General features: G+C 70.9%; 86 protein-coding genes and 2 pseudogenes (1 of these 88 only partly in view). 39 read left to right on the top strand and 49 right to left on the bottom strand.

What is annotated here, in order from left to right:
* Nucleotides 1–9 precede the first annotated feature (9 nt).
* The 5 genes from ABD366_RS29000 to ABD366_RS29020 form a co-directional block, all read right to left on the bottom strand.
* Nucleotides 10–1,218, bottom strand: a complete 1,209-nt coding sequence (locus ABD366_RS29000) for a S8 family peptidase (RefSeq protein ID WP_324769776.1) — start codon at nt 1,216–1,218, stop codon at nt 10–12.
* Between the two features lie 361 nt (nt 1,219–1,579).
* Nucleotides 1,580–2,809, bottom strand: coding sequence for a macrolide-inactivating glycosyltransferase (gene mgt / locus ABD366_RS29005; protein WP_324769777.1), 1,230 nt, complete (start codon nt 2,807–2,809; stop codon nt 1,580–1,582).
* A gap of 54 nt (nt 2,810–2,863) precedes the next feature.
* Entirely contained in the window at nt 2,864–4,153 is a 1,290-nt protein-coding gene (locus ABD366_RS29010) for an ABC transporter substrate-binding protein (RefSeq protein ID WP_324769779.1), read from the bottom strand.
* Nucleotides 4,153–4,983, bottom strand: coding sequence for a carbohydrate ABC transporter permease (locus ABD366_RS29015; RefSeq protein ID WP_324769795.1), 831 nt, complete (start codon nt 4,981–4,983; stop codon nt 4,153–4,155). The genes ABD366_RS29010 and ABD366_RS29015 overlap by 1 nt, the downstream gene beginning before the upstream one ends.
* Entirely contained in the window at nt 4,983–5,909 is a 927-nt protein-coding gene (locus ABD366_RS29020; protein ID WP_324769781.1) for a carbohydrate ABC transporter permease, read from the bottom strand. Before ABD366_RS29020 ends, ABD366_RS29015 begins: the two co-directional genes overlap by 1 nt.
* A 157-nt stretch (nt 5,910–6,066) precedes the next feature.
* On the opposite strand from ABD366_RS29020, the gene ABD366_RS29025 reads away from it, so the two are divergent.
* Nucleotides 6,067–6,945, top strand: coding sequence for an aminoglycoside phosphotransferase family protein (locus ABD366_RS29025; protein WP_324769782.1), 879 nt, complete (start codon nt 6,067–6,069; stop codon nt 6,943–6,945).
* A 129-nt stretch (nt 6,946–7,074) separates the two neighbouring features.
* Here ABD366_RS29025 and ABD366_RS29030 read toward each other — a convergent pair whose 3' ends face one another.
* From ABD366_RS29030 to ABD366_RS29045, 4 genes are all read right to left on the bottom strand, one after another.
* Nucleotides 7,075–7,806 carry a 3'-5' exonuclease gene (locus tag ABD366_RS29030; RefSeq protein ID WP_324769783.1) on the bottom strand — a complete coding sequence of 244 codons (732 nt, stop codon included), beginning with the start codon at nt 7,804–7,806 and terminating at the stop codon, nt 7,075–7,077.
* A 100-nt stretch (nt 7,807–7,906) separates the two neighbouring features.
* Nucleotides 7,907–9,175, bottom strand: a complete 1,269-nt coding sequence (locus tag ABD366_RS29035; protein ID WP_324769796.1) for an SAV2148 family HEPN domain-containing protein — start codon at nt 9,173–9,175, stop codon at nt 7,907–7,909.
* 114 nt (nt 9,176–9,289) lie between these two features.
* Entirely contained in the window at nt 9,290–10,618 is a 1,329-nt protein-coding gene (locus ABD366_RS29040) for a copper amine oxidase (RefSeq protein ID WP_324769784.1), read from the bottom strand.
* A 58-nt stretch (nt 10,619–10,676) separates the two neighbouring features.
* Nucleotides 10,677–11,468, bottom strand: a complete 792-nt coding sequence (locus ABD366_RS29045) for a Tat pathway signal sequence domain protein (protein ID WP_324769785.1) — start codon at nt 11,466–11,468, stop codon at nt 10,677–10,679.
* Nucleotides 11,469–11,629: 161 nt separating this feature from the next.
* Here ABD366_RS29045 and glgX point away from each other — a divergent pair, with 161 nt between their 5' ends.
* On the top strand, nt 11,630–13,747 hold the full coding sequence (gene glgX / locus ABD366_RS29050; protein ID WP_324769787.1) for a glycogen debranching protein GlgX: 2,118 nt from the start codon (nt 11,630–11,632) through the stop codon (nt 13,745–13,747).
* A 114-nt stretch (nt 13,748–13,861) separates the two neighbouring features.
* Nucleotides 13,862–16,219 carry a malto-oligosyltrehalose synthase gene (gene treY / locus ABD366_RS29055; RefSeq protein ID WP_324769788.1) on the top strand — a complete coding sequence of 786 codons (2,358 nt, stop codon included), beginning with the start codon at nt 13,862–13,864 and terminating at the stop codon, nt 16,217–16,219.
* 45 nt (nt 16,220–16,264) lie between these two features.
* Here treY and ABD366_RS29060 read toward each other — a convergent pair whose 3' ends face one another.
* On the bottom strand, nt 16,265–17,131 hold the full coding sequence (locus tag ABD366_RS29060) for a cytochrome P450 family protein (RefSeq protein WP_324769789.1): 867 nt from the start codon (nt 17,129–17,131) through the stop codon (nt 16,265–16,267).
* Nucleotides 17,132–17,773: 642 nt separating this feature from the next.
* On the opposite strand from ABD366_RS29060, the gene ABD366_RS29065 reads away from it, so the two are divergent.
* The gene (locus tag ABD366_RS29065) at nt 17,774–19,015 is read left to right on the top strand and encodes a M14 family zinc carboxypeptidase (RefSeq protein WP_324769790.1); all 1,242 of its coding nucleotides are present in this window, start codon (nt 17,774–17,776) and stop codon (nt 19,013–19,015) included.
* Nucleotides 19,016–19,066: 51 nt separating this feature from the next.
* Here the strand turns inward: ABD366_RS29065 and ABD366_RS29070 are convergent, their stop codons facing one another.
* Nucleotides 19,067–19,618 carry an FHA domain-containing protein gene (locus ABD366_RS29070; RefSeq protein WP_324769791.1) on the bottom strand — a complete coding sequence of 184 codons (552 nt, stop codon included), beginning with the start codon at nt 19,616–19,618 and terminating at the stop codon, nt 19,067–19,069.
* A 276-nt stretch (nt 19,619–19,894) separates the two neighbouring features.
* Between ABD366_RS29070 and treZ the strand changes: the two genes are divergently transcribed.
* A complete protein-coding gene (gene treZ, locus ABD366_RS29075; protein ID WP_324769792.1) occupies nt 19,895–21,640 on the top strand; it encodes a malto-oligosyltrehalose trehalohydrolase in 1,746 nt (581 codons plus the stop codon).
* A gap of 445 nt (nt 21,641–22,085) precedes the next feature.
* On the opposite strand, the gene ABD366_RS29080 is transcribed toward treZ, so the two are convergent.
* Both ABD366_RS29080 and ABD366_RS29085 read right to left on the bottom strand, forming a co-directional pair.
* Nucleotides 22,086–22,991: an aminoglycoside phosphotransferase family protein gene (locus ABD366_RS29080; RefSeq protein WP_324768786.1), complete on the bottom strand. Its 906-nt coding sequence runs from the start codon at nt 22,989–22,991 to the stop codon at nt 22,086–22,088.
* 6 nt (nt 22,992–22,997) lie between these two features.
* Nucleotides 22,998–24,125, bottom strand: coding sequence for an aminopeptidase P family protein (locus ABD366_RS29085; RefSeq protein ID WP_324768788.1), 1,128 nt, complete (start codon nt 24,123–24,125; stop codon nt 22,998–23,000).
* Between the two features lie 295 nt (nt 24,126–24,420).
* Between ABD366_RS29085 and ABD366_RS29090 the strand changes: the two genes are divergently transcribed.
* Nucleotides 24,421–25,173: a metallophosphoesterase gene (locus tag ABD366_RS29090; RefSeq protein WP_324768789.1), complete on the top strand. Its 753-nt coding sequence runs from the start codon at nt 24,421–24,423 to the stop codon at nt 25,171–25,173.
* 7 nt (nt 25,174–25,180) lie between these two features.
* Here ABD366_RS29090 and ABD366_RS29095 read toward each other — a convergent pair whose 3' ends face one another.
* The 4 genes from ABD366_RS29095 to ABD366_RS29110 form a co-directional block, all read right to left on the bottom strand.
* Nucleotides 25,181–25,693 (bottom strand): PDZ domain-containing protein, encoded by a 513-nt coding sequence (locus ABD366_RS29095; RefSeq protein WP_324768791.1) that lies wholly within the window; start codon nt 25,691–25,693, stop codon nt 25,181–25,183.
* A 472-nt stretch (nt 25,694–26,165) separates the two neighbouring features.
* Nucleotides 26,166–28,031: an O-aminophenol oxidase PhsA gene (gene phsA, locus ABD366_RS29100; protein WP_324768799.1), complete on the bottom strand. Its 1,866-nt coding sequence runs from the start codon at nt 28,029–28,031 to the stop codon at nt 26,166–26,168.
* Nucleotides 28,032–28,153: 122 nt separating this feature from the next.
* Nucleotides 28,154–30,382, bottom strand: a complete 2,229-nt coding sequence (gene cyc2 / locus ABD366_RS29105; RefSeq protein ID WP_324768793.1) for a germacradienol/geosmin synthase Cyc2 — start codon at nt 30,380–30,382, stop codon at nt 28,154–28,156.
* A gap of 126 nt (nt 30,383–30,508) precedes the next feature.
* Complete coding sequence (locus ABD366_RS29110; RefSeq protein WP_324768794.1) at nt 30,509–31,345, bottom strand: pentapeptide repeat-containing protein; 837 nt, start codon at nt 31,343–31,345, stop codon at nt 30,509–30,511.
* A 104-nt stretch (nt 31,346–31,449) separates the two neighbouring features.
* Between ABD366_RS29110 and ABD366_RS29115 the strand changes: the two genes are divergently transcribed.
* From ABD366_RS29115 to ABD366_RS29155, 9 genes are all read left to right on the top strand, one after another.
* Nucleotides 31,450–32,259: an alpha/beta fold hydrolase gene (locus ABD366_RS29115; RefSeq protein ID WP_324768796.1), complete on the top strand. Its 810-nt coding sequence runs from the start codon at nt 31,450–31,452 to the stop codon at nt 32,257–32,259.
* Nucleotides 32,260–32,404: 145 nt separating this feature from the next.
* Entirely contained in the window at nt 32,405–32,800 is a 396-nt protein-coding gene (locus tag ABD366_RS29120) for a hypothetical protein (RefSeq protein ID WP_324768797.1), read from the top strand.
* A gap of 64 nt (nt 32,801–32,864) precedes the next feature.
* Nucleotides 32,865–35,099, top strand: coding sequence for a hypothetical protein (locus ABD366_RS29125; RefSeq protein ID WP_344442759.1), 2,235 nt, complete (start codon nt 32,865–32,867; stop codon nt 35,097–35,099).
* 57 nt (nt 35,100–35,156) lie between these two features.
* A complete protein-coding gene (locus tag ABD366_RS29130; protein ID WP_344442761.1) occupies nt 35,157–36,401 on the top strand; it encodes a hypothetical protein in 1,245 nt (414 codons plus the stop codon).
* Nucleotides 36,398–37,552, top strand: coding sequence for a serine/threonine protein phosphatase (locus tag ABD366_RS29135; protein WP_324770054.1), 1,155 nt, complete (start codon nt 36,398–36,400; stop codon nt 37,550–37,552). Before ABD366_RS29130 ends, ABD366_RS29135 begins: the two co-directional genes overlap by 4 nt.
* The gene (locus ABD366_RS29140; RefSeq protein WP_324770053.1) at nt 37,549–38,700 is read left to right on the top strand and encodes a protein kinase domain-containing protein; all 1,152 of its coding nucleotides are present in this window, start codon (nt 37,549–37,551) and stop codon (nt 38,698–38,700) included. The genes ABD366_RS29135 and ABD366_RS29140 overlap by 4 nt, the downstream gene beginning before the upstream one ends.
* A 14-nt stretch (nt 38,701–38,714) precedes the next feature.
* Nucleotides 38,715–39,425 carry a vWA domain-containing protein gene (locus ABD366_RS29145; protein ID WP_324770052.1) on the top strand — a complete coding sequence of 237 codons (711 nt, stop codon included), beginning with the start codon at nt 38,715–38,717 and terminating at the stop codon, nt 39,423–39,425.
* The gene (locus ABD366_RS29150; protein ID WP_324770050.1) at nt 39,422–39,862 is read left to right on the top strand and encodes a hypothetical protein; all 441 of its coding nucleotides are present in this window, start codon (nt 39,422–39,424) and stop codon (nt 39,860–39,862) included. The genes ABD366_RS29145 and ABD366_RS29150 overlap by 4 nt, the downstream gene beginning before the upstream one ends.
* 621 nt (nt 39,863–40,483) lie before the next feature.
* Nucleotides 40,484–40,894, top strand: coding sequence for a hypothetical protein (locus ABD366_RS29155; RefSeq protein ID WP_324770049.1), 411 nt, complete (start codon nt 40,484–40,486; stop codon nt 40,892–40,894).
* A gap of 18 nt (nt 40,895–40,912) precedes the next feature.
* Here the strand turns inward: ABD366_RS29155 and msrB are convergent, their stop codons facing one another.
* The 4 genes from msrB to ABD366_RS29175 all read right to left on the bottom strand — a co-directional run bounded on the left by msrB (nt 40,913) and on the right by ABD366_RS29175 (nt 44,325).
* Complete coding sequence (msrB, locus tag ABD366_RS29160; RefSeq protein WP_324770048.1) at nt 40,913–41,320, bottom strand: peptide-methionine (R)-S-oxide reductase MsrB; 408 nt, start codon at nt 41,318–41,320, stop codon at nt 40,913–40,915.
* Nucleotides 41,321–41,333: 13 nt separating this feature from the next.
* Nucleotides 41,334–42,740 carry a UDP-N-acetylmuramate--L-alanine ligase gene (gene murC, locus ABD366_RS29165; protein ID WP_324770046.1) on the bottom strand — a complete coding sequence of 469 codons (1,407 nt, stop codon included), beginning with the start codon at nt 42,738–42,740 and terminating at the stop codon, nt 41,334–41,336.
* A gap of 157 nt (nt 42,741–42,897) precedes the next feature.
* On the bottom strand, nt 42,898–43,371 hold the full coding sequence (locus ABD366_RS29170; RefSeq protein ID WP_324770045.1) for an indole-3-glycerol phosphate synthase: 474 nt from the start codon (nt 43,369–43,371) through the stop codon (nt 42,898–42,900).
* A 132-nt stretch (nt 43,372–43,503) separates the two neighbouring features.
* A complete protein-coding gene (locus ABD366_RS29175; protein ID WP_344442766.1) occupies nt 43,504–44,325 on the bottom strand; it encodes a pyrimidine reductase family protein in 822 nt (273 codons plus the stop codon).
* Between the two features lie 37 nt (nt 44,326–44,362).
* Here ABD366_RS29175 and zapE point away from each other — a divergent pair, with 37 nt between their 5' ends.
* The 5 genes from zapE to ABD366_RS29200 all read left to right on the top strand — a co-directional run bounded on the left by zapE (nt 44,363) and on the right by ABD366_RS29200 (nt 49,291).
* On the top strand, nt 44,363–45,478 hold the full coding sequence (gene zapE / locus ABD366_RS29180) for a cell division protein ZapE (protein ID WP_324773542.1): 1,116 nt from the start codon (nt 44,363–44,365) through the stop codon (nt 45,476–45,478).
* 307 nt (nt 45,479–45,785) lie between these two features.
* Complete coding sequence (locus ABD366_RS29185; RefSeq protein WP_324773544.1) at nt 45,786–47,162, top strand: PhoX family protein; 1,377 nt, start codon at nt 45,786–45,788, stop codon at nt 47,160–47,162.
* A 102-nt stretch (nt 47,163–47,264) separates the two neighbouring features.
* Nucleotides 47,265–48,155 carry a TroA family protein gene (locus tag ABD366_RS29190; protein ID WP_324773546.1) on the top strand — a complete coding sequence of 297 codons (891 nt, stop codon included), beginning with the start codon at nt 47,265–47,267 and terminating at the stop codon, nt 48,153–48,155.
* A 94-nt stretch (nt 48,156–48,249) separates the two neighbouring features.
* Nucleotides 48,250–49,113 (top strand): polysaccharide deacetylase family protein, encoded by an 864-nt coding sequence (locus tag ABD366_RS29195; protein ID WP_324773548.1) that lies wholly within the window; start codon nt 48,250–48,252, stop codon nt 49,111–49,113.
* A 16-nt stretch (nt 49,114–49,129) separates the two neighbouring features.
* The gene (locus tag ABD366_RS29200) at nt 49,130–49,291 is read left to right on the top strand and encodes a hypothetical protein (RefSeq protein WP_324773550.1); all 162 of its coding nucleotides are present in this window, start codon (nt 49,130–49,132) and stop codon (nt 49,289–49,291) included.
* Between the two features lie 16 nt (nt 49,292–49,307).
* Here ABD366_RS29200 and ABD366_RS29205 read toward each other — a convergent pair whose 3' ends face one another.
* Nucleotides 49,308–49,976 (bottom strand): ABC transporter, encoded by a 669-nt coding sequence (locus ABD366_RS29205; protein ID WP_324773552.1) that lies wholly within the window; start codon nt 49,974–49,976, stop codon nt 49,308–49,310.
* Nucleotides 49,973–50,860, bottom strand: coding sequence for an ABC transporter ATP-binding protein (locus tag ABD366_RS29210; protein ID WP_324773555.1), 888 nt, complete (start codon nt 50,858–50,860; stop codon nt 49,973–49,975). Before ABD366_RS29210 ends, ABD366_RS29205 begins: the two co-directional genes overlap by 4 nt.
* A gap of 73 nt (nt 50,861–50,933) precedes the next feature.
* Here ABD366_RS29210 and ABD366_RS29215 point away from each other — a divergent pair, with 73 nt between their 5' ends.
* The 5 genes from ABD366_RS29215 (at nt 50,934) to ABD366_RS29235 (ending at nt 57,228) form a co-directional block, all read left to right on the top strand.
* A complete protein-coding gene (locus ABD366_RS29215) occupies nt 50,934–51,719 on the top strand; it encodes a peptidyl-tRNA hydrolase (RefSeq protein WP_324773557.1) in 786 nt (261 codons plus the stop codon).
* Nucleotides 51,720–52,347: 628 nt separating this feature from the next.
* Nucleotides 52,348–53,667 (top strand): MbnB/TglH/ChrH family RiPP precursor modification enzyme, encoded by a 1,320-nt coding sequence (locus ABD366_RS29220; RefSeq protein WP_324773559.1) that lies wholly within the window; start codon nt 52,348–52,350, stop codon nt 53,665–53,667.
* Nucleotides 53,668–53,841: 174 nt separating this feature from the next.
* Entirely contained in the window at nt 53,842–54,612 is a 771-nt protein-coding gene (locus ABD366_RS29225) for a DUF4142 domain-containing protein (protein ID WP_324773561.1), read from the top strand.
* A 90-nt stretch (nt 54,613–54,702) separates the two neighbouring features.
* Nucleotides 54,703–55,464 (top strand): TIGR04222 domain-containing membrane protein, encoded by a 762-nt coding sequence (locus ABD366_RS29230; RefSeq protein WP_324773563.1) that lies wholly within the window; start codon nt 54,703–54,705, stop codon nt 55,462–55,464.
* 162 nt (nt 55,465–55,626) lie between these two features.
* The gene (locus tag ABD366_RS29235) at nt 55,627–57,228 is read left to right on the top strand and encodes an alpha/beta hydrolase (RefSeq protein ID WP_324773565.1); all 1,602 of its coding nucleotides are present in this window, start codon (nt 55,627–55,629) and stop codon (nt 57,226–57,228) included.
* A gap of 53 nt (nt 57,229–57,281) precedes the next feature.
* On the opposite strand, the gene hemQ is transcribed toward ABD366_RS29235, so the two are convergent.
* Together hemQ and hemG are read right to left on the bottom strand one after the other, a co-directional pair.
* Complete coding sequence (hemQ, locus tag ABD366_RS29240; protein ID WP_324773567.1) at nt 57,282–58,019, bottom strand: hydrogen peroxide-dependent heme synthase; 738 nt, start codon at nt 58,017–58,019, stop codon at nt 57,282–57,284.
* Between the two features lie 4 nt (nt 58,020–58,023).
* Nucleotides 58,024–59,583 carry a protoporphyrinogen oxidase gene (hemG, locus tag ABD366_RS29245; RefSeq protein WP_324773568.1) on the bottom strand — a complete coding sequence of 520 codons (1,560 nt, stop codon included), beginning with the start codon at nt 59,581–59,583 and terminating at the stop codon, nt 58,024–58,026.
* Nucleotides 59,584–59,732: 149 nt separating this feature from the next.
* On the opposite strand from hemG, the gene ABD366_RS29250 reads away from it, so the two are divergent.
* From ABD366_RS29250 to ABD366_RS29260, 3 genes are all read left to right on the top strand, one after another.
* Entirely contained in the window at nt 59,733–60,704 is a 972-nt protein-coding gene (locus ABD366_RS29250) for a DUF4349 domain-containing protein (protein WP_324773570.1), read from the top strand.
* A 28-nt stretch (nt 60,705–60,732) separates the two neighbouring features.
* Nucleotides 60,733–62,127: an FAD-dependent oxidoreductase gene (locus tag ABD366_RS29255; RefSeq protein ID WP_324773571.1), complete on the top strand. Its 1,395-nt coding sequence runs from the start codon at nt 60,733–60,735 to the stop codon at nt 62,125–62,127.
* Nucleotides 62,128–62,404: 277 nt separating this feature from the next.
* The gene (locus ABD366_RS29260) at nt 62,405–63,316 is read left to right on the top strand and encodes an NAD-dependent epimerase/dehydratase family protein (RefSeq protein ID WP_324773573.1); all 912 of its coding nucleotides are present in this window, start codon (nt 62,405–62,407) and stop codon (nt 63,314–63,316) included.
* A gap of 10 nt (nt 63,317–63,326) precedes the next feature.
* On the opposite strand, the gene hemE is transcribed toward ABD366_RS29260, so the two are convergent.
* Complete coding sequence (gene hemE / locus ABD366_RS29265; RefSeq protein ID WP_324773575.1) at nt 63,327–64,406, bottom strand: uroporphyrinogen decarboxylase; 1,080 nt, start codon at nt 64,404–64,406, stop codon at nt 63,327–63,329.
* 98 nt (nt 64,407–64,504) lie between these two features.
* Between hemE and ABD366_RS29270 the strand changes: the two genes are divergently transcribed.
* The 5 genes from ABD366_RS29270 (at nt 64,505) to ABD366_RS29290 (ending at nt 71,319) form a co-directional block, all read left to right on the top strand.
* Nucleotides 64,505–65,254, top strand: a complete 750-nt coding sequence (locus tag ABD366_RS29270) for a DUF3000 domain-containing protein (protein ID WP_411293842.1) — start codon at nt 64,505–64,507, stop codon at nt 65,252–65,254.
* Between the two features lie 299 nt (nt 65,255–65,553).
* A complete protein-coding gene (locus ABD366_RS29275) occupies nt 65,554–66,216 on the top strand; it encodes a response regulator transcription factor (RefSeq protein ID WP_324773580.1) in 663 nt (220 codons plus the stop codon).
* Between the two features lie 109 nt (nt 66,217–66,325).
* Complete coding sequence (locus tag ABD366_RS29280; RefSeq protein WP_324773582.1) at nt 66,326–67,600, top strand: ribonuclease D; 1,275 nt, start codon at nt 66,326–66,328, stop codon at nt 67,598–67,600.
* A 363-nt stretch (nt 67,601–67,963) separates the two neighbouring features.
* The gene (locus tag ABD366_RS29285; protein WP_324773584.1) at nt 67,964–69,190 is read left to right on the top strand and encodes a thiolase family protein; all 1,227 of its coding nucleotides are present in this window, start codon (nt 67,964–67,966) and stop codon (nt 69,188–69,190) included.
* On the top strand, nt 69,187–71,319 hold the full coding sequence (locus ABD366_RS29290; RefSeq protein WP_324773586.1) for a 3-hydroxyacyl-CoA dehydrogenase NAD-binding domain-containing protein: 2,133 nt from the start codon (nt 69,187–69,189) through the stop codon (nt 71,317–71,319). The genes ABD366_RS29285 and ABD366_RS29290 overlap by 4 nt, the downstream gene beginning before the upstream one ends.
* A 91-nt stretch (nt 71,320–71,410) precedes the next feature.
* Here ABD366_RS29290 and ABD366_RS29295 read toward each other — a convergent pair whose 3' ends face one another.
* A complete protein-coding gene (locus ABD366_RS29295; RefSeq protein WP_324773588.1) occupies nt 71,411–72,442 on the bottom strand; it encodes a PLL family lectin in 1,032 nt (343 codons plus the stop codon).
* Nucleotides 72,443–72,505: 63 nt separating this feature from the next.
* On the opposite strand from ABD366_RS29295, the gene ABD366_RS29300 reads away from it, so the two are divergent.
* Nucleotides 72,506–72,856 (top strand): PIN domain-containing protein, encoded by a 351-nt coding sequence (locus ABD366_RS29300; RefSeq protein WP_324773590.1) that lies wholly within the window; start codon nt 72,506–72,508, stop codon nt 72,854–72,856.
* Nucleotides 72,857–72,906: 50 nt separating this feature from the next.
* Here the strand turns inward: ABD366_RS29300 and ABD366_RS29305 are convergent, their stop codons facing one another.
* From ABD366_RS29305 to ngcE, 10 genes are all read right to left on the bottom strand, one after another.
* Entirely contained in the window at nt 72,907–74,376 is a 1,470-nt protein-coding gene (locus ABD366_RS29305) for an ArnT family glycosyltransferase (protein WP_324773592.1), read from the bottom strand.
* 72 nt (nt 74,377–74,448) lie between these two features.
* A complete protein-coding gene (locus ABD366_RS29310; protein WP_324773594.1) occupies nt 74,449–75,954 on the bottom strand; it encodes an amino acid permease in 1,506 nt (501 codons plus the stop codon).
* Between the two features lie 198 nt (nt 75,955–76,152).
* Nucleotides 76,153–78,081, bottom strand: coding sequence for a 1-deoxy-D-xylulose-5-phosphate synthase (dxs, locus tag ABD366_RS29315; RefSeq protein ID WP_324773596.1), 1,929 nt, complete (start codon nt 78,079–78,081; stop codon nt 76,153–76,155).
* A 237-nt stretch (nt 78,082–78,318) separates the two neighbouring features.
* Nucleotides 78,319–79,608 (bottom strand): sugar ABC transporter permease, encoded by a 1,290-nt coding sequence (locus ABD366_RS29320; protein ID WP_324773598.1) that lies wholly within the window; start codon nt 79,606–79,608, stop codon nt 78,319–78,321.
* Entirely contained in the window at nt 79,605–80,396 is a 792-nt protein-coding gene (locus ABD366_RS29325; RefSeq protein ID WP_324773600.1) for an ATP-binding cassette domain-containing protein, read from the bottom strand. The genes ABD366_RS29320 and ABD366_RS29325 overlap by 4 nt, the downstream gene beginning before the upstream one ends.
* Before the next feature lie 185 nt (nt 80,397–80,581).
* Complete coding sequence (locus tag ABD366_RS29330) at nt 80,582–81,706, bottom strand: sugar ABC transporter substrate-binding protein (RefSeq protein ID WP_324773602.1); 1,125 nt, start codon at nt 81,704–81,706, stop codon at nt 80,582–80,584.
* Between the two features lie 121 nt (nt 81,707–81,827).
* Nucleotides 81,828–83,027 (bottom strand): ROK family transcriptional regulator, encoded by a 1,200-nt coding sequence (locus ABD366_RS29335; protein ID WP_324773604.1) that lies wholly within the window; start codon nt 83,025–83,027, stop codon nt 81,828–81,830.
* Nucleotides 83,028–83,230: 203 nt separating this feature from the next.
* A complete protein-coding gene (locus tag ABD366_RS29340; protein ID WP_324773606.1) occupies nt 83,231–84,184 on the bottom strand; it encodes a carbohydrate ABC transporter permease in 954 nt (317 codons plus the stop codon).
* Between the two features lie 14 nt (nt 84,185–84,198).
* Nucleotides 84,199–85,122 carry a carbohydrate ABC transporter permease gene (locus ABD366_RS29345; protein ID WP_324773608.1) on the bottom strand — a complete coding sequence of 308 codons (924 nt, stop codon included), beginning with the start codon at nt 85,120–85,122 and terminating at the stop codon, nt 84,199–84,201.
* A gap of 108 nt (nt 85,123–85,230) precedes the next feature.
* Nucleotides 85,231–86,688, bottom strand: coding sequence for an N-acetylglucosamine/diacetylchitobiose ABC transporter substrate-binding protein (gene ngcE / locus ABD366_RS29350; RefSeq protein WP_324773610.1), 1,458 nt, complete (start codon nt 86,686–86,688; stop codon nt 85,231–85,233).
* An 884-nt stretch (nt 86,689–87,572) separates the two neighbouring features.
* On the opposite strand from ngcE, the gene ABD366_RS29355 reads away from it, so the two are divergent.
* Nucleotides 87,573–87,905 carry a hypothetical protein gene (locus ABD366_RS29355; RefSeq protein WP_324773612.1) on the top strand — a complete coding sequence of 111 codons (333 nt, stop codon included), beginning with the start codon at nt 87,573–87,575 and terminating at the stop codon, nt 87,903–87,905.
* Between the two features lie 179 nt (nt 87,906–88,084).
* The gene (locus ABD366_RS29360; RefSeq protein WP_324773614.1) at nt 88,085–91,927 is read left to right on the top strand and encodes a GH92 family glycosyl hydrolase; all 3,843 of its coding nucleotides are present in this window, start codon (nt 88,085–88,087) and stop codon (nt 91,925–91,927) included.
* 80 nt (nt 91,928–92,007) lie between these two features.
* Here ABD366_RS29360 and ABD366_RS29365 read toward each other — a convergent pair whose 3' ends face one another.
* From ABD366_RS29365 to acnA, 4 genes are all read right to left on the bottom strand, one after another.
* On the bottom strand, nt 92,008–93,588 hold the full coding sequence (locus ABD366_RS29365; protein WP_324773616.1) for an ABC transporter substrate-binding protein: 1,581 nt from the start codon (nt 93,586–93,588) through the stop codon (nt 92,008–92,010).
* Nucleotides 93,585–95,702, bottom strand: a complete 2,118-nt coding sequence (locus ABD366_RS29370; RefSeq protein WP_324773618.1) for an ATP-binding protein — start codon at nt 95,700–95,702, stop codon at nt 93,585–93,587. The genes ABD366_RS29365 and ABD366_RS29370 overlap by 4 nt, the downstream gene beginning before the upstream one ends.
* Before the next feature lie 143 nt (nt 95,703–95,845).
* Nucleotides 95,846–99,040: an NACHT domain-containing protein gene (locus ABD366_RS29375; RefSeq protein ID WP_324773620.1), complete on the bottom strand. Its 3,195-nt coding sequence runs from the start codon at nt 99,038–99,040 to the stop codon at nt 95,846–95,848.
* Nucleotides 99,041–99,186: 146 nt separating this feature from the next.
* The gene (gene acnA, locus ABD366_RS29380; protein ID WP_324773622.1) at nt 99,187–101,901 is read right to left on the bottom strand and encodes an aconitate hydratase AcnA; all 2,715 of its coding nucleotides are present in this window, start codon (nt 101,899–101,901) and stop codon (nt 99,187–99,189) included.
* A gap of 349 nt (nt 101,902–102,250) precedes the next feature.
* Here acnA and ABD366_RS29385 point away from each other — a divergent pair, with 349 nt between their 5' ends.
* Both ABD366_RS29385 and ABD366_RS29390 read left to right on the top strand, forming a co-directional pair.
* Nucleotides 102,251–102,451: a DUF4236 domain-containing protein gene (locus ABD366_RS29385; protein WP_324773624.1), complete on the top strand. Its 201-nt coding sequence runs from the start codon at nt 102,251–102,253 to the stop codon at nt 102,449–102,451.
* A 75-nt stretch (nt 102,452–102,526) separates the two neighbouring features.
* On the top strand, nt 102,527–104,056 hold the full coding sequence (locus ABD366_RS29390; protein ID WP_324773626.1) for a helix-turn-helix domain-containing protein: 1,530 nt from the start codon (nt 102,527–102,529) through the stop codon (nt 104,054–104,056).
* Between the two features lie 631 nt (nt 104,057–104,687).
* On the opposite strand, the gene ABD366_RS29395 is transcribed toward ABD366_RS29390, so the two are convergent.
* The 7 genes and pseudogenes from ABD366_RS29395 to ABD366_RS29425 form a co-directional block, all read right to left on the bottom strand.
* On the bottom strand, nt 104,688–105,086 hold the full coding sequence (locus ABD366_RS29395) for a hypothetical protein (protein ID WP_324773628.1): 399 nt from the start codon (nt 105,084–105,086) through the stop codon (nt 104,688–104,690).
* Nucleotides 105,087–105,127: 41 nt separating this feature from the next.
* A pseudogene (locus ABD366_RS29400) lies at nt 105,128–105,952 on the bottom strand (IS5 family transposase); the annotation flags it as partial.
* A gap of 211 nt (nt 105,953–106,163) precedes the next feature.
* Nucleotides 106,164–106,784 (bottom strand): annotated as a pseudogene (locus ABD366_RS29405) (transposase); the annotation flags it as partial.
* A gap of 106 nt (nt 106,785–106,890) precedes the next feature.
* Nucleotides 106,891–110,205, bottom strand: a complete 3,315-nt coding sequence (locus ABD366_RS29410) for an SAV_2336 N-terminal domain-related protein (protein ID WP_324773632.1) — start codon at nt 110,203–110,205, stop codon at nt 106,891–106,893.
* On the bottom strand, nt 110,192–111,199 hold the full coding sequence (locus ABD366_RS29415) for an AAA family ATPase (protein ID WP_324773634.1): 1,008 nt from the start codon (nt 111,197–111,199) through the stop codon (nt 110,192–110,194). The genes ABD366_RS29410 and ABD366_RS29415 overlap by 14 nt, the downstream gene beginning before the upstream one ends.
* Nucleotides 111,196–113,358 carry a VMAP-C domain-containing protein gene (locus tag ABD366_RS29420; RefSeq protein ID WP_324773636.1) on the bottom strand — a complete coding sequence of 721 codons (2,163 nt, stop codon included), beginning with the start codon at nt 113,356–113,358 and terminating at the stop codon, nt 111,196–111,198. Before ABD366_RS29420 ends, ABD366_RS29415 begins: the two co-directional genes overlap by 4 nt.
* A gap of 1 nt (nt 113,359) precedes the next feature.
* Complete coding sequence (locus ABD366_RS29425; RefSeq protein ID WP_324773638.1) at nt 113,360–113,674, bottom strand: trypco2 family protein; 315 nt, start codon at nt 113,672–113,674, stop codon at nt 113,360–113,362.
* Nucleotides 113,675–114,302: 628 nt separating this feature from the next.
* Between ABD366_RS29425 and ABD366_RS29430 the strand changes: the two genes are divergently transcribed.
* On the top strand, nt 114,303–115,142 hold the full coding sequence (locus tag ABD366_RS29430; protein WP_324773640.1) for an IS5 family transposase: 840 nt from the start codon (nt 114,303–114,305) through the stop codon (nt 115,140–115,142).
* 64 nt (nt 115,143–115,206) lie between these two features.
* Here the strand turns inward: ABD366_RS29430 and ABD366_RS29435 are convergent, their stop codons facing one another.
* Nucleotides 115,207–115,343: the end of an 8-oxoguanine DNA glycosylase OGG fold protein gene (locus tag ABD366_RS29435; RefSeq protein WP_098894640.1), read on the bottom strand. The gene runs 661 nt beyond the window's last position; 137 of the gene's 798 nt are visible here — the last part of the coding sequence; its start codon lies off the right edge, out of view; the stop codon is at nt 115,207–115,209.

Consider the following 115,343-nt stretch of genomic DNA (forward strand, 5'->3'; position numbering starts at 1 on the left):
GAGTCCGCCCTACTCGACGATCTTCAGGAGCTTGTTCGGGGTGCCCGCGGACGCGTTCGAGATGGCGTCGGAGGTGGCTCCGCCGGTGAGCGCCTTCGCGACGTCGGCCGGGGCCGCGTCCGGGTGCCCGGCGAGGTAGACGGCGGCGGCACCGACGACGTGCGGGGTCGCCATCGACGTACCGGAGATGGTGTCGGTGGCGTTGTCGTCGGTGTTCCAGTCGGAGGTGATGTCCGAGCCGGGGGCGTAGATGTCCACCGCGGAGCCGTAGTTGGAGAAGGACGACTGCTCGTCGTCCCTCGTGGAGGAGGCGACCGTGATGGCCTCGGGGACGCGGGCCGGGCTGGACGTGGAGGCGTCCGCCGACTCGTTGCCCGCCGCGACCGCGTAGGTGACGCCCGACGCGATCGACTTCTGCACCGCCGCGTCCAGCGCTTCGTCGACGCCGCCGCCGAGCGACATGTTGGCGACCGAGGGGCCCTTGTGGTTCTGGGTGACCCAGTCGATGCCGGCGACGACCTGCTCGGTGGTGCCGGAGCCCTCGTTGTCGAGGACGCGGACGGCGACGATCTTCGCCTTCTTGGCGACGCCGTGCGCGCTGCCGGCGATGGTGCCGGCGACGTGCGTGCCGTGCCCGTTGCCGTCGTCGGCGTTGTCGTCGTTGTCGATGGCGTCGAAGCCGGAGGAGGCGCGGCCGCCGAAGTCCTTGTGGCTGATGCGCACGCCGGTGTCGATGACGTACGCCGTGGCGCCCTCGCCCGCGGCGTCGGGGTAGGTGTACTTGCCGTCGCCGGCGGTGTCCGCCTGGTCGATCCGGTCCAGGCCCCAGGAGGGCGGATTGTCCTGGACGGTGTCGATGTGGAACTTCTTGTTCTGTACGACCTTGCCGACCGAGTTGTCGGCGGCGAGCTGCCTGGCCTCGGTCTGCGAGAGACCGTTCACCGAGAAGCCGTTGACGGCGGAGGTGTAGTTCCGCTTGAAGGTGCCGCCGTACTCCTTGGCCAGGTCCTTCTTGGCGGCGGTGTCGGCCTTCTGGTCCAGCAGCACGATGTAGCTGCCGGACACGGCGCCCTTGGCGCCGAGACCGTAGACCGTGCCCTGGGCGGGAGCCGCGGCACCGGCGAAAGAGCCGGTGAAGACCGTCACGCCGACCGCCGTCGCCGTCGTGGCTATCGCCGCGGTCAGCTTCATCGTGCGCGCACGCTTGTGAACTGCCATGAAGAGAGGTCTCCTCGTGGTGCTGTGTGGGGGGATGAGGTTCTACGCGCGTGGGGGCGCGTTATTTCGTGCGGCCCCCGGCAATCTCCGGAAGATCTCCGGGGGTTGAGACGAAACCCTGACCGATTGACGCGACCAGATCAAGACCTTCATACACCTGTGACTTGTTCAACAAGGTTCTGTAATAACAAAACGGACGGATCACCTCATGGGCGGTTCGACCACTGGCGTCCCTATACGTGCAAGGGGCGCGAGTCACCCTCCGTGGCGACCCGCACCGTGCGGCTGCACCGGCTGCCGGGCCTGCCCCATGACGAGGCGCCCCTGCCGCAACCGCGGCCGGTGAGCGACCGGCCCGGCGCTACGCGGCGGGCAGTTCGGCCTCGATGAGGTCGGCCGCCTGCCTCGTGCCGCCCTCGCCCGCCATCTCCCGCCGGATCGCGGCGAGGCGGCGGGCCACCTCCGGGTCGTCGACGAGGGCGAGGACCGCGGCGCGCAGGTTGCCGGCCGTCGCCTCCTCCATCGGGACGTGCCGGGCGACGCCGAGGGCCTGCAACATGTCGGCGTTGCCGAACTGGTCGACGGCCTGCGGGACGGCGACCATCGGCGTCGCGGTGGCCAGCCCTTCCTGACTGCCGCCCGCACCGGCGTGCGTGATGAACGCGTCGGCCTTCTTCAGGACCGCCAGCTGCGGTACCCACTGGCGCACTTCGACGTTCCCGGGCAGTTCGCCGAGGTCGTCGGCCGTGACGTGCCTGCCGACCTGGAGCACGACGTGCCAGCCCGGCAGAGCACGGAACGCCTCGGCGCACGCGCGGTAGAAGCCGGGCTGCTTGGTGAACGAGGAGCCGAGCGAGACGAGCAGCACGCGCTCGGCGCCGGCCGGGCGCTCCCAGTCGCCCTGCGCGGACCGGTCTCCCTGGCAGGCGCCGACGAAGGTGTACGTCTTCTCGTCGACCCGGTCGGCGTTCGGCTGGAGCGCCTTGGGGATGAGCACGAGCGAGCGGTCGGGACGACTCCCGAACTCGTCGGCGGTCTTGCGCACCCCGTGCTCCGTGAGCCAGGCGGTGAACTTGCCGAAGTACGCCCTGCCGCGCGGGGTCTGCCGCGGCTCGGCCCACATCGGCTCGGCGACCTCCTCCTCGTACCCCTCCCATGCCACGAGGTTCGGTGAGAGGGAGATCGCGGGGACGCCCCAGCGGTGGGCGAGGACGGCTGCCGGGTACGAGGTGATGTCGTGCAGCACGAGGTCGGGCACGCCCGCCCCGCCCTCGCCCTCATAGGCGTCGATGAGCTGGGGCAGCGCCTGGATCGCATCGTCCAGGAACGGCTCGACGTTGTCGAGGAGCGTCGTCCCCCACGCCTCCGGGTCGTCGTCGGGGCCCGGCAGCGTGGTGCGGTACAGGACCGGCTCGGCGCCGGTCTCGGCGATCTTCTCCTGGAAGAGATGCGGGATCGCGTAGGTGACGCGGTGCCCGCGGGCGACGAGCTCCCGGATGATTTCCAGGCTCGGGTTCACGTGCCCGTGAGCGGCGATCGAGAACATGGCGATGTGGGCGCGCCGGGGGTGTGAGTGTTCCGGGTTCGTCATGCCCGTACTCTAAGCGAGACGAGACGTCTCGTGCAACCGTTTCGCTCGGGCCGGCTACCTCTGGTACCGCGCGAGCACGAGGTTCCCGTCGTCGACCAGACGGTGCCGGAGTTCGCCGAGCCCGATCGCGCCGCTGTAGTACTCCTGCAGCGCGGGGGTCGCCACCTTGTCCTTCCACTCGGGGTAGCCGCGCACCGACTGGGCGGGCGCCGAACGCAGCTGCGCGGCGAGGGCGGTGCCGGTCGCCCAGTCGTTCTTGGCGGTGTGCAGTGCGGGGTCCGCGAGCGCCCGCGTACCGGTGGGCAGCATCCAGTCGCCGAGCGCGAGCCGCACCATGTTGCGCGGCTGGAGCAGGAAGTCGATGAACTCGGCCGCCTCCTTCTTGTGCGGGCTGTCCTCGGAGACCGAGAGGGTCTGGGGGCTGACGCCCTGGGTGAGGCCGTCGGCCCCCGCGGGCGCGGGCAGCACCTGCCAGTCGAACCCCTCGGGCGCCTGCTGCACGATCTGCTGCCGGTACGAGAAGCCGAGCGGCACCATCGCGTACTTGCCCGCGAAGAACCCGGGCAGCGTGTCGGAGCCGCCCATCCCCAGCGTCGTACCGGACGCGCTGCCGTCGGTGTTCACCTGGTCGTGCACGGTGCGCGGCACGACCGCGTCCGCCGCTCCGAACCGGACCGTCACCTTGCCGTCCGCGCCCCGGTGGAACATCCGGCCGCCCGTGGACAGGGACAGGTTCAGCGTCACCGACACGGGTTCCTTCAGCGGCCAGGCGACCCCGTACGTGTCCTTGCCGCTGAGCCGCTCGGTGATCCGGCGGAACTCGTCCCAGCTCCACGGCCGCCGCGGGGTCGGGATGCGCACGCCCGACTCCTTCAGCCGATCGGCGTTGGCGATGAGCACCCGCGGCTCCTGGAGGAACGGCACTCCGTAGATCCCGTCCCCGAACGTCGCCGTCTCCCAACTGCGCTGCGGGATGTCGGACTTGAGCCGCGACGGCAGGTGGTCGCGCAGATCGGCGAGGTAGCCGCCGTACGCGAAGTCGGCCAGGTCGTCGGAGGCGTCATGGATGATGTCGGGCGCCTCGCCGCCCTCGAAGGCGGTGAGCAGCTGGTCGTGGACGCTGTCCCAGCTGCCCTGTACATACTTGACCTGGACGTCGGGGTGCGTCGCGTTCCACTCCTTCACCAGCCGCTTGTTGATGTCGACGGACTCCTGCTGCCAGGCCAGCGACTGGAACTCCAGGGTGACGCGGCCGTCGGCCGGTTCCGGGCCCGACGAGCAGCCGGCGAGCAGGAGCGTCAGGGCGGCGCCGATGGTGAGCGTCAACTTCCCTACTCTGCGCATCACTTCACCGCCCCTGCCAGCATGCCGCCCGCGATCCGCTTCTGTATGACCGAGAAGATCAGCAATGACGGCAGCGTCGCCAGGAACGCGGCGGCGGCCAGCGGCCCGAGATCGGCGACGCCCTCGGCGCCGAGGAAGTGGGTCAGGATCACCGGCAGCGTCTGCCGCTCCGGCGTTTTCATCAGGACGAGAGCGAAGAAGAACTCGTTCCATGCACTGATGAACGCGAACAGGCCCGTCGCGACGATGCCCGGAGCGAGCAGCGGCGCGGTCACGGACACGAGGGTGCGCAGCCGGCCCGCGCCGTCGACCGCGGCGGCCTCCTCCAACTCCCGTGGCAGAGCACGTACATACCCGACGAGCATCCACAGCGCGAAGGGCAGCGCCCACACCACGTAGACCATGATCAGGCCCGGCAGGGCGTTGATCAGATGCAGGCTCCTGAGGATGAGGAACAGCGGGATGATCACCAGGACGAACGGGAACGCCTGGCTGACCACGACCCAGCCGGTCGCCGCCCGCGACACGAACGAGCGGTGGCGCGCCATGACGTACGCCATCGGGGTCGCGATGACGATCGCGATCACGGCGGCGCAGACGGCCACGAGCAGGGAGTTGCCCGCCGCGCGCAGCAGGGGCTGTTCGTCGAAGGCCTGCCGGAAGTTGGCGAAGGTGGGGTCTTTCGGGATCCAGGTGGGGTGCAGGCTCGCGAGTTCGCGTGGCGGCTTGAACGCGGTGGAGATCAGCCACAGGAACGGGAAGACGAGGAAGACGAGATAGGCCGCGAGCGCGAGGTACTGGCCCGCGCGGGCGGGCCCGGAGGGCTTCATCACTGCTCGTCGCCTCCCTTCAGACGGCCCACGAGATAGAGGGCGAGAAGGATCGAGATGACGGCGACCATGACGCAGCCCATCGCCGCCGCATAGCCGAACTGGCCGTAGCGGAAGGCTTCTTCGTACGCGAACAGCATGGGGAGCCGGGTGCGGCCGCCGGGCCCGCCGTTGGTCAGGACGTAGACCAGGGCGAAGGAGTTGAAGTTCCAGATGAAGTTGAGCGCGGTGATGGCGAGGGCCACGGGCCTGATCGCCGGCCAGGTCACCGTGCGGAACCGGCGCCAGGCGCCCGCCCCGTCCATGGCGGCCGCCTCGTGCAGCTCACGCGGAGTGTGCTGAAGCCCGGCGAGCAGGGCGACCGTGGTCTGCGGCATGCCCGCCCAGACGCCGACGACGATGACGGCGGGCAGCGCGGTGCTCAGGCCGGTGAGCCAGTCGCGGCCGTCGCCGAGGCCGAAGGTGCGCAGTGTTTCGTTGAGGACGCCCGCGTCCGGGTGGTAGACGAGGCGCCACATGATGCCGACGACGACCTCCGGCATCGCCCACGGCACGATCGCCAGCGTCCGTGCCAGCCAGCGCAGGCGGAGGTCCTGATCGAGCAGCAGCGCGAGGCCGAGGGCGAGCAAAAACTGCGGCACCGTGACGCCGACCGCCCAGAGCAGACCGATGCGGAAGGACTCCCAGAAGAGGGTGTCGTGGAGGAGGTCCCGGAAATTGAGGGCGCCGACCCACTGGGTCGCCGCGGTGCGGCCCGACTGGGAGTCGGTGAAGGCGAGCCCGATCCCGTACAGCAGCGGGCCGACGCTCAGGACCAGGATCGGCAGCAGTGCGGGGAGCACCAGGAACCAGGCCCCGTGCTCTCTGTTCGGTCCGGACGCGGGCCGACGCCGCTCCGTCCGTGCTGGTGCGGTCGCCGAGGTCACGGATGCGACTCCTTCGGGCGGTTCGGACGAAACACTCGATGCGGCTTCCGGCCGTCCCGGCGGCCCCCGTCATGGTCCTGACCCGGTCCTACGACGTCAAGACATTCGGACGGGTGGGAGACTGGGCCGGTACGGGCTGGAACGCGGGAGGCTAGTGATGGACGAGGTACGGGCACGGGACGTGCTGGCCCGGTCGGGTGTCGTGGACGGCCCGGCGGCCGGCGCCGAGTTGCTCGCGCTCGGGGAGAACGCGGTGTTCGCGGCCGGCGACCTCGTCGTCAAGGTGGGCCGCGGTACCGATCTGGCGCCCGAGCTGCTCGACCGGGCCCGCCGTGAGCTGGCCATCGCCGCCTACCTCGCCGAGCACGGCGTACCGGCCGTCCGGGCGGCGAAGACCGACCCACTGGTCGTCGACGGGCATCCGGTGACGGTGTGGCACCGCATCCCGGCGTCGGTGCGGCCCGCGGAGCCGCGCGATCTGGCGGAGCTGCTCAAACTGGTGCACGCGCTGCCGGAGCCGACCGGGTTCACGCTGCCCCGGCGCGAGTTGCTGGGCGGCGTCGAGCGGTGGCTGCGGCTCGCGGGTGATGCCATCGATCCGGCGGACGCGGCGTATCTGCGCGAGCGGCGCGACGGGTTCGCGGCGGCGGCCGCCGCGCTGACGCCCCGGCTCGCCCCCGGGCCCGTTCACGGTGACGCGCTGCCCCGCAATGTGCACATCGGGCCCGAGGGGCCCGTCCTTGTCGACCTGGAGACGTTCTCCTCGGATCTGCGGGAGCACGATCTGGTCGTCATGGCGCTGTCGCTGGACCGGTACGGGTTGCCTGCGGCGGCTTATGCGGGGTTTGTTGCCGCGTATGGGTGGGATGTGCGGGAGTGGTCGGGGTGCGGGGTGTTGCGGGGGGCCCGGGAGACGGCGTCCTGTGCGTGGGTTGCGCAGCATGCGGTCAGTAATCCTGCGGCCCGGGTGGAGTTCGGGCGGCGGGTTGCGTCGTTGCGGGACGGGGACACTTCCGTGCGGTGGTATCCGTTCTGAGATTGGGTGCGGCGGCGTTCGCACGGGGGCTTCGCCCCCGGACCCCCAGTCCTCAAACGCCGGACGGGCTGTGTGGGGAGTCCAGGTGCGGCGCCGTGCGCGCGGGGCTTCGCCCCGGACCCCCAGTCCTCAAACGCCGGACGGGCTGTGTGGGGTGAGTTCGCGTATCGGCCATGCCGGGTCCACCACCGCCCCCTCGTCGCCCTTTCTCCGCAAGAAGCTCTGGAAGTCCTTCGCCCACTCCGCGTACCACTCCACCTGCCGGCGGTGCAGTTCCGCCGGGCCGAGGGACGCGATCTTCGTGTGGCGGTCGCCTATCGCGCGAGCGAGGAGCGCCGCGGCCAGGGCGTCCGCCGAGGCGTCGTGCGCGGCGTCCAGCGGGACGCCGTACTCGGTGCAGACCGCCTCGAGGTTGCGCTTGCCCCGGCGGTAGCGGTCGGCGGTGCGGTCGATCGTGTACGGGTCGATGACCGGGGCCGGGTCCATGCCGCCCAGGCGGTCGCGCAGGGAGGCGAGGCCGTACCTCGCCAGTTCGGCGGAGAGCAGGGTCAGATCGAACGCCGCGTTGTACGCGACGACCGGGACGCCTGTGCGCCAGTACCCGACCAGCACCTCGGCGAGGGCGTCGGCCACCCGGTCGGCCGGTTCGCCGTCCGCCTTCGCTCTCTCGTTACTGATCCCGTGCACGGCGACGGCCTCGTCCGGGATCGGTACGCCCGGGTCGGCGAGCCACTGCCGGTGGCCGAGGACCGTGCCGTCCCTGACCTCTATGACGGCGCCCGTGACGATGCGCGCCTCGCGCGGATCCGTCCCCGTCGTCTCCAGGTCGAAGCCGACCATCAGCTCCCGGTGCCAGCCCATGGCAGCCCCCTTCTCGTGGTGCGTTCCCCCAGTGACCACCACCTTCGCACGCGCCACTGACAATCCGTCCGGCGCCGGTCTTCCGCGGCCGTGAGGGCGTTCACGAGACCGGGCGGCCGTCCGCCCACGCCTGCTCGAACTCGTCCCGGTATGTCACGAACAGGCCGTTCTCGCCCGCCTCGGCCGAGGCATTGGTCCTGACCACGCGGCCGCCGCCGCGCAGCACGAGGACCGGCGCCTCCATCCCGCGGGTGCGGCGCAGGTAGGACTGGACGACCGCGACGCCGTCCGAACCGTCGCCGTCGACGAGGTACGCGGTGAAGCGCGGCGTCTCGTCGAAGACCTGGATCTCGAACGCGCCGGGATCGCGCAGCCGGGCCCGGACCCGCCGCATGTGCAGGATGTTCATCTCGACGGCGCGGCTCAACTCGCCCCGTTTGAGTCCGAGTTCCCGCTCACGCCGTTTGACCGAGCTGGAGGCCGGGTTGAGGAAGAGGAGCCGGGTGCGGCAGCCCGATTCCGCGAGGCGGATCAGGCGGCGGCCCGAGAAGTTCTGGACGAGGAGGTTCAGTCCTATCCCGATCGCGTCGAGGCGCCGGGCGCCGCCGAAGATGTCCTCGGCCGGGAACTGGCGCAGCAGCCGCACCCGGTCCGAGTGCACTCCGACGACGTCCGCGAACCGGTCGCCGACCAGGTCCTCGACGGCGTCGATGGGCAGCCGGCGGGCCGAGGGGACGTCGGAGCCCGCGCCGAGCATCTCCAGGAGGCGGGCGGAGGCGCGCTCGGCCTGGGCGAGGACCGTCTCGTTCAGGGCGCGGTTGCGGGAGACCACGTTGCGGGTGACCTCCAGCTCGTCCAGGGCGAGCTCGACGTCGCGCCGGTCGTCGAAGTACGGCTCGAAGCAGGGCCAGTGCTGCACCATCAGCTCGCGCAGCTGCGGGAGCGTGAGGAACGACAGCACGTTGTCGTCGGCCGGATCGAGGAGATAGCCCTTGCGGCGGCTGACCTCGCGCACGGCGACGGCCCGCTGCACCCACTCCTGCCCGGCGGGCCCGGCGGCGGCGACGACCCAGTCGTCGCCGTGCACGGGCTCGTAGACGGGCCGCAGTACGGCCGCGACGACGGCGCGCAGCCGCTGCTCGACCAGATTCAGCCAGATGTACGCGCGCCCGGCTCGTTGGGCGCGCGTACGGACCTCACGCCATGCGTCGGCGCCCCAGTCCAGTTCGGGGCCGATCTGCGATCCCACATCCATGGGCCGAGCCAGCGACACCGCTCCGGGCGGGATGTCCGTGGCGGCCGCCCCGGAACCCTCCTGGCCCTCGTGACCCTCGTCACCAGGGGGCAGCTCAAGACCTCCCGAGCTCACCCGCTCCGCACCGCCTTCCGCTCCCCCGAGCTTGTCGAGCACTCCCCCAGCAACGATCAAGGAAGGGTACTCCGGGAGCGGCAGGCGGTGCAGCCCGATGGTGAGGAGAGTTTCTCAACTTCCGTTTCTGGGAACGCCGTTCTGATCCGCGAGGTCGGCGGGCGTGAGCGGACTCATAGCGGTCACGTCCCTGGGGGCCAGCGAGAAGCCCTGCCAGTGCACCGGCATGGGCTGCTGGTCCTCGTCCCGGGCGATGTGGTGGAACCCTATGTTGACCCAGGTGATCGGGTTCTTGAGCGTCTGCCCTCCGACCCACTTGTCCACACTTGTGCCGCCGCAGTTCGCCGCGGGGTTGTTGCTCGCGTACTGCTCGCACTTCTTGTACTCGGTGAAGTACACGTCGTGCTTGGTGAACGAGCGCCCGGGGAACCTGGCCGAGCGCCCGGGCACGAACTCGTAGGACCTGGGGTGCCCGTCCTTGTTCTTGCCGGCGGTGGAGACCACGCGCCACCAGCGCATGTCCTTGACGTCACCGGCGAGTTCCTTGGTCACCGGGGTCCTGGTGGTCTTCGTGGTGGGCACACCGCTGCCGCGCGGCGCGGTCACCTTGGAGTCGTACTGCTCGACCTTGCTCTTGTTCGAGCCGTCGAGGCCGAAATTGAGCCGCCAGAAGACGTTGTGGCTGTGGCTCTCGGCGTAGGCGCTCGCCCCCTTGCCGATGGGCCAGCCCTTGCCGTCGGTGCCCTTGTAGTCGTACGGGGAGAGGCTGCCGGTGGCACCGACGTTCGAGGTGATGGTGCCGTCGGAGGAGAAGCGCCACTCGGTGATGTACTCGTACCAGGACGCCTTGTTGACGGTGTAGACCAGCAGGTCCTTGCCCTGGGCGCTGTACAGCTTGCCGCTGCCGCCGGTCGACTCGTCGTCGTTGAGCCGGTACGCGTGCCCGCGCGCACGCGTGGTGGTGCAGAGTCCCTTCACATTGCCCATGTCGGGGACCTTGACCGTCTTGATGGTGCCGCCGGGACACTCGGCCGGCTTGAGGTTCTGCAGCGCCTGGCCGAAGTCGGTGCCGGTGACGTCGTCGTACTCGGCCTCCCCGTCGTCGTAGGGGACATGGACCTGGGCGAGCCGGGCACTTGTGAGGACACGGATCGGCTTGGGCTCGCTCTTCGGCTGGTAGCTCACGTCGTCCAGGACGAGGCCGGAGAGGGTGTTGTAGTGCCAGCACATGCGCCAGGTGGTACCGCCGTCGAGGGTCTGCTCGATCTGGTACGCGGCCGAGCAGGCCGGCGCGGCGGCCGCGGGCGCCTGGCGTGGGGCCGCGGGCACGGCCGTGGCGGAAGGAGCGGTGGCGAGGGCGGTGCCGAGCAGCGCGGTGACCGCGAGGCCGGAGAGGGCGGCAGCGGGCCGTTTGCGGGCGCGCCGGACTCTGATGACGTGCATACGGAAGGGCTCCCTTGTGCAGGAGGAGTATGTGGAGGGTTCGGTGCCGCGGCGGCTCTCAGGAGAGGCGGCCGACCGTGCGCTCGCTCAGGTCGACGACGAGGGCGCGGGTGTCGATCCAGGGCCCGCTCTTGACCTTGGCCACGACGCGCAGGCAGCGGTGCTTGCCGCAGTCGGTGAGGCCGACGGGGACCTTCACGACGGTCTCCTTGCGGAACACCATGCCGCTGACCTGCAGTTGGCCGGCGTCGGTGAGCTGCTTGCCGGTGGCGTCCTTGTAGTCGCTCTTCAGGTCGGCGCCGAGCCGGTCGGCTATCAACAGCTGCGCCGCCTCGGCGAGTTCGGCCTGGCTGGGCGGCGGCTGCACGCCCTGGTCGGTCCGGGTGTCCTCCACCTTTCCGGTGTCGAGGTTCACGGTCTTGGTGACGACGGAGTCGCTCTTGTAGTCGTAGGAGACGACGTCCGCGCGGCGCTGTGCGGCGCCCGCGCCGGTCAGGCCCGGGTCGATCTCCGTCAGGTTCGTGGACAGGTGCTGCGGGCCACGGTCGCCCTCCACGTCCCGTGCGTTCCTGCGCAGATTGTTGTTGGCCACCGCCAGTTGCCCGGCTCGGTCGATCTCGGCGTCGGTGAGCGGGTCCCTGCCGACCCCCTTCTCGCCCTCGGCCGGGGCCGCCTCTACCTTGCCCGCCGGGGCCACCGCATCCTGCTGGGACGCGCCCGCCCGGGCCGCGTCGCCCGCTCCCCCCGTGTCGTCCGGCAGGCTCGCGCCCACCGCGACGGCGGCACCGGTGACGGCGAGCGCCACCGTGGCCACCAGCTTTCCGAGATGGCGTCTTGCTAGCTCGCGCACATCTACCCCCTGCTTCTCCGGCAGTCCCACGCTCGGGCATACCGGTATTACGTGGTCTTCCTGTAAGAGGGGTCCAACTCGTAGGTGGTTCCGCCACTTTCGGGGGAGAGACTCACTGGTGTCGCCCGGAGCACCGGGCCGGAAGTGGAAGAGTCGTCAGCATGCAGGTGTGGCCTGGACAGGCGTATCCACTCGGCGCCACGTACGACGGTGCCGGTACGAACTTCGCGGTCTTCTCGGAAGCCGCGGACCGCGTCGAGTTGTGCCTTTTGCACGACGACGGCTCGGAGACAGCGGTGGAGCTGAGGGAGTCCGACGCGTTCGTCCGGCATGCCTACCTCCCCGGCATCATGCCGGGGCAGCGGTACGGCTACCGGGCGCACGGCCCCTACGAGCCCGCGCGCGGGCTCCGCTGCAACTCGGCGAAGCTGCTCCTCGACCCGTACGCGCGCGCCATCAGCGGGCGCATCGACTGGACCGAGGCGGTGTACGGCTATCCGTTCGGAAAGCCGGACGAGCGCAACGATCTCGACTCGGCGCCGCACATGATGGCGTCGGTCGTCGTGAACCCCTACTTCGACTGGGCCGACGACCGCCTGCCGCGCACCGAGTACCACGAGACGGTGCTCTACGAGGCTCACGTCAAGGGCCTGACGATGCTCCATCCGGCGCTCCCGGACGAGCTGCGCGGCACGTACGCGGCGCTCGCGCACCCGGCGGTCATCGAGCACCTCACCGAACTGGGCGTGACCGCTCTCGAGTTGATGCCGGTCCACCAGTTCGTCAATGATCACCGTCTGGTCGACATGGGCCTGAACAACTACTGGGGCTACAACACGATCGGCTTCTTCGCCCCGCACAACACGTACGCGTCGTGGGGCGACCGGGGCGAGCAGGTCCTGGAGTTCAAGTCGGCGGTGCGGGCGCTGCACCAGGCCGGTATCGAGGTCATCCTCGACGTCGTCTACAACCACACGGCGGAGGGCAACGATCTGGGCCCGACGCTCTCCTACAAAGGCCTGGACAACGCGTCGTACTACCGGCTGGCCGAGGATCCGCGCTACTACATGGACACCACGGGGACGGGGAACTCGCTGTTGATGCGGTCCCCGCACGTCCTACAAATGATCATGGATTCGCTGCGCTACTGGGTGGAGGAGATGCACGTCGACGGGTTCCGCTTCGACCTGGCCGCCACTCTGGCGCGCCAGTTCCACGAGGTGGACCGCCTGTCGTCGTTCTTCGACCTGGTGCAGCAGGACCCGGTGGTCTCGCGCGTGAAGCTGATCGCGGAGCCGTGGGACGTCGGCGAGGGCGGCTACCAGGTGGGGAACTTCCCGCCCCTGTGGACCGAGTGGAACGGCAAGTACCGCGACACGGTACGGGACCTGTGGCGGGGTGAGCCGCGCACCCTCGCCGAGTTCGCGGGCCGGCTCACCGGCTCCTCGGATCTCTACCAGGACGACGGCCGCCGTCCGCTCGCCTCCATAAACTTCGTGACCTGCCACGACGGCTTCACCCTGCACGACCTGGTCGCGTACAACGACAAGCACAACGACGCCAACGGGGAGGGCAACCGGGACGGCGAGAGCCACAACCGGTCGTGGAACTGCGGCGCCGAGGGCGACACCGACGATCCGGAGGTGCTCGATCTGCGGGCCCGCCAGATGCGTAATTTCGTCGCCACGCTGATGCTGTCGCAGGGCGTGCCGATGCTCAGCCACGGCGACGAGTTCGCCCGCACCCAGGGCGGCAACAACAACGCGTACTGCCAGGACAACGAGGTGGCGTGGCTGCGCTGGGCCGACGCGGACGCCCCGCCCGAGCCCTTTCTGGAGTTCACGCGCGCGATGGTGCGGCTGCGCCGTGAGCATCCGGTGTTCCGCAGGCGCCGCTTCTTCCACGGCCGGCCGGTGGAGGGCACGCACGACGAGCTGTCGGACATCGCCTGGTTCACCCCGGAGGGCGAGGAGATGACGCAGCGGGACTGGGGCGCGGCGCAGGCCAGCGCGCTGTCGGTGTTCCTGAACGGCAACGCGATCTCGGAGCCGGGCGCGCGCGGCGAGCGCATCCTGGACGACTCGTTCCTGCTGCTGTTCAACGCATCGCCCGAGGAGCTGGAGTTCGTGGTGCCGGTCGATCACGGCCGGCAGTGGCAGGCGGTCGTCGACACGGCGCTGCCGACGGGACTGCCTCCGAGCGACGGTGAGAAGGTCCAGGCGGGTGACCGGCTGATGCTGGCCGCCCGGAGCCTGACGGTGCTGCGACGGCCCGCGTAGACGCCTGGAGGGGCCTGTAGGGGCCGCGCGACGGGGTGGGCGCGGGCGGCGCGCGGCGCGCCGCCCGCGGGCGGTGAGCGCACGAACGGCGGCCGTGGGGGTAAGTAGATGCGCATGACGCCTCAGCACCCGACGGCCACCTACCGGCTCCAGCTGCAACCCGATCTCGGTTTCGCGGCGGCCGTGGCCGCCGTCCCGTATCTGGCCTCTCTGGGCATCTCCCATCTGCATCTGTCGCCGGTCCTTGAGGCCGTGCCCGGATCGACGCACGGCTACGACGTGGTGGACTGCGCGCGCGTGCGCGGCGAACTCGGCGGCGAGGACGGACTGCGGGCGCTCGCCGGCACGGCCCACGAACACGGCCTGGGTCTCGTCGTGGACATCGTGCCCAACCACATGGCCGCGGCCGTCCGGTACAACCGTCCGCTGTACGAAGTGCTGCGAGACGGACCGACGTCCCCGTATGCGCGCTGGTTCGACATCGACTGGCAGGCGCAGGACGGCCGGGTCCTGCTGCCCGTCCTGGGTGGACACCTCGGGGACGAACTTCCCCACATGAAGGTGGAAGGGGAGGTACTGCGCTACTACGAGCACGAGTTCCCCCTGCGCGAGGGCACCCGTACGCTGCCGCTGCCCCAGCTCCTGGACGCCCAGTGGTACCGCCTGGCCTGGTGGCGGCTGGCCCGGACGGAGCTGAACTACCGGCGCTTCTTCACCATCTCCGACCTGATCGGGGTGCGCATGGAGGATCCCGGGGTCTTCGACGCCACCCACGCGACCGTGCTGCGCCTGATGCGCGAGGGCGTCGTCGACGGCCTGCGCGTCGACCACCCCGACGGGCTCGCCGACCCCGGCGCCTACCTGCAACGGCTGAGCGACGCGACGGGCGGCCGGTGGACCGTCGTCGAGAAGATCCTGGAGGACGACGAACAGCTGCCCGCCGCCTGGCCGGTGGCCGGCACCACCGGGTACGACGCGCTGCGGCACATCGACGGCCTGTTCACCGACCCGGCCGGGGCGGACGAACTCCTCGGCCTGTTCCGCCGGTTCACGAATGTCGCGGCCGACCGGGGCGGCCAGTGGGCGGCGACCGCCCGCCGCGCCGCCCACCGCGTCGTCACGTACGAGCTGGCCACCGAGGTGGACCGGCTGACGCGCGAGGCGGCCGCGTTGTGCGCCCTGGCGCCCGAGCTGCGCGACCACGCCCCCTGGGCGCTGCGCACGGCCCTGCGCGAGCTGCTGGTGCGCGTACCGGTGTACCGGCCGTACACGACGGGCGGCGCCGATCCTGAGACGGTCCTGACGGCCTCGGACGCGGCCGACGCGAAAGCCGCGTTCACCGTGCCCGAGGAGGCCCGCGCCGTCGACGCCGTACGGGATCTGGCGCTCGGCCGGCACGGTGACGGGCCCCTGCACGTGGCGTTCCGGGCGCGGTTCGCCCAGACCGCGTCGGCGCTGCGGGCCAAATCGGTCGAGGACACGGCGTTCTACCGGCACACACCGCTCCTGTCGGCCCTGGAGGTGGGCGGCTGCCCCCGCAGCCCGGCCATCCCGGCCGGGGCGTTCCACGCGTACTGCGCGCGGGTCCAGCGGGACTGGCCGTACACGTCGACGGTTCTGTCGACGCACGACACGAAGCGCAGCGCCGACGTACGGGCGGGGGTCGCGGTCCTCACGCAGTGCCCCGACCGGTGGGAGACCCTGCTGGCCAGGGTCACGGAGCGGACCGCGCACGGCGGCGGCACGAGCTCCCCCGACCCGCAGCTGGCGTGGGCGGCCTGGCAGACGGTGGCGGGGCTCGGTCCCGCGGATCCGGAGCGGCTGCAGGGCGCGCTGCTCAAGCACGCGCGCGAGGCGGGCCTGTTCACGACGTGGACGGAGCAGGACGCCGCCTATGAGAGCGCGGTACGGGACTTCGTGGCATCCGGTCCGTGCGGCCCGCCCGGGGACGAGGTACTGCGCTTCATGGAAGTTCTCGCGCCGCATGTACGGGCGAACATCCTGGGTGCGGCCCTGATCCATCTCACGATGCCGGGCGTACCGGACCTCTATCAGGGCACCGAGCACGCATTCCGCGCCCTGGTGGACCCCGACAACCGGGCGCCCGCGCGCTTCGACACCGAGGAGCGCGGCCCGCTCTCCGCGGAGAAGGCGGCGCTCACCAGGGCGGCCCTGCGCCTCCGGAGGGAGCACCCCGAGTGGTTCGGTGGCGCGGCGACCTATGCGCCGCTGGCCGCCGCGGGCACGGCCGAGGGGCACTGCGTGGCCTTCGCGCGCTCGGGCCGGGTGGTCGTGGCGGTGACCCGGCTGTCCCTGCGGCTCGCCGAGGCGGGCGGCTGGCGGGAGACGGAGCTCGCGCTCCCCGAGGGCGACTGGACCGAACTGCTGGCGCCGGGGCGGCAGTTCAGCGGCCACGCGCGCGTGGCGGACCTTTTCCAGCAGCTGCCGGTGGCGTTGCTCGTCCGCGCCTAGGTCGTGCGCGGCCGGTGCGGGGACAGTTCAAAGAAAGACAGGCTCTCACCGCAGACGTACGTGGAGGGCGGCGGGAGAGCGGGTGAGCAGCCCTTCGGGGACGGGCCGGAAGCCCGGCGCCCAGGCGAGTCCGGGCAGGGCGTCCAGCAGGGCACGCAGGCCGTGCACGGCGGTGACGCGGGCGAGGTCGACGCCGAGCCCGTGCCACTGGCCCGTGTCGAGGACCTGCGGGCCGGGTGCAGGCCCGCAGGAGCCCGCCCGGCCGGGCGCCGCGCGGAAGAGGTCGTAGCGGTCGGGGTCGGCGAACCGTCCGGCGTCCCGGCCCGCCGAGCCGACCAGGCACGCCACGGTGGCGCCCGCCGGCACCGTGCCGCCTCCCACCACGACGGGTACGCGTGCCCGGCGCAGCACGATGTGCGCGGCCGGGGCGTGGCGCCGTGACTCGGCCCAGGCGGCGTCGGCCAGTGCGGGCGCGGCCCGGACCAGCGCGAGCTGGGCGGGGTGGTCCAGGAGGTTGGCGAGGAGCGAGGCGAGGGCCCGGTCGGTGGCTTCGCCGGCGCCTGTGAGCAGGTCCGCCACGAGGGCGGTGACCGTCTCCTCGGGCAGCGGCCGCCCGTCGGCCCGCGCGGCGCACAGCACCGACAGGAGGTCGTCCCGCGGGTGCGCGCGACGGCGCACGACGTGCGGGCGCAGGAAGGCGGCCAGTACGGCGTCGGGGCGGTCCGGGCCGGTCCGGCACCGGTCGGTGACGCGGGCGGTGTCCTCGTGGGGCAGGCCGAGCGCCGCGACCACCGCGGCGGCGGGCAGCCAGTGGCAGAACTCCGTGACCAGCTCGGCCTCGCGTCGCCCGGCGAGGCGACGGGCCAGCACGTAGGCCGTGCGCTCCGCGCCCGCCTTCAATGCGGCCCTCACGCGCCCTTGTACCTCCCTGGAGGCGAGCGCAGGGTGTGCGGTGGGTCCGGCCCCCTCCGGGTGCGCTGCCAGGCGTGGATCGGACAGAGCCGTCTGCACGTCCACGTAGCGGCTCAGCAGCCATGCGCCGAAGGGCTCGTCATGGAGGAGGGGGTGTTTGTCACGCAGAGTCCGGTACAGCGGGTACGGATCGCGGGCGACGTCCGGGGCCGCGAGGCTCCGCGGCGCGGAAGCCCGGCGCGTGGGTGCGTTCGGCGCGCTGGGGCGGGAGACCGGTCCGGATGGGCACAGCACCGCGGAACTCCGCTCTGGGCCGGTGCGCGCACGGGTCGCTGCGCGCGGCTCTTCCCAGGGCACCACCGGCGGCTCCGGCGCGCAGTCCCGGTACGGCCGGACGGGTGACCCGCGGCGCCGGGCCGTGCCGCCGTGCCCGCCGGGGCGGATCCGGCCCGTCCCCGGCGGGCACGGACGTGGCACCCTGCATCCATGCACGCTTCACACGGTCCGAAGTGGCCGATGAGCCGTTGCCCCGGCGTCGCGGGGCGTAGCCTGCACCGGCGATGAGCCGCCACACATGCCTTCTTGACAGGTGCGGCCGGGCGTGGGGTACTGCGGGTGCTGACGCCGGGAGCACCAACGGGGGTGAGTCATCTGACGGAGCAGCGATACCCCACCTCGGCCGAACTGGCCCAGTCAGCGCGGGAGCTGGCGACTCACAGACCTGACCTGTGCCGTCTACGCCAGGTCGGTACGTCGCGCGCGGGACGGCCCCTGCATCTTCTGTCCGTCGGGCACGACCGGCGGACCGTCCTCGTCGTCGCGGGCGCGCACGCCAACGAGCCGACGGGCGGCTTGACCGCGCTCAGTCTCGCCGAACGAGCCCTGCTCGAGCCCGGGTTGAGATCCGACAGATCGTGGCACTTCTTGCTGTGCGCCGATCCGGACGGCGCCTCGCTGCACCGCACACCCGCTCCGCGCACCCTGCTCGACTACCACCGGCACTTCTTCCGCCCCGCGGGCCCCGAGCAGCCCGAGTGGTCGCCGTCGGTGCTCCCCCCGGACCGCCTGCCGCCCGAGACGACGACCCTGACCGGCGTCATCGACGATCTGCGGCCCTACCTCCAGGTGTCGCTGCACGGCACCGAACTGGGCGGCAGCTGGGTGCAGTTGACCCGGGACATACCGGGACTCGCGGAGCCGTTCGCCAAATCGGCGGCCGAACTGCACATACCGGTGGAGACGGGCGCCTCGGACGCGGCGGGCTGGCCGACGTCCGGGCCCGGGGTGCATGTGATGCCCGATCCCGACGTGCAGGCCGCGTTCCCGAGCCTGCCCGACGACGCCCGGCACTCCACCTGGCACCATGCTCATCGCTACGGCGGCTCCACGGCCATCGTCGAGGTGCCGATGTGGGCCAGTGACCTGGTCGACGACCCGGCGCCGCACCCGGCGCCCGAGCGCGCCCTGCGGCGCATCTCGGCGCGGCTGAGCCGGGACACCCGGCTCGTCGAGGTGATCCTCGTCGAGGCCCTGCCCCGCCTGCCCGACACCACGGGGCCGCTGCTGCGGGCGGCACGCTGGGCGCTGAGCCTCGTACCGGGCCTGGCCGACGACTGGGTCCAGCCGCCGCCCCCGGACGCGACGATGGCGTACGTGGGCAGCATCGACGCGTTCGCCCGGCGCCTGCCGCTGCGGGCCGCGGCGATGCTCCTGCGGGTCCTGGAGGAGGCCGGGGATCCGGCCACGCCGCGCCTCGACGCCCTCGTCACCCGCTGGTGCGAGGTGTACGCGGACCGGTTCGGGGCGCGCTGGGTGCCGGTGGCCCATCAGATCGAGCATCAGGCACGGACGACGATCGCGGCAGCCCGGTTCGCGCAGGGCTGATCGCGCGGACGCCACGCGGCGGCAGCCGCCCGAACGGGGCGCCGCCGGCGGTCAGTCGGCGGACAGCCGGAAGGTCATGTGGCCGAAGCCGACCTGGTCGCCGTCCTGTACGACGGCGACCCCGATCACCCTGCGTCCGTTCACGGACGTCCCGTTGGTGGAGCCGAGGTCGCGCAGCACCCACAGGCCGCCCTGGCGGCTCAGCTCGGCGTGCACCCGCGAGACCGAGTCGTGGCTCAGACGCAGCCCGTTGGCCGGGTCGCGGCCGATGCGCAGCGGGTAGGGGTTGTTCTGCGAGGGCAGCAGCAGCTTCGGCAGCCGCTCGACGGTCCAGGCCCTGCGCAGCCGCACGGTGAAGCCGGAGACCGCGCCCACAGCCCCGAGCACCGCACGCGACCAGCGGTTCTCCGGGCGCAGATCGGCGGTCAGCGCGTCGAGTTCGACGGAGCTGCGGGCGGCGAACGCCAGCTCCATGCGGCGCACGAACGTGTCGTGCGAGAGCCGCCCCAGCGCGGCGCCGTCCTTGAGCACCTTCAGCGCACGGTCCCGCTCGGCGTCGGACAGCCGCGCGGGGTGCGTGTGGTGTTCGAAAGAGGACGTCACGTCTGTGATTGTCGGTCAGCGCGGCCGGGGTGTCCAGAAAACGCGGCGCGGTCCGCCCGCGCTCGCTGCTACGTTCGGCCGGCCGCGATCTGGCACGGCCCGTGGCGGCAGGGTGAGTTGTGCGGCGACCCGTGGTTCGACCGGCCGGACCGCCGTAACCGACCGCACAAAATGCGGACCCAGTAGTCGCGATTTCCCGGCGGAACGATCACGCCTGACGCACCATGGACGCGTCGTCACTGTCGGCAGACACCCGACTACGAGGGGGAACCGTCCGTGCAATTCGAGGTGTGGGCACCACAGGCAGAACAGGTCGCGCTCCATTGCGACGGCGCCACGCGCGCGTTGGAGCGGGACAGCGACCGGGCCGGCTGGTGGTCGGGGCAGGCCGACGCCCGGGACGGCTCACGCTACGGGTTCTCGCTCGACGGCGGCCCCGTGCTGCCCGACCCGCGCTCGCGCCGCCAGCCCGACGGGCCCGACGGCCTGAGCGCGGTCGTCGACCACGACCGGCACGCGTGGCACGGTGACTGGGCGGGGCGGGAGCTGCCGGGGGCCGTCCTCTACGAGCTGCACGTGGGCACGTACACGAAGGAGGGCACGCTCGACGCCGCCGCCGAGCGCCTCGGCCATCTGGCCGCCCTCGGCGTCACCCATGTCGAGCTGATGCCGCTGTGTCCCGTCCCCGGCCGGTACGGCTGGGGATACGACGGGGTCAGCCTGTGGGCCGTGCACGAGCCGTACGGCGGCCCCGCGGCGCTGAAGCGTTTCGTCGACGCGGCGCACGCACTCGGTCTCGGCGTCGTGCTCGACGTGGTGCACAACCATCTGGGCCCGTCCGGCAACTATCTGGCCGCGTTCGGCCCGTACTTCACGGACACGCACCACACGCCGTGGGGCAGCGCCGTGAACCTCGACGCGCCCGGCTCGGACGAGACGCGCGCCTATCTGCTCGGCAGTGCGCTGGCCTGGCTGCGCGACTACCGCGTCGACGGTCTGCGCCTCGACGCGATCCACGAGCTGCACGACGGGCGTGCCCTGCCCTTCCTGGAGGAGCTGTCGTCGGCCGTGGACGAGCTCGCGGGCCGGCTCGGCCGCCCGCTGTTCCTCATCGGCGAGTCCGACCTCGGCGACCCGCGCGTCATCACACCCCGCGCGGAGGGCGGCCTCGGACTACACGCGCAGTGGAACGACGACGTCCATCACGCCGTGCACGCCGCGGTCTCCGGTGAACAGGACGGTTACTACGCCGACTTCGCGCGCGAGCCGCTGGCCGCCGTCGCCAAGACGCTGACGCACGGCTTCTTCCACGACGGTACGTACTCCTCGTTCCGGGGCCGCCACCACGGCCGCCCCGTGGACCGGGCCCGCACCCCCGGGCACCGCCTGCTCGCCTACACGCAGACCCACGATCAGGTCGGCAACCGCGCGCAGGGCGACCGGCTCGCCGCCACCGTCTCCCCCGGCCTGCTTGCGTGCGCGGCGACCCTGGTCCTGACGAGTCCGTTCACGCCGATGCTCTTCATGGGCGAGGAGTGGGCGGCGAGCACGCCCTGGCAGTACTTCACGGACCACACCGACCCGGAGCTCGCGGAAGCCGTACGCAAGGGCAGGCGGCGGGAGTTCGCGGCGCACGGCTGGGCCGAGAAGGACATCCCCGACCCCCAGGATCCCGCCACGCGCGAGCGGTCCTGCCTCGACTGGTCCGAGCGCGAAACGGGCGTCCACGCGCGCGTGCTGGCCTGGTACCGCGACCTGATCGCCCTGCGGCGCACCCGTACGGATCTCCGGGACCCGGATCTGGCGGCGGTCAAGGTCGCCTACGACGAGGAGGCCCGCTGGATCGCCTATCGGCGGGGTGACCTGCGCGTGGCGGTGAACCTGTCGGCGCGGCCGGTGTCGATCCCGCTGGGCCGGCCGGTGGCGCAAGTGCTTGCCGCGTGGGAGCCGGTGGGTCTGCCGGGCGCGGACGGGGCCCTGACGGTCCCCCCCGAATCCAGCGTGATCGCTGTCGCTCCTTAGCGGGTGTGGATGCCTGGGCGTTGGCGGCCTCGGGCCCGGGGCGGGGCGGGCGCGGGCCCCGGGGGGCGCGTGGGTGGCTGCGGGCCCGGGGGGTGCGTGAGCGGGCGCGGGCCCGGTGGCGTACGTGAGCGGGCGCGGGCCCGGTGGGGGCTGGTCGCGCAGTTCCCCGCGCCCCTGAGAGGCGCACTGCGTGCGCCGTCTTCAGGGCCGCGCCCAGCGCGCCCTCCTGGGGCTGCGGCGAAGCCGCATGCTCCAGGGGCGCGAGGAACTGCGCGAGAAGCCCCACCGGCCCGCAGCCGAAAAACCCCCTAGGGGCGCGGGGAACTGCGCGACCAACCCCCACCGACCCACAGCCGAAAGAACCCCCCAGGGGCGCGGGGAACTGCGCGGCCGACCCCCACCGGCCCGCGCCCAGGCACGAAACACCCCCGGCGGGACCCGCCCGTCACCCCTCCGACACAAGCTCCAGCAGAATCGGCTCCCAGGCCCGCTCCAACTGCACCCGCAGCAACCCGGGGGGCCCCGCATCCACCCCCTGAAGCCGCGCAGCAAGCCGCACAAGCGCGTCGCAGCGGGCCAGCCACAACCCCCGTAGACAGACCCGGGGCCCGTACCCGGCCAGCGTCGCGGACCGCACGGCCGCCCGCGCCCCGACCGCGATGGCGAGCCCGGCGATGTCCTCGGCCGGGTCACCGACCACCGCGTCGGTCCAGTCGAGGACCCCGCGCACGCGGCCGTCCCGCTCGACGGTCAGGTGCTCGCCCTTGAGGTCGTAGTGGACGAGCACGGCCTCACCCTGCGGGCCGAGCTGGGCGACGGCCCGGGGCGTCAGCTGTTCCAGCCGTGCCGCCTCGAACTCGTCGTCCGTGTCGAGCCCCCGGGCGGCGGCAGCGGCCTCCCGCCGCAGCTTGTCCAGGGGGCGCGGCGCCACCTTCGGCACGCCGAGCGGCATGGCCCGGGCGGGCGGCACCGCGTGCAGGCCGGTGAGCAGCCCCGCGAGGTCCTCCTCACCGGCGGCGGTGACGTCGCGGACCTCCGCGGACTCGCCGGGCAGCCGGGTGTCGAGGGTGTAGGCGAGGCCGGGCGCCCACTCCCCCGCCGCGACGGACGCGGGTACGGCGACAGGCACGTAGGAACGCACGAGGTCGCGCAGGCGCAGCTCGCGGCGCAGGCGCCGGGTGAACTCCCCGTCGGGGGCGAGGCGCAGCACGTGCCGGGCCCCTACCCACCAGGTGGAGTGCTCGCCGCCCTCGGCGACGGGGCGCAGCTCGGCGCCGCCGCCGTCCGGGAGCAGGGTCCCCAGAAGGCGGCGCACCGTTTCGGCGGTGGGTTGCTCCGGCGTCGGCGGCATGGTCGCTCAGCCCACGATCGCCAGGTCCCGCGCGGTGGAGTTGAGGCGCCGGCCGCCGTCCTCGGTGACGGTGACGATGTCCTCGATGCGGACGCCGAAACGGCCGGGGAGGTAGATGCCGGGCTCGACCGAGAAGCACATGCCGGGGACCAGGGGCTGCTCCTCGCCCTCGATCATGTAGGGCGGTTCGTGGGTGGTGACGCCGATGCCGTGGCCTGTGCGGTGGATGAAGTACTCGCCGTACCCGGCGTCGGTGATGATCTTGCGGGCGACGCGGTCGACGTCCTGGCAGGCGATGCCGGGCCGGACGGCGTCGCAGGCCGCGGTCTGTGCCTCGCGCACGATGTCGTGGACGCGCCGCTCCTCGTCGGTGGGTTCGCCGACGTGCACGGTGCGGGAGGTGTCGGAGCCGTAGCCGTGCTTGAGGCCGCCGAAGTCGAGGACGACCATGTCACCGTCCTGGACGACGCGGTCGTCCGGCGAGTGGTGCGGGTCTGCGCCGTTGGGACCGGAGCAGACGAGGGTGAAGTCGACCTGCTCGTGACCGAACTGCCGCAGCAGGTCGGCGAGTTCGCGGGCGATGTCCTTCTCCTTGCGCCCGCCGAAGGTGACCTTCTTGATCTCCTCGTACGTGGCGTCGGCGGCGGCACCTGCGGCGGCGAGGCGCTCCAGTTCGGCGGCGTCCTTGACGCCGCGCAGCATCGGCAGGGCCTCGGTCAGCGAGACGTACGAGGTGTCGGGCAGCGTGTGCTGGAGGCCCAGCAGGTGCATGGCCCAGGCGTTGTCGCTGACGCCGAACCGGCCCGAGACGTCGAGGAGCGGAGCGGTGAGCTCGTACGGGTTCCTGCCGTCGGTCCAGTCGCGCAGGGTCATCGCGCTCGCGCCCGCGGACTTGGCGGCGTCCGGCGCTTCCAGGGCGGGCACGACGAGGGTCGGCTCCTGGCCGGCGGCGAGCACCAGGAGGGTGAGCCGCTCGGTGTCGGCCGGCACCTGGTACCCGGTGAGCCACACCAGGTCGGGCCCCGGCGCGACGAGCAGCCCCGCGAGCCCGGCGTCGGCCGCGGAGCGTGCGGCGCGGTCCATACGGGCCTTGTAGTCGTCGGCGGTGAAGGGCGCGGGTGTGCCGGTCGTCATGGCCTGGCCTCCGGAACGTAGGGACGAGAGCGTAGAGAACGTGGCGGCGAGAACGTAGCGACAAGATCCTCAGGACGTGATCGTAAGGACAAGCGGGACATGGGGTCCACGGCAGCATCCTGCCCGGCTGTATGCGACGGCGCGAGTCCGCCCACCGGCCGTCGCCCCTTCCGTGGGGCACAGCGATTAACGGTTCGGCATTGCTGAAGCATTAGAGCTAATGGTTAGATCTGCCCAATACGTTAGGCAGTCCGGCGGCGTCATCCTCAGGCCGCCTCCTGGAAGGGCTCACCCCATGCTTGTGCTGGCCCAGATCAGCGATCTCCATCTGGACGGGACCCCGCGCGCCACCGAGCGGGCCCGGCGCGTCCTCGACCATCTGCGGGCGCTGCCGGGGCCGCTGGACGCGCTCCTGGTCACCGGTGACATCGCGGACCACGGCGCCGAGTCGGAGTACGAGGAGGCGGCCGGGCTGCTCGGCCTGCACGACCCGGCGGCCCCGTTCCCCGTCCTGACCTGCCCCGGAAACCACGACAGCCGGATCCCGTACCGCAAGGCCCTGCTGCGCGAGCCCGCCGCCGACGGCCCGGTCAACCGGGCGCACCGGGTGGGGGGCGCGGCCGTGCTCATGTGCGACTCCAGCATCCCCGGCGCGGACGAGGGTGCCCTCGACGAGGAGACGTACGCCTGGATCGAGGAGGAGCTCGACGCGCTCGACGGGGAGACGCCCGTCCTGATCGCCTTCCACCATCCGCCGCTGGCGGTGCACCATCCGCTTCCCGACCGCTATCAGCTGGCTCAACCCCGTTCGTTCGCTGCCCTGTTGGGGCGCCGGCCGGAGATCGTCGCGGTGATCACGGGCCATGCGCACACCCCGGCCGCGACGACGTTCGCCGGGCGGCCGCTGCTCGTGGGGCCCGGCGTGACGTGGACGCTGCGGCTGCCCTGGGAGGGCGAGGGGACCGCGGACCGGGATGCGCCGGCCGGGCTCGCTTTCCATGTACTGGACGACGAGCGACGGTTGACGACGCACTTCCGTACGGTCTGAGCCGCGATCACGTCACCACACCCGGCGTGACCGCCAACTGCTGCACTGTACCGTTGGCATGACGGATCGTCATGAGCAGGCGGTGTCCCGGGCGGGCGTCCGACACCAGGGCCGCGAGCTCGCCCGCCGAGCCGACGCGCGCCGCGCCGAGTCCCGTCAGGACGTCCCCGCGCACCAGCCCGGCCGCGTACCCGGGCCCGGGCGCATGCACGGCGACGACGAGCGCGCCGGGCCCCCTGGACGCGTCGACCACCTCCACGCCGAGGCTGGCGCGCACGGCGGCCGGAGCCGCGGGCCGCCGCACCGACGCCGATGCCGATGCCGATGCCGAAGCCTGGGCGGCCGAAGCCGGTACAGGTGCCGCCTTGTTCGTGGGCCGCGCTGGCGGTTTCGTGGCGGCTCCGGCCGTCGCCTGCTGCCGCAACTCGGCCAGTCTGCTCATGCCGATGACCGTGGCGCCGACGGTGCCCAGGCCCACCCCGGCCAGCACCAGGACCAGTGCGCAGACCAGTCCGGACACCAGGCCGATCAGACGGCGGCCGCGACGCCGCGCGGCGTGCGGGCGACGGGCGGACCGTGGGTCCCGACCGGACTTCCCGGGCTCGCTCCCCGGCCCTTCCGGCCCACCCGGTACGTCCTGCGCGTCCGCGGCGTACGGCCTGCCCGACCTGCCCGTCCTGCCCCACCTCCCCGGTCGGCCCGGTGCGCCCGGGACATCCGGTGTGCCCGGCATGGACCTGGCTCGCAACGCAGTCTGTTCCATCGCTCGCCGCCTCCGGCCCGTGGGTGTTCCTACCGGCCACAGCCCTACCCGCCCCGCTCTCCCGCGACGGGCCACGAACGAGTGAGAGTGCCGGGGACCGCTCGAATAACCCGGTATCCGCGCAGGTCACCGGGGTGGTGCCCCGGCGGGCGCCGCCGCGAACTCAGCCGCGGGACCGCGCAGCGCGCCCGTATGGCCGAGTCCGGTGCGGTGCGACGGTCCGACGGCGCTACGCCGCGTGACCGCCGTGCTCTCCGTGACCGCCGCCGTGCCCGGCCCCGTGGTCGAACTTCAGGGCCTCCTTCGGCATCACCACGAACGGGCGCATCATGCCCATGTCCTCGTGTTCGAGGAGGTGGCAGTGGTACATGAAGCGGCCGTACGCCCCGTCGAACTTGCCCATGACGCGCAGCATCTGTCCGGGCAGGGCGCGGAACACGTCCTTGTGGCCCTGCTCGTTGGGCGGCAGCGGGACCGGGGTGTCCGGGTCGTGGGTGACCGGCGCGACCGTGCCGCCGACCGTCACGTCGAAGCCGGAGGCGTCGTACGTGTCGCGGCCGAGGATCTGGAAGTCGGCCAGGTGGATGTGCATGGGGTGCACGACCGGCGGGTTCACCGCGAGGTTGAGGAAGCTCCACTGCTCGTGGCTGCCTTCGGCGATGGTGAAGCCGAGCCCGTCGTTGAACGTCCGGGAGGTCCGGCGGTAGGTCTTCAACTCGTTCTTGTCGTTGACGAGTTGGATAACGCCGTCCGCGGGGAGCTGAACCCCCGCGGCGTCCTCGACCTCCACCATCTCCCACATCTCCGGGTGACCGCCGCCGCCCTTGGTCGCGGGCGGCGTCAGCACGATGAGCCGGTGCCCGTGCTCGATGTCGTGCGTCAGCTTCCGGAAGGAGCCGGAGAGCACCTCGGGCAGCGTGAAGGAGTCGGACACGCAGTCCTCGCCCACGCGGAACTCCAGCACATGCGGGTAGGGCACGTTGCCCGGCACGTCCGGCACGCCCGGCGCCTGGTTCGGCCCCTTGTTGACCAGGCGCACCCGCCGCCCGGCGAGCGCCCCGAAGTCGATGAGCAGGTCCATCCGCTCGGCCGGGGCGACCGTGAGCGCCGGCAGCGCCTCGTCGAAGTCGACCGGCACGGGGCGCGGCAGAAGCCCGCCGTCGCTGCCGATCTGGTGCAGCGCACCCGGCACCGGCTGATCGTCCTCGTCGACCAGGACCAGATCGAAGATCCGGGCGTTCGACGCGTTGACGAGACGGAACCGGTGCCAGGCCGCGTCGACCGACGCGTACGGCCAGATCCGGCCGTTGACCGTGGTGTACGGGCCGGTGAACGGCAGCGACACGGGTTTGCCGGTCTCCGCGTTCGCCGGGTCGACGACGACCGTCTTGTGCAGCAGCCGGCCGTTCAGCGCGCCGTCGGCGTCCGTGTCCAGGTTCCGGTCGGCGAGGAGCAGCGGTATCTCCCTTTCACCACACGGGAGTTGCAGCGCATCCTCCTCGTCGTCGCGGATCAGGTACGTGCCGTAGAGGCCGGTGTGCACGTTCCACCGGGTGATGTTCATGGCGTGGTCGTGGTACCACCACTGCACGGCCTGGTGGTCGTTCGGGTACTCGGCGAGCTGGGCGTCGCCGAACCCCACGGCGTTGTCCGCCCAGCCGTCGTTGCCGCCGCCGGTCTGCGCTCCGTGCAGATGCGTCACGGACCAGGCGGGCAGGGCGGCGACGTCCGCGATGGGCGCCACGCCGTCGCGGCCCGGCCGGGTGCTCGGGCTCGGCGCCCCGATCGGCACCTCCACCGCCGTGACCGGGTACTCGCTGCCCTTCGGGATGCGGTTCGTCCAGGCGATCCGGACCCGCTGCCCGCGCCGCACCTCGATGGTGGGGCCCGGCACGCAGCCGTCGTAGCCCCACATGAGGGTCGGCGGGAGCTGCGGGTGCAGCCGCTGCCACGTGGGCCGCAGCGCGATCTCCGTCTCCGTGCGGACGTCACCGGTCTCCGGCCGCAGCAGCGGCGGAACGGTCAACGGCGCTACGTACGGCACCAGTTCGCCCGAGCCGGCACCGGCCCGGCCCCGGCTCCCTCCGGCCGACAAGGTCGATGAGGTCGGTGCGGTAGGTGCGGTCGTGGTGTGTGCGATGGTCTCCGTCAAGGTAAGAACACCCCCGTGTGTTCTCGTCATGTCCCCGTAGGTGCGGCCGGTCGGTGGCCGCTGCCTCAAGAGATGCCGGACATACCCGTCAGGTTGCCTGAAGGCCGCATTCCGGACGCGAAGGTTGTGCGACCGGGGACGGCCGGAGTCCGGTCCGGTACGAAACCGTGGGTGCGGCTCGCCAGGTAGTCGGAGCGGTAACGGTCCACGTTGCGGTGCCAGTTGAGGATGCCGGCCATCCAGTTCCGCAGCTGTCCGACATAGCCGTCCAGGACGGCTCGGGCCTCGGCGCGCAGCTTGAAGTCCTCGTACAGGACGGGGAGTTCGTGCGCGGCGATGTGCTCGAACTGCCGCATGCGCTGGGTCATGAGGTCGTGCACGATGCCGAGCGCCTTCGGGTGGTCGATGCCGAAGAAGTTCTGCACGACGAGGATCGCGTTGTGGATCTCGCCCTCGTACTCGATCTCCTTCTGGTACGAGAACACGTCGTTGGTCAGCATGCCGTAGTCGATGGCCGCGTTCTCCAGGGCCCGGATCGGCCCCGAGCGGTACACCGCGGGCGGCACGGCGGGGCCGTGGCCCAGGCGGCACAAGCTCATGGTGAGATCGGAGCCGAAGGTGGCGCGGCGCATCTCCAGGTAGTCGACGGGGTCCGGGATCCGGTTCTGGACCTGGTTCAGCACCTCCCACACCCAGCTCTCCGTCATGACGTCGACCGTGGCCCTGAACTCGGCGCGCCGCCGCCGCGACATCAGCGCGGTCGTGCGCGCCCACAGGTCGGCGAGGCCGCGCTCCAGGGCGTTGGCCGGCGCGGGGACGGGCTCGTCCGCGACGGGCATACAGGCCGACAGGCGCTCGGTGCACAGCTTGGCGCCGGCGAGGTCGTGCCGGGCCCCGAAGACCACGGGGTAGTAGTCGTCCCCGTACGTGCCCCAGGCGAGCCACTGCGCGCTGAGGTCGAGCGCCTCGGGCGAGCCGTCCGGGTCGAGCCCCGCGGAGCAGAGCGCCAGATCGGCGGCGGCGAGCCGGTCCTCGTCCCAGACGCCTTCACTGAGGATGCCCATACGGTGGGTCCAGGGGACGAGGCGTTCGCGCGCCGCGTCGAGCGCCGGGTTGAGGCGGACCTCGAACGGCATGTAGAAGTCGGGGAGTTGAGAAGGGCCCGTCTTCTGGAACGGCACATGGGTGTACGACCGCAGCCGCTCGGTCCCCACGGAGGCGAGCAGCGCGCGCACGTCGGCGGAGACGGCACCCGGCCCGGTCGGACCGCTCAGCGGCGAGGTCTCCTCGACGGCCCCCTTGTTCATGTACCGGCTGGAGCGCAGGTGCCATTCGTGTCCGCCGGACTGCCAGTCCTGGAGCCCGCGCGTGTACGCGGCGACGGCCGCGACCTCGTCCGGCGCGAGCCCCTTGTCCAGGGCGATCGCGGGCACCTCGGTGAGCGCGGTGTGCTCGAACTGGTGCAGGCGGGAGGTGAGCACGTCGTTGACGGCCTCGGCCGCCTCCTGGGTCGTACAGCCGAAGAAGGTCTCCAGTACCAGGACCCCGTTGGAGAGTTCCCCTTCGTCGCGGACCTCGCGTTCGTAGGAGAAGAGGTCGTTGCGCAGGTGCACGGCGTCGGAGAACGTCTCCATCAGGACGCGCAGCGGCCGCGTTTCAGCGACGGCCGCGGGGACCTCGGCGGTCGCGTACTCCACGAGCCCCGAGGACCAGGGCGCGCCGCCGACCTTGCGGCGCATCTCGATGTACTCGACGGGGTTCGAGACGCGGCCCTCGTTGATGTTGGAGAGTTCCCACATCGATTCGTTGAGCAGGTGCTCGGTCGATTCGGCGAACCGGCGGCGCCAGTCGAAGGACATCGCGGGCACGGTGCGCCGCCACAGGTCGGCGAGGCCCGCCTCGACGGGGTTCTCCGGCTCGGGCACCGAGGCGCCGAGGTCCATGGGCATGAAGAGCGGCAGCCGGTCGAGGTGGGCCTTGCCGGCCTCCCTGTCGTTCGTGCGCTTGTACATGTCCAGGAAGTGGTCGTCGAAGAAGAAGACCCACACGTACCAGTCGGTGATCAGCGAGAGGGCGGGACCGTCGCAGTCGGGATGCGTGTACGCGCACAGCAGCCCGTAGTCGTGCGCGTCGAGATCGCTCCGCTCCCAGACGCCGCTCCCCTCCAACATGCCCATGGAGTGGGCCCACTCGGCGGAGTGGGCCCGCGCCTCGTCGAGGTGGGGGTTGAGCCGCGCCTGGTAGGGCATGTAGAAGCGCGGCAGCTGGAACGGCTGTGTGGACTGCTCAGTCATGAGCGCGGGCCTACCCGTACCGCCCTGGTGCCATCCGCCGAGCCACCCATGATCGTCCCATCGCGTGAACGATGAGTAGGCGGGGGTGTTTCGGGGAAGCGGGAGCCGCCAAGCCCTGCCCGACGTCTACGCCGCCCAGTGCGCGGGCCGCGTCAGCCCCGGCGGCAGCTTGGTGGCGTGGTCGCCGCGGGCCGCGTTCACCTGGGCCTGGGTGAGGAAGATGCTGCCGGTGAGGTCGGCGCCGCCGAGCCGCGTGTCCCGCAGGTCCGCTCCGATCAGGTCGGCCGAGCGCAGGTCGGCGCCGGTCAGGTCGGCGGCGATCAGGAGCGCGCCGCGCAGGCTGGCGCCGCGCAGATCGGCGGCGCGCAGGCGGGCGCCGGCGAGGTCCGCGCCGCGGTGGTTCTTCTTGCGTCCGGGCACCGCGGCGCGCACCAGGTCGCTCGCCCTGAGCAGCAGGGTGTTCACGTCGCCGCGGATCGTGGGCACGTCGGCCGCGAGCAGTTCGTCGGCGCCCGCGCGCGTGAGCCGCTCGATGTCGTCGAGGGCGCGCCGGGCGTCGCGGTGCACGGGCTCGGCCCTGCGCAGCTCCAGCAACTCGCTCAAGTACCGGAGCAGTTCCTGAAGTTGGCGCATGACAGGGAACACCTCGTACATCGCCCGCGCGCTCTCGGGGCGCTCGCGCCAGCTCACGCCCTCGAAGGTGACCTGTGAGATCTTCTGGCCCGCGCCGAAGCAGTCGAAGACCGTGCAGCCCTGGTAGCCCTCGTCGCGCAGCCGGGTGTGGATGCCGCAGCGGAAGTCGTCCCGGAGGTTGTGGCAGGGGCTGCCCGCCCGCTTGTCCCGGGCGAAATCCTGCGACTTGGCGAACGGCAGCGCCACACAGCACAGGCCGAAACAGTTGTCGCAGTCGGCACGCAGATCGGGACGGTCGGGAACGGTGCGGGAGGCGTCGGCGGAGGTCACACCCCCATTGTCGCCGATCGCCCGACCCGGCCCCCTTGTGGCCCGCGCGGGGCCGCGCGACCGTGGACGCACCCCCCGCTCCGCCCCACTCCCCGGGAGTCGACGTGGCCTCCACCTTCCTTCTTCCCCATGAACTGCACGGAGACGGCCCGCACAAGGTGATCGCGGTGCACGGCTGGTTCGCCGACCGGTCCGCGTGGACGCCGGTCGTCGCCGACCTGGACCGGGTCTCCTTCCAGTACGCGCTGGTCGACCTGCGCGGCTACGGAGAGGCGAAGGACACCCCCGGCGCCTACACGACGGCCGAGGGCGCGGCGGACGTGCTGGCGCTCGCCGACCGGCTCGGCTGGGAGCGTTTCTCGCTGATCGGGCACTCGATGGGGGCCAGTGTGACGCAGCGCGTCGTGGTCTCGGCCCGGCAGCGCGTGCGGCGCCTCGCGGGCGTCTCGCCGGTCCCGGCGTCGGGTCTGACGCTGCCGCCGCGGCAGTGGGAGCTGTTCTCGACGGCGGACACCGAACCGGCACACCGCCGCACCATCCTCGACCTCACCACCGGCGGTGTCCGCCCGTCGGCCTGGCTGGACCGGATGACGGCGCGCTCGCTCGCGTGCAGCGACGCCAAGGCGTTCCGCGCCTGGCTCGACTCGTGGACCGGCGACGACTTCCACCGCGACCTGGACGGCTGCACTACCCCGGCCCTCGCGGTGACCGGCCAGCTCGACCCGGCGCTCCCGGCGGAGCTGATCCGCAGGACCTGGCTGCACTGGTTCGCCCGCGGCGAGCTGGTCGACCTGCCGGTGTGCGGCCACTACGCGATGGACGAGGCGCCGCTCGCGCTGATCCGGGTGGTGGAGGACTTCTTACGGGCGGACCGCGACCTGAGTGCCAAGGAGCCGCATTTGCAACGGAGTTGAGGCCAAAGGTCTCGCCTTGCACAGTCAGGTTTCGGCCAATCTCAGTGAATATGCGCGAGGCTCATTCACGCGTCACTCGTGTGACCTAGATTGATGGCTTGGACCGTGCGTCTCATCGGTCCGCGGGGGAAATCGGGGGAACGAAATGGATCCGGTGACAGCTGTCGCGGCTGCGGGTGTGGCGCTCGTGGTCAAGGGTGCGTTGGAAAGTGCGGGCCAGGAGGCCGGCCGTTCGGGCTGGACCGGCGGGGTCCGGCTGTCGGAGCGGATTCGCGCGCGGTTCCGCGGCGATGGGAGCGCCGAGGCCGCCCTCGACCAGGTCGCACGAACTCCCGACGACGAGAACGCCCGGCAGGACCTGGAGCGGGTGCTCACCGCCCACATGCTCCTCGACCGCGGCTTCGAGCACGAGATGCGCCGCATGGTGGATGAGGCCGTGGCGGCCCAGGGCAAGGGCGCACAGGTCAACGCCGCGCTCATCAAGACCGCCCAGGTGTTCAACGAGAAGGTCGAGATCAAGGGCGACTGGAACATCTCGTAGCCGCCCCTACGCCGTCCACACGGTTCGCCCCGCGTCGGCGTCAAGACCGGAAGACCGAGATCCATTGAGCGAGGAACCGACACCAGAGGTGCGGCCAGGGGTCGGCGGCTCACCATCCGAGAGCCCGCCGACAGGCCCCGGACCGTCCACGGAAGAATCCCCGAAGCCGATCGAACCGCGCCCCCTTGAGGAGGAGCGGGACGGCCCGGTCAGCGAGACGGATGCCCTGCGTTCCCTCACCACGGGTGCCGGTCCCGACGACGCCGAGCGCTCCGAGGCACAGCGCGCCTCGGCCATCGCCGATCTGATCGCCGCGCGCCTGAACACCGACGCGTCGGGCACGCGGATCGGCACACTCGCGCTCTTCAACGACACCGTCAGCTTCGGCGGCGGCTTCCGCACCGGGGGCGCGGGGAGCACGGTCCCAGTCCGGCGCGCGGGCGCGGTGGTCGCCCTGAACAGCACCGAACTCACCGAGTACACCGAACTGTTCGTGCAGCCCGAGGGTTACGACACCGCCCTGGAAGATCTGTGCGAGCAGGCACTGCTTGTCCTGACGGGGCCGCCCGGCAGCGGACGTGCGGCCACTGCCGTCAATCTGCTCTCCGAGGCCATGGCCCTCGGCGGCAGCCAGGACGGCGGCTGCCACCGGCTGCTCGACCCGGCGGCCCTGACCGAGCCCGGCTGGGAACCGCCCACGAAGAACTGCGGCTACCTCGCCGAGGTCGACGACGGACCGGCAGGTGCGACGAAGTTCGGGGTACGCCCGTTGGCGTCGGTCGCGGCCACCCTCCGCGCGGCGGGCTGCCGGCTCATCCTGACCGGCGGCCACGACCTGGCGCTCGCCGTCTTGGGTACGGCCGGTACGGAAGCGTTCGCCCGGCTTGAACTCACCCCTGTCGACCCGCTGGTCATCCTGGAGCGGCGGGTGCTCGGACACGCCCCCGAGCCCGAGGCGCGGGTCCGGCTGCAGAAGCTGTTGAAGGCGGGTAACGCCATCGGCGCGCTGCGGGAACAACCCGCCGCCCGGCACGCCGTGCAGCTCGCTTCCGTGATCACCGCGGACGGTGACCTGGCCGCCACGGTCGCGGCGCTGCGCGACCCGAGCAATCAGGTCAGGGCATGGTTTCAGCAGCACAGGGCGCCCGAGGCGGTCGCCTTCGCGATCGCCGCCGCGGTACTCGAGGAGAGCAGCTACCTGACCGTCGCCGAGGCGGCCGTGAAGCTGCACAGCTCCCTGACGCCCCCAGAACCAGCCCCGCCCGACCTGCGGTTCGCCGACCGGCTCGGCCATGAACAGCAGTGGATCCGGCTCGACTCCAGCGCGGGTGGTCCCCCGCGCGTGCGGTTCCGCATGGCGCTGCTCGGGCAGGCTGTCCTCGTCCATGCGTGGAGCACGCTGGACGGGCGCCGCGAGGCGGTTCTCGACTGGCTGCGCCGCCTCCTCGGCCACCGCGATCTGGAGGTACGGGCCCGCGCCTCCGTCGCTGCCGGAGTCCTGGCCTGGGCCGACCACCACTACGCGGTACACCGTTTTCTCACCGGCTGGGCGGGCAGCACGTCCTGGCCGCAGCGGCAGGGAGCGGCCACCGCGCTCAGCCTGGCCGGCAGCCGTCCCGAGTCGTCCGAGGCCGTCTGGGAGTTGCTCGACCAGTGGGCGCGGGGCGGCAGCTCCGCGTACGAGCGACGGCTCGCGGGCACCGCGGCGAACGCGGTGGGCGGGCTCCTCGGCCGCACCGACCCCGACCGCGCGGTCGGCGTACTGCGCAGTGCGCTCGACCGCGGCGACGACTGGGGCACCTTGCCGACGGTGGCCTGGGGCGGTGTTCACCTCATCCACCAGGGGAGAACGGCCGCGCTCCTGAACGCATACCTGGAGTGGTCCGAACCGCGGGATCTGTCGCCCATGGTCGTCAAGACACTCTCCGCGTTCGTCTTCGCGGCGTCCAAGCCGTACGAGCCCCCGGCCGCGAGCACGGATACGCGCGGGGTGCCTGGTGTGCCCATGCTGCTGAGTTCGCTGCCCGCACACAGCGCGCAAACGGCCGAGTTGTGGGCCCGCGCGCTGGCCAGACGTCCGGTCCAGGACTCCGCTCTGGCCGTACTGCGGGAGTGGGTCGATACGTACGTGCCGCTGTGTCCCGGCGGGTTCGACCGCCTCGCGGCGCTCCTCGCCGACGTGGCCCACAGGCCTGGTAAGCACCGGGAACGGCTGCTGTGGTGGCTCGACAAGTGGGCGACCGACCGCGACCGTCCATCGGCGAACGCGTCGGCGCTGCGCCGGCGCATCCGAAGCTGAGACGCAGAAGGTTCCGAAGTTGCAGGGGACGCACGAGAGCGAGGTAGCAGGAAAACCATGCAGGAACAGACCTACGATCCGGTGCTCGACGTCGCTGAGCTGCCCAAATGGCGCCTGACCAGTCCGCTGCGCCCGCCGGACCCCGGCCGCGCTCTGGTCCTGGTCCGGGACAGCGGCCCCGCGCTGACGATCCGCAGCGGCGAGGAGATCCCCTCGGCGCGATACGGCAATTACCGCTCCGTGCACACGGTGGACCTCGGGGAGCACCGGCTGATCCTGGACATCCCGCTGCTCAGCCGGGACGCCACCTTCTCCTTTCGCAGCCGCGTCGACCTCATCTGCAAGGTGACGGACCCGGCGAAGGTCGTCACCCGCGGCATTCGCGATATGAGTGGTGCCCTGTACGGATTTCTCCGCAAGACGCTGCGCGAGGTGGCGCGGGACTATGACATCGCCGAGTTCCACGAGGCGGAGCAGGCGCTGAACGCCGCGCTCGCCCCCTTCACGGGCGACGACGCCGTCCGGTTGCGAGGCATACACGTCGAGCTGCTGGTCGACGAGGACGAGATCGCCACCAGCGGGCGGGACTTCAGGGATGTGGTGCGCGAGTCCCGGCTCGCACGCATGCGGCGTACTCGGCACGTCGAGATGATCCGCGAGGAGGGCATCGACGGCCTGATCGCGGAAATCATGGAGAAGGAGGGGCCGCGCGCCGCCCTCACCTGGATCGAGAAGAGCGAAGCGGAGAAGCGCGAGGTCAAGCGCGAGGTCATGCGGATGATCCTCGAGCGCGGGGACGCCGACCGGGAGCCGTTCGAGCAGACCGAGCTGGAACGCGCGGTCCTGGACGAGGTACTGCGCAACGGGGACGGTCTGTTCGAGACTGCGACCCGGCGGGGCCGTCTGCGCGGTTCGCTCTCCCGGGCGCTGGGCCCAGCCGCCGACGATCCCCCCGGGCCCGAAGCGGCCGCCGACGCCGCCGGGGAGGAGCCCAGGGCCCCGCACCTCAGGGGCGAAGTACTTCCCGACGAGCCGAGTCCGCGCGGCGGGAGCCGTCTGTCCGGCACCCGCCCGGCGGCCGACACCCCGGGCAGGATGCGCGGGTCCGGCGGTGCCGCCAAGGCTCCCCGCCACCCGGGCTTCTCGGACGCACCGCCGGAGGACGAACCGCTGCCGCCGCGCGACAGCGCTCCGACGGAGCCGCGCCGCCCGGCCGCCGCGGAGCCACCGAAGCCACGGACGAGCCGGGTGCGCGGCACCGCCAAGCGCCCGCCCACCGACCCCGGCAGGGAGCCACGATGAACCATCCGCGTCAGGATGGCACCGCCCGGGCCCCGGCACCCGGCACAGCCTGGGCCTCAACGCCGCCCCTCGCGCCCGGTCCGGCCACACCGCCGGTGTCCCGGCCCGCTCCGCCGCGGCTCGCCTGGGGTGAGGACCAGGGCCGCCTCCAGGCCGTCTCCGTGTGGACCGAGCGCGTACCGGGCCGTGGGGAGGACGCGGAGCCGTTCGTCGCCCACCATTGGAGTTCGTTCCAGGGGCTGCTGGCCGTCTTCGACGGCTCGGGCGGCGCGGGCGCGGCCCCGGCTTGGCAGGCGCCGGACGGGACCTCGCGCACCAGCGCCTGGGTGGGTGCGCGCGCGGCTCGGCTGGCCATGGACTGCTGGTTCCAGGACGTGGCGTCGGACCGCATGGCGGACGATCCGCAAATGCTTCACCAGTACCTGGAGTACTTCCTCGAAAAGGCGCCCCAGCGGCGCAGCAAGATCGGCGGCACCATGCGCCGCCAGCTGCCCACCACCCTCGCGGGCGTGCACTACCGGCTCACCGACGGGGACGAGGAGGTCGAGCTGTGCGCCCTGTGGGCAGGTGACTCGCGGGCGTACGTGCTGCTGCCGGAGAGCGGACTGCACGTACTCACCCGCGACCACACCCGGGAGAGCGACGCGCTGGAGCTCCTGCGCAGCGACCCGCCGATGACCAACCTCGTCTGTGCCGACCGAGACTTCGAGATCGACTCGCAGCGGCTCGTGGTACAGCTGCCGGGTGTGCTCGTCGCGGCCACGGACGGCTTCTTCGGCTACGTCCACACGCCGGGGGACTTCGAACTGCTCCTCCTGCAGACGCTTCAGGAAGCCGGCGGAGCGGTCGAGTGGGCCCATCTGCTGCGCCGCGAGGTGGAGGCCTACACGGCCGACGACGCATCGTTGGCACTGCTCACCCTCGGGTACGAGGACTTCGCCGATCTTCGCGCCCAATTCGCCCCACGTTTGCAGCAGTTGCGTCAGCAGCAGTCCGTCGGCAGGCCCGGCGCGCTGGCCGGCGCGCCGGACCCCGCCGTGGACCCGCGGAAGACCGCGGCCGAGATCAAGGCGTGGCAGGACCGGTCGTGGCAGGCCTACCGCCACGGCTACGAGTCGCACATGCCGCCCGCGCCCGAGGAGCTCGTATGAAACAAGGAGAGGTGATCGCGGGCTACCGCATCACCACCGCACCCACCAACGCCAACGGCGGGAAGTGCATCTGGGCGTTCGCCGAGAAGGGCGGCACGGCGTACTTCATCAAGCAGTTCCTTGAACCCAAGCGTCCCAAGGACGACGCCCGCGACTCACCGAGTCTGCGGATCCGGCGGGAGCTGGCAAAGGAGTTCGAAGAGCGGCACCGCGCGATCATGACTCGGCTACGGCCCGACGCGCGCGGTGGCGGCAACCTCGTGCTCGCCACGGATTTCTTCCATGAGGGCAGCACCTACTACAAGGTGACCGAACGCATCGACACCTCCAGCCTGGAGAAGCCGCAGGCGTTGGAGCCCCGCCCGAAGATGGTGCTGCTCAAGACGCTCGGCGCCAGCCTGAAGCAGTTGCACGACATCGACGTGGTGCATGGCGACCTCAAGCCGCTCAACGTGCTGGTACAGAAGCGCAACGACGCGGCCTTCCACACCGCGAAGTTGATCGACTTCGACGATTCGTACGTCGCGGGCAACCCACCGGCGCCGGAGGACATCTCCGGCGACTCCGCGTACGGGGCCCCGGAGTGGCGCTGCTATCTGCAACAGGACGGCTCCGCAGGACCGGCCCAACTGACCTGTGCCGTGGATGTGTTCGCGCTCGGCCTGATGACACATCTGTACCTGACGGGAGACCTCCCGCGCCACGACGAGCGGTTCGGTTCCCCCGCCGACGCGGTCAACGCGGGCGAGCGGCTGCTCCTGGACCCGCGTCTGTCGGACGAGATCCAGGGGCTGCTGCGGGCCATGGCTCAGAGGGACCCCAAGCAGCGTCCGCGCATGGCGGCCTATCTCAAGGCCCTGTCGGACCCGAAGGTCTGCGCGCTGCAACACCGACGCCCGGGCACCGCGCCGCCGAAGCCCGCGTCTCCCAAGGCGCACGCGGCGGAGAGTTCGGGCCCCCGCACCAGCCGGATCCGCGGCAGCTTCACACCCCGCACGAGCAGTCCCACGCCTCCCAGTCCCACGCCTCCCAGGCCCACGCCCGCCCCCGCGGAGCCGGACACCACTCCGGCCACCCCGTCCGCTCCCCGGTCCTCCCGTGTCCGCATCAACCTGGGCGATCGCGGCCGTAACCGCGACGCTCCGTGAATCAGGAGTCACGCATGAACGCCAGCAACGACCAGTACCAGGGCAATCTGCAGTACGCCGTCGACATCGTGCTCTGCGTCGACGCGACCGGCAGCATGTTCCCCGTGCTCGACAGCGTGAAGTCGAGCGCCCTGCAGTTCCACGACCGGCTGAACGACGTGATGGCGAAGAAGGGCAAGGCGATCAGTCAGCTGCGGTTGAAGACCATCGCCTTCCGTGATTTCGGCGACGACCCCGAGACAGCGATCGAGCAGACCGACTTTCTCCGCCTTCCCGAGCAGGCCACGGACTTCGAACGGTTCGTGCGCGGCATCGACGCGGGGGGCGGCGGCGACATCCCGGAGTCGGGCCTTGAGGCGCTCGCCCTCGCGATCAACTCGCCATGGGAGACAGGCCTCGACCGCAGGCGGCACGTCATCGTCATGTTCACGGACGCTCCCGCCCACCCGCTGCACACCGCGGGGGCGTCCGCGCAGACGTACCCCGCGAACATCCCGCGTACCATCGACGACCTTTTCGAGCAGTGGGGCTACGCCCGCAGCCAGACCGCCGTCATGGAGCAGTCGGCCAAGCGGCTCGTCCTGTTCGCCCCCGATCAGGCGCCGTGGTCCGACCCGATCGCCGAGGAGTGGGACCTCACGCTGCACTTCGCCTCGAAGGCGGGCGAGGGCCTGGAGGAGTTCGAGATGGACGAGATCATCGAGACGATCGCGAACAGCCTGTGACCCCTCGACTCGAATGGCCCGGATTCCGGCTCGACTACGACGAGGGTGTCCTTGGCCTGCGCTGGTCGTACGTCGCGGATCTGGAGGTCAAGGCCGAGCGCTGCATCGAGGCCTCGCTGCGCTCCCGGTCCGCGGACGCGTCGAGCCAGCTGGTGTTCCGGTTCAGGAGCGCGGAGTCCCATACGGCCGACTTGATCGTGGTGCGGGCCGACGTCCCGACCGCCCAGGTGCAGAGCGCCGAGCAGTTCATCGCCCTGCTGCGACGCGAACACGGCGTGTCGGACCGGCTCACCGACGAGGACGAGGCCACCGAGCTCGAGCGAGTACCCGCGGGGGCGGCCGGCTGGGTCCTGGCTCCGACGGGCCCGGCGTCCGAAGAGCTCTTCAGCGCGGTCATGCACCGGATCGAGAACGAAAGCGAGAACGACGCCGGCTGAGCCGGCGCATCACCGACCGGACACATCAGGAAAGGCAGTACAGGGGTGGCGGCAACGGCCAACTGGCGCTGCGGGGATTGCGACACCTTCAACGCCCCGGAGAAACGAGTCTGCACGATCTGCGGCAGCGCCCGGCCCGCCGCCAAGCGGCCCGCACCGGCTCGGCCGGTCGCTGACTGGCGCTGCCCGAAGTGCGACACCAACAATGTCAGGGACGACAGGACCTGCCTGGTCTGCGGCACGCCCTGGAAGGCGACGAAGCCGGCCGTGAAAAACCCGGCCGGCCCCAGCTCCGGCAAGTCGGCCGCGGTCTCGGCGAAACCAGGTGCCAAGAAACCCACCCCGAAAAAGCCTGCCCCGAAAAAGACCACGCCGCCGCCCTCACCCTCGTCGGCCGCAAAAGCCCCGAGAAGCACGCCGACCACGGCGACGAAACGCACCTCTCCGACGCGCACCGCACACCCTCGTCCGCGTCCCGAGAGTCTTTTCCATCCGCCGCCCACCGCCCCGTCGGGCTACACCCCCACGGCGCCTCGACCGGCCCCCACGCCGCGCTGGTCACCGCCGCCGGCCCGGCCGAAGAAATCCAACGGTTGTGCGGGCTGTCTGATCGCTCTCGTCGTGGGCATCGTGCTGCTTCTCGCCGCACAGACGATCATCAAGACGATCGGTTCGCACTCCGACGCCTCGGGCGGCTCCGACCAGAACGGCGGCAGCACCGCCGCGTCCTGCCCCGCGCGGATCGCCGAAGAGCTTCCCTCGGGCGATGGAGCCGAGCTGGTCAGGGCCTACCGCACGGGGAACAAGCAGATCACGCTGTGCCGCACAGCCGCCGGAAAACTGTACTACTACGGCGAGTTCAGCGATCACCGCGAGGACGGCATCGCCATGGCGGCCGAGCGCACGAAGGACGGCTACAAGGCCAGTAACCCTCCGTACCGCTACGAGATCCACGACGGCGTCGTGACGATCTACGAATCGGGCAGGAGGATCGGCCAGGAGACGGTGACACCGGAACCGTCTCCTGAATGACCACCGCGACGGCTCGGGTCAGCCCTCCGCCGGCTCCAGTCGCAGCGACACCGAGTTGATGCAGTAGCGCTGGTCGGTGGGGGTCGCGTAGCCCTCGCCCTCGAAGACGTGGCCGAGGTGCGAACCGCAGCGGGCGCAGCGCACCTCGGTGCGGACCATGCCGTGCGAGCGGTCCTCGATGAGTTCGACAGCGTCGGACTGCTTGGGGTCGTAGAAGGACGGCCAGCCGCAGTGCGACTCGAACTTCTCGGTCGAGGTGAAGAGCTCGGCGCCGCACGCCCGGCAGGCATAGACGCCCGTGGTCTTGGTGTCCGTGTACTCACCGGTGAAAGCGGGCTCGGTGCCGGCCTGGCGCAGTACCGCGTACTCCGCCGGGTTCAGCTCCGCGCGCCACTGCTCGTCCGGCTTCTCGACGTCGTACGACATGAGCCACTCCCTTTTAACGCTGTGCGAGATGTTCCAGGATCTGCGGGCCGAGGTCCGTGACATCGCCCGCGCCCATGGTGAGAACGAGATCACCGGGCTTCGCCATTCCCGCGATCGCCTCGACGGCCGCCGTCTTGTCGTGGGCGGCCTGCACGTCGGCCCCCGCGGCGCGCGCCGCGTCGACGATCAGGGCGCTGGTGATGCCGGGGATCGGGTCCTCGCGGGCCGGATAGATGTCGAGGACGACCGAGGCGTCCGCGAGGGCGAGGGCCTCGCCCATCTCCCGGCCCAGCTCCTGGGTGCGGGAGAAGAGGTGCGGTTGGAAGAGGACCAGCAGGCGGGACGTGTCCGCCGCGGCGCGCATGGCCTCCAGGTCGGCCGTCATCTCGGTGGGGTGGTGCGCGTAGGAGTCGATGACCTGTACACCGCTCTCCTCGCCCTTGAGCTGGAGGCGGCGCTTGACGCCGGTGTAGGACTTGAGGGCCCCCGCCAGGTTCCGGGAGGGGATGCCGAGCGCCACGCCCGCCGCGAGCGCCGCGACCGCGTTGTGCGCGTAGTGGCTGCCCGGGACGGAGACGGTGAAGGTGAGCAGCTTGCCGTCGAGGAGGACGGTCACCTCGCTGCTCAGGCCGCGCGGCGTGATCTTGTGGATGCGGATGTCCGCGGTCTCGGACTCGCCGTAGGTGACGACCTTGAGGGACGTCGTGTCGCGGATGCGGCGGGTCAGTTCGACCGCGCCGGACTGGTCGGCGGCGATGACGAGGGTGCCGCCGGGGACGATCTTCGAGGTGAAGATCTCGAAGGAGTCGTAGATCTCGTCCATCGACGCGTAGTTGGCGTGGTGGTCCAGCTCGACGTTCAGGATGATCGCGACTTCGGGCCGGTACTTGTGGAAGCTGCGGTCCGACTCGTCGGCCTCGGCGACGAAGATGTCACCCTCGCCGTGCAGGGCGTTCGAACCCGGGGCGTCCAGGTCGCCGCCGATCGCGTACGACGGGTTCAGGCCGAGGGACGACAGGGACACGGCCAGCATCGACGTCGTGGTCGTCTTGCCGTGGGTGCCGGCCACCGCGATGGGGCGCAGTCCGTCCATGAGCGAGGCGAGCGCGTCGGAGCGGTGCACGACGGGGATGCCCAGCTCGGCGGCGCGCGCCAGCTCCGGGTTGTCCTCGCGGATCGCGGAGGAGACGACGACGCAGGTGGCCTCGGGCGACAGGTGCGCGGCGTCGTGCCCGATGTGGACCGTGGCGCCGAGCGCGCGCAGCGCCTCGGCCGTGGCGGACTCCCGGGCGTCGCTGCCGGCGACCCGCGCGCCGCGCTGGGCGAGGATCTTGGCGATGCCCGACATTCCGGCGCCGCCGATGCCGATGAAGTGCGGTCGGTCCATGGCGGCGGTGGAAGTGGGCAGGCCGGGTGCCATACGTGTCTCTCCCCTGAGGTTCCTGAGGTGCTTCGGGTGACCAGATCCGTGGTCGCTTCGACCACGGACCCGGGTCAGCCTATTGCCTCGGCCCCGCCCGCCCCGCATCCGAGCCCGCGTCACCCCTCGCCCCGGAGGGCAGAGGAGCGGCCCGCCGTCACGCCTTGCTGTGCGAGAACAGCTTCAGCACCGGCACGCCCACCTTGTGCCGGGCGCGCGAGGCCCAGTCGCGGTGGAAGAACTCCTCGACGTAGTGCGGATCGGTCAGCACGATGACCTCGTCCGCCCGTGCCTCGTCGACGAGCGCCTTGAGCGCGTCGAGCGGGTGGTCCTCGATGAGCCGGCCCTCGGCGGCGCAGCCGGCCTGGTGCAGCGCGGCGAGGGAGACGCCCAGCGCCTGCTCCGCCGGGGCCTTGGCCTCGTCGCCCTCGGGCACCTCGTCCTCCCGGGCCGCCTCGTCCAGCTCGCCCATCGCGACGTCGTCGATGGCCCGCAGCAGGCGGTCCGCCTGGTCGCCACGGGGCTGGAGCAGTACGTGGAAGGAGACCTCCTCGTCGCCGTGCAACGTGGTGACGAACTCCACGTCTGCGGAGGTCAGGGCCTTCTCGATCATCAATACGCTCGTGAACACGACGGGCGCCCTTCTTCTCCTACCGCGGGCCGTCCTGCGACCGGCCCTGGGGTCCTGCGGAAACCATCCTGCCCCGTGGCCGCACGGGGTCTGCGAAATTTAGTGTGCCCAGCGGAAGCCAAACGGAACGAATCATTCCGCCGAGTGTCGGGTCCGACGGTATCGGGTGAAAAGGAAACCGTCCTCCTCCAGAAGAGATGCCAGCTCGAAACGTTCCGGCAGGGCCGGCCCAGGGCCTCCGGCGATGCGCTGGGCGCCGCCCGCGGTGAGCAGCGGCGACACCGTCAGACAGAGCTCGTCGAGCACCTGTGCGGCCACGAGCTGGCCGAGGAGCCGCGGCCCGCCCTCCGTGAGCAGCCGTGTCAGCCCCCGCTCGGCCAGCGCCCGTACCGCCCGCTCCGGCTCGACCCCGGCGCCGTCCCCCGCGACCAGGACCTCGGCCCCGGCCGCGCGCGCCGCCGCGATCCGGTCCGCCGGCGCGGCCGCACCGGTGAGGACGTACGTCGGTGCCAGTGGCTCGGTGAAGAGCGGAAGGCGGAAGTCGAGGTCCAGGCTCGCGCTGATCACCGCGATGGACGGCGCGGGGCCCTGCCCGGCCTCCTTGCGGCGCGCGGCGAACGCGTCACGGACGCGGGCCGGCCGGTACCCCTCCTGGCGGACCGTCTGGGCGCCGACGACCACGGCGTCCGCGAGGGCGCGCAAGGTGCCGAAGATCCGCATGTCGGCGGGGCAGGAGATGGGCTGGGAGCGGCCGTCGTGCTGAGCGGCGCCGTCGAGCGTGGAGACCATGTTGGCGCGCAGCCAGACCTCCCCCGCCGCTCCGGCCGGATACGCGTAGACATCGGCGAGCTCATCGAGGCTCCACTCACGGCCCAGCGGCCCCCCGGGCCCATCGAGTCCCTCCCGACCCTCGTGATCTGCTGTTTCGTACGTCACAGGGAACAGGCGTCGCATGACGTGCAGTGTGGCACGGCCACTAAGCTAGGGAGTTGTGTCGTCCTCCTCCGAAGCCACCGGCTCCCGCGCGACGGGCATCAGCCCCATAGCCGACGCGGCGCCCCAGTCCCTGTGCGCCCGCGAGCCGCACGTTCCCGCGGAGCGCCTGGTCGCCGAGATGGTGCCGCCGCCGCGGTTCAGCTCCGCCCGCTTCGACACCTACCTACCGGACCCGAACCAGCCGAGCCAGACGCGGGCCGTGCAGGTGCTGAGCTCCTTCGCCGCCGGGCTCGGCGGGGCGCACGCCACCGGCGCCGGCAAGAAGCGGGGCCTGTTCGGTTTCGGCAAGAAGCCCGCCGCCCCGGCCGGCCCCCGCGGCGTCTACCTCGACGGCGGGTACGGCGTGGGCAAGACCCACCTCCTCGCCTCCCTGTGGCACGCCACCCCGGCCGCGCCCGAGCAGAAGGCGTTCGGCACGTTCGTCGAGCTGACGAACCTGGTGGGCGCCCTCGGCTTCCAGCAGACCGTGCGCACGCTGAGCGAGCACCGCCTCCTGTGCATCGACGAGTTCGAGCTCGACGACCCGGGCGACACCGTCCTCGTCTCCACGCTGCTCGGCAAGCTGGTCGACGCGGGCGTCGCGCTCGCCGCCACCTCGAACACGCTGCCCGGCAAGCTCGGCGAGGGCCGGTTCGCCGCCGCCGACTTCCTCCGTGAGATCCAGGGCCTGTCCGCACGTTTCAGGCCGCTGCGGATCGACGGCGAGGACTACCGGCACCGCGGCCTGCCCGACGCCCCCGCGCCGTTCACCGACGAGCAGGTCACCAAGGCCGCGTACGCCACCGAGGGCGCCTCGCTCGACGGTTTCCCGCAGCTGCTCGAACACCTGGCGCGGGTGCACCCCAGCCGGTACGGCGCGCTGACGGACGACCTGAAGGCGGTCTGCCTGACGGAGGTCTCCGCCGTACCCGACCAGTCGACCGCCCTGCGGCTCGTGGTGCTCGCCGACCGGCTCTACGACCGGGAGATCCCGGTGCTCGCGTCCGGGCAGCCGTTCGACCGCCTGTTCAGCGAGGAGATGCTGAACGGCGGCTACCGGAAGAAGTACTTCCGGGCGATATCGCGCCTCACCGCCCTGGCCCGCGACGCCAAGGGGCTCGTGCACGCCTAGGGCCTGTCTCCCAGATCCCTCCTGCCCCGCGACGCCTGGCACGCACTCTCGCCGCACCGGGCACAAGGCCAAGTACATCCAGTACGAGACCTTGCACCCGCCACGTCGAGAGCACGCACCAGACGCCGCGGGGCCCGCCCTTCGGGCGGACGGAGGGATCTGGGAGACAGGCCCTAGACGGTCGTAGCCGGCCGCGACACGAGTAACCGGGCGGTCGCCACCGGTGCTACGCGCGTGGTTCCCGCGCGTCGGCCTGCGTGATAGACACACCGGGTCACAGTCCTGTCCGCCAGCAGGAGGTTGCCCCATGTCTGAAACACGGCTGTCCGCAACACGACGTCAAGTGCTCGCCCGTACCGGTGCGCTGGGGGTGGGCATCGCTTTCGCCGGTTCCCTGTCCGAGCTGTTCGCCGGCTCCGCCGCCGCCCAGGGACGCGCCGGCTACGGCCCCCTGGTGCCCGACCCGGCCGGTCTGCTCGATCTGCCGAAAGGTTTCCGCTACCAGGTTCTCTCCCGCGAGGGCGACCCCCTGCGCTCCGGAGAGGGCCAGGTGCCCAGCAATCACGACGGCATGGCCGCCTTCGCCGGCAGAGCAGGCCGCGTCCATCTCGTGCGCAACCACGAGAACCGCGTCACCGGCAAGATCGGCGTGCCGACCGTCGAAGGGCTCACGTACGACCCGATGGGCAAGGGCGGCTGTACGGCCCTCACCCTCGACCGGCACAACCGCGTGCTGTCCGAGCGCGTCGCCATCGCCGGTACGGCCGTCAACTGCGCGGGCGGGCACACCCCTTGGGGTACCTGGCTGACCTGCGAGGAGACCGAGGACAGGGCCGGCACGAACGGCTACACCAAGGACCACGGCTTCATCTTCGAGGTCGACCCCGTCGATCCGCACCGCTCGGGCGCCGTGCCGCTCACCGCCATGGGCCGCTTCCAGCACGAGGCCATCGCCGTCGATCCGCGGCGCGGTGTCGTGTACGAGACCGAGGACGCGTTCGACAAACCCTTCGGCCTCTTCTACCGGTTCCTGCCCGAGAAGCCGCACGGCGGTCTCGGCTCGCTGCGCGCGGGCGGCAGGCTCCAGGCGATGCGGGTGCCCGGCGTGTCCGACCTGTCGGCGGTGCAGGAGACCGGCGCGAGCTTCAAGGGCATCGAATGGGTCGACGTACCGGATCCGCTCGCCGTCCAGACCCCCATCCGCAACCAGGACTTCGGACCCAAGGGCATCACCCACGCCCAGAAGCTGGAGGGGTGCTACTGGGGCGGCTCGTGCGTGTACTTCGTCTCCTCGTACGCGAGGAGCCGCGAAGGGTCCGCCGCCGACCACTTCGGCCAGATCTGGCGCTACGACCCCGCCGCGCGCCGGCTCACCCTGGTCATCGTCTTCGGCCCGGACACGGACGTGCAACTGCCCGGTGAGGAGCCCGACAACATCTGTCTGGCGCCCAGCGGAGGCCTGATGGTGTGCGAGGACGGCGAGGGCGCGCAGCACGTCTTCGGCGTGACCAGGAAGGGCGAGGTGTACGCGATGGCGCGGGGCCGCCAGAACATCGGGACGCCCGATGACCCCTCCTGGGGCGAGTTCGCCGGAGTCACCTTCGCTCCGGACGGCGACACCATGTACGTGAACTGCTATACGCCCGGTACGACGTTCGCGGTGACCGGCCCCTGGCACAAGTGACGCACCCGTAGTGGCGCCGCCCGCGCCGGCACAGAGCGGCTTTCTGCCATCTGACCGGTTTCGGGCGGCGTGGTGCGTACATGGCCTGGGCAAGGTCCCAGCATGGAAGAACGGCCGATAACAGCATGGGAGTTCACCGACGACCGCGGCCATCTCGCCGCGGCGCCAGAGGCGCCGGAGCGGGTCGTCGCATACATACAGGCCGGAGCGAGTCTGTGGGACCTGGGGATACGCCCCGTGGGTGTCTTCGGCTCGTACCACGACGGGGAGAGACCCGATCGCGCCAAGTCCGGGACGCTGCCGCTCGACGACGTCGCGTATCTGGGGGCCGGTGCGACGCTCGGCCTCGATGACGTGCTCGCGGTGCGGCCGGATCTCGTGGTGGCCCTGACGTACGGCGGCGGGCAGGTGTACGGGGTCGAACCCGACGTCGCCAAGCATCTGGAGGAGCACGTCCCGGTCGCCGTGATCGATGTGGGGCAGGGCCGGGGGCTCGCCGCCGTCCGGGAGCGGGTGGCGGAGCTCGGCCGGACCCTCGGGGCGACGCAGGACGGCGCTTCCTTGCGGGAACTGACGCGCGCCGAAAGCGAGTTGGCCGACGCGGCCGAGAGGGCCGGGGCGGTCCGGGTGCTGGCGCTTTCGCCCGGCGGGCCGGACAGCGTGCACCTCGCGCGGCCCGGGAAGTGGCCCGACCTGAGCGCGCTGACGGGGCTCGGGGTCCGTACGGTGGAGCCGCCCGAGGGACCCGGCGCGAACTGGCACACCGGGGCCTGGGCCGACGCCGCCGAGCTGGCGCCGGACGTGGTGCTGGTGGACGCCCGGGCCAACGCGGCGCCGCGGGAGCAGTACGCGGGGGACGCACAGTGGGCGGCCGTGGCCGAGCGGGCCCTGGTGCTGCCGTGGAACCCGGAGATCGCGGCCAGCGCGGCCGCGCACGCGGCGTTCTTCGATCAGGTGGCGCGGGCGTTGCGGCAGCGGGGGCCGTCGCTCTGACGGGTTTGACCCGTTCGGGGACCGGTGGGAGACAGGAGTGAAGGCCACCGCCTATTTGCCCGATTAATACCATTTTCAGGGTTATCGTCACCGCGTGATCAGCTCCCTCCGTCGCACCGCACTGACCTGCGCCCTCGGCGCTCTCGCTCTCGGAGCCACCGCCTGTTCCGGCGGCGGCGCCGAGCTTTCGCACCCGGGGCGGGTGGGCCGGCCCGCCGCGAGCCCCTCGGCCGTGGCGCCGACCGGGCCGCCGACACTCGCCCCGGGCCCCGCGGGACTCACTCCCGTCTTCAGGAGCGCCCCGGAGCCGAAGGGGCGTACGGTCGCGCTCACCTTCGACGCCGACATGACCGCGGGCCAGGGCGCGCGCGCCGCCTCCGGCGAGCACTTCGACAACCCCCGGCTCATCGCCGCGCTGCGGGCGCTACGAGTGCCCGCCACCGTCTTCATGACCGGGCGCTGGGCCGAGCAGTACCCGGTGCAGGCCAGGGATATCGGCGGCGACCCGCTCTTCGAGGTCGCCAACCACTCGTACAGCCACTACGCCTTCACCGGCGACTGCTACGGACTGCCCTCCGTGCCGGGCGGGCGGATGCGCGCGGACGTCGAGCGGGCCTTCGCCGCGTTCCGCAGGGCGCGGGTCGGGCACGTGGTGCCGTACTTCCGCTTCCCCGGCGGCTGCTACGACCGACGGGCGCTGCGGGCCCTCACGCCCGCCGGTGTCACCGTCGTGCAGTGGGACGTGGTGAGCGGCGACGCGTTCGCGACGGACGCGGACGCGGTGACACGGCAGGTGCTCGACGGGGTGCGGCCGGGATCGGTCGTCGTCATGCACTGCACCCGCAGCGCGGCGCCGACGACGGAGCGGGTGGTGCGGGCCGTGGTGCCGGCGCTGCGCGCGAAGGGCTTCCGGTTCGTCCGGGTCTCCGAGCTGGTCGGGGCCGCCCGGAAGGCGTGACCGTACGCTGGTGGGCATGGAGAACACCCAGGACGGCGCCGAGGCAGAGGTACCGGCAGAGGTCGCCGAGTGCGTGCTGTGCCGTAACCCCACCGAGTACCCGGAGTCCACCAAGGGCGTGACGCTGTGCCCGGTGTGCGAGTGGCAGGAGGCGCAGCGGACGGCCTGCTCCGGATAGGCCGGACGGGAGTCCGTCAGCGGCGGGACGACAGGGTGCAGGCCGTCGCCGCGCAGACCGCCGCCAGCACGGCGGCCGCGACGAGCGCGAGCAGCGGCGCCGGGACCCGGCCTTCCTGCGAGCCCGTGATCAGGTCCGTCACCGCCGAGCGCGCCGGGGAGCCGGGCGCGACCAGGGCGAGCAGCGCGAAGAGCAGCATGCCGGCCACGCCGAGCCCCGTGCCGCGCACCACCGGCCAGGTCGTGACGGCGCCCACCGCACCACCGACCAGGGCGCACACCACCACGGCGAGCAGGCCCGCGCCGGCCGCGGGCAGCACCGGCACCTTGACCTTGTGGTCGGTGCTCGCGCCGTCGCTGATGAGCGCCACGACGACCGTCGTCGCCGTGCCGAGCGCGGTCGCGGCCATGAAGGCCGTGACCAGACTCGCCAGATGCGCGCGCCAGGGCGCGGTGGCCGCGGCGGTGCAACTGCGGGCGGCCGGCGGCTCGTTGGAGACGCAGATCCGCGCCAGCCAGGCGCTCACGGGCAGCAGGGCCGCGGCGGCGTACCCGAGGGAGTCGAGCACCGGCTGTCCCGCCTGGAGCCCGATGGCGAGGGACGCGGCGTACAGCACGACCGGCGCCAGCCAGCGCTGCGAGCGCAGCAGCAGGGCCGACTGGTAGGCGAGCAGGGCGGTGGTCATCGGCCTTCCGGGGGTGCGGGTTCGGTGCGGACGGCGACGACGTGCCAGGGCGGCCGCGCGTTCAGCAGCGTACGGAGGACGGAGTCGGAGTGGGTGGCGGGCACGGTGACGCGGACGGTGCGGGCGTCGAGGCGGGTGAGGGTGTGCGGGCACGGCAGCTCGGGGTCGCGGCCGGACCCGCTCGCGGTGACCGTGACCTGCCGCCCGACCGGGCCTGACACCCCGTCAAGCCCGTTGACCACGCTCAGACTTGATCCCTCGATACGGTACGTGGCGTCGGGGAGGCCCGCGAGCCGGGCCGGGTCGTGGTCGACGAAGAGCACGGCGCCGCCGGCCGCGGTGCGTTCGGCGACGGCCCGGTCCAGTTCGCCGCGGGCGGCGGTGTCGAGCCCGGTCCACGCCTCGTCGAGGACGAGCAACTCCGGTGCGGCCAGCAGGGCTTGGGCGACCGCGACCTTCTGACTGCTGCCCTTGGACAGCTCGGCCAGCGGGGTGCGCGCGTACCCGGCGGCGCCGAACCGCTCCAGCCACTCCCCCGCCTCCCGCTCCGCCACCGCGCGGACGAGGCCGTGGACGCGGCCCAGATGCGTGAGGTAGCCGAGCGCGGTGAACGGCAGGGCGGCGGGGAAGCGTTCGGGGACGTACGCGGTGCGCGGGCGGCCGACGACCCGGCCCTCGCTGGGTGAGTCGATCCCGGCGACGAGCCGCAGCAGCGTCGACTTTCCCGTGCCGTTGGCGCCCTGCACCCGGACCAGGGCGCCGGCGGGCACGTCGAGGTCGACGCCCCGCAGCACCCAGGGGCCGGCCAGGCCGTAGCGGCGTCCGACATTGCGGAGGGCGACGTTGCGAGAAGCGACGGGGCCTGGGGACGGGTCGGGGCGCATACGCACATGCTCCCGTACGCGCGGGCGGCGCTCGGGAGCGGGGGCGCGCCGGGCTGCTGGCAGACTGGAGGGTGTGAGCAGCGAAGACACGAGTACGCCCAGCACGCCCGGCACTGCCGGGGCCGCCCCCGAGGCCTCCGACAGCCCGTTCCGCGACGAGCGCACCGCGCGCGACGAGGCGCCGCAGTTCGTGCTGCCGCTCGTGGTGCGCATCGAGCGGGCCGCGCCGCCGGCCCGAACCGACGCGCTGGAGACGGCTGCGCGCGCGGTCCTTGTGATGCTGGCCGACGAGCGTTCGCTGGGCGACGGCGAGTGGGCCGCGGTCATGCGGGACTGGCAGGACGCCCGGATCCGCAAGGTGGTGCGCCGGGCCCGGGGCGCGGAGTGGCGCCGCGCGGAGACCCTCGACGGCATCACGGTCACCGGCCGCGGCGGCGCCGAGGTACGGGTCTTCCCGCCGGTTCCCCTGGACGGCTGGCCCAAGGACCTGGCGAAGCTCCAGGTCTCCGGCACCGACCTCGACGACCCCGAGCCGCCGCCCGCCGCGGATCCCGCCGCCCCGGTGCTGTGGCTCAACCCCGACCTCGGCATGACGGCGGGCAAGGCCATGGCGCAGGCCGGCCACGGAGCCCAACTGGCGTGGTGGGAGCTGTCCGACGCGCAGCGCAAGGAGTGGCGGGAGGCGGGCTTCCCGCTGTCGGTGCGGGTGGCCGACCCCGCCCGCTGGGAACCGCTGACCCGGGCCGGTCTGCCGGTGGTGCGGGACGCCGGTTTCACGGAGATCGCACCGGGGTCGTGCACGGTGGTGACGGAGGGCGCGCGGGAGGGCGGACTGCTGTCGGAGCTGGGCCGGCACTGAGCTCAGAGCCTGTCTTTGAACCCCCGCCCGCGAGCAGCATCGTTCGCCCCCGTGGCCCCACCCCCACCCGCTGTCCGCCCGGCCCGCGGGACGGGCGAAAGACGCCGGGTCGGGAGTCTGGCGAGCGGGCGCGCGGCGTCCTAGCATCGGACCGTCCGCGAAATTCACACTCGGACGAGTCGGCTCCGGCACCTGAGGAGCCGGCGCCGCTCGATCCCCCGAGACCCCGGGACCGCACAGCGCCGATTGCGGCCGGGTCGTTCTCGCCGACGTACGCCCCGGCCCCTGGCCCTCACCGTCCTGTGGCGAACTCCCGCGCGCCGGCGGGGCAATGAGGGCGGTGAGCACCTGAACCGCGCAGGGGGAGACGCGCGCTCGCGTGCTCACGGGCCGCCGCCGATGCCGGCACAGCCGCCGGCGGCGGCCGCTCCCCGGCACTGGGACGGCCGGGACAGGACCGGACTTCCGCCGCATGCTGATGCCGCTGGGACGCGACCCCGGCCACGGGCCCGGCGGTGAACCTCAAATGTAGCTCTGAACGTCCCTCCTCCGGGGTTCGCCCGTGCCCGCCGGGGCGATGAGAACAGCACGCCGCGGCGCACTGGCACGGCGCAGGAGGGGGACGGCCATGCAGCACGTCGCACAGTTGGGGACCGGGATCGGCTGGCGGCCCGAGATCGCCGACATCATCGAGGCCATGCCCGGCATCGACTGGGTCGAGGCCGTCTCCGAGAACCTCTGCCCCGACCATCTGCCCGACTCCCTGCTGCGGCTGCGCGAGCGGGGCGTCACCGTGGTACCGCACGGTGTCTCGCTCGGACTCGGCGGGGCGGAGCGGCCGGACGAGCACCGGCTCGCGCAGCTCGCCGCGAGCGCCGAGGCGCTGGGCGCACCGCTGGTCACCGAGCACATCGCGTTCGTCCGGGCGGGCGGGGGGCGCACGGCGTCGCCGCTTCTGGAGGCGGGGCATCTGCTGCCCGTGCCGCGCACCCGCGACGCGCTGGCCGTGCTGTGCGAGAACGTCCGGATCGCGCAGGACGCGCTGCCGGTACCGCTGGCCCTGGAGAACATCGCGGCCCTGTTCAGCTGGCCCGGCGAGGAGATGTCCGAGGGGCAGTTCCTGTACGAGCTCGTGGAGCGCACCGGCGTACGGCTGCTGATCGATGTGGCGAACCTGTACACCAATTACGTGAACCGCGGCGAGGACCCGGCACGGGCGCTGGACAAGCTGCCGGTCGAGGCCGTCGCGTACGTCCATGTCGCGGGCGGTTTCAAGCGGGACGGCGTCTGGCACGACAGCCACGCCCATCCGGTGCCGCGGGCCGTCCTGCGCATCCTGGCCGACCTGGCCTCACGGGTGAAGCCGCCGGGTGTGCTGCTGGAGCGGGACGAGAACTTCCCCTACGACGAGAGCGTGCTGGAGCGGGAGGTGACGGCGATCCGGGAGACCGTGGCCGCCGCGTCCGCCGCCGCACCCGCCGCCGCCGTCCCGGCGCCTGCAACTCGGCGTCCTGTCGCGCCCGTTGAGGAGCCGGTACGGGAGCGGCTCGGGCTCGCCCAGGCCGCGCTGCTCTCCTCGCTCGTCGCGGGCACCCCCGTTCCGCCGGGCTTCGACCGTGCGCGGCTCGCGGTGCAGAGCCGGGCCCTGCTCACCAAGCGGGCCGATGTCGTCGCCAAGGTGGCGCCCGAACTGCCGGGCATCCTGGGCCGCCACACGTACCGGACCGCGTTCCTGGCATACGCGCAGGACCGGCCCATGACGGACGGCTACCGGCATGACGCGCTCGACTTCGCCGAGGACCTGCTGGTCGGCGGGCACGTCGAAGATCCCTTCACCCGCAAGCGGCTGACCGACTGGTGGCTGGACCGCTCGGGCCCCAAGCCGCTGGCGAGACGCCCGTTGCGGCGGTACCTGCGGGCCGCCCGGTTCGCGATGCGCCGGGGCTGACCGGAGGCCGCCCGCGCCGCGCGCCGCCCCGCGCGTGCTCCGGTCCTCCACCCTGCGGGGCGCGCGGGCCCGCACAACCCCCGCGCGCAATACCGCGGTTGACGTAGTCGGCGATGATGCCCGGCACTCCGTGCCCGGGGCGCACTAGCGTGCGGTGCCGCACCAGGAGGCACCATGCGACTGCTCTCGCCCACCGAATCGCCCGGCGGCATCCGCGTCAACGGCACCGCCCTCATCGTCACGGGACTCGTGGCGACACTCGCGGCCCTCGTCTTCCCGATCTGGTCGTACGCCGACCGCGCCGGCACCGGCCTGGACACGCTCGACAGCCAGAGCGTGTCGACCAGATTCGGCCCGCTGTCGGCCACCGACCGCATCTTCATCACCAAGGTCCGCCTGGCCGGGCTGTGGGAAATGCCCGCGGGGCAGCAGGCCGAGGAGCGGGCGCCGAGCAGGTCCGTCGAGACGGCGGGCGAGCATCTCGTCGAGGGGCACACGTTCCTGGACGCCCGGGTGCGCGAGGTCGCGGCCCAGCTGAACCTGGAGCTGCCGAACCAGCCGAACCCCCAACAGCAGGGCTGGCTCCGGACGTTGACCGCCGCGCGGGGCACGGACTACGAGCGGAAGTTCGCCAACATCCTGCGCCGCGCGCACGGCCAGGTGTTCTCCCTCGTGGCCCAGGTGCGCGCCTCGACCCGCAACTCGCTCGTACGGGAGCTCGCGGACGACGCCAACACCACCGTCCTGGACCACATCAAGGTCCTGGAGGCCACCGGTCTCGTCGACTTCGACGCCCTCGCCCGGAACGGCGCCACGGCGAGCCCGCCGCCCGTCACCCGCTCCCCGGCCCCGCCGGGCCCGACCACGGCCCCGGACCCGGCCACCCCGCTCACGCCGACGCCCACCCTGACGCTGCCCCCGGCGGCGTCCCGCCCGCGCACCTGAGGAAACGGAACGTCGCATACCGGCAACGCCGTGTCCGCATACTGAACGGGCCATAGCGCATACCCGAACACCTGTCGTAAAAAACACCGCATGTTCTGGGTCCTGTTCCTCGTTCTCGCCTGCGCCTTCGCGGGCGTGTCCTGCGGGCGGCTGTGCCTCGCGACCGTGCGCGCCGCCGACGCCGAGCGCGCCGCGGACACCGCGTACGCCGGAGTCGAACTGTCGCTGTACGAGACGGCGTTCCTGTCCGGCGGTCCGGCCCGGGTCGCCGACGTGGCGCTCGTGTCGATGGCCCGCGGCAGCCGGCTGCTGCTCGCGCACACCGGGTGGGCGACGGTCGTCGACCCCGTCGGCGAGGACGACATGGAGCGCTCGGTGATCGGCGCGATCGGGCCCGCAGGACAGTCGCCCATCCGACCGCTGCGCACGGCCACGGCCGCGGGCGACGCCGTACGGGCCCTGGCCGAGCGGCTGGTCGCGGCCGGGCTCGCGGTGCCGGACGCCGCCCGGTCGACGGTGGCCGGGGCCCGGCGTCAGGTACGGGCGGCGGCTGTCGCCGTGGTGGCCCTGGGCGCGGCGGCCGTGCTGCTGCCGGGCGGGACGGACGGACAAGGGCTGCCGGTGGCGGTCTGGTTCGCGCTGCCGCTGGTGCTGACGCTGAGCTGCCTGGCCCTCGCCCGCATCGAGATCCACCCGTACACGCGCTGGGCCTCACCGGCCGGGCAGCGCCTGCTCGCCGCCCTGCCCGAGGGCACCGGCAGTCTGCTCGCGGTCGCCGTGCGCGGGGTGCGCGCGGTGGACGACCCCGCCCTGCGGGCCGCGCTCGACGCCAGGAGCGCCACCGGCGCCTGAGCGCCCGCCGTCGAATCCGCCCGCCCCGGCCACGCATCGGCATCATTGCTCCGACACGGCGACCGGGTGCTTTACATCCTCAACCACCGCCCCAAGTATCCCTTTTGACCACGAGCTCTGACCGCGAACCGCAACGGTTCGGGAGCTCGACGAAAGGGATGCATGCGAGCGACGAGAACAGCATCCGCCCTCCGCGCCGCCGCGGGATCGTTGATCCTGTCGGTCCTCGGCGCCGCCCCGGCGAGCGGCGCGGGCGCCTTTCCCCCCGGCCCCGGCGCACCGGAGACGCTCGGCACCGCCGTCGCCGCGCAACGTGCGGCCGCCGCCGGCATCCGCTTCGCCGCCTGCCCCGCCGTGGAGAACCTGCCCTCCCCTGTCACCTGCGGCACCGTCTCCGTACCGCTGGACTACGCACGGCCACGCGGCAGGCAGATCAAGCTGACCGTCAGCCGCGTCAGGGCGGCCGGTGAACACGGCGGGAAGCGGGTCGCCCGGCAGGGCGCGTTCGTCTTCAACCCCGGCGGTCCCGGCGGCAACGGCATGTACTTCCCGCTGGTCCGCATGGTGCCCGAGTGGAAGCGCCTCGGCGCCGCGTACGACCTCGTGGGCTACGCGCCGCGCGGTGTCGGCCGGTCGGCGCCGCTGTCCTGCCGGGGCCCCGAGGAGCTCGTCAAGCACCCCACCCAGGCGCCGACGTACCCCTCGGACGCGTACAAGAAGGAGCGGATCGCGCAGGCGAAGGCGTACGCGCGCGGCTGCGCGAGGAGGAACCCCGATCTGCGGCACTACACGACCCTGAACAACGCCCGCGACCTGGACGTGCTGCGGGCGGCGCTCGGCGAGAAGCGGCTCACATACATGGGCGCCTCGTACGGCACGTACATCGGGGCCGTGTACGCGCAGCTGTTCCCCTCGCACGTGCGGCGGATGGTCTTCGACTCGGCGGTCGACCCGGACCCGCACCACATCTGGTACGGCAACAACCTGGATCAGTCGGCCGCGTTCGAGCTCCGCTGGGCCGACTTCCGCGCGTGGGTCGCCAAGCACCACGACACGTACCACCTGGGTACGACGCCCGGGGCAGTGCAGGCGTCCTACGAGCGGGCGAGCGCGAAGCTGGCGCGCAAGCCGGCCGGCGGCAAGGTCGGACCCGGGCAGCTGCAGTCCGCGTTTCTCCAGGTCGGCTACTACGACGACTACTGGCCGATGCGGGCCACGGCCCTCTCGCGGTATCTGAAGGGCGACCCGAAGCCGCTGATCGGCCAGGCCGCGCCGAACCCGCGGGCCGCCGCCGAGAACGAGAACAGCAGAGCGGTGTACACGGCCGTCGAGTGCAACGACGCGCCGTGGCCGACGGACTTCCGGACCTGGGACCGTGACACCACGCGGCTCGCGCGGACCGCGCCGTTCGAGGCGTGGGACAACACGTGGATGAATCTGCCGTGCGCCTACTGGTCCGCGCCGCGGCAGGAGCCGGTCGACGTGCGGACCCTGCCCGGCGCGCTGCCGCCCACACTGATCCTGGCCGCCGAGCGGGACGCGGCCACGCCGTACGCGGGCGCCCGCGAACTGAACCGGCGCCTCGACGGCTCGGTACTGGTGACGGAACGCGGGGCGGGCACGCACGGGGTCGCCGGGGGCGCCAACGCCTGCGTGAACGGGCACTTCGACGCGTACGTGCTGGAGGGCCGGCTGCCGGAGCGCCGTTCATCGTCCTGCGCCCCACACGCGGAACCGACCCCGCTCAGCCCCTCCGGCGATTGAGGAGCGGGGTCCGGGGCAGAGCCCCGCAACCCCCGCTCCAGGGGCCCGACCGACTAGGCCAGTTCCGCCACCAGATCGGCCACGCTCTTACGGCGCCCCGTGTAGAACGGAACTTCCTCCCGCACATGCATCCGCGCCTCGGACCCCCGCAGATGCCGCATCAGGTCGACAATGCGATCCAGCTCATCCGCCTCGAAGGCAAGCAGCCACTCATAGTCACCGAGCGAGAACGAGGCGACCGTGTTGGCCCGCACGTCCGGGTAGCCGCGCGCCATCTTGCCGTGATCGGCGAGCATCTTGCGGCGCTCGTCGTCGGGCAGCAGGTACCACTCGTAGGAGCGCACGAACGGGTACACCGAGATGTAGTTGCGCGGCGTCTCGTCGGCCAGGAACGCCGGGATGTGCGAGCGGTTGAACTCGGCGGGGCGGTGCAGCGCCATGTTCGACCACACCGGCTCCAGGGCGCGGCCCAGCTTCGTGCGGCGGAAGAGGTTGTACGCCTCCTGGAGCTGGTCGGCGGTCTCGGCGTGCCACCAGATCATGAGGTCGGCGTCGGCGCGCAGGCCGGACACGTCGTAGGTGCCGCGGACGGTCACGTCCTTGGCGGCGAGCTGGTCGAACAGCTCCTGGACCTCGTCGGCGAAGCCGGCCCGCGCGGTGTTTTCGGGCAGCACGTCCTTCAGCTTGAAGACCGACCAGAGGGTGTAGCGGATGACCTCGTTGAGGTCCTTGGCCAGCTTGCCCTTGTTCGGGATCCGCGCCGGGTCGGCGGTAGGGGTGTCGTCGCTCATGTCCCTATTCTCCTGCGCCGCCGTGCAGACTCTGCACCGGGTTCGCCTTCAGCTCCTCGCGGGTGCCGCTGTCGCCGCGCAGCTCGTCGGCGGCGGCGTACGCGCTCGCGATGCACGCGGGGATGCCGACGCCGTCGTACGCGGCTCCGCACACGGTGAGGCCGGGGAGCTGGGCGAGGTGTTCGCGGATCCGTGCGACGCGGGCCGTGTGGCCGACGGGGTACTGGGGCAGGCCGTCCTGCCAGCGCGTGACGTGGGCGGCGACGGGGGCGGCCGTCTGGCCGGTGGCGGCACCCAGATCGCGGCGGGCGACGTCGACGAGGTCGGCGTCGTCGCGGGCGAGGTCCTTCTCGTCGCCGTAGCGGCCGACGGAGGTGCGCACGATACGCAGGTCGGGGTTGTCGGCGCCGATCCAGCCCCATTTGTGCGAGGCGAACGTGGCGGCCTTGATGGTGTGGCCGTCGACGGGCGGGACCAGGAAGCCGCTGCCCTCGGGAAGGTGGGCCTCGCTCGTGCGGAACGCCATCGTGATCAGGGCCATCGAGGCGTAGTCGACGCCCCGCAGCTCCTGGGACGCCATCGGGGACGCGGTGCGCAGCAGGCTCGCCGCCGCGGGCGCGGGCAGCGCGATGACGACCTGGTCCGCGGTGAAGGTGCGGCCCTGTTCGGTGACCACGCGCCACACGGGCTCGGGTTCGGCGGGCCGCTGCGCGAAGCGGCCCCCCGCCGGGCGTGTCCCGCGGCTCAGCCGCTGGTCGCCGCCGCCACGGGCCCGCAGGGTGCTGGCCCGCTCCCCCGTCAGGATCGTGCCGCCCTTCGCCCGCACCGCGTCGGCGACCGCGGCCGGCAGGGTGCCGATGCCGCCCTCGATGCCCATGAACACCGGGCCCGGCTGCTGGTTCCCGGCGGTGCGGGCCTGGATCGCGCGGACCGCCGCCGTCAGGGAGGGATGACGGCGGGCCTCCTCGAACAGCTGGGGCACCGCGCTGCGCATCGAGATGCGGTAGGCGTCGCCCGCGTAGACACCGCCGAGGAGCGGTTCGACGAGCCGGTCGACGACCTCGCGGCCGAGGCGGGCCGCGACGTACTCGCCCACGGCGACGTCGTCACCGATCTCCGTGGGCGGCAGGTCGGCCTCCTGCTCGATGCGCAGCAGCCCCTCGTCCGAGAGGACGCCGGCGAGCGCGTCGGCGGTGCCGGGGACGCCCATGACATGGCCCTTGGGCATGGGGTGCAGGGTGGAGCGGCTCCAGAGCGAGGCGGTCGCGGTGGACGGCGGCTGGAGACGGTCCGCCAGGCCCACCTCGCGGGCCAGGCCCACCGCCTCGGGGCGGCGCGCCAGCATCGATTCGGCGCCCAGGTCGACGCGGGCGCCGGCGATCTCGCCCGCGAGCAGCTTGCCACCGAGCCGGGGGGACGCCTCCAGGACCGTCACCTCGACCCGGTCGTCCCCCTCGGATCCGTCGAGCACTCTGTGTGCTGCCGCGAGGCCCGCGATACCGCCGCCGATGACGAGGACTTTCCGGTCCCGTGCAGTTCCCGTACCTGTGTCCGTTTCGCGCATGCCCCCACTCTCTCAGAACCGGTCGTCCGTCTCGACGAGTCCCGACCGTGACCCGTTCGGAACCGGTCGGCAACCACCGGACGGCCCGGTCGCGCGTCGAAGGAGGCGTCCGGCAAGCAGCACGTCCAGCACGTCCCCAGGGGGTACCCATGCACACGTCCCGACCGACCCGTACACGTCCACGACCGCGGCCCGCGCAGACGCTGGCCGCGCTGCTGATCGCCGCGGCGCTCGCGCTGGCGGGCTGCTCGGGCGCGAGCGACGGCGACGACCTCAAGAGCGCCGCGGGCGGCACGGCCGAGCAGGACGCGGGCGCGGCGGCCGACAACGGACGGAGCGGAGGCAAGGCCGCAGGCGCCGAGAAATCGCCGAAACTCACCGGCGTCCACATCATCCGCACGGCCACGCTCTCCGTCCGCGTCAAGGACGTGCCCGACGCGCTCGACAAGGCGCGCACGGTCGCCGAGGAGGCGGGCGGCATCGTCGGCGACGAGACGACGGACCGGGACGGCCACGGCCACGAACGCTCCCGGATCACCCTGCGCGTGCCGCAGGAGGAGTACGAGGACGTACTCGGCGAACTCTCGGGCGCGGGCCGCCTGTTGGAGCGGAACGTGACCGCCAAGGACGTCACCGATCAGGTCGTCGACGTGGACAGCCGCATCGCGTCGCAGCGGGCGAGCGTGGCCCGGGTGCGTGAACTCATGGACCGGGCGACGAAGTTGAGCGACGTGGTGACGCTGGAAGGGGAGCTGAGCGGCCGTCAGTCGGAGCTGGAGTCGCTGCTCGCGCAGCAGGCGTCGCTGAAGGACCGCACGACGCTCGCGACGATCACCCTGCGGCTGTCCGAGGCGCCCGCGAAGGCGGCGGGCGGCGACGACGACGCGGGCTTCCTCGACGCGCTGTCGGGCGGCTGGTCCGCCTTCGTGACCGTGCTGAAGTGGGTGGCGATGGCGCTCGCGGCCGTGCTGCCGTTCGCCGCGGTCGCGGCGCTGCTGGCCTTCCTGTGGTTGCGGCTCGTCCGCCCCCGGCTGCCGCGGCGCGCCGGGGACGAGCCCGTACGGACGGCGGTCGGCCCGCTGCCCGCGCACCCGGAGTCCGGGTCCGACGCGCGGGACTGACGTCCGCGGCCGACGTAGCGTTGGGCCCATGAGCACTGACAACGCTGCGCGGGAACGGCTGGTAGTCATCGGTGGCGACGCGGCGGGCATGTCCGCCGCGTCGGGGGCCCGGCGGCTGCGCGGCCCGGACGAGCTGGAGATCGTGGCCTTCGAACGGGGCGACTTCACCTCGTACTCGGCGTGCGGCATCCCGTACTGGGTGGGCGGCCAGGTCGGCGGTCCTGACGAGCTGATCGCGCGGTCGCCCGAGGAGCACCGGGAGCGCGACATCGACCTGCGGATGCGCACCGAGGTCGTGAAGATCGATGTCGAGGGGCGGCGGGTACGGGCCCGGGAGCTGGACGGCGGGGCCGAGACCTGGGTCGCGTACGACAAGCTCGTGATCGCTACGGGGGCCCGCCCGCTCCGGCCGGACCTGCCCGGGATGGACGCGCCCGGGGTGCACGGCGTGCAGACGCTCGGCGACGGGCAGGAGCTGCTCGGCACGCTGCGGGCGACCGAGGGGCGCAAGGCCGTGGTGGTGGGTGCCGGGTACATCGGCGTCGAGATGGCGGAGGCGCTGCTGCACCGCGGGTACGAGGTGACCGTCGTCAACCGCGGGGCCGAGCCGATGTCGACGCTCGACCCGGACATGGGACGCCTGGTGCACGAGGCGATGGCGGGGATGGGCATCACCCTGGTCGACGACGCCGAGGTCACCAAGATCCTCACCGGGGACGACGGGCGGGTGCGGGCGGTGGCGACCCAGGAAGCCGACCACCCGGCGGACATCGTGGTGCTGGGCCTCGGTGTGCGGCCGGAGACGACGCTGGCCCGGGACGCCGGTCTGCCGCTCGGTGACAGCGGCGGGCTCCTCACCGACCTGGGGATGCGGGTGCGCGGCCACGACAACATCTGGGCGGGCGGCGACTGCGTCGAGGTCCTCGACCTGGTGTCAGGACGCGAACGCCACATCGCGCTCGGCACCCACGCGAACAAGCACGGTCAGGTCATCGGGGCGAACGTGGGCGGCGGTTACGCGACGTTCCCCGGTGTCGTGGGGACGGCGGTCAGCAAGGTCTGCGACCTGGAGATCGCGCGCACGGGGCTGCGCGAGAAGGACGCGCTCCGTGCCGGGCTGCAGTTCGTGTCGGTGACCGTCGAGTCGACGAGCCGGGCGGGGTACTACCCGGGCGCGGCGCTCATGACGGTGAAGATGATCGCCGAGCGGCGCACGGGCAAGCTGCTCGGCATGCAGATCGTCGGGCGTGAGGGTGCGGCGAAGCGGGTCGACGTGGCGGCGGTCGCGCTGACGGCGGGGATGACGGTGGAGCAGATGACGGCCCTGGACCTGGGGTACGCGCCACCGTTCTCGCCGGTGTGGGACCCGGTCCTCGTGGCGGCCCGGAAGGCGACCTCGGCGGTCCGGGCAGCCGCCGGATAGGTCGCACCGGCGACGGGATGTCGCCGGTTTCCCGCCACGTTTCGCAGACTCCCTGCACAACTCCCGGACGCGTCGCACCATGTGACGCGTCAGAGCGGCACGGCCACGCAGCGCGACCGGGGGGCCGTGCCGCTGGAGGGGCGCACGGCGGTGGGGAGCCGTCGCGTGCCCGACCGGGAGGGGGCACCACCACATGCAGCGCTCCGTACGAACGGCGGCCGTCGGCGCCGGGTCCACCACGCACCGTTCCGCGCTCCCGAAGGGAGCGTGACGGGCCGTGCGGATCCTGGTCCTGGGCTCCACCGGATATCTGGGCGGGCACATCGCCGACCGGCTGCGCGCCCTGCCGGGCGTGCGGCTGCTCACCGGCGGCCGCCACCCCGACAACGACCTGCGCGTCGATCTGGCGACGATCGCGCCGAGCGCCCTCGCTGAGCTCGTCGAACTCGCCGCGCCCGACGCCGTCGTCAACTGCGTCGGGGCCGCAGGCGGCGGCGCCCTGGCCCTCGTCGAGGCCAACTCCCGTGGCCCCGCGGTCCTGTGCGAGGCCCTGCACAGCGCGGCGCCGACCGCGCGCCTGGTCCACCTCGGTTCCGTCGCCGAGTACGGGCCGACGATCCTCGGCGAGCAGACCCCGGAGGAGGCACCGGCCCGGCCCGTCTCCGTGTACGGGGCGAGCAAGCTCGCGGGCAGCCTCGCGGTCGCCGCCTCCGGTCTCGACGCGGTCGTGCTGCGCGTGACCGACCCGGTCGGTCCGGGCGCGCCCCGCGCGGGCCTGCCGGGCCGGCTCACCGCCGAACTCCGGGACGCCCTGCGTCTCGACCTGCCCGGCCCGGTCCAGGTCGACGACCTGTCGGCGCACCGCGACTTCGTCGACGTACGCGATGTGGCGACGGCGGCGGCTCTCGCCCTCACCGCGCCGAGACCGCTGCCGCCCCTGCTGAACATAGGCAGCGGTCACGCCGTCCCGGTACGCGATCTGGTGCACGGTCTGGTGCGGGCGTCCGGCTACCGGGGCCGGGTGGAGGAGGCGCTCGGCGCGGTCGGCCGTTCCCCCGCGGTGCCCTGGCAGTGCGCGCGGATCACCGCCGCCCGCCGGGAGCTGGGCTGGCAGCCGACCCATACCCTGCACGCCTCGCTGACCGCACTGTGGTCGGCGGACGGCGCACCCGCCAGGGAGCTGCGCTGAGCCGCTGTGCCTAGCGGGCGGTCTGCGTGTGGACGTACTCCACGAGGCGGGTCAGCGCGTCCGGGTCGGTGCTCGGCAGCACGCCGTGCCCGAGGTTGAAGATGTGGCCCTCCAGGCCGGCCGCCGCGTCGAGCACCTCGCGGGCCTTGGCCTCGACGGCCTCGGGCGTGGTGAAGAGGACCGCCGGGTCGAGGTTGCCCTGAAGCGCCTTGCCGGGGCCGACACGGCGCGCGGCCTCGTCGAGCGGCACGCGCCAGTCGACGCCGACGATGTCCGCGCCGGCCTCGCCCATGAGCCCGAGCAGCTCACCGGTGCCGGCACCGAAGTGGATGCGCGGGACGCCGTAGGACTCGACGGCCCGGAAGACCTTCTCCGACGCGGGCATGACCGAGCGCCGGTAGTCGGCCGGGGAGAGCGCGCCGACCCAGGAGTCGAAGAGCTGTACGGCGCTCGCGCCCGCCTCGATCTGCACCTTCAGGAACGCGGAGGTGATCTCGGCGAGCCGGTCGAGCAGGTCGGCCCAGAGCTGCGGGTCGCCGTACATGAGGGCTTTGGTGTGCTCGTGGTTGCGGGACGGCCCGCCCTCCACGAGGTAGCTCGCGAGGGTGAACGGCGCGCCCGCGAAACCGATGAGCGGCGTCGAGCCGAGCTCGGCGGTGAGCAGACCCATGGCCTCGGTGACGTACCAGACGTCTTCCGGGGTCAGGTCGCGCAGCTGGGCGAGGTCGGCGCGGCTGCGGATCGGTTGGGCGACGACCGGGCCGACGCCGGGCTTGATGTCGAGGTCGATGCCGATGGCCTTGAGCGGCACGACGATGTCGCTGAAGTAGATCGCCGCGTCGACCTTGTGCCGGCGCACCGGCTGCATCGTGATCTCGGCGACCAGCTCGGGCCGCGTGCACGACTCCAGCATCGGGATGCCTTCGCGCACCTTGTGGTACTCGGGCAGTGAGCGCCCCGCCTGCCGCATGAACCACACCGGCGTGTGCGGCACGGGCTCACGCCTGCACGCCCTGAGGAAGGCGGAATCCTTGACGGCGTCGTGCGTCGCTGACGGCTGCTGGCCCGTGGCCTCGGTGTTGGCACTCACAGCGGAAAGTCTCGCACGGCCACGAAGTGTAGGGAGAACGGCATCGGCGCCGGGTGTCCTACCTGCGCACGGGGCTCGTTCCCCTTAACCTTCCCGGCATGGCTGCGGCTCAGGGACAACGGTCGAGCAGCCCGGAAGACTCTGGCGACTCGGACGGGATGAGTGAATCGGTGCGGGAGGGGCAGAACGCTCGGGACATGAACGCTGCACAAAAGGACGACACGGCTCCGACCACTCCCCTGGCCTTCCGTACGGCGGTCGACGCCTTACGGTCAGCGCGGCTGCGCCCGGAGATCGAGATCGACCCCACGCGCCCGCCGCAGCGCCTGGCTCCCTTCTCCTACGCGTTGGAGGCCACGGTCGTCGACCCGGCAGCCGAAGACGCCGACGACGACGTCCTGGCCGACGGCCGGCTCGTGCTGCTGCACGACCCGGCCGGGCACGAGGCGTGGCACGGCACGTTCCGCCTGGTGACGCTGGTGCGCGCGGAGCTGGAGGCGGAGATGGCCGCCGATCCGCTGCTCCCCGACGTCTGCTGGTCGTGGCTGACGGGCGCGCTGGCGGCCCGCGGCCTCTCCTACGGGGAGCCGTCCGGCACGGTCACCCGGGCCAGTTCGCACTACTTCGGCGGGATCGGGGACCGGCCCCCCGCCTCGCAGATCGAGATCCGGGCGTCGTGGACGCCGCGCGAAGGACCCGGCGGGGTGCCGGACACGGCCGCGCATCTCGCCGCGTGGTGCGAGCTGCTGTGCCAGATCGGGGGACTGCCCCCGGCGGCGGGCGCGGCGAACGGCCCGGACGGCGCGGTGGTGACGCTGCCGCAGCGCCGGGGCCCGCGCCCCTCCTGACCCCGCCCCTCTCGAACTTCTCTGCACCCTTCCTGTTCATCCCGTCCTGTTTCACCTCTTCAGAGGGACTGTTTTCGGCCGCGTCGGCGAGTGCCCGACGCGGCCGTTACTCGTTTCGATTCGGTTTGATCTTCGGATGATCGATACTGTGTCTGAATTGCGTGGATTGTTACTCACCAAATCGTGATCTTTCTCTAAAGGCGGGCGGGTTTGCTGCCGAAGACCTCAGTGACCTTGAAAGCACGGTTCGTCCCGGCTTCACCCCCGAGCCGGCTCCGTCCCGCACCCCAGGAGGCCTGGTGTCCGTTCTCCTCGAGCAGCCCTCAAGCCTGGTCGCCTACCGCCCGAACAAGCCGACCGCGATGGTGGTCGTGGCCGACCCCCGCGTCCGTTCCACCGTCACCCGCCATCTGTGGGCGCTCGGTGTGCGCGACGTGATCGAGGCCTCGTCCGTCGCGGAGGCTCGTCCCCGCATCGGCAACCCCCGCGACATCTGCGTAGCCGACGTCCACCTCCCCGACGGATCCGGCCTGACGCTTCTCTCCGAAACCCGGGCGGCGGGCTGGCCCAACGGGCTCGCCCTCTCCGCCGCCGACGACATCGGTGCCGTACGCAACGCCCTCGCGGGCGGCGTCAAGGGCTACGTCGTCACCGGTACCCGTACCAACGTAGGACTCCCCAACCGCCCCGGCGCCGCACCGATCGGTTCCGCGGCCGCCCGTATGCACCGCCGCCCCCCGGGTGCCCCGAGTCACCCGGGCGGCTACCGCGAACTGTCCGGACGCGAGGTCGAGGTGCTCCGCCTCGTCGCCGAAGGACAGTCGAACAAGGCCATCGGGGTCTCCATGGGCCTGTCCGCACTGACCGTCAAGAGCCACCTCGCCCGGATCGCGCGCAAGCTCGGCACGGGTGACCGGGCCGGGATGGTGGCGGTCGCCCTGCGCACCGGCATCATCCACTGAACCGCCCCCCAGCCGCCCTGGCCGGATCTTTCCGGTTTACACACCTTCAGCGCCCGTCGACGGAACGTTCCGTCGACGGGCGCCGTCCGTTCACAGATACCCTTGACAGGTGACCGACGCCCAAGAGACCGCAGCAGACAGTTCACTGCGCACCACCGGAGGCGCCCCTCCGGACGACGTCGAAACGGCGCCGATCCCCCTGCTCGAACCGCGCGAGGGCATTCCGCCGGTGATCGCCGACGAGGCCGCGCTCGCCCAGGTGGTCGCGGCCTTCGCCGCGGGCACCGGACCTGTCGCCGTCGACGCCGAGCGAGCTTCCGGTTACCGCTACGGACAGCGCGCCTATCTGGTGCAGCTGCGCCGCGAAGGTGCGGGGAGCGCGCTCATCGACCCCGTCGCCTGTCCGGACCTGTCCGGCTTCGGCGCGGCCATCGAGGACGCGGAGTGGGTGCTGCACGCCGCCACTCAGGACCTGCCGTGTCTGCGCGAAATAGGCATGGTGCCGTCGGAGCTCTTCGACACCGAACTGGCCGGACGGCTCGCCGGCTTCCCGCGCGTGGGCCTCGGCGCCATGGTCGAGAACGTGCTGGGCTACGTACTGGAGAAGGGGCACTCGGCGGTCGACTGGTCGACGCGGCCGCTGCCCGAGCCCTGGCTGCGCTACGCGGCGCTCGACGTGGAGCTGCTCGTCGACCTGCGGGACGCCCTGGAGAAGGAGCTCGACCGGCAGGGCAAGCTCGACTGGGCCCACCAGGAGTTCGACGCGATCGCGTCGGCGCCGCCCGCGCCGCCGCGCAAGGACCCGTGGCGCCGGACGTCCGGCATGCACAAGGTGCGCCGGCGCCGGCAGATGGCCGTCGTCCGCGAGCTGTGGACCGCCCGCGACCGGGTCGCGCAGCGTCGTGACGTGTCGCCGGGCAAGGTCCTCGGCGACACGGCGATCGTCGAGGCCGCCCTCGCCCTGCCGCCCAACGTGCACGCGCTGGCCGCGCTGCCCGGCTTCGGGCACCGCATGGGGCGGCGTCAGCTGGAGCAGTGGCAGGCGGCCGTGGACCACGCCAGGGAGCTGCCGGACGCGGAGCTGCCGCAGCCCGGGCAGCAGGTGGCCGGGCCGCCGCCGCCCCGGGCCTGGGCCGACAAGGACCCGGCCGCGGCGGCGCGGCTCTCCGCTGCGCGGGCCGCGGTGTCGACGCTGGCCGAGACGCTGAACATGCCGCAGGAGAACCTGATCACGCCGGACACGGTGCGGCGGGTCTGCTGGGAGCCGCCTTCCGTGGTGGACCCCGAGTCGGTGGAAGCGGCGCTTGCCTCGCACGGGGCGCGGCGCTGGCAGGTGGAGCAGGTCACTCCCGTGTTGGTGGCGGCGCTGGCGTCCCGCCCGTAGGGATACGTGGTCCGTCGTCGGCCGCGGCACCGTCGTGGCTGGTCGCGCAGTTCCCCGCGCCCCTGGAGATGCGCACTGCGTGCGCTGCCTCCAGGGGAAGGCGCGGCGAAGCCGCATGCCTTCAGGGGCGCGGGGAACTGCGCGAGAAGCCCCACCGGGCCGCACCCGGCGAACAAACCCCCCGGGGCACGACGCACCCCGCACCAAATGACCCGCCCCCCAGCGGCAGCGGAAGTGTGACGTTCGCCGCTTGGGGCGAGGGGGCTGGGCAGCATGGTTACCCGCAAGTAGCATGAGGGGCATGAGCGCGCGCTCAGCCGCGCGCCGTGGCAGTGCCGTCCCGCATCTTGGAGGAGAGCCATCGTGCCTCGTACCGTCAGGGACGTCGTCTTCGTCGACGGCGTCCGCACCCCGTTCGGCAAGGCGGGCCCGAAGGGCATCTACCACGAGACCCGCGCCGACGACCTCGTCGTCAAGGCCATCCGGGAGCTGCTGCGCCGCAACCCGAACCTGGACCCGGCCAAGATCGACGAGGTCGCCATCGCCGCGACCACGCAGATCGGCGACCAGGGCCTGACCCTGGGCCGCACCGCGGGCATCCTCGCGGGCCTGCCGCAGTCGGTCCCCGGCTACTCCATCGACCGTATGTGCGCCGGTGCGCTGACGGCCGTGACGACCGCCGCGGGCTCCGTCGCCTTCGGCGCGTACGACGCCGTCATCGCCGGTGGTGTCGAGCACATGGGCCGCCACCCGATGGGCGAGGGCGTCGACCCGAACCCGCGCTTCGTCAGCGAGAAGCTGGTCGACGAGTCCGCCCTGTTCATGGGTATGACCGCCGAGAACCTGCACGACCGCTACCCGCAGATCACCAAGCAGCGCTCCGACGAGTACGCGGTGCGTTCGCAGGAGAAGGCGGCCAAGGCGTACGCGAACGGCAAGATCCAGCAGGATCTCGTCCCGATCTCGGTGCGCAACACCAACGCCGAGGTGGGCGAGACAGGCTGGGGTCTGGTCACCGCCGACGAGCCGATGCGTCCGGGCACGACCCTGGAGAACCTCGCGGGTCTGAAGACGCCGTTCCGTACGCACGGGCGCGTCACCGCAGGTAACGCCGCCGGTCTGAACGACGGCGCCACCGCCTCGATCATCGCGAGCGAGGACTTCGCCCGCGAGCACGACCTTCCGGTCAAGATGCGGCTCGTCTCCTACGCCTTCGCGGGCGTGGAGCCGGAGGTCATGGGCTACGGCCCGATCCCGGCCACGGAGAAGGCGCTCGCCAAGGCGGGCCTGTCCATCGAGGACATCAACCTCTTCGAGATCAACGAGGCGTTCGCCGTCCAGGTCCTCGCGTTCCTGGACCACTACGGCATCGCCGACGACGACGCGCGCGTCAACCAGTACGGCGGCGCCATCGCGTACGGCCACCCGCTGGCCTCCTCGGGTGTGCGTCTGATGACGCAGCTGGCCCGTCAGTTCGAGGAGCAGCCGGAGGTCCGTTACGGCCTCACCACCATGTGCGTCGGCTTCGGCATGGGCGCCACGGTGATCTGGGAGAACCCGCACCACAAGGACGCCGGAGGCGACAAGTGAGCACCACCACCGCTGAGCTTCTGAAGGGCGCGGCCGAGCTGTTCCCCGGCGAGGTCGTCACCTCCGCGCACGTACGCCACCTCGACCTCCCGTACGGGGCCGGCCGGTTCGCGCTGATCACGCTCGACAACGGCTTCGACCACACCAAGCCGACCACCTTCGGCCCGGGCTCGCTGGCGAACCTGAACGTCGCCATCGACCAGGTCGAGAAGGAGGCGGCCGACGGCGACATCGTCGGCGTCGGTGTCACCGGCAAGCCGTTCATCTTCGCGGTCGGCGCCGACCTCAAGGGCGTCGAGCTGCTGAAGAACCACGACGACGCGCTCGCCATCGGCAAGGGCGGCCACGAGGTCTTCAAGCGCCTCGCGGGCCTGGCCGTGCCGACGTTCGCGTACTACAACGGTGCCGCCATGGGCGGTGGCGTCGAGGTCGGTCTGCACTGCTCGTACCGCACCGTGTCGAAGGCGCTCCCGGCGTTCTCGCTGCCCGAGGTCTTCCTCGGCCTGGTACCCGGCTGGGGCGGCTGTGCGCTGCTGCCGAACCTGATCGGTGCCGACAAGGCCGTCTCGGTGATCATCGAGAACTCGCTCAACCAGAACAAGCAGCTCAAGGGCAAGCAGGTCTTCGAGCTCGGCATCGCCGACGCGCTGTTCGAGGGCGCGGACTTCCTGGAGCAGTCGCTGATCTGGACCGCTCAGGTCCTCAAGGGCGACGTCAAGGTCGAGCGGCCCGACGTCGACCGTGGCGAGGCCTGGGACCAGGCCGTCGCGCGCGGCACGTTCATCGCCGACTCCAAGGTGCACGGCGCGGCCCCGGCCGCGTACCGCGCCCTGGAGATCATCGCCAACGCCAAGAGCGGTGACCTCCAGGCCGGGTTCGACGCCGAGGACAAGGCCCTCGCGGACCTGATCATGGGCGGCGAACTGCGCGCCGGCATCTACTCGTTCAACCTGGTGCAGAAGCGCGGCAAGCGCCCCGCCGGTGCCCCGGACAAGAGCCTGGCGCGCCCGGTCACGAAGGTCGGCGTCGTGGGCGCGGGCCTGATGGCCTCGCAGCTCGCGCTGCTGTTCCTGCGCCGCCTCGAGGTGCCGGTCGTCCTGACCGACATCGACCAGGAGCGCGTCGACAAGGGTGTGGGCTACGTCCACGCCGAGATCGACAAGCTGCTCGGCAAGGGCCGCGTCAACCAGGACAAGGCCAACCGCCTGAAGGGCCTCGTCTCCGGCGTCCTCGACAAGGCCGAGGGCTTCTCCGACGCGGACTTCATCATCGAGGCCGTCTTCGAGGAGATCGGCGTCAAGCAGCAGGTGTTCGCGGAGGTCGAGGCGGTCGCCCCGGCGCACGCGATCCTCGCCACGAACACCTCGTCGCTGTCCGTCTCCGAGATGGCGTCGAAGCTGAAGCACCCCGAGCGGGTCGTCGGCTTCCACTTCTTCAACCCGGTCGCGATCCTCCCGCTCCTGGAGATCGTGCGCGGCGAGCAGACGGACGACGCGGCGCTCGCCACGGCGTTCGGCGTCGCCAAGAAGCTGAAGAAGACGGCTGTGCTCGTGAAGGACGCCCCGGCGTTCGTCGTGAACCGCATCCTGACCCGCTTCATGGGCGAGATCCAGAACGTCATCGACGAGGGCACCCCGGTCGCCGTCGCCGAGAAGGCCGTCGAGCCGCTCGGCCTGCCGATGTCACCGCTGGTCCTGCTGGAGCTGGTCGGCCCGGCCATCGGTCTGCACGTCTCGGAGACCCTGAACCGCGCCTTCCCGGAGCGCTTCACGGTGTCCCCGAACCTTGCGGCCGTCGTCAAGGCGGGCAAGCGCGGCTTCTACGTGTACGACTCCGGTAAGCCGGAGCTGGACCCCGAGGTCGCCGCGCTCCTCGAGCAGGGCGATGTCGTCCTGACCGAGGAGCAGGTCCGCGACCGCGTGCTCGACGCCGTCGCCCAGGAGATCGGGCTCATGCTCGACGAGGGTGTCGTCGCCGAGGCGCAGGACATCGACCTCTGCCTGATCACCGGCGCGGGCTGGCCCTTCCACCTGGGTGGCATCACGCCGTACCTGGACCGGGAGGGTGTGTCGGAGCGGGTTACCGGCAAGCGGTTCCTGGAGGCGGGCGTCGCCAGCGTTCCGGCCTAGCCTTTCCGCCCCCTTGGGGGTGGCTCAGGGGCGTGGGGCGACTGCCGACCGGCTGTGGCTGGTCGCGCGGTTCCCCGCGCCCCTGGGGCGTTTACAGCACCCCGCGCCATGCCTCCAGGGCCAGGCCCGGCTCTTCCTTGCGGCGGGTGAGGTGCATCTGGGACGGGTTGCCGGGAACGTACGTCGCCGCCACCACACGGCCGGTCGCGTCCTCCGCCAGCGCGATCCGCGCGTCCGGGGGCAGGGCCGGGCCGGACTCCGTCCACCAGGCGCCGGCCGACTCCAGCTCCGTCGGGTACGCGGCGAAGGCGACGCGGCCCCTGTCGGCGCGCTGGGCGAGCAGGGTGCAGTCCACGCCGTCCAGCGAACAGCGGATCGCCGCCACGGCGCCGGGACCCGCCGCGTCCACCAGGCGCACCGGGGCCTCGTCGCCGCGCCAGGCCCACAGGGCGCCGTCCTCGTCCGTGTAGAAGAGCGTGGTGTGCTCGGGTGAGGTGGCCAGGGCCCGCAGGCTGTCGGGGCGGACCACGACCCGCAGGGGTTTGTCGTCCTCGACCGGGACCGCGCCGGGCGCGTGCTGGCGCCAGCGGAAGACGCAGTCGTCGCTCGCCGCGTACAGCGTGATCAGACCCGACTCCTGGGCCACGGCGGCCAGTTCACCGCGGATGCGTCTGCCCTTGAGGTCCCGCCAGGGGCCCCAGCCGCCCTTCTCCTGCTGGGCGCGCATGTTGACGCCGCCGCCTCGGTTGCGGACGAAGACGTGGGCGCGGCCCTGCGCGTCGACGGCCACGGCGGGCGGGCCCGTGCGGTCGCCCTTCTTGTTCGGGTGGCCGATGGGGACCCAGTCGAGCGCCGCGAGGTGCGACTGGAAGTGAGTGGAGTGGACCAGGCCCGATTCGCCCGGGGCCGTGGGGCGCCAGGACACCAAGTGGGTGTAGCCGCCGGGGCCTTGGGCCAGGGCGAGCACGGTGTGCAGACGCTGGTCGCCGCCGACCGTGCGCGCGTCGGACCAGGTGCCGCCGGGCGTGCGCTCGGTGCGGCAGACGACCGCGTCGCCGTCGGGGGTGTACGCGTAGGCGCAGAGCCTGCCGTCGCGTCCGCGTATCAGCCAGTCGCCGTTCACCGTCCCATTTTAAGTGGAGGCTGATCGTGCCCTTGTCCCGCCCCCGGCACGTACGGTTCGCGCATGACGACTCTTCTGGTGGTGGACGGCGCGAACGTCGTCGGCTCCGTCCCCGACGGCTGGTGGCGCGACCGGCACGCCGCCGCCGTACGCCTGCGCGACCGGCTCGCGGTCCGTGCCGCCGAGCACCCCGACGAGGAGGTGGTGCTGGTGGTCGAGGGCCGCGCTCGCGGGGTCGAGGCGGTGGCCGGTGTCCGGATCGAGGAGGCCCCCGGTGAGGGCGACGACCACATCGTGGCGGTGGCGGCCGGCGCGGCGGGACCGTGCGTGGTCGTGACGTCGGACCGCGAACTGCGCCGCAGGGTGGAGGAGGCGGGGGCGCGCTGCGTGGGCCCGCGGACGGTGTATCCGTAGCGGGGCGCCGCCCGCCCCGTCCAGCCCCGCCCAGCCCCGCTCAGCCCCGCTCAGCCCCGGCGGACGTAGAGCACGGTGCCGTCCACGTTCCCGGCCACCTCGTAGGGTGCCAGCAGCCGCCGTAGCGACCGTGTCCGCTGTGCTCCGTACGGCGCCCCCCGGGAGTCGTCCACCACGAGCCGTGGCTCCTGTGCCGCGAACTCCCGCCGGAAGACGTCCCAGGCCCCGGTGACGGCGTACTTCTCGCCCACCCGGGGCCCGTCCCGGCCGCCGCTGTAGTTCGTGAGCAGCCCCGCTGTCAGGAAGCGGCTCGCGGGTTCCCGGTCGGCCAGCCAGTACGTCTCCGGGTGTATGCCCCACACCAGGACCGGCTCCGCCGGCTCGGAGAGCGTCCGCACCTCCCGCGCGACCCGCTGGGTGTGGGTGAGCTCGGGGCGGGGCGCGAGCAGCCCCCAGGCGACGAACAGGACGCAGCAGCACGCGGACGTGAGCAGCGCCGTGACGAGGCGTTCGCGCGGCAGGATGTGCAGCGCGGCGGCGCCCAACAGGGCCAGGGGTGGCATGAGTTGCAGGTAGTAGTGCCCGAAGAAGTGGAAGCCGAGCAGGACCGCGCCCGCGGACGAGCCGAGCCACAGCCACAGTTCCGTGCAGCCGGTGCGGGCGACGCGCAGGACCCGCACGACCGGGGGCAGGATCCCGGCGCAGGCCACGCCGAGGATCGCCGCGTTGGTCAACCCCCGTGCCAGGACATGGAGTTCGGAGCCGGTGAACGAGGCGTACGTGGTGGAGCCGGTCACCGTCCAGAACAGGAAGCCGCCCGGGTCGGTGGCGAGGGCGGCGAGAAGCACCGGCGTCGCCGCTCCGGCCGCGCACCACAGGACGCCCTTGCGCGGCATCCCGCACCGCCACAGCATCCAGGCGACGGGGACGAGGACCGCTCCCCCGGTCTGCTTGGCCAGGAACGCGCCGGCGACGGCGGCCCCGCAGGCGCCCCACCGGCGCCGGTCGGCGCACCACAGGGCGGCCGCGGTCCACGGCAGCATGAACACCTCGAAGGTGGCGGCCTGCGCGTCCTCCGGGTTGAGCCCGACCGAGACGAGCAGGTACAGGACGCCCGCGGTGCGCCCCGCCCCGGGGCCCCAGCGGCGGCGGGCGATCGAGGCGAGCAGCACGGCCGTGACCAGTTGCGCGGCGACCGCGCAGATCCGTAGCGGAGTGAGCGAGCCGGAGCCGAAGACGGCGAAGGCGCCCTCGTAGAGCCAGGGCACGAACGGTGGTTTGCGGTCGACGACCGTCTCGTAGAGCCGGCCGCCGTGCGCCAGCATGCGGGCCTGGACGGCGAGATAGCCCTCGTCGGGGTTCCAGAGCGGCCGGACGAAGGACGGGACGCGGGTGGCGCAGGCGAGGAGGGCGAGCAGCGGGACGAGCCGCCGCCAGTAGCCGGGGGCGGGCCCGGCGTCCGAGGCGCCTCGGCGGCCTTCGGATACGTACGGTAGTGATGTCCGCGCCTCGGTGAGCATGGGCGCCAAACTATCCGGCCCCGCAGTTCCCAACGAAGCGGGACATACGGGGCCGGGTACGTCGGTTGACGCTTACGCGGAGTTGCGGCGGCCCAGTTTGCTGTGGGTGCGGCCGTACACGAAGTAGAGGACGAGGCCCAGCACCATCCAGGCGAGGAAGCGCAGCCAGGTCTCGACCGACAGGTTGAGCATCAGCCAGACGGACGCGGCGACCGAGGCGATCGGCAGCGCCGGCACCCAGGGGGCGCGGAACGCGCGGGGCAGGTCGGGGCGGGTGCGGCGCAGGATGATGACGCCGAGGGCGACCACGACGAAGGCGAACAGCGTGCCGATGTTGACCAGCTTCGACAGCTCTTCGAGGGAGACGAACCCGGCGAGGATCGCGGAGGCGATACCGAGGATGATCGTCGAGCGGTACGGCGTACGGAACTTGGGGTGGACCTCGCTGAAGACCTTCGGCAGGAGTCCGTCGCGGCTCATCGCGAAGAAGACGCGGCCCTGGCCGAGCAGCAGGATCATCACGACCGTGACCAGGCCGATGATGGCGCCGAAGTTGATGAGTCCCGCCCAGAACGGCTGGTCGATCGCCTTGAACGCGTCGGCGAGCGGGGCGTCCGCGCTGAGGCTGCTGTACTTCTGCATGCCGGTGACGACGATCGACACGGCGACGTACAGGGCCGTACAGATGGCGAGGGAGCCGATGATGCCGCGCGGTACGTCCTTGGCCGGGTCGACGGTCTCCTCGGCGGCGGTGGCGACGACGTCGAAGCCGATGTACGCGAAGAACACGATGGCGGCGGCCGTGAAGATGCCCATGACCCCGAAGGCCGACGGCGTGTAGCCGAAGATCGCTTCCAGCAGCGTCGCGGTGACCCCCGAGCCGCCCTCCACGTCCTGCTTCGGCGGGATGAACGGCGAGTAGTTGGCGCCGACGATGTGGAAGCTGCCGACGGCGATGATGATCAGGACGACGAGGACCTTGACGGCGACGACCAGCGAGGTGACGTGCGCGGACAGCTTGACGCCCGCGACGAGGACACCGGTCATCACCAGGATGAGCAGGGCGGCGGCGATGTTGAAGCCGAACTTGCCGTCGGAGGGGCCGAGCAGCACGGTGGGCAGCGGGATGCCCCAGCTGTCCAGGAGCGACTGGACGTATCCCGCCCAGCCGACGGAGACCGTGGCCGCGCCCAGGGCCAGCTCCAGGACCAGGTCCCAGCCGATGATCCAGGCGACGAACTCACCGAGCGAGGCGTACGCGAAGGTGTAGGCGGAGCCGGCCACCGGGACGGTGGAGGCGAACTCGGCGTAGCACAGCGCCGCCAGCGCGCACACGATGCCGGCGACGACGAACGCGAGGGCGACGGCGGGGCCCGCGTAGTTCTTGGCCACCGTGCCCGTGGTGACGAAGATGCCCGCGCCGATGACGACGCCGACGCCGAAGACCGTCAGGTCCAGGGCGGACAGCGACTTGTTGAGCTTGTGCTCGGGTTCTTCGGTGTCCTTGATGGACTGCTCGATGGACTTGGTCCTGAACAGGCCGTTGCGTACGCGTCCCGCGTCTGCCTTGCTGCTCACCGGCTGCCTCCGTGCGCCTTGTCGTCCCCGACATGATCGGGACAAGTAACCGCCGACGAGCCGGTCACTCCTACAGGTTCACGCGAAAGAAGCCGGACCGGACCCCCCGTTGGGTGAGTCCGGCCCAATCAAGCCCCCTTTTAAGCCCCTCCGGCGCTTGAGGAGCGGGGTCCGGGGCAGAGCCCCGTGACGCGGCCCTCAGTCCCGGGCGGGCTCCATCTCCTCCTGAGCGGAGCGGTCCCGCTCATGACGCCCGTCCAGCTTGGCCACAAGCCCCGTGACCTGCCGCGCAATATCGGGCGCCGTAAGACCGATCTCCGCCATGACCTCCTTACGAGAGGCATGGTCGAGGAACCGCGGCGGAATACCGAAGTCCCGCAGCGGCACATCGACACCCGCGTCACGCAGCGCCTGGGCGACGGCCGAGCCGACACCCCCGACCCGGGAGTTGTCCTCGACGGTCACCACGACGCGGTGCCGCTCGGCGAGCGGAGCCATCGCCTCGTCGACCGGCTTGACCCAGCGCGGGTCGACGACGGTCGTCGTGATGCCCTGCTTGTCGAGGAGCGCGGCGATCTCCAGGCACATGGGGGCCAGCGCGCCGACCGAGACCAGCAGGACGTCCGGGCGGTCCGAGCCCGGGCGGCGCAGGATGTCCATGCCGCCGACCGTGCCGACCGCCTCGACGGCGGGGCCGACCGCGCCCTTGGAGTAGCGCACGACCGTCGGGGCGTCCGACACCTGCACGGCCTCGCGCAGCTGGGCGCGGACCTGGTCGGCGTCGCGCGGGGCGGCGATCCGCAGGCCGGGGACGACCTGGAGGATCGACATGTCCCACATGCCGTTGTGCGAGGCGCCGTCGGTGCCGGTGACCCCGGCCCGGTCCAGGACGAAGGTGACGCCGCACTTGTGCAGGGCCACATCCATCAGGAGCTGGTCGAAGGCGCGGTTGAGGAAGGTCGCGTAGACGGCGAAGACGGGGTGCAGTCCGCCGGCGGCGAGGCCCGCGGCGCTGACCGCGCCGTGCTGCTCGGCGATGCCCACGTCGTAGACCCGGTCCGGGAACTTGTCCGCGAACTTCTTCAGGCCGACCGGCTGGAGCATGGCCGCCGTGATCGCGACGATGTCCTCGCGCTCCTCGCCGAGCTTGACCATCTCGTCGCCGAAGACGGAGGTCCAGTCGGCGCCGGACGCCTTGACCGGCAGGCCGGTGTCGGGGTGGATGGGGCCGATGCCGTGGAAGCGGTCCGCCTCGTCCTGGAGGGCGGGCGTGTAGCCGCGGCCCTTCTCGGTGAGGCAGTGCACGATGACCGGGCCGCCGAAGCGCTTGGCGCGGGTCAGCGCCGACTCCAGGGCCTCGATGTCATGGCCGTCGATCGGGCCGACGTACTTCAGGCCCAGGTCCTCGAACATGCCCTGCGGCGCGATGAAGTCCTTGAGGCCCTTCTTGGCGCCGTGCAGGGTCTCGTAGAGCGGGCGGCCGACGACCGGGGTGCGCTCCAGGAGGTCCTTGCCGCGGGCCAGGAAGCGCTCGTAGCCGTCCGTGGTGCGCAGGGTGGCCAGGTGGTTGGCGAGGCCGCCGATGGTGGGCGCGTACGAGCGCTCGTTGTCGTTGACCACGATGACGAGCGGGCGGTCCTTGGCGGCGGCGATGTTGTTCAGCGCCTCCCAGGCCATACCGCCGGTGAGCGCGCCGTCACCGATGACCGCGACGACGTGGTCGTCCTTCTCGAGGACCTCGTTGGCCTTGGCGAGGCCGTCGGCCCAGCCGAGGACGGTGGAGGCGTGGCTGTTCTCGATGACGTCGTGCTCGGACTCGGCCTGCGAGGGGTAGCCGGAGAGGCCGCCCTTCATCTTCAGCTTGGAGAAGTCCTGGCGGCCGGTGAGCAGCTTGTGCACGTAGGACTGGTGACCGGTGTCCCACAGGACCTTGTCCTGGGGGGACTCGAAGACGCGGTGCAGGGCGATGGTCAGCTCGACGACGCCGAGGTTGGGGCCGAGGTGGCCGCCGGTCTTGGAGACCGCGTCGACGAGGAAGGTCCGGATCTCTCCTGCCAGCTGGTCCAGCTGCTCCAGGCTGAGCCGGTCCAGATCGCGCGGTCCCGTGATGCGGGTCAGCAGCGGCACCCGTGCCTCCTTGCAATTAGAGCTGTGAGTAGCTGGCTGAGCTGTTCGAGCTTGCCGGGTCTGTCGAGTCTAATGTTCCGCCGTCGAAGGCGGCGGGCGGGCCGTGCGTTGCCTGCCACACGATCGGCCCAGCCCAGCGGGAACACGCGTTCCCATCCGGGTGTCCGGGCATGACTGTGCCCGGCGTCGTCCTTGACGCCGGGCACAGTCAGCCCAGGTGAACCCGGTCAGAAGCGGTCAGGCGCGGCCGGCCGACTTCTGGGTCTTGCGGGTGACCGAGTCGATGACGACCGTGGCGAGAAGCACACCACCGGTGATCATGTACTGGATCGGGGTGGCGATGCCCTGGAGGGCCAGGCCGTACTGGATCGACGTGATGACCAGCACACCGAGCAGCGCGTTCCACGTGCGGCCCCGGCCACCGAAGAGGCTGGTGCCGCCGATGACGGCCGCGGCGATGACGTTCATCAGGAGGTCACCGGCGCCGGCGCTCTGGTTGGCCGCCGCGATCTTCGAGGCCCAGAAGAGACCGCCGACCGAGGCGAACAGGCCCGCGATGGCGAAGACGGAGATCCGCACGGCCGTGACGTTGATACCGGCACGGCGCGACGCCTCGACGCTGCCGCCGAGCGCGAAGACCTTGCGGCCGTACGAGGTGCGGCGCAGCACGAAGTCGGAGCCGACCAGGACGATCGCGAAGAGCAGCACCGCGAGCGGCAGGCCCTTGTACTGGTTGAAGATGATGGCGACACCGAACGCGGCGATCGCGAGCAGCACCGTGCGCAGCACGATGTCGCTGAGCGGCCGGGACGGGATGCCCGCGGCCTCGCGGCGCCGGTTGCTCAGGAACGTCGGCACGAAGTAGGCGACGACCGCGACGACGGCCAGGCCGTAGGCGGCGGCGACGTCCGAGAAGTAGTAGTTGGTGAGGTTGCCGACCACACCTTCGCTGTCGATGTTGATCGTGCCGTTGGAGCCCAGGATCTGGAGCATGAAGCCGTTCCAGAACAGCAGGCCGGCCAGGGTGACGGCGAACGCGGGCGCGCCGATCCGGGCGAAGAAGAAGCCGTGCAGGGCGCCGATGACGGCACCGGCCGCGAGGGCGGTGAGGACGGCCAGCCACTCGTTGACCCCGTGGGTGATGCTCATCACGGCCATGATCGCCGAGGAGACACCGGAGACGGAGCCGACCGACAGGTCGATCTCACCGAGCAGCAGCACGAAGATGATGCCGACGGACATCATGCCCGTGGCGACCATGGCGACGAAGATGTTGTTGAGGTTCTGCGCGCCCAGGAAGGCCGAGTTGAGGCTCTGGAAGATGATGCAGATGACGATCAGGCCGATGACGACGGGGATGGCGCCGAGGTCACCGCCCCGCATCTTGCGCTTGAACTCACCTATGTAACCCGCGAAGCCCTGCTCGCGCACGAGGAGCCTGGGGTCGACGGCGGCGACGTCGGCGCCGGCCGCGGCGGGGGCGGCGTCCACGGGGGCCGGAGCCTTTTCGGTCTTGTCGATGCTCACTTCTGAGCCTCCGCGTTGCTGCGCGCCGCACGACGGGTCACGGCGTTTTCCGTGGCGCCTGTGATGGCGGAGATGATCTCTTCCTGCGAGGTCGTCTTGACCTCGAACACGCCGTTGTTGCGGCCGAGCCGCAGGACGGCGACCTTGTCGGCGACGGCCTTCACATCGGCCATGTTGTGGCTGATGAGGATGACCGCGTGGCCGCGCTCGCGCAGCCGCTCGACGAGGTCGAGCACCTGGGCCGTCTGCTCGACACCCAGGGCGGCCGTCGGCTCGTCCAGGATGACCAGCTTGGGCTCGCCGAGCATGGAGCGGGCGATGGCCACGACCTGGCGCTGACCGCCGGAGAGCGAGGCGATCGGGATGCGCACGCTGGGGATGCGGATCGACAGGGTCTGGAGCAGCTCGCGCGAGCGGCGCTCCATCTCGATCTCGTCGAGGACACCGCGGCGCTTGATCTCGCGGCCCAGGAAGAGGTTGCCGACAACGTCGATGTTGTCGCACAGCGCGAGGTCCTGGTAGACGGTCGCGATGCCCAGGTTCTGGGCGTCGTGCGGCTTGTTGACCGCGACGGCCTTGCCGTCCCACTCGATGACACCTTCATCGATGGGGTGCACACCGGCGATCGTCTTGACAAGGGTGGACTTACCGGCACCGTTGTCGCCGACCAGGGCGACCACCTCACCGGCGTGGACCTCAAGCTCTACGTCGGTGAGCGCCTGGACGGCACCGAATCGCTTGGAGACCCCGCGCAACGCCAGCACGGGCGTAGCGGACACGTGAACCATCTCCTTCGCCGCCAAAGGCCTGACCCGGCGGGAGGTTGAACAGAAGAGAAGACTGAGGGGGGTGTGGGTGTTCCGTCCGGCGCCCCGCCGTTGAGCTTGCGGGGCTGTCGGCGGCGGGGCGCCGGACGTACTCACACAGGAGCGCTACCGGATACGGCGCGCAAGTCCCGTGCGGGACAGGGGGGTTACTTCAGACCGATCTTGTCGCAGGCGGCCTTGTACTTGGCCGTGCAGATCTCGTCGAGGGTGTAGTAACCCTCCTTGACGACCGTGTCCTTGATGTTGTCCTGGGTCAGCGAGACGACCGGGACGATCACGGCGGGGACCTTCTTCTGGGTGCCGCTGTCGACGGTGCCGGTGGCGATGGAGCTGTCCAGCTTGCCGTCCTTGGCGATCGAGACGGCCATCTTGGCGACGGTCTCGGCCTCCTGCGGGTACGACTTGAAGACGCTCATGTACTGGTCACCGGTGATGATCCGCTGCACACCGGCGAGCTCGGCGTCCTGGCCGGTGACCGGCGGGAGCTTGCTGAGGCCCGCGGCCTTCAGCGCCGTGATGGAACCGCCCGCCATGCCGTCGTTGGCGGAGTAGACGCCGACGATCTTGTCCTTGCCGACCGCGGAGATGGCGCCTTCCATGTTGGCGTTGGCGTTCTCCGGCTTCCACTCCTTGGTGTCGTACTCCTTGGCGATCGTCACCTTGCCGTCGAGGACGGAGTGGGCGCCTTCCTTGAACTGGGCGGCGTTCGGGTCGGTGACCGCGCCGTTCATCATGACGATCTTGCTGCTCTTGGTGGCCTTGTCACCCATGGCCTTCAGGAGCGCCTCGCCCTGCGTCTTGCCGACCTCGACGTTGTCGAAGGAGGTGTAGGCGGAGATCGGGCCCTCGGCCAGGCGGTCGTACGCGACGACGGGGATGCCGGCGTCCTTGGCCTTCTTCACGCCGTTGGCGACGGCCTTGTAGTCGACCGCGTCCAGGATCAGCACGTCGACCTTCTTGGTGATCATCGTGTCGATCTGCTGCGACTGGAGGGTCGGGTCCTGCTTGGCGTTCAGGTACTCGAGCTTGCCCTTGCCATTGGTCAGCGTGGATATCTGCTTCTCAATGATCGGCTTGTCGAACTTCTCGTAGCGCGCGGTCTGGTTCTCCGGAAGGAGCAGACCGACGGTGATGTCGTCGCCCTTCTTGGCGCTGGACGACTTGTCGCTGTCGCCACCGTTGGACTCCTTGGCGGAGCCACAGGCGGCGAGAGAGACGGCCATGGCGGTGGCACAGAACGCAACGGCGGCACGACGCGTACGCGTGTTCACTTCAGAAACCTCCCTGACGAGGCCGCGACGTTGCGGCCGAGGTGGCTGGAAGTCAACTCGGCCGCAACCCCAGCGTCAAGGAGTAAATCCTTAACGAGATGGCAACGGTGTCATGCGTTCTCTAAGTGAAGGCAGGTGTCGCTGCGGGAACCGTGCCGTCCAAAAGGGTCGAATCGCCCATCTCGCTGAGGGCGAGCGCGAGCGCGCCGAGCACCTCCGCGCGGCCCCCCAACGCCCCTGGAAGGACCGAGAGTTGACGGGCCGCGCTCGGGATCGCATAGCGTCCCACGGACTCTCTGATGGGCCCCAGAACCAGCTCCCCGGCCTCCGCCAGATCGCCGCCGAGGACGACCCGGCTGGGATTGAGCAGATTGCAGAGATTCGCGACACCCGAGCCGATGTGGCGGCCCACGTCGGCGATCACCCGGCGACAGCCCGGGTCGCCGTCGCGGGCGAGCCGGACGACGCCCTCCATGGTCAGATCGGTGCCGTGGGAGGACTGCAGCAGGGGCAGGACGTACCGCGCGGCCGTGAACGTCTCCAGGCAGCCGCGGTTGCCGCAGCGGCACACCGGGCCCGACTCGTCCAGCGTGATGTGCCCGATCTCGCCCGCGGTGCCGCCGGGGCCGCGGTAGATCTTCCCCTCGATCACCAGTCCTGCGCCCACCCCGCTCGCGACTTTGATGTACGCGAGGTCCTTGACGCCCCGCCCGCTCCCCCACACCAGCTCGCCCAGCGCGCCCAGGTTGGCGTCGTTGTCGACGTGCACGGGGACGCCCAGGCGCCGGCCCAGCTCCTCCGCGGGCTTGGTGCCGGTCCAGCCCGGCAGGATCGAGGTGGAGCCGAGCGTGCCGCTCTCCACGTCGATCGGGCCCGGCACACCGAGCCCGACACCGGCCACCTTCGAGCGGTCCACGCCGGTGGCCGCGACGAGCCGCTCCACCAGCTCCTCGGCCCGGTCGAAGCCCTGCGCGGCGCTGGCGTCCACGTCCAGCGGCTCGGACTCCTCGGCGAGCACCTGGTGGGCCAGGTTGCCGATGGCCACGCGCAGGTGCGTGTGACCGAAGTCGACGCCGATCACGATGCCCGCGTCACCGCTGAGCGAGACGCTGCGGGCCCGGCGCCCGCCGGCCGAGGTGGGCGTGACCTCGACGGTCCCCCCGTCCTTGAGCTCCCGGACGATGTTGGAGACCGTGGCCGCGGACAGCCCCGTCGTCCTCGCGATCTCCGCCTGCGTGAGCGAACCGGCGAGCCGCACGGCACGTACGACCCGCTCCAGATTGGCCCGGTGCAGCGACGACTGCGACCCCGGAGTCTCCATTGACTCTCTCCACCCTTTGCCCCTGGGCGCGAGTCACACGGGGTGACCGGCCCTTGTACAAGTTATGAACTCCAAGCTCCGCTGAAGGGGACTCTGGCGTCAAGCCCTTGACAGAAATCGGTTCCAGCGGGCGCGCGCAAGGGTCCGGCCCCGGAGAGCACCTCTCCGGGGCCGGACCTCAGCGCCGCGCGGAAGCGGCGTTCCTACTTGAGCGCCCCCGCCGTGAGTCCGGCCTGTACCTGGCGCTGGAAGATGAAGTAGACGATCAGCACCGGCAGCATGGCGATCATCATGCCTGCCATCAGCGCGCCCCAGTCGTTCTCGTAGCCCTGTTGCAGCGCGATCATCGCGAGGCCCTGGGTCAGTACGTATTTCTTCTCGTCCTGGTTGAGCACCATGGGCAGCAGGTACTGGTTCCACTGCCCGAGGAAATTGAAGATGCCGATGCTGATGAGGCCGGGCTTGGCCATCGGGAGCATCACCTGGAAGAAGGTACGGGTGTGCGAGGCGCCGTCGATGAGGGCCGCCTCGGCGACCGAGGTCGGCAGGGTGCGGAAGAACGCGGTCATGAAGAAGACCGTGAACGGGAGCGAATACGCGATATAGACGAGGATCAGGCCCTGATAAGAGGCCAGGAGCGAGGTTCCCGGGAAATCCCGCAATACGAAGAAGAGCGGGATCACCAGCATGAAGACCGGGAACGACATGCCGGCCACGAACAGGTAGTAGATGAAGCGGTTGCCCGGGAACGTGAAGCGGGCGAGAACGTAGGCGGCCATGGAGCCGAGCACCATCGTGCCGATCACCGAGCCGCCCACGATGATGATCGTGTTGAGGAAGTACTGGCCCATGTTCGCCTTGTTCCAGGCGTTGGCCCAGTTCTCGAAATGCAGCGCGGTCGGCAGACCCCATGGGTTGGTCAGAATCGCGTTGGAGTCCTTGAAGGAGCTCCACAGCACCCACAGCAGGGGGACGCCGACCATGAGCGCCCACACGATCAGCATGCCGTGCGAGAAGACGTTGAGGACGCCGCCCTCGGAGCTCTTCCCGTTGCCCGGGCCGGGCTTCTTGGAGACGCCGGCCCGCTGGCCCGGAACCGTGGGGGGCGCCTCGTCCGACTTGCCGATCTTGCCGGACTCACCGGTTTCGATGGTCATCTGGTGCCCGCCCTCTAGAACTCGATGCGCTCACGCCGCGCGAAGCGCATCGTGAGGATGGCGAAGGCCATGGTGACGATGAGCATCGCGATGCCCATCGCGGAGGCATAGCCGAACTGACTGTTGGTGAACGCCGTGACGTACAGGCGCAGCGGCATGACGTCCGTCGCGCCGTTCGGACCGCCCATGTTCACCGACATGATCTGGACGAGTGCGAAGGCGTCCATCGCGATGATGCCCATATAGACCCAGCCGGTCTGCACGGTGTCCCACAGCAGCGGCAGGGTGATGCGGAAGAACGTCTGGATGCGGTTGGCGCCGTCGAGCAGACAGGCCTCGTAGATGTCGCGCGGGATCGAGGCCATCGCGGCGGAGAACAGGACGACGTAGAAGCCGACGTTCGCCCAGACCATGACCGCCATGATGCAGAGCAGGGCGAGCGACTTCTCGCCGAGCCAGGCATTGGTCAGGTTGTCCAACCCCACTGCGGAGAGCAGGGAGTTGAGCATGCCGTCCTGCGGGTCGGGGTTGTACACGTTCCACCAGATCACCGCGATGATCGTGATGGAGATGACCTGCGGGAAGAAGAAGACGAAGCGGTAGAACTTCGATCCGGTGACGCCGGTGATGACCTCGTTCTTCCGGCGCTTTCCGCCGACGTTCAGCATGAACGCGAAGAACAGGCCGAGTGCGAGCGTCACGATCGGCACGGCGACGAGCATGTAGATGTTGTGCCGCAGCGCGTTCCAGAAGTCGCTGTCGTTCCACAGCCGTTCGAAGTTGTCGAACCCGACGAACTTGGCGGTGCCGACCAGTCCTGACCAGTCCGTCATCGAGATCTGGAAGGCCTGGACGAACGGCGAGATCACGAAGATCGCGTAGACGATGACGGGTAGGGCCAGGAAGCCCACGATGAATCGGTACTTGCCGTGTTGCATGGTGCTCCCCGGCCCTTCCCTTTCGAGTGCGGTGCCGTCGGACGGCCCACCGGCGGTGTGCCGACGGGCTGATGGCCCGGCAGTGTCGGAACTGCCGGGCCGCAACGATCACTTGTCGCGCTTGAACTTCTTGATCGCGTCGTCCTTGGCGACCTTGTCGGCATAGGCCTGGGTCTTCTTGATCCAGTCGGCCGCGGAGAGGTCACCGGTGAGCAGGTCGCCGGTGAGACCGCCGATCTTGGCGTCGGTGAGGTCCGGGTACCACTCCTGGAGCTGCAGGCTGATCAGGTTGGTGCCGGCCGCCTTGAAGACGGAGCTGGCGGACGAAAGACCCGGCGAGAGGGTCATGCCCTCTGTGGCGTCCACGACACAGGTCAGAGACTTCACCTTTGTCGCGAAGTTCTGCGCGTGCTTCTTGGAGAGCATGATGCGCAGCATCTCCATGCCGCCGGCCGGGTTCTTGCCCTTGCTGGCGACGACGTACGGCTCGGAGGGCTCGGCGCGCAGGGTGCCCTGCGGCATCTTGTCGCCGGAGCCGCCGTCGAAGAGCGCGCCGACCGCCATCTGGAAGTCCTTGGGCGTGGTCGGGGCCGACTCGTTCTCCACCCAGGAACCGTTCGGGATGAAGACGGCCTTGCCCTTGTTCCAGGCGGTCTGGGACTGGATGTGGGTCAGGCCCTGGCTGCCCTTGAGGAAGTAGCCCTTCCTGGCCAGCTCCTCGTAGTGCTCGACGACCTGCTTGACCGCGTCGTTGCTGGTCCAGGCGTTGGGCTCCAGGTTGTCGATCTTGATCCAGTTCTCCATGCCGCCGATCTTGGCGATCTGGGCGAACAAGTTGAAGTGGACGTAGTACGGGTACTTGCCCGGGTACGTCCAGGGCGCGACGCCCGTCTTCTTGATCTCGGCGGAGAGCTTGACCATGTCGTCGAGGGACTTGGGGTACTCCCAGCCGCCCTTCTCCAGAGCCTTCTTCGAGTACCACGTGCCGTAGATCGTGAAGGCGTAGTACAGGACGTCGAGGACGTCGCCGTGCAGGCCCTTCTCGTACGTCGACGGGTGGATGGTGTCCTTGATCGTCTTGGACTTGTCGTCCAGGGACGCGGCCTCCATCAGGGCCTTGAGGTCCTGCAACTGGCCCTGGCTGGACAGGCGGTTCATGTCCAGGTGGTCGGCGCCGGAGTTGTCGATGATGTCCGGCGGGTTGCCGCCGGAGAAGCGCGGGGTCAGCTTGGGGCCGACCTGCTGGGTGCCGGTGTGCTTGACGGCGCCGCCCCAGGCCTTGGTGTAGTCGGCCTCGGCGTCCTTGGCGTACTGGTCGCCCAGGCCGCCCTTGAAGATGAACGCCTCGAGCGGGGCGCCCTTCTCGACACCGAGCGGGTTCGTCGCGGACGTCTTGCCCTTGGGCTTGTCGCTCTTGTTGTCGTCGTCGCCGCCGCCACCGGTGGCACACGCCGACAGGAAGCCCATCGACGGGACGGCGATCAGGCCGAGCGCCGCGGACCGCTTGATCAGATCGCGGCGGTTGGTGCCTTCGCCGGTGTTCTTCGCCTCGGAAGTGGATCCCATGCTCAAGTCCTCGCCTTCTCCAGGACTCAGGCGGTGAACCGGATCCTCCCCGGCACCGCGGTGATGTGCTGTGTCGTGCCGGGATCGAATCCCGGGTCCCGGGCCGGAAAGCCGTCTCCGGAGGGTGTCCGGAAATGCCCCGTCCCGAGGGAACGCAGTTGGAGCTGGGTGGTACTGGAAGTTCCGGGATCGGCAGAGATACACGGCTGTCGGTGCTCCCACACGTCCCGCCGATTCCCCCTGGTCCCCCCGAGTCCGGCCGCGGCTCGAACACGACCGGGACAGACGCCGACAGGTATAGTCCACTCCCTGTGAGCTGGGCAAGATCGAATGCAGGTTTGGGCGCCGGTCTTTTCCGAGTTGAGACCTCCCGGAAATAAGCCGCAGGCCGGTAGATGTCGATCTTCTCAACTCCGTTGCATACAAAGGATGTAGTGGTATGGCACGGGCCGGAAGCCGCTGACGCGTTCAGGTGGGAGGAGTGGCGCGAAATCCATCTTGTGGGGCATCTTGCGGCGTAACTCCCTGCGGTGCGCGTTCGGAATGTGAACGAACAGTCCGCGTTCAGGGCGGGCGTTCCGGCCACTTCCGAGCGCCGGCCGCCTCCCGGCTCGTGCGCCTGGACTATGCCGCGCAATCGTTCCACCGGTCTTTGGGGCTATCCACGCAGGGCTGCCGGGAGTACGCTCCGTATTAGTCCGTGGACTGTACGTCGCCGTAAGCGCGGTGACTCTTCGTCCGGCGATCGCTCGGGCCCAGGGAGGCCCTTCCGCCAGCGGCTGTCTTTTGCGGGATTTCAACCCGCTTCATGAGCGCCGTTCAGAGCCTCCGAGACTGAGCCTCTCGCCCACAGCCGGACGGTGCCCTGCCTCTGGGGACTCCACATGCGTGGCTACTTCGTCGATGAACTACTTCTGATCACTCCCCTCCATCACGCCGCCGGCGTGCGCCTGTTCGGCGAGGTCGTCGGCGCCCACAAAGCACCCCTGGCGGTCGCCGTGACCGAGTACAGCCGGGCCGCCGACGAGATCACGGTCGATCTCACCCAGGTCCAGTACCTGGCCAACAGCGCCCTGGAAACCATCGTTGCCCTGGCGCGCAGCCTCAACCCGCCGCAGCGCCTGCGCGTCCTGGCCGGCCCCGAACTGCGTATCAAGGAGCGGCTCGCGGCCGGCGAGTGGGACCGGATCGAGACGCTGCAGTTGCAGGCCGCGTGAACGGTTCGGCCTCGCCACGCCCGTGGTGAGGCCGCCGTCGGGCCTCCCCGGTGAGCCGTCCGCCCCCACCAGCCCCCCGACACACGGCAACACCCTTGACACCACTGACCCCTTGCCTCCCTACTGGACGTTGCGCAGCGAACTGACAACGTTGTCGACACCGCGGGAGGGTGCCACCCATGCAGGGCAGATCGATCCGATCAAGCCGGTCAAGCCGATTCAGACACAGCCTCGCCACCACGTCGGCCCTGGGGGCGGCCGCGCTGGTGCTGACGGCGGTCGGTCAAGGGGCCGCGGCCGCGAGCCAGACGCACAAGCCGCGTCCGGCCCAGGAGTTCAGCTCCTCCTTCGAGGAGGGCCAGCCCGCACCGGACTGGCTGAACACGGTCGACACCGCCAAGGACGGAACCAAGCGGGCGAGCGGCGTCGACGGCGGCTACAGCGGCGGCGTCCCGGGCAACGTCAACGCACATGTCACGGACGTCCGCGCCAGCGACGAGAACGCGGGCGGCGGCGAGACCAAGGAGAACCTGCTCGACGGCGAGTCGAGCAGCAAGTGGCTGGCGTTCACCTCGACCGCCTGGGTCGAGTACGACCTGGACGAGCCGGCCAAGATCACCAAGTACGCGCTGACCTCCGCCAACGACCACGCCGAGCGCGACCCGAAGGACTGGACCCTGAAGGGTTCGGCCGACGGCAAGGAGTGGACCACCCTCGACTCCCGCTCCGGCGAGACGTTCGACAAGCGGTTCCAGACGAAGACGTACGACATCGAGAAGCCGGCCGAATACGCCCACTTCCGTGTCGAGTTCACCAAGAACAACGGTGCGGGCGACGCCACCCAGCTCGCCGACCTCCAACTGTCGACCGGTGACGAGCAGGTCCCCACGCCCGAGGACATGCTCTCGCTCGTGGACCGCGGGCCCAGCGGCTCGCCGACGGCCAAGGCGGGCGCCGGGTTCACCGGCAAGCGCGCGCTGCGGTACGCGGGCACGCACAAGGGTGACGGGCGCGCGTACTCGTACAACAAGGTCTTCGACGTCGACGTGGCGGTGAAGAAGAACACCGAGCTGTCGTACAAGGTCTTCCCGCAGATGGCGGACACGGACCTGGACTACGACGCCACGAACGTCTCCGTCGATCTCGCTTTCACCGACGGCACGTACCTGAGCGACCTGAAGGCCGTCGACTCCAACGGCGGACTGCTGACCCCGCAGGGGCAGGGCGCCGCCAAGCGGCTGTACGTGAACCAGTGGAACGCCGTGAAGTCGGGCATCGGCTCGGTCGCCGCGGGCAGGACGATCGACCGGGTCCTGATCGCGTACGACTCTCCGAAGGGGCCGTCGAAGTTCCGCGGCTGGGTCGACGACATCAGCGTCGCGCAGGCCGAACCGGTGCGTCCCAAGGCGCACTTGAGCGACTACGCGTCCACGACGCGCGGCACCAACTCCAGTGGTGGCTTCTCGCGCGGCAACACGTTCCCGGCGACGGCCGTCCCGCACGGCTTCAACTTCTGGACGCCGGTGACCAACGCCGGTTCGCTGAGCTGGCTGTACGACTACGCGCGGGACAACAACGCGGACAACCTGCCCACGATGGAGGCCCTGGCGGCGAGCCACGAGCCGAGTCCGTGGATGGGTGACCGGCAGACGTTCCAGATGATGCCGTCGGCCGCGGCCACGGTGGACACGTCCAGGACCGGGCGCGCGCTGCCGTTCAAGCACGAGAACGAGACGGCGAAGCCGTACTACTACGGCGTGAAGTTCGAGAACGGCGTGAAGGCGGAGATGGCGCCGACCGACCACGCCGCCGCGCTGCGCTTCAGCTACCCCGGTGACGACGCGAGCGTCGTCTTCGACAACGTCTCCGAGCAGGGCGGCCTCACGCTCGACAAGGACAGCGGGACCGTCACCGGTTACTCGGACGTCAAGTCCGGCCTGTCGACGGGCGCCACGCGGCTGTTCGTCTACGGGGTCTTCGACAAGCCCGTCAAGGACGCCGCGGCCTCCGGCGTGAAGGGGCACTTCACCTTCGACGCGGGCAAGGACCGCACGGTCACCCTGCGTCTGGCGACCTCGCTCATCAGCATCGACCAGGCGAAGGACAACCTGGCGCAGGAGCTGCCGCAGCGGAAGTCCTTCACGTCCGTGCGCAACGCGGCGCGCGCCCAGTGGGACACGCTGATGAACAAGGTGGAGGTGGAGGGCGCCACCGAGGACCAGCGGACCTCGCTGTACTCCTCGCTCTACCGCCTGTACCTGTACCCGAACTCGGGCTTCGAGCAGGTCGGTGGAAAGTCGCAGTACGCCTCGCCGTTCTCGCCGATGACGGGTCCCGACACCCCGACCCACACCGGCGCGAAGATCGTCGACGGCAAGCCGTACGTCAACAACGGCTTCTGGGACACCTACCGGACGACCTGGCCCGCGTACTCGCTCCTCACGCCGAAGAAGGCGGGTGAGCTGGTCGACGGGTTCGTGCAGCAGTACAAGGACGGCGGCTGGATCTCCCGCTGGTCCTCGCCCGGTTACGCGGACCTGATGACGGGCACGTCGTCGGACGTCGCGTTCGCCGACGCGTACGTGAAGGGCATCGACTTCGACGCCGAGGACGCGTACAAGGCGGCCGTGAAGAACGCGACCGTGGTGCCGCCGCAGTCGGGTGTGGGCCGCAAGGGCATGGAGACCTCGCCCTTCCTCGGCTACACGAGCACCGACACGCACGAGGGTTTGTCGTGGGCTCTTGAGGGCTACCTCAACGACTACGGCATCGCGCAGATGGGCCAGGCGCTCTACAAGAAGACGGGCAAGAAGCAGTACAAGGAGGAGTCCGAGTACTTCCTCAACCGCGCCCGTGACTACGTGAACATGTTCGACGACAAGGCGGCCGGTACCGGCTTCTTCCAGGGCAAGACCGCCAAGGGCGACTGGCGCGTGGCGTCGGACAAGTTCGACCCGGCGATCTGGGGTTACGACTACACCGAGACCAACGCCTGGGGCTACGCGTTCACCGCCGTCCAGGACAGCAAGGGCCTAGCGAACCTCTACGGAGGCAAGAACGGCCTCGCCGACAAGCTCGACACGTACTTCGACACGACCGAGACGGGCTCGTCGGACGTCGCCGGGTCGTACGGCGGTGTCATCCACGAGATGACCGAGGCGCGTGACGTACGGATGGGCATGTACGGCCACTCCAACCAGGTCGCGCACCACGTCACGTACATGTACGACGCGGCGGGCCAGCCGTACAAGACGCAGGAGAAGGTCCGCGAGGTCCTCTCCCGCCTCTACACGGGCAGCGAGATCGGGCAGGGCTACCACGGTGACGAGGACAACGGCGAGCAGTCGGCCTGGTACCTCTTCTCCTCCATGGGCTTCTACCCGCTCGTCATGGGCAGCGGTGAGTACGCCATCGGCTCCCCGCAGTTCACGAAGATGACGCTGCACCTGGAGAACGGCAAGAAGCTGGTCGTCAAGGCGCCGAAGAACAGCGCGACGAACATCTACGTTCAGGGCGTGAAGGTCAACGGCAAGGCGTGGAACAAGACGTCGCTGCCGCACTCGGTCGTCGCCAAGGGCGGCACCATCGAGTTCGCGATGGGCTCGAAGCCGTCGAAGTGGGGCACCGGCAAGGACGCGGCGCCCACGTCGATCACCAAGGACGACAAGGTGCCCACGCCGCGCAAGGACGCGATCACGGGCTCGGGCCCGCTGTTCGACAACTCCTCGGCGACGAGCGCGAGCACGGAGTCGGTCGAGCTGCCGGTCGCCGCGGATGGCACCAAGGCCGTGCAGTACACGCTGACCTCGGACGACAAGGCGAAGGCCCCCACGGGCTGGACTCTGGAGGCGTCGGAGGACGGTACGTCCTGGAAGGCGCTGGACAAGCGGTCCGGCGAAACCTTCGGCTGGGACCAGCAGACCCGGGCGTTCACGGTGCCGAAGCCGGGCACGCACAAGCACTACCGGCTGGTGTTCACCGGTGGGGCGGCGACGGTGGCGGAGGTGGAGCTGCTGTCGTGACACCTCTGAGGTGAGAGCGTGAAGTCGAGGGCGGGCGTGGAGAGTTCACGCCCGCCCTTGGCGTTGCAGCAGGACGCTTCTCAGGGCGGGCAGACGCCCGTCTTGTCGCCGCGGTAGGTCCGGTAGGGCGACTGCCGCTTCGCGTCGGCGGCGTCCGAAGCGGGCGGGAACTCGACGACCGGGACGGGCTTGCAGACCGCCCACTGGTCGTTCTCGCCGGGGCCGGTGAAGCCGTAGGTGCCGCTCGCGCCGACCAGGCAGCCGCTGCAGACCGACCCGTCGACCGTCGAGGTGGTCAGCGTGCTGTACACGTCCTTGGCCGTCGGCAGCCGGACGGGCTGCTCGGTCTGCGTCCCGCCCTCGTTGACCTCGCGGTACGTGCGGTCCACCGCGCCGGCGAGCAGGCCGAAGCCGTCGTAGTACATCGCCGCGTAGCCGTCGTCGAGCGCCGAGGGGCCGAGGCCGTGGGCCTTCTCGATCTCCTGGAAGCGGGCCAGGAAAGCGGCGGAGCCCCGGGGCGGGGAGTTCTTGCCGTCGGCCCAGGCGGGGTCGTAGGCGGAGGCGTCCACGATCGTCGCGTCGATGGTGCGCAGGCCCCGCTCGATGGCCTTGGTGCTCAGGGTGGGTTCGAGGCCGATGCCGATCTTCAGGATCCGCAGCTTCCAGCTCCCGTCGCAACTGCCCGTCTCCGAAAGGCGGTTGATGAAGGCGGGCAGGTCCTGGTCGCGGCCGGCGAAGAAGACGGTGTCCACCTTGCTGCGGCAGATCTTCTCGGCCGCGTCGGCGAACCGCTGCGGGATGCCCTGGTCGTCGCCGGAGGAGCCGATGAAGTGGGAGTTGTTCTTTCGCAGGTCGTAGCCGTCGCCGAAGCGTTCCTCGAACACGGCCCGCAGGTTCTGCGAGTAGACGTCGCCCTCGCGGCTGTCCCAGACGAGGAAGCCGCGCTCGTTCTCCGGGTGCAGCTTGAGGTACGTGGCGAGGGCCCGGGAGAACTGGTCGTTGTTGGGCGAGGTCTTGAAGAAGTAACGCGAGTTCATCGAGGCGGCGGTGATCACGGGGCCCACGGTGGGGATGGCGCGGCCCGACAGTTCGGTGACCGCCTCGCGGGTCTCGGTCGTGCTGCTGGGGATGCCGGTGACGCCGACCAGCGGCGCCTCCTCGTCCCGGGTCAGTTCGTCGAGCCGGTCGACGACGCCCTCCCACTGGTCGAGGTCGCGGCCGTCGGGGGCGAGCAGCAGTTGGTAGTGCGGGCCGCCGGCCCGGTTCGCCTGCTGCTGCGCGGCGAGGGCGCCGGCCAGAGCGCGCTGGATCATCTCCGGGGTCATGGCGCTGGTGGCGTCCGAGGTGAACGGCATCATCAGCGCGATCCGCACGTACGGGATGCGGGCCGCGTTGCCCTGCGGGTCGTCCCACTGGCGTCTGACGTCCGCGTTCTCGTCCGCCACGGCGCGGATGAGGTCGTCGGTGGCGGCGTCGCCCGTCTCGAACGCCCGCGCGGTGACGCCGACGCACTCGTCAACGTGCTGGTCCATGCCGTCGCCGCAGGGGCCCGGCCGGGTCTGCTGCCAGATGAGGAGGCCGCCGGTCAGCGCGAGGACGACGACCAGGGCGACGCACCAATCCAGCGGGCCCCACTCCTTGGGTCGGCCACTGAACATCATGATCCTTCGCTGGCGGGGATGGGCAGGGGCTGTCTCTTGCGGGCGGCGGGCGGCCAGTCGCGGGCGCCCCTGCCGAGCGCCGCGTACCACGTGGGGTGGCGGCGGGAGAGGAAGCCGAGCTCGTCGCCGACGGCCTGGCAGAGCATCTCGGCGTCGGGGTCGATGGCCGCGTCGGCGTACGGCTCGGACAGGTACCACAGGGCGTGCAGCAGCCGGTTGATCCCACGGCCCGCCTCGTCGAGGTGGGTGTAGCGGGCGGCGTGCTCGCCGAGCGCGATCTCGACGCGCTGGTCGGTCCAGGGGGCGGCGCCGTCGGGGGAGCTCCCGGTGGGCGGTGTGGGGGCGGAGGCGCAGCGCCGCAGGCAGAGCAGCCAGTGCTCGACGCTCTGTTCGGCCTCCTCGGCGCCGAACTCGTCGGCCAGCATGTCCACCACCTGTGCCGCGTTCCCCGAGGCCAGGCTGTGCCGCAGCGCGTCGGCCTCCTCGGTGTCGGCGCGCCGGACGTGGTGCAGGTGCAGGAAGCGGTGGATCTCGTGCCAGCTGTGCGGTTCGTCGCAGGGCGGCAGGGTGCGCCGGGCTTCGTGGACGAGGAGCGTCTGCAGCAACGCGTGGTCCACGAGGGGCAGTTCGGAGGGTACGGGCCGCTGCCACTGCCGCTCCACGAGGTAGCGGGCCGCCGCGTTCACGGGCAGTTGCTCGGGCCCGTCCAGGCCCAGGTCCTCGGCGAGTGCCTCGGCGGCCTCGTGGTCCCTGGCGAGGCAGAGCACGACGAGCCGCTCGCGCTGGCGCCGGTCGGGGAGCAGCTCCTCCAGGAGTACCTGGGTGACGGGTCTGCCGCTCTCGGTCTCCAGGTTCAGCAGGTCCTTGGGGGTGACGGTGCGGTTCTGCGCGGCCGCGTGTACCACGGCGTCGCAGAGCAGCTTCCCGGCCAGCGGATGCCCGCCGGTCAGTGCGTGCAGCGCGGAGGCCAGATGGGGGTGGAGCAGCCGGGAGGAGGCCCTGTCGAGCATGGCCAGGACGTCGTCGCGGCCGAGCGGGGTGAGCGGCACGACGAGCAGTCCGGCGGACGGGTCGTGTCCCGTGCGGCGCCAGACGTGCGCGAGGTGGCCGTCGCCACCCGCCGGGGGCAGCAGGTCGTCGAGTTCGCGGCGCACCGCGTGCGGGGCCTCGTCCTCGGGCACGTCGCCGAGGCGGGTGGCGACGACGGTGATCCGGTCGCGGACGGGCCGCCGCGGCGCTGCCCGGTGGTCGAGGAGCAGTTCGAGGAAGCGCCTGCCCGCGGCGGTGTGCGCCTCGTCGAGCAGGATCAGCGGCCAGGGCTCGCGGTTCCAGCGGCGCAGGCCGCCGTAGGCGCCGGCGACTTCCTGGAGGAAAGCGGCCATGAGGTCGTGCTCGACGGCGCGCCGGTAGTCGCCGCCGCGGTGGAAGCGGCGGCCCAGCTCGACCATCGCATCCCGTTCGTCGTCGGCGTCGTCGGCCGAGAGGCGGCGGCGGCCGTACCACTGGCGGGCCGGGCCCAGCGGGCGCAGCGTCTCCAACTGCCGCAGGACGGCCCGGGTGACCGGGAGGGAGTCGGCCTCCTCGGCGGCGTCGACCGGGCCCTCGGCGTGTGCGGCGATGTCCGCCTCCACCTGCGCGGACCAGGCGCGGGCCACCTCGCGCTCGTCGCCGGTGCGCAGGCCGCAGGCGATGAGCAGGCGGGCGTGGCGGGCGCAGACGGCGTCGCGCTCCTCGGCGTCGCCGCCGTGCCAGCCGGAGACAGCGAACAGGCCGGGTACGAGCACCGGGAACCTGGCGAGGGCCGGGGTGAACGCGCACACCAGCTGCTCCATGATCTCGACGAGGTCCGCGGCGCGCGCCGCTCCGGGCCCGCCGGCCGGGACGGGGCGCGCGTCGTCCGGTTCGACGGGGGTGCCGGTGGGGGCCACCCGCACGTGGGCGAGCGGCAGCCGGCGGTGATAGTGCTCGGCCAGCCCTTCGAGGACGGCGCTGCGGCCCGAGCCGTGCCGGCCGGTGAGCACGACGACGGGGACGTCGTCGCCGAACTCCCGCTTCCTGCGGGCCCGTTCGTCATAGGCGAGGCCGGTGAGCGAGGGGATGAGTGAGCGCACCACGGGGTCGCGTGCGTACAGAAATGGCACTGGCGACCTGCCCATCAGAAGTGTCCCGGTTCCCCTCGGTCTACTGCGGTGCCTCGGTGTGCTGCGCTGCCTCGCTGTCCACAACTACCCCGTGTACCAGCGTACTTACCGGCGAGTTATGGATGCGGATATATTTCCAGGTCGACCCCGGCGGGCAGGTGCTCGGCCGCGCTCACGTTGCGGGAGTAGGCGAGCCGCACCCGGCGCAGCGCGCTCATGGCCTTCAGGGACGACAGGTCGATGTCGGTGCCCTGGGTGAGGTGCAGCTCCACCAGGTTCGGCAGCCGGCGGGCGATGCGCCGCAGTGACACGGGCGCGCCGGGTTTCGCGTACACGTAGAGGTGGGTGACGGCCGAGATCTCCGCGCGCTGGCCGAAGAGCAGCACGCTCAGCTGCTCGGGTGAGAGGGTCAGGGTGCGCAGTGTCTCCACCGCGGCCAGGGTCTTTCCCCAGTCGTCGGGGAGCAGCTTGTCCCCGGCCTCGTGCAGGCGCAGCTCCGTCAGTTTCGTGCCGCGGGCTATGTCGCCGAGTTCGACGGTGCCCGGGGGCAGCGCGAGGGTCCGCAGCCGGTCGAGGTAGGGCAGTTCGACGGTGCCGCGCCAGGGCACTTCGGCCCCCACGTGCAGGGCGTCGAGTCCGGCGCAGCCCGCGAGGTCCGACAGCGGCTCGAACTGGGGCAGGTCGGCGAGGGTCAGGCTGCGCAGGCGGGGCAGCCGGGTCAGCGGCGCCGGGTCCGTGAGGTTGCGGCAGCTCTGCAGGGTCAGCTCCTCCAGGGCGCCGAAGTCGTCGAGGACGGCCAGGTCGTCCAGGCGTGGGGCGCCGCGCAGCCGCAGCTCGCGCAGCCGTCCCGGGTCGAGGGCGGCCCGGATCGCGGCGGGGTCGAAGTCGCCGTGGACGCCGACGCGTTCGCAGCCGGGCATGGTGGCGAGGGCGGCCAGTTCGGCCGCCGAGCGTACGGTGACGGGCTCTTCCGGGGTGGTGGCGAGCAGCGGCCGGATGATCTCATCCGCGTAGGTGTCGGTGTCGAACCGGTCCCAGTGGCCGAGGAGCTGGGCCCGGACGGCGGACTGCCCTGTGGTGAGGAACTCGCGCAGCCTCGGGATGGCGGCGTCCCCGCCGATCTGGCAGATGGCGTGGACGGTGGCGAGCTCCTCGTCGCCGTCGAGCTCGTCGGCGCCCGGCAGCAGGCCGAGCAGCAGCGGTCCCGTACGGGCGAGCACCCGGGCCTGGCGCAGGCTGCGGGGCGGCAGCATGCGGGCCGCCTCGGTCTCGATGGTGCGCCGGACGGCGGGTTCGAGCCGGGTCGCCTGTTCCAGGGAGGCGAGGGCGAGCAGGCGCAGGCGGGCCTGGACGGTGGCGTCCTTCTCGCGGTTGCCGCGGTCGCTGAGCCGCATCAGCAGATCGGCGCGGCCGTTGTGATCGGCCTGTGCGACGGCCATCTGGACCACGTCCTCCCACTGGTCGACGTGAGCGTTCTTCACCAGCATGCCGAAGTCCCGCTCCTCCAATACAGCCTTGGCACCCAGGTAATCCTGAAACGTGCGGTGCACGAAGTCGAGGGCGCCCGCGGCGGGTTCCCGGAGCAGTCCGGAGCGTTCGAGGAGGTACTGGAGGGCGTCCTCGGGCTCTCCGAGGTTGTCCAGGCTGGGTACCTGGGGCTGGAGGCGGCGCACCACGTCCACCGCGTCGTCGCGCTCGATCTGGGTGCGTTCGTTGCGGATCAGCCAGTACGCGAGGCGCTTGAGCGGTTCGGTGGCGGCTTCCTCGTCCAGCTCGGGTGCCCCGCTGCGGCCGAACAACTCCCGCTCCATGTCGCGCCGTTCGAGCAGCATGGACAGGGCTGCTTTGTAGAGTGCGGCCCGGCCGCGCGGCAGGAATCCTCGCCGCTCGCGGTGCAGGGCGCAGATGAGGCTGCACATCAGCGGGTTGGTGGCGAGCCGGCTCAGCCCCGGTCCGGCGCGCAGGGACTGGATGAGCTCCTCGTCGAGGCCGGGGCGGGCGCCGGCCGCCGTGTGCCAGCGCCGGATGAAGTGCCGGAGGTCGCCGGGGCGCAGCGCGTCGAGGGTGATCTCGTGGAACCCCTCACCGCTCAGCCAGCCGGGGCCGAGCGCGGAGGGGCGGGTGGTGACGAGCCACAGGTTGCCGGGGAAGACGGCGAGCAGTTCGCGCAGCCAGGTGCGGGTGCGGGTGCGGTCGGCCTTGGGGATCTCGTCGAGGCCGTCGATGAGGAGCAGGCCGCGCCCGTTCTGCAGGACGCGGGTGGCCCAGCCGTCGGGTTCGGTGCCCACCAGCGGGCAGTCCATCCACCGCAGGAAGTCCTCGGGCAGCGGGAGCTGGGCGCCTTCGCGGGCGAGGGTGCGCAGCGGGAGCACGAAGGGGACGCGGCCCAGGAGCTGCGGCAGGTGGCCCGGCACGCTGTCCTGCTGCGCGGTGGTGAGCGCGAGCCACTGCACGAGGGTCGTCTTGCCGGTGCCCGCGAGGCCGTGCAGCAGGACGCGCCCGCGGGTGGCGAGGGCCGCTTCGACGCTCTCCTCGCGCTCCGTCGCCGGCTCGTCGTCGGGCGGGTCGGACGTGTCGTCGTCGGGGACTGGGGTGGCGACGGCGCGCAGGCTCAAGTAGGCGGATTCCAGGGGCCATTCCTGGCCGCCGGGGTCGCGCAGGTCGACGCCGTAGATGGTGAGCCGGCCGTGCCGCCGGCCGACGTAGCGCGCGTAGCTCTCCTCGAAGCGGCCGTCGAAGGCCTCGTGGTCGTCGCCGGAGACGCGGCGCAGCACCACGTCGAGTTTGGTGTGCACCTCCCGCAGTTCGCGCGAGTCCTCCAGGCGGGCCCGCGCCTCGAACCCCGGCCGCTGGGTGAAGAATTGCACCAGGTGTACGCAGGCCGTCTCCAGGAGCCGGTCGTGGAAGAGCGCGGCGTCCCGGGTCAGCAGCCGGCGGGTGTCGGGTCCGGCCTGGCGGGACAGGGCCGCGGCGAGTTTCTCGGGGCCGAGCAGGAAGATCCGTACGTCGTCCATGTCCAGCTCGCCGAACGCGTACAGGGTCCGGGTCAGGGCCTGGCCGACGGCGTCGTGCTCGTCGTCCTCGATGGGCCGCTCGTGCGGGCCGGCGGCGCGGACCGCGCGCCGCACCAGTTCGCGGGCGAGGCGGTGCAGATCGTCGCGGCTGACGGTGGGGTGGTCCCCCACGAAGGAGAGCATGTGCCGTATCCGCACGGGCCGTTCGGTGAATTCGGCGCCCGGCGCCTTGGCCGGCGGCAGCACGAGCCGCTTCAGTAACGGCACCACCACCGCGGACGCGATCCGCAGTCCCACTGCGCCCGGTTCCACTGCCCACCCCCGTCGGCGTGCGCCCCTGGGTGCACACGCACACCGTCCACCATAGGGCCTCGGCGTGCGGGAACGCGCGGGGGCCGCACCCCGCCGAGCGGAGTGCGGCCCCAACTGCCGTGCCGGATCGCTTACTTGCGGATCAGGCTGCGCAGCACGTACTGCATGATGCCGCCGTTGCGGTAGTAGTCCGCCTCGCCGGGGGTGTCGATGCGGACGACCGCGTCGAACTCCACGCCGGTGTCGGTCGTGACCTTGACCGTGCGCGGGGTCGTGCCGTTGTTCAGCTCCTCGACGCCGGTGAAGGAGAAGGTCTCCTCGCCGGTCAGGCCGAGGGAGGAGGCGTTCTGGCCCTCCGGGAACTGGAGCGGCAGGACGCCCATGCCGATGAGGTTCGAGCGGTGGATGCGCTCGTACGACTCGGTGATGACGGCCTTGACGCCGAGGAGCGCGGTGCCCTTGGCGGCCCAGTCGCGGGACGAACCGGAGCCGTACTCCTTGCCGCCCAGGATGACGAGCGGGGTGCCCTGCTCGATGTAGTTGCGCGAGGCGTCGTAGATGAACGACACGGGGCCGTCGGCCTGCGTGAAGTCGCGGGTGTAGCCGCCCTCGGTGCCCGGCGCGAGCTGGTTGCGCAGGCGGATGTTGGCGAACGTGCCGCGGATCATGACCTCGTGGTTGCCACGGCGCGAGCCGTAGCTGTTGAAGTCGCGACGCTCCACACCGTGCTCGGTGAGGTACTTGCCGGCCGGGGTGTCGGCCTTGATCGCACCGGCCGGGGAGATGTGGTCGGTGGTGACCGAGTCGCCCAGCTTGGCGAGGACGCGGGCGCCCGTGATGTCGGAGACCGGGGTGGTCTCCATCGTCATGCCCTCGAAGTACGGGGGCTTGCGGACGTAGGTGGACTCGCTGTCCCACTCGAAGGTGTTGCCGGTCGGAATCGGCAGCGCCTGCCACTGGGCGTCGCCCGCGAAGACGTCGGAGTAGGACTTGTTGAACATGTCCTCGCCGATGGCGTTCGCCACGACGTCGTTGACCTCGGCCTCGGTGGGCCAGACGTCCTTGAGGTAGACCGGGTTGCCGTCCTGGTCGGCGCCGAGGGCCTCGGTGGTGATGTCGATCTTCATCGAACCGGCCAGGGCGTACGCGACGACCAGCGGCGGGGACGCCAGGTAGTTCATCTTGACGTCGGGGTTGATGCGGCCCTCGAAGTTCCGGTTGCCGGAGAGGACCGAGGTGACGGCGAGGTCGTGGTCGTTGACGGCCTTGGAGACCTCGTCGGGCAGCGGGCCCGAGTTGCCGATGCAGGTGGTGCAGCCGTAGCCGACGAGGTTGAAGCCGACCTTGTCGAGGTAGGGGGTGAGCCCCGCCTTGTCGAAGTAGTCGGTGACGACCTTGGAGCCCGGGGCGAGGGTGGTCTTGACCCACGGCTTGCGGGTCAGGCCCTTCTCGACGGCCTTCTTCGCGACGAGCGCGGCGGCGACCATCACGTACGGGTTCGACGTGTTGGTGCAGGAGGTGATCGCGGCGACGGTGACGGCGCCGTGGTCCAGCTCGTACGTCGAGCCGTCGGGGGCGGTCACGAGGACCGGGTTCGACGGGACGCCGTCCGTGGTGGCCGGGGCGTCGGAGGCCGGGAAGGACTCCTTGCCCGCCTCGTCGACCGAGTCGACGTAGTTGCGCACGTCGACCTTGAACTGCTCGGCGGCGTTCGCGAGGACGATGCGGTCCTGCGGGCGCTTCGGGCCGGCGATCGAGGGGACGACCGTGGAGAGGTCGAGCTCCAGCTTCTCGGAGAAGTCGGGCTCGGCGGCCGGGTCGAGCCAGAGGCCCTGCTCCTTGGCGTACGCCTCGACGAGCGCGACCTGCTGGGCGTCACGGCCGGTCAGGCGCAGGTAGTTCAGGGTCTCGTCGTCGATCGGGAAGATCGCGGCGGTGGAGCCGAACTCGGGCGACATGTTGCCGATGGTGGCGCGGTTGGCGAGGCTCGTGGCCGCCACACCCTCGCCGTAGAACTCGACGAACTTGCCGACGACGCCGTGCTTGCGCAGCATCTCGGTGATCGTGAGGACCAGGTCCGTGGCGGTCGTGCCCGCCTTCAGCTCACCGGTCAGCTTGAAGCCGACGACGCGCGGGATGAGCATGGAGACCGGCTGGCCGAGCATCGCGGCCTCGGCCTCGATGCCGCCGACGCCCCAGCCGAGCACGCCCAGGCCGTTGACCATCGTGGTGTGCGAGTCGGTGCCGACCAGCGTGTCGGGGTAGGCCTGGCCGTTACGGACCATGACCGTACGAGCGAGGTGCTCGATGTTGACCTGGTGGACGATGCCGGTGCCCGGGGGGACGACCTTGAAGTCGTCGAAGGCGGTCTGGCCCCAGCGCAGGAACTGGTAGCGCTCCTTGTTGCGGCCGTACTCCAGCTCGACGTTCTGGCCGAAGGCGTCCTTGGTGCCGAACTTGTCGGCGATGACGGAGTGGTCGATGACCAGCTCGGCCGGGGAGAGCGGGTTGACCTTGTCGGCGTCGCCGCCGAGCTCCTTGACGGCCTCACGCATGGTGGCGAGGTCGACGACGCAGGGCACGCCGGTGAAGTCCTGCATGATCACGCGGGCCGGCGTGAACTGGATCTCCTGCGAGGGCTGGGCCTGGGAGTCCCAGCCGCCGACGGCGCGGATGTGGTCGGCGGTGATGTTCGCGCCGTCCTCGGTGCGGAGCAGGTTCTCCAGCAGAACCTTGAGGCTGTAGGGAAGGCGAGCAGAGCCCTCGACCTTGTCCAGCCTGAAGATCTCGTACGACTCGTCGCCCACGCGCAGCGTGCTGCGGGCGTCGAAGCTGTTCGCCGACACGACAGTCTCCTTCATATATGTGCGCGTTCCACCGCAATCCTGCCGCCATGCCACGTTGCCGATTCGCTGAGGTAAGGCTAAGTTAGGTAACCCTTACCGTCATCGTCGACGGTGCCGTGGGGCCGCGGTGCGCCTCGGCAGATATCTCGATGTCGAGATAACTCTAATACATCACCCGGGCGTGCCATCAAGCGGTGCCGTCCGAGGCCCGTCGCGTACCCGTGACCGGCTCCTTCATCGTCGTACGCGCGCGGGCGAAGCACCAGCGCTGCCGTTCGCGCCCACCGGCCGACTGATCGCGGCAAGCGGGGGTATGCGGGACGGACCACACGGAAAGGAGCCCGTTCTCATGCCGCTCACGTTCCGCAAGAGCTTCCGGATCCTGCCGGGAGTCCGCCTCAACATCAACCGCAAGTCGTGGTCGGTCACGACCGGCGGCGGCTCGCACGGGCCGCGGCGCACGCACAGCAGCACCGGCCGCCGCACGACCTCGATGGACCTGCCGGGCCCCTTCGGCTGGCGCCGGACCCGTACGGCCAAGCGCCACTGACGGGCAGTGGCGCGTCTTGTCGCCCGCTCGGACGGGCCGAGATGCGTCATCTCATATTTGAGATAGCCTGCGGCCATGGCAGACGACTACCTCGTACGTATCGGTAAGCTCATCCGCGACGCCCGCCAGCACCGGGGCTGGACGCAGACGCAGCTCGCCGAGGCGCTCGGCACCAGCCAGAGCGCTGTGAACCGCATCGAACGCGGTAATCAAAACATCAGCCTTGAGATGATCGCGCGAATCGGCGAAGCGTTGGACAGCGAGATCGTCTCTCTGGGTTACGCCGGTCCGATGCACCTGCGGGTGGTCGGCGGGCGTCGCCTGTCCGGTTCCATCGACGTGAAGACGAGCAAGAACGCGTGTGTCGCGCTGCTGTGCGCGTCCCTCCTGAACCGGGGGCGGACCGTGCTGCGGCGCGTCGCGCGGATCGAGGAGGTCTACCGGCTCCTCGAAGTGCTCGGCTCCATCGGCGTCCGCACCCGCTGGATCAACGACGGGGTGGACCTGGAGATCGTGCCGCCCGCCCGTCTCGACATGGGCGCCATCGACGCGGACGCGGCCCGCCGCACCCGCTCGATCATCATGTTCCTCGGCCCGCTGCTGCACCGCATGGACCGCTTCCAGCTGCCGTACGCCGGCGGCTGCGACCTCGGCACCCGCACGATCGAACCGCACATGATCGCGCTGCGCCGGTTCGGCCTGGACATCACGGCCACCGAGGGGCTCTACCACGCCGAGGTGCAGCCGGACGTCTCCCCCGACCGCCCGATCGTGCTGACCGAGCGCGGCGACACGGTGACGGAGAACGCGCTGCTCGCCGCCGCCCGCCACGACGGCACGACGGTGATCCGCAACGCCTCGTCCAACTACATGGTCCAGGACCTGTGCTTCTTCCTGGAGGCCCTGGGCGTCAGCGTCGAGGGCATCGGCACGACGACCCTGACCGTGCACGGCGTGCCGCACATCGACGTCGACGTGGACTACTCGCCGTCCGAGGACCCGGTCGAGGCGATGAGCCTGCTCGCCGCCGCCGTGGTCACCGAGTCCGAGCTGACCGTGCGCCGCGTCCCGATCGAGTTCCTGGAGATCGAGCTGGCCGTCCTGGAGGAGATGGGGCTCGACCACGACCGCACGGCCGAGTACACCGCCGACAACGGGCGCACGCGCCTGGTCGACCTCACGGTCCGCCCCTCCAAGCTGGAGGCGCCGATCGACAAGATCCACCCGATGCCGTTCCCGGGCCTGAACATCGACAACGTGCCGTTCTTCGCGGCGATCGCGGCGGCCGCCCAGGGCAAGACCCTGATCCACGACTGGGTCTACGACAACCGCGCGATCTACCTCACCGACCTCAACCGGCTCGGCGGCCGCCTCCAGCTCCTCGACCCGCACCGGGTGCTCGTCGAGGGGCCGACCCGCTGGCGGGCCGCCGAGATGATGTGCCCGCCCGCGCTGCGCCCCGCCGTGGTCGTGCTCCTCGCGATGATGGCGGCCGAGGGCACCTCGGTGCTGCGCAACGTGTACGTCATCAACCGCGGTTACGAGGATCTGGCGGAGCGGCTCAACTCCGTGGGCGCGCAGATCGAGACGTTCCGGGACATCTGATCCGGCGCAATGTCGTGCCCCTTGGAGGCAAGGGGCACGACACCTCAACATGCCAGCTGACCTGCGAGTACTCACCTTCACAACCCTCCATTGATCACTGTTGTTTTTCAGCGCCTTGTGCAACGCACGTGCAAGATGATCTTGAATGGTTGACGGTGCGTCAGATATGTCTGAGTACCCGTCAGCCTTTACGGAGAGTTGTCGTCGAAGTGGCCTAGCAACGTCCGAGGAGCGGCGGTGACGGCGGCGTCCCACGTCCCCGTCGGTGACCGGCAAGTGCGGTTCGTGTTGATGCAGTCGCCGCCCACGAAGTATCGGCCCATGTTCAATCCGCACCTGGACCCGTTGGTCGCGGCGATCCGTGCGGCTCGGCCGGACGTCGGTGCAGCCGTCCCCGCGCGGCAGCCCGCCAGGCGTCCTGCTGAGGCGGGCCGGACGCCTACCCCGACATAGCCACGGCCCCGATCTGCGGGTTCCGGCGATTGATCCCCTACACCACCTGGCGGGACCATCTCCAAGGTGGACGGTCATCGTCTGCTGACATTCGAGGCCTCGGGACTTGGCTGCGGCCATGGGCAAGCACCTGAACCAAGCGGGCCTCAGTGGGTGTTCTGCGAGTCTTTGCGCGGGTTCACTTTGCCGGTCGGGGCATGGTGAACAGGCCGGGTTCGGGTTTGGTGAGGATGCCGCGGCCGACGAGGCGTTTGAGCTTGGCCCGGGTGTTCTCGACGTGGTGGTTCTCGGTCCCGGTTCCCAGGGCCTCGCAGACCTCCCTGGCCCGCAGGCCCTGCTCGGTGTCCTCGAACACGGCAAGGATCTGCCGGTAGGCGGAGGGCAGCGGTTCCGGAGGGCCGGGATCACTGTCCGCGGCGAGTTCCAGCACGGTCTGTCGCGTGATGTCGAGCCGCTCCAGCTGTCGTTCGGCCGCGGACAACCGCTCGGTGAGCTGGGTGATCTGCTCGCGCAGGCGGTCAGCCTCCTCACGCGCGGCCGCCGTGCGTGCGTCGATCCTGGCCAGCAGGTCACGCATGAGGCGGGGCATCCGGGGGCCCGGGTGCCGGCCGACGGAGGGCCGCGCCAGGTCGGCGTGGTGGCACCGGTCAGCCGCCGGGTCATGACGTCGGTCATCGACCAGAGAATCATCGAGGCCGAGCTGGCCGGCAGCGTCTCGTAGTCGCGGGCCAGGCGGCGATGCAGCATCAGCGTGCCGAAGGTCTGCTCGGCGATCCACCGCTTCGGCGCGGGCGTGAACCCCTTGCTGCCGGGATCGCGCTGGACGACCTCGATGTCGATGCACAGGGCGGCACCGTGGTCGATGACCGCGTTCTTGAACCCGGCATCCACCCAGCCCTTGGTCACCGACGGGTTGTCCGCGGCGACCCGGTCCAGCAGCGCGATGCCGACGGCGTTGTCGTGCACGCTCGCGGCCACCACGATCACCGCGATCAGCAGGCCCAGGACGTCGGTAGCGATGCCCCGCTTGCGGCCCCGGCTCTTCTTGCCCGGATCCAGCCCCGTCGTCTCCTTCGGCGCGTTGACCGAGACGTGCACGGTCTGGGTGTCCATCACGATCGCCGACGGGTCCTCGCTCCGCCCCCGGCCCTCGCGGACCTGCCAGCGCAGCAGGTCATGAATCACCTGGTCGGTACCGTCGTCGCGCCACTTGCCGAAGTAGTAGTACACCGCGGTGTACGGCGGGAAGTCGTGCGGCAGGTAGCGCCACTGGCAGCCCACCCGGGCCTGGTACAGGATCGCGTTGACGATCTCCCGCATCTCGTACCGGCCCTCATGGCCGCTGACCGAGCGGTGCTGTCCCTTCCAGGACGTGATGACCGGCCGGATCAGCTCCCACGCCTCGTCCGACAGATCACTCGGATACGGCTGCCGCTCGGCCACGTCTCCAGCACACCGCAGGACCGGCCGACCGCAACCCACCAAACCGGACAACCCGCCACGACGACTCGCAGAACACCCACTAAAGCTCCGCACCGTCGCCGCCAACGGGGATCTCGACGCCTACTGGAAGCACCACCTCGCCGCCGAGCATGAGCGCCTCTACCCAGCTGACCAGCACCAATACGCGCTCACGGCCTGACCGCGACCTCACTCAGGAAGAGCTGCACCCATATCGTTTGAGGCATCGGATGATCTCACGCCGGGTCTTGCCCTCCTGGGTGTGGCGTTCGTAGTACGCCTGGGTGCGTGGGTCGTGCCGCAGGCGGGTGAACACGATGCGGTACAGGGCGGCGTTGGCCTGCCGGTCGCCGCCATGGTTGAGCCGACGCGAGCTCCATCGGTGCTGGGCCAGCAGGCTCAGGGTGATGCAGGTGGCCTGGACCACCGCGCCCTCGTCGCCCCCGCCGTCGTGCAGGCCGAAGCGCGCGCAGGTGCGGAACAACTTTCGTTTGCCCGGGCTGGACAGTCCTTCCCACAGGGCGGGGTCGGCTATGACCAGGACGGCCTTGAGCTGGTTGATTGCCTGAGTGCGGGCCTTGACCGCGGAGTCCTTGGCGAGCTTGAACATGCGGGCGCTGTGCATCGGACCGTCGCCGGTTTTGGCCCGGGCCCGGGCGCGGCCGCTGAGCACGGCCCGCGCGGCGGCCTGCGCATCGAGCGGGTTCGACTTACCGAGCAGCCGGCGGGCCGTGCGGTCGGACCGGTTCACTTCGTACACCTGGACGTGCTGGGCCAGCAGGTAGCGGGATAGGCCCGCTCCGAAGGTGCCGGTGCCGTGGTGTTCGATGTCGTCGTACGGCTCTCCAACCAGCCGGGGCCACAATTCACTCGTCGTCGGTGACCTCGCCGCCCAGAAAGCCTCGGCGATCGCCTTGAACTCATCGGGAGCGGCCAGGAGGTCCTGGACGATCTCCTGCGCGATGACCTCGGGCGGTAGGTCGTTGTCCCTCGTCCTCGAGGGCCGGGTCCTTCATCCAGGTGATGTCGAAGTTGACCTTGTCGCGCTTAATCAGGTCGTCATACTCGAAGACCCGCCACGGACCCTCCGGGGTCTCGGAGGGGACGCGGCTCTCGCTGTCATCGGCCTTGTAGGCGTCGACGAAGTCCTGGAGGTGAGCGCGGGTAAGGGGACGCTGCTTGAGGGTGAAGTGCTGGCCGGTGCGGAAGTCGTACACCCAGGTGCGCTCGGTGTGGGGCTTGCCGTCGGCACGGGGCGCCTTCTTCTCGAAGAAGAGGACGTTGGCCTTGACGCCGCCGGCGTAGAAGATGCCCGTGGGCAACCGCAGGATGGTGTGCAGGTTGAACTCGTTCAGCAGCCGCCTACGGATCTTTTCGCCGGCACCGCCCTCGAACAACACGTTGTCCGGGAGGACGACAGCCGCGCGGCCGTCGATCGAGGTGAGCGACATGATGTGCTGCAGGAAGTTGAGCTGCTTGTTCGTCGTGGTGGCGGTGAGGTCGTCGCGGTCGTACTCGACGTCTTCCTTTTCGACCTGTCCGTCCTGACCAATGATGCTGATGGCGGACTTGCGGCCGAAGGGCGGGTTCGCGAGGACGAGCGTCGCGCGCTTGCCGGATGGCTTCTCGGCCAGGGCGTCTCCGACCGAGACGAGGCTGGGGCCGTCGCTGGCGCCGATGCCATGCAGCAGCATGTTCATCGCCGCGAGTCGGGCAGTGCCCGTGACGAGCTCGTTGCCGCGGATGTGGTCGCCTCGCTGGAGGGCTTCGCGCTTCTCCCCGGGCAGGCCCTGCATGTGGTGCTTACGCAGGTACGTGTGGGCGGCGATGAGGAAGCCGCCAGTGCCGCAGGCCGGGTCGGCGATGATGTCGTCCGGTGTCGGCCTCGAGACCTCGACGATCGCGTCGATGAGGGCGCGAGGGGTGAAGTATTGGCCAGCACCTGTCTTGGTGTCGGAGGCGCCCTTGTTGAGAAGCCCTTCGTACGCGTCGCCCTTGAGGTCCGCCCCCTTGATGGTCCACTGTTCGCGGCCGATCAGGTCGACAACGAGCTTCTCCAAGAGCGCGGGCTTGGTGATGCGGTTCTGCGCCTCGGCGAAGATCGTGCCGATAGTGGTGCCGGGGCGGCGGCCCAGCTCGTCGAGGATGGCGCGGTAGTGCTTCTCCAACTCCACCCCACGCTTGCTAGCCAGGGACTTCCAGTCGTAGCCCTCGGGGACGACCTGGGCAATGTCGTCGTCCTCCCAAGCCTCCTCGGCAAGCTCATCGACCATCTTCAAGAATAGTAAGTAGGACAGTTGTTCGACGTACTCGATGGTGGACAGGCCGTTGTCCCGCAGGACGTTGCAGTAGTTCCAGAGCTTGGCGACCAGCGTGTTGGTCTGAGCCGCGGCGCGTGCGCGAACCTCCGGCGGCGCGTCCGTGGCGAGGTTCTCAACCAGATCGGTCACCCCCGCCCGCAGCCTCTTGCCAGACCCGTCGTCGTACGGCGGCGCACCCTGCCTACTCGGTTCAGAGTCCCCGATCCGGGCCGCCCCATACCTCAGGGAGCCTTCAGTCACTGGTCTGGGCACCACAGTGCGGTCCGGTACGGATGTCATCGGGATGGAATCTGCGGACGGGATACCGAGACGCGTCAGCAGCTGCTCCCGCAGCCAACCGAAGGGGCGTCCGATGTCGTCGATCACGGAGAAGCCCTCCGGGTGGCCGACCCAGGCCGGGAAGACCGGGGCACGGCCGACGGCTGCTTCGATGTGGCGCGTGATGGCATCGGTGGTACGCAGCAGTTCCTTCGGGGAGACGGCGCTGAGCAGAATTCGGCGGGCGTCGCTCGCGAAGTCGAACCGTCGGTGGTGCGGCAGCCGTTCCGGCTCGGCAGCATCCGCCTCGTGCATCAGTCCGCCCAGAAACACCTCCATTAGATGTCCGGGGTCCGTCGGAGGCCCGATGGCGGCCTGCACCAGACGCATCACGGGAGGCGTTACAGGCGCGACCGCTGCGACGTGGGCCGCCAGCCGGTACGCCTCGGCGGACGCGGCCTCCCTGAAGCGGAGCACCGCTTCGGCGGCGTCAATTCCCCGAGTGTCGGCGGCGGGCCGACCACAGCTTTGCTGGCCGCCGTCCCACAGCGGGAGGAGAGCGGTGCCCCCGGGCGAGGCGATGAGTAGCGCCCAGTCGGCAACGGCCTCGGGGGTCGGCGTGAGGACGGGGACGGGTACGGAGTCGAAGCGGACGAGGTCCGGCGGCAGGTCCGGATCAGTGACATGCCAGGCGCAGGTCGGGCCGCCACGCCGTCGGGTGGTGACCTGCCAGCGCCGTGCGCCGATCCCAGTGCCCGCCCAGAGCCGGGTTGGCAGCGCGTGGACGATCGCCGTGGGCCCGCACCTTCCCCAACGTCCCGTCACCTGCCTCATCCCGCCGTTCCGCCAGGCTGCGCCCACGCCGTCACTGACAATGAGGACGAGGGTGTTCCCGCTCGGGTCACACAGAGTCTTTGGCGAAAGAAGACGGCTGCGGTGGCGATACGGGCTGGCCCGCAAGGACGGGATGGCGCCGCGCGTGTCGAGTCCGTACACACGTACATCGCGGAACGCCCCGGCGCGTTCCATCAGCGCTCGGATGTCGGCGGCAAGGCGTTGCCAGAGAACCATGGAGATGCCGTCATCGACCACAAGAGCCAGGGACAGCCAGCGGGTGCGCGCCTGGCGGGTGACAGGCTCGGGCACGCCTGTGTCGGCCATGGCCGCGACGGTTCGCGCAATATCGAGTTCATAGCGACGCCGGTCGGGGAAGCGCTGCCGCAGCGGCCGGAGGGACTTACCAAGTCGGAGCTGCCTGGCCCCAATGAGGCGGCTTTCCGGAGCACGGACAGCGACCGCCCGGGACGGGATCGCCCCTGCGGACACCTCCGGGTCGTCATGGGCACGGGGCCGCGCTGTGGCTTGGACGGGGTTCGCGGACGCTGGGTCTGTTGACTCCGCAGTCGTCGGCTCGGCAGTCGGCGTGTCGTGCCCCGCAGCCTCCGGCACGGGTGTCGCCGATCCGTTGTGGTGGAGGGCGCCATGCTGCTCCGAGAGCGTCGCAGGTTCGCCAACGGCACGTGCCACGGGTGCAACCCCTCGGGGCAGCCTTCTGGCGAGCCATAGAACGTCGAGGAGTTCCTCATAGGAGATCTCTGCCCCACTCTCGGCCAGGACCTTCGTCACGCGCGAGATCACGGCGTCACACAGCTTCACCGAGGCGGTGCAGGACGGCCTCGAGAAGGGAGCCCGCGTCAAGGTTCACCCCGCCCTTCCGGAGGAAGACAGCGTTAAGTAGCTGGTCTGTGGCGAGTTCACCCGCAGCGCGGCGCCCCAGGAACTCGCGGAGCAGGTCGTCCGTGTGGTTCAGAGCGTCGGGACCGAGGTGGGCGGCGATGATCTCACGCAGGCGACGCTCATCGGGCTCGGGAAGATCGAGGCGGACGCAGCGCCGCAGAAAGGCGGGTGGGAAGTCACGTTCGCCATTGCTGGTGATGATCACGACCGGGAACTCACTGCACCGGACGCGGCCGCGTGTAACTGGGGCAAATTCGTCCGGGTCGTCGGTCTGGACATGCACAGGCGTGTGGTCGTCGGGTAGCCGGGTGAGTTCAGGAATGGCGAACTCACCCTCCTCAAAGACGGTCAGCAGGTCGTTGGGTAGGTCGATGTCGCCCTTGTCCAGCTCGTCGATGAGCAGCACTCTAGGGCGTTCTCGGGGCAGGAGGGCGTTGCCCAGGGCGCCAAGCCGGATGTACTGGCCGATGTCCGGTTCCGTGCCTTCCGCGTCACGCAGCAAGGTGGCCTCGCGTAGCCGGCCGACCGCGTCGTACTGGTAGAGAGCGTCCTGCAGGGTGGAGCGGCTGTTGACCGGCCACTGCAGGACGCGGCCGAGCGTGAGTTCGTGGGCAACGGCGTGAGCCAGCGAGGACTTGCCCGTGCCAGGTTGCCCGGTCACCAGGAGAGGTCGGCGCAGGTGGAGCGCCGCATTCACGACGTCGGCCTCGTCGGGGCCGATTAGGTAGGGCCGTGCGTAGGAAACGCTGGCATCGGTCACGGACTCCAGCCCGAAGCGACGCCACGGCGGAGCGGCAGGGAACGGGGTCTCACGGCGTTCGCCGTCACCGCGGAAGAGCCGCCAGACTTCGCTTCCGCCATCGGAGGACGGACGCTGCGGAGATGCACCGGACAGGGGATGGGAGGTGGTCATGACGTTTGCGTTCCTCTCCGGGGGTCCGTCAGTTGTAGCGACTCGATCCTCGGGTGACGACCTTCTGGCTCCCACACAAGGGAGGGCCGTGGACGCCGATCCGTCGAGCAGGCCGCCGAGCGGCTCCGAAAGCACCGGACCCGCTCGGTGAGCCCCTCCAGGTCGCTGGAGGGAGCCAAGCTCTCCAGTCCCCCGGCGTCGTTATGGCCGACGGGATCGCGGTCCCAGAGAACGACGGGGACACCCAAGGCGAGAGTGGCCAGCAGCCAGCGCTTCCGCTCGTCGGCGGGACTGTGGAGGACCACTCGCGCGGTGTCGCGATGCTCGGTCTTCAGCAGGTCCACGAGCTGATCCCTGCTCTCGCACGTCTGGCTGATGACCAGCGTCGTCCCTCGTCCGATCTTCCACCGGCGTTCCTGATCACCTTGGCGTTCCGGTATCAGGTCGCTCAGCTCGGGGCAGCTCAGAGAGACGCGGTACTCGGCTCCAATCGGCCAAGCCGGAAGGATGTCGTTGGGCACTGCCGGCACCCATTCGTCGACGGCCAGGTGGAGCCCCTCGGGGTCGACCACGACGGTCACCCACGGCACATGGTCTCGCTGCCCGGGTTCCTGGCGGACGGCGAAGATCGCCTCGCTCAGGCTGCTCGCCACCTCCTGCGGGGTCTTGGACCCCGACTCTGCCTCCTTGAGTACCCGGTATGAGCCGTCGTCGCGGACGAGCAGGATTCGACACCGGTACCGGTCGTCCCCCACGGCATCATCGTGTTCCAGCTCCATCACCACCCGCGACACCGGCGAGGCGGGGCGCTTCGCCCACCGGGCGGCGTCCGCACGCCGCTCACTCAAGGCCCCGGGATGGACACCGAGCCGGTCGGCGACCGTCCCCGACCACGCGCGCAGGCCGTCAGCCAGCTCGTCGCCAGCGGACGCCGCCACATACTCGACGAGCCGCAGAAGCGCTGGCACCGGTGGAGTGTGGTCGGGGACGCTCTCGCCGTCGGGTAGGTCCTCCAGACACTCGATTGCGTTGGCAAGGCGATCCTCATCGAGCCGCAGTCGAGTAAGAGGCTCGGGCAGCACGACGTACGGCAACGCTTCACGGGCAGCCTGGGGCAGGAGGGTCGGATACTCATCGCAGACGCGACGCAGCAGGCAGAGCAGGTCCTCGTACTCGTTCACCGAGAGCAGCGACCCGCATTCGAGTGCCCTGGCACGTGAGAAGAGATGGGTGAGAGCTCCGCGCACCGTGCCCTCCGCGGTCCGGGCGACGACTTCACCGAGCGACGCGAGCGCGCGGCGATGCTCCATGACAAGCGCCACGAGGTCGGCGATGGCCGGCTCGTAGCCGTTGGCGTCGTAACCCAGTTCGTGCACCAAGGCTCGCGCGTGCCCGGTGCGCACATCCGGGTCCGGGAACAACGGCGTGAGTAGCTTCTCCAATTCGCGCTCGGCGAACGTACGTTCCGAGGCAAGCCCCGCCTTGGGGAGGGACGCGCCGATCGCGCTCAGTCCGGGACGCCCGCCGGTGTGCTTCTCGAGATGGGATACAAAGCCGCCGTCCTCGGCGAAGGAAGACACTGGTAGGGCAAGCAGTCGGCGGGCTCCGTAGGCCGCGTCTTCCTCGGTCACTACCCCAACCAGATAGCCACAGCAGAAGATCGCAGCCCCCGAGGCCCCACCCCAGGCGTTCCCGCCGCCGGTACGGGGAACCGGCGCCGGGCCTTGGTCCAGGACGTAGCGGTCCTTGCCGCCGGAGAGGACCGACAGGTCACCTCGCAGGTGCTCCGGCTCCCGGCCCTCCGCCTTGGAGGCCCATGGGAAGCCGAGCCCCTCGTACTTCAGCGGCCGTATGCCCGTAGGGCGGCCCCAGCGAACGGCGCCAGGAAGGTCGATCTCCCGGTCAACGGACAGCAGCGCGACGTCAAGGCCGTCCGGGTGCTCCCAGAGCAGCTCTGCGGTCGCCCTTGTCGTCTCGCCGTAGCGGTCGTGCCCGACGCGTACGGTGATCTTCGGCCAGAACTTTTCGGTGGCCTGGTCAACCAACACGTGACGGGCGGTCAACACCAACCGTGGGGCGATCAGATAGCCGGAGCCGACGGTGAGGCGTCCCTCGCCGCCACCCCCGCTTCGGATCTGCGCCAGTCTGTGCGGATCCACGTCAGTCCTCGTCCAGCGCCCCGAACTCGTCGTCGCCGACCTCGGGGCGCGCGCCACCGATGGCCCGGTCCTTGACCGACAGTCTCAGCGTCAGTTTGTGGGTACTGACGGTGGAATGCTCACCGCCCGCGCCGACGGCAACCACACCGAAGGAGAGCTTGCCGTCTCCCTTAACGGACTTGCGCAGTTCAAGCCGCAGCTCCAGCTCCGCCTCTTCGACGCCGAAGGCGAACTGCTGGTTGACACCAAGCCGCTGCGCCTCGTACAGCTCCTGCCGCAGCTCTTCGATGGCCGTGGCCAGACCAATCGTCGACATCTCCGCCCGCCCCCGGTTCAGGACAATCACAAAACACTAGGTTCGCCGGTACGTTACAGCGCTCATGAGACATCTCGAACCTCGGTCATGAACAATCGGTCACGAAAGGAGGCGACCACCGCATGCCACCACGCGAGAGGAAGTCCAACGACCAGGTCGTGGGTGGGTGGTGCGAGGTGCTGCCGACCGAAGAGCCACTGATCCCGTAGTCGCCGCCCTCCTCGCTCCGTACAGCATGCCGTCGGCCGAAATCAGTAGCCAGGGCACCCCGGAGACCCGGACGGCCACTCCTTGGAAGCCGCTGAAGACAAGAAGCCATGCTTCCCTGGAACCTCCCGGTCGAGATCGAGGCCGAACTGGAGCTGCACAGCGCGCGGAGCTGGATGGGCGGCCCGGGAGGGCCGGATGTGTCCCGAGACGTACTGAGTGTTTTGCCCTGTCTCGTTGCTGGATGTGGCGTTTTTGAAGTCCGGCTCCGTTGGGGCAGGTGAGGCGGTCGGGTCGAGAGCCCGCATTGCGACGGCAGGGGACTGTTTCGTTCCGGCATCTCCCGTCTCCTCCCAACTCGCCACCCTCAGCGGCCGTTTGGCCGCTGGCCCTGGGCGTCATACCGCGGTATTTCTGCAACATGGCACCGCGCGACAGGTACCCCAGCGACCTGTCCGACCAGCGCTGGGAACTGATCGAACCCGTGCTCACCGCCTGGCGGAACGAGCGGCGCCGGCATGCCCTCGACATCGGGCGCCGGCCCGAGCACGACCTGCGCCAGATCATGAACGCGATCCTGTACGTGGACCGCACCGGCATCGCCTGGCGCTACCTGCCCCACGACTTCCCGAACTGGAACACCGTCTACGGCTACTTCGCCCGCTGGCAGACCGACGGCGTCTGCGAGCAGCTCACCGGGGTGCTCCGGCGCCTGGTCCGCGAGCGGGAGGGCCGCGACGCCGAGCCGTCGGCCTGCGTGCTCGACTCTCAGACGATCAAGACCTCGGCGAACGTGCCGCGGGCCGGCCAGGGCACCGACGCGGGCAAGCGGATCATCGGGCGCAAGCGGCACCTGGGCTGCGACACCGTGGGCCTGCTGCTGACCGTGCTGGTCACCGCCGCCAGCGTGTCCGACACCGCGGCCGGCGTCACCCTGCTGTCCCGCATCGCCGCCGCCCATCCCCGCATCCGCAAGGCCTGGGTGGACGCCGGCTACCGCACCACGGCCATCGACCACGGCGCCCGCCTGGGCATCGACGTCCATCCCGTCCAACGCCCGCCCGGCGCCCACGGGTTCACCATCATCCCGCGGCGGTGGACCATCGAGCGCAGCATTGGCTGGCTCATGCACCACCGCCGCCTCGCCCGCGACTACGAGCGCCACCCGCACCGCTCCGAGGCAATGATCCACCTCGCGATGATCGACCTCATGGCCCGCCGCCTCACCCACGAAGCCACCCCCAACTGGCGCGGAACCTAACCCGGGACCAAACGCATACTCCAGGGCCAAACGCTCAGTCAGAAGGTGAACACCGGCGATACGGTTATTCCAGGTCCCAAACGGCGCTGAAGAGGGCCAGCTCGAGCACGTCTGGGGCTGCGGGCCAGTCGATCGACGCGGCCGCGAGTCGCTCGTTGGCGGCGTACATCCACCGGAGGTAGACGTCGTAACGGTGGGAGC

The organism is Streptomyces kunmingensis (assembly GCF_039533535.1).
Taxonomy (GTDB): domain Bacteria; phylum Actinomycetota; class Actinomycetes; order Streptomycetales; family Streptomycetaceae; genus Streptomyces; species Streptomyces kunmingensis.

Bases quoted from the DNA above. Each gene is read 5' to 3' on its own strand.
- ABD366_RS29325 (WP_324773600.1), bottom strand. From the start codon at position 80,396: ATGGTTCACGTGTCCGCTACGCCCGTGCTGGCGTTGCGCGGGGTCTCC.
- ABD366_RS29395 (WP_324773628.1), bottom strand. From the start codon at position 105,086: ATGCGTGACCTGCTGGCCAGGATCGACGCACGCACGGCGGCCGCGCGT.
- ABD366_RS29135 (WP_324770054.1), top strand. From the start codon at position 36,398: ATGAACCATCCGCGTCAGGATGGCACCGCCCGGGCCCCGGCACCCGGC.
- ABD366_RS29345 (WP_324773608.1), bottom strand. From the start codon at position 85,122: ATGCAACACGGCAAGTACCGATTCATCGTGGGCTTCCTGGCCCTACCC.
- ABD366_RS29030 (WP_324769783.1), bottom strand. From the start codon at position 7,806: ATGGGCTGGCACCGGGAGCTGATGGTCGGCTTCGACCTGGAGACGACG.
- ABD366_RS29000 (WP_324769776.1), bottom strand. From the start codon at position 1,218: ATGGCAGTTCACAAGCGTGCGCGCACGATGAAGCTGACCGCGGCGATA.
- cyc2 (WP_324768793.1), bottom strand. From the start codon at position 30,382: ATGACTGAGCAGTCCACACAGCCGTTCCAGCTGCCGCGCTTCTACATG.
- ABD366_RS29390 (WP_324773626.1), top strand. From the start codon at position 102,527: ATGGCAGACGACTACCTCGTACGTATCGGTAAGCTCATCCGCGACGCC.
- ABD366_RS29415 (WP_324773634.1), bottom strand. From the start codon at position 111,199: ATGACCACCTCCCATCCCCTGTCCGGTGCATCTCCGCAGCGTCCGTCC.
- ABD366_RS29365 (WP_324773616.1), bottom strand. From the start codon at position 93,588: ATGATGTTCAGTGGCCGACCCAAGGAGTGGGGCCCGCTGGATTGGTGC.
- ABD366_RS29205 (WP_324773552.1), bottom strand. From the start codon at position 49,976: ATGACCACCGCCCTGCTCGCCTACCAGTCGGCCCTGCTGCTGCGCTCG.
- ABD366_RS29255 (WP_324773571.1), top strand. From the start codon at position 60,733: ATGAGCACTGACAACGCTGCGCGGGAACGGCTGGTAGTCATCGGTGGC.
- ABD366_RS29430 (WP_324773640.1), top strand. From the start codon at position 114,303: ATGGCACCGCGCGACAGGTACCCCAGCGACCTGTCCGACCAGCGCTGG.
- ABD366_RS29210 (WP_324773555.1), bottom strand. From the start codon at position 50,860: ATGCGCCCCGACCCGTCCCCAGGCCCCGTCGCTTCTCGCAACGTCGCC.
- ABD366_RS29090 (WP_324768789.1), top strand. From the start codon at position 24,421: ATGCTTGTGCTGGCCCAGATCAGCGATCTCCATCTGGACGGGACCCCG.
- ABD366_RS29235 (WP_324773565.1), top strand. From the start codon at position 55,627: ATGCGAGCGACGAGAACAGCATCCGCCCTCCGCGCCGCCGCGGGATCG.
- ABD366_RS29145 (WP_324770052.1), top strand. From the start codon at position 38,715: ATGAACGCCAGCAACGACCAGTACCAGGGCAATCTGCAGTACGCCGTC.
- ABD366_RS29185 (WP_324773544.1), top strand. From the start codon at position 45,786: ATGTCTGAAACACGGCTGTCCGCAACACGACGTCAAGTGCTCGCCCGT.
- ABD366_RS29340 (WP_324773606.1), bottom strand. From the start codon at position 84,184: ATGACCATCGAAACCGGTGAGTCCGGCAAGATCGGCAAGTCGGACGAG.
- msrB (WP_324770048.1), bottom strand. From the start codon at position 41,320: ATGTCGTACGACGTCGAGAAGCCGGACGAGCAGTGGCGCGCGGAGCTG.
- ngcE (WP_324773610.1), bottom strand. From the start codon at position 86,688: ATGGGATCCACTTCCGAGGCGAAGAACACCGGCGAAGGCACCAACCGC.
- ABD366_RS29140 (WP_324770053.1), top strand. From the start codon at position 37,549: ATGAAACAAGGAGAGGTGATCGCGGGCTACCGCATCACCACCGCACCC.
- mgt (WP_324769777.1), bottom strand. From the start codon at position 2,809: ATGACGAACCCGGAACACTCACACCCCCGGCGCGCCCACATCGCCATG.
- ABD366_RS29300 (WP_324773590.1), top strand. From the start codon at position 72,506: ATGACGACTCTTCTGGTGGTGGACGGCGCGAACGTCGTCGGCTCCGTC.
- ABD366_RS29225 (WP_324773561.1), top strand. From the start codon at position 53,842: ATGCGACTGCTCTCGCCCACCGAATCGCCCGGCGGCATCCGCGTCAAC.
- ABD366_RS29190 (WP_324773546.1), top strand. From the start codon at position 47,265: ATGGAAGAACGGCCGATAACAGCATGGGAGTTCACCGACGACCGCGGC.
- ABD366_RS29200 (WP_324773550.1), top strand. From the start codon at position 49,130: ATGGAGAACACCCAGGACGGCGCCGAGGCAGAGGTACCGGCAGAGGTC.
- ABD366_RS29040 (WP_324769784.1), bottom strand. From the start codon at position 10,618: ATGCACGTCATCAGAGTCCGGCGCGCCCGCAAACGGCCCGCTGCCGCC.
- hemQ (WP_324773567.1), bottom strand. From the start codon at position 58,019: ATGAGCGACGACACCCCTACCGCCGACCCGGCGCGGATCCCGAACAAG.
- ABD366_RS29335 (WP_324773604.1), bottom strand. From the start codon at position 83,027: ATGGAGACTCCGGGGTCGCAGTCGTCGCTGCACCGGGCCAATCTGGAG.
- glgX (WP_324769787.1), top strand. From the start codon at position 11,630: ATGCAGGTGTGGCCTGGACAGGCGTATCCACTCGGCGCCACGTACGAC.
- ABD366_RS29120 (WP_324768797.1), top strand. From the start codon at position 32,405: ATGGATCCGGTGACAGCTGTCGCGGCTGCGGGTGTGGCGCTCGTGGTC.
- ABD366_RS29270 (WP_411293842.1), top strand. From the start codon at position 64,505: ATGGCTGCGGCTCAGGGACAACGGTCGAGCAGCCCGGAAGACTCTGGC.
- ABD366_RS29175 (WP_344442766.1), bottom strand. From the start codon at position 44,325: ATGCGACGCCTGTTCCCTGTGACGTACGAAACAGCAGATCACGAGGGT.
- ABD366_RS29355 (WP_324773612.1), top strand. From the start codon at position 87,573: ATGCGTGGCTACTTCGTCGATGAACTACTTCTGATCACTCCCCTCCAT.
- ABD366_RS29025 (WP_324769782.1), top strand. From the start codon at position 6,067: ATGGACGAGGTACGGGCACGGGACGTGCTGGCCCGGTCGGGTGTCGTG.
- murC (WP_324770046.1), bottom strand. From the start codon at position 42,740: ATGGCACCCGGCCTGCCCACTTCCACCGCCGCCATGGACCGACCGCAC.
- ABD366_RS29425 (WP_324773638.1), bottom strand. From the start codon at position 113,674: ATGTCGACGATTGGTCTGGCCACGGCCATCGAAGAGCTGCGGCAGGAG.
- ABD366_RS29220 (WP_324773559.1), top strand. From the start codon at position 52,348: ATGCAGCACGTCGCACAGTTGGGGACCGGGATCGGCTGGCGGCCCGAG.
- ABD366_RS29130 (WP_344442761.1), top strand. From the start codon at position 35,157: ATGCAGGAACAGACCTACGATCCGGTGCTCGACGTCGCTGAGCTGCCC.
- hemG (WP_324773568.1), bottom strand. From the start codon at position 59,583: ATGCGCGAAACGGACACAGGTACGGGAACTGCACGGGACCGGAAAGTC.
- ABD366_RS29385 (WP_324773624.1), top strand. From the start codon at position 102,251: ATGCCGCTCACGTTCCGCAAGAGCTTCCGGATCCTGCCGGGAGTCCGC.
- treY (WP_324769788.1), top strand. From the start codon at position 13,862: ATGACGCCTCAGCACCCGACGGCCACCTACCGGCTCCAGCTGCAACCC.
- ABD366_RS29085 (WP_324768788.1), bottom strand. From the start codon at position 24,125: ATGACGACCGGCACACCCGCGCCCTTCACCGCCGACGACTACAAGGCC.
- ABD366_RS29010 (WP_324769779.1), bottom strand. From the start codon at position 4,153: ATGCGCAGAGTAGGGAAGTTGACGCTCACCATCGGCGCCGCCCTGACG.
- ABD366_RS29305 (WP_324773592.1), bottom strand. From the start codon at position 74,376: ATGCTCACCGAGGCGCGGACATCACTACCGTACGTATCCGAAGGCCGC.
- ABD366_RS29230 (WP_324773563.1), top strand. From the start codon at position 54,703: ATGTTCTGGGTCCTGTTCCTCGTTCTCGCCTGCGCCTTCGCGGGCGTG.
- ABD366_RS29250 (WP_324773570.1), top strand. From the start codon at position 59,733: ATGCACACGTCCCGACCGACCCGTACACGTCCACGACCGCGGCCCGCG.
- ABD366_RS29015 (WP_324769795.1), bottom strand. From the start codon at position 4,983: ATGAAGCCCTCCGGGCCCGCCCGCGCGGGCCAGTACCTCGCGCTCGCG.
- ABD366_RS29080 (WP_324768786.1), bottom strand. From the start codon at position 22,991: ATGCCGCCGACGCCGGAGCAACCCACCGCCGAAACGGTGCGCCGCCTT.
- ABD366_RS29360 (WP_324773614.1), top strand. From the start codon at position 88,085: ATGCAGGGCAGATCGATCCGATCAAGCCGGTCAAGCCGATTCAGACAC.